Origin of the sequence: Streptomyces sp. NPDC058371 (assembly GCF_042723265.1) — a bacterium.
Taxonomy (GTDB): domain Bacteria; phylum Actinomycetota; class Actinomycetes; order Streptomycetales; family Streptomycetaceae; genus Streptomyces.
Genome location: NZ_JBHXJC010000013.1, coordinates 1 through 101,209 on the forward strand (window position 1 = coordinate 1; position 101,209 = coordinate 101,209).

A 101,209-nucleotide genomic window follows, 5' to 3' on the forward strand; every position below is an offset into this window, starting at 1 on the left:
AAGCCGGCGCTGCCGCCAAAGAGAGTTCTATTCCTTTCCCTCGCCTAAAACAAACCTCTCGCGTGGGGTGCCCCAAACCCCCCCTCCCCCCCCCCCCCGGCGGCTTTCTGCGGGCCTGGGGAGCTTCACACGTACGGGAACGCCGGAGGGCCCGCAGCGGACGTGCTGCGGGCCCTCCGGCGTTTCCGTACCTGTCGTGCGGCTACGCCTCGTCCCGGCGGAGCGACTGCTTCAGGTCCTTGAACCGACCCAGCAGGCCGTTGACGAACGCGGGCGACTCGTCCGTGGAGAACTCCTTCGCCAGCTGCACCGCCTCGTCGAGCACGACGGCGTCCGGGGTCTCGTCGACCCAGATCAGCTCGTAGGCACCGAGGCGCAGGATGTTGCGGTCGACGACCGGCATCCTGTCGAGCGTCCAGCCGACGGAGTACTGCGCGATGAGGTCGTCGATCCGCCTCGCCTTGGTGGCGTAGCCCTCGACCAGCTGCATCGTGTACTCGCTCACCGGCGGCTGCCGGGTGTCGGTCCGGGAGTGCCGGATCCAGTCCGCGAGGACCGTCTGAACGTCCGTGTCGCGCTGATCGCCCTCGAAGAGGATCTGGAAGGCGCGCTTGCGGGCCGTGTTGCGAGCAGCCACGGTTAGCTGTTCACCCGGCCGAGGTAGTCGCTCGTGCGGGTGTCGACCTTGATCTTCTCACCGGTGGTGATGAAGAGCGGCACCTGGATCTGGTGGCCGGTCTCCAGGGTGGCGGGCTTGGTGCCACCGGTGGAGCGGTCGCCCTGGACGCCGGGCTCGGTCTCCTGGATGACGAGCTCGACGGCGGCCGGCAGCTCGACGAAGAGCACTGAGCCCTCGTGCTGCGCGACGGTGGCCGTGAAGCCCTCGATCAGGAAGTTGGCGGCATCGCCGACGGACTTGCGGTCGACCATCAGCTGGTCGTACGTGTCCATGTCCATGAAGACGAAGTACTCGCCGTCCATGTACGAGAACTGCATGTCGCGCTTGTCGATCGTGGCCGTCTCGACCTTGACGCCGGCGTTGAACGTCTTGTCGACGACCTTGCCGGAGAGCACGTTCTTCAGCTTGGTGCGCACGAAGGCCGGGCCCTTGCCGGGCTTGACGTGCTGGAACTCGACGACGGACCAGAGCTGGCCTCCGTCGAGCTTGAGCACCAGGCCGTTCTTGAGGTCGTTCGTGGAAGCCACGGTTGCGGAATCTCCTGGACTGACGTGGACGACCCCGGCGCACGCGCACAGCTCGAAGCTAGAGCGCGAGCAGCTCCTTGGTCGTGATGGTGAGTAGCTCGGGTCCGCCGTCCGCCTCGGGGCGTACGACGAGCGTGTCATCGATCCGGACACCGCCCCGGCCCGGGAGGTGGACCCCCGGTTCGACGGTGACCGGCACGCAAGCGTCCAGTTTACCCATGGCCGCGGGGGCCAACTGCGGGTCCTCGTCGATTTCGAGCCCCACACCGTGTCCGGTCAGCGTCGGAAGCCCTTCCGCGTACCCCGCGGAGTCCAGTACCTGGCGGGCCGCACGGTCCACGTCACGGTAGGCGACACCGGGTGCCAGAGACTCGCGTCCGGCGCGCTGAGCGGCGAAGACGAGGTCGTACAGCTCGATCTGCCAGTCGGCGGGCGAGGTCCCGATGACGAACGTACGGCCGATCTCACAGCGGTAGCCGCGGTAGACCGCGCCGAGACAGACGGAGAGAAAGTCGCCCTCCTCGACCCGGCGGTCGGTGGGCCGATGGCCTCGGCGCCCGGAGTTCGGTCCGGTACCGACGGAGGTGGCGAAGGCCGGGCCGTCCGCGCCGTGGTCGACGAGGCGCCGCTCCAGCTCCAGTGCGAGATGCCGTTCCGTCCGGCCCACCAGGATGGATTCGAGCAGTTCGCCCAGGGCCTGGTCGGCGATCTCGGCTCCGATGCGCAGGAAGGAGATCTCCTCCTCGTCCTTCACGACCCGGAGCTGTTCCACCGCCCCGCCCAGATCGGCGAGCCGCAGCCGGGGGGCCACCGAACCGATGGCGCGATGCCGCGTCACGGTCAGATGGTGCTCCTCCACGGCGAGGGACTCCGCGCCCTGCCCGACGGCCTGGTCGGCCGCCGCAACGGCCGGGTCGCCCCCGGTCTCCGGCAGCGCCTGCACTCGCAGCAGCTCGTCGGGCCGCCCCTCGGGGGCGTCGCCGCTCGGCGTGGAAGAACAGAGCAGCAGATCCTCGGTCCTGCCGAGCAGCAGGACGGCGCCGCGCGGCGCCGTACCCGCGAGATACCGCACGTTGGCCGGGCGGGTGACGAGCGCCGCGGCGCTGCCTCCCGCCGTACAGCGTTCCCGAAGCCGCTCCCTGCGCGCCGCGTACACCTCTGACATGTCACGAGCCTACGAGCGGTGGCCGAATACCGCTGGTTCAGCGGGTCCGACCGGGCGGTGGCACGCGCGGGGCCGGTGTCCCACGGGTGTGGGCCGGTACCTCGAATGGGTCCCGGTGAGGCGGTGGCGCTAGCCGTTGTCGCTGGTCACCACTGGGGCGGGCTGGCGATCGAGCGGGCCAGGACGTCGTCCAGGACCTGGGCCGTGGTCGCCACGTCGAGCTGCGAGTTGTCGATGATGGGGAGCCCGGAGCCGTACCAACCGGCCATCCGGCCGTGGATGCGGGCGACCTCCTCATCGGTGAGGCGGCGGTTGCCGGCCCGCTCGGCGTTGCGCTCCAGGACGACCTCCAGGCCCGGCAGCAGGACGACCGGCAGCAGACCGGGTCCCACGTGCCGCTTCCAGCCGCCGAGACCGACGACCGGGCGGTCCGGGAAGACGGCGTCGTCGAGGATGCAGGAGATCCCGTTGGCCAGGAAGTTCCGGGCGGCGAAGCCGCAGGTACGGCGGGCGAGACGATACTGCGCCTCCGAGTGGTCGTTCCACCCGGACTGCGGGTCGGCGAAGCCCGAGCGCACCCATTCCCGTACGTCGTCGAGGCTGATGTGGGCCGTGGGGACACGGCGATGGTCGGCCCAGTACTTGGCGACGCTGGTCTTGCCCGCGCCGGCCGGGCCGATGAGCAGCACGGCGAGCGTGGTGGCCGCGGGGTCGGGTGCGCCCGCCGCGGGCGGCGGCGAAGGCATGGCGACGGGGCCGCCCGGGGGCAGCTGCACATGGCCGGTCGTGTCAGGCGTGGGGGGCACGGGAGCGTGGTGCTGCGGTGCGTGCCCGGGCGGGACCGGTGCTCCGGTGAAACCCGGTGCGGGCGGCGGCACGGGGGCGGGGCCCACGTGTCCGGGCGGTTGGCCGGCAGATGACCAGCCGGCGGCCGGTCCGTGCCCCGGCTGATGGGGCGGCGGCAGCGGAGCCCCCACTGCGTGCTGCATCCGGTGCCACTCCGTCTCGTGTCTTTCGGTCGTTCGCCCCCCGGGACGCCTCGTCGCGGCAGGCGAGGGGCGCCGGCAGTGAGGCCCGGGCGCCGCTTCCTACCGAACGGTACCGTCCCCGGCCGCCGTTGTGTGAACGGCCGGGGGCGGCCCGAAGTGCCCATGGGCGAAGGCAAATCGGGCCAAGCCGGCCCGAGGGGAACTACTCGCCCACTTCGCCGTAGGCGGCGAGCAGCACGGCCGGGTCCGGGCCCTCCAGCACGGTCGGCTTGGCCAGCCCGTCGAGGACGATGAAGCGGAGCAGGTCGCCGCGGGACTTCTTGTCGACCTTCATGGTCTCCAGGAGCTTGGGCCACTGGTCGTAGCGGTAGCTCAGCGGGAGACCCACGGCCTCCAGGACCGTGCGGTGACGGTCGGCGGTGGCGTCGTCGAGACGGCCCGCCAGCCGGCCCAGTTCGGCCGCGAAGTGCATGCCGACGGAGACGGCGGCGCCGTGCCGCCACTCGTAGCGCTCGTTCTTCTCGATCGCGTGGGCGAGGGTGTGCCCGTAGTTGAGGATCTCGCGCAGCCCCGACTCCTTGAGGTCCGCGGAGACGACCTCCGCCTTGACCTTGATGGAGCGCTCGATGAGCTCGGCGGTGTGCGGGCCCGCCGGGGTGCGCGCCGCCGCGGGATCGGCCTCGATGAGCTCCAGGATCACCGGGTCGGCGATGAAACCGGCCTTGATGATCTCCGCGAGCCCTGACACGTAGTCGTGGACCGGCAGCGACTCCAGCGCGGCCAGGTCGCAGAGCACGCCGGCCGGCGGATGGAAGGCGCCGACGAGGTTCTTGCCCTCGGCGGTGTTGATGCCGGTCTTGCCGCCGACCGCCGCGTCCACCATGCCCAGTACGGTCGTGGGGATCGCGATCCAGCGCACCCCGCGCAGCCAGCTCGCGGCGACGAAGCCGGCCAGGTCGGTGGTGGAACCGCCGCCCACCCCCACGATGACGTCGGTGCGGGTGAAGCCGGACTGGCCCAGCGCCTTCCAGCAGTAGGCGGCGACCTCGGCGGTCTTGGCCTCCTCCGCGTTCGGCACCTGGATGGCGACGGCCTCGAAGCCCTGCTCGGCGAGGTCGGCACGGAGCGCCTCGCCCGTCTCCGCGAGCGCCTCGGGGTGCACGACCGCGACACGCTTGGCCCGGTCGCCGATCAACCCGCCCAGCTCGCCGAGGAGTTGACGGCCGACCAGGACCTCGTAGGGATCAGAGCCTGCCGTGCCGCCGACCTGGATACGGGTCACTGCCTCGCTCATGCTTCCTTCAACTCCAGTGCGTCGAGGACCGCTTGAGCGACCTCTTCGGGGGTACGGCCGTCGGTGGCGACCACTGCGCCCGCCACTTCCGTGTACAGGGGGCGGCGGGCCTCCATCAGCTCGCGCCACTGCCGGCGCGGATTGACCGCCAGCAGCGGCCGCGCCGCGTTCAGGCCGGTGCGCTGGACCGCTTCCTCGACATCCATCGAGAGGTAGACGACGCGGTGCCCGGAGAGCAGCGCGCGTGTCTCGTCGTCGAGGATGGCGCCGCCGCCCAGGGCCAGTACGCCGTCGTGCTCGGCGAGCGCCCGTCGGACGGCCTGCTTCTCGATCGCGCGGAAGGCCGCCTCACCGTCGTCGAGGAAGATGTCGGCGATGGTCCGGCCCTGCTCGGCCACGATGTCGTCGTCCGTGTCCCGGTAGGCGTGGCCCAGCCGCTCGGCGACCAGCGCGCCCACGGTGGACTTGCCGACGCCCATCGGGCCGACCAGGACGACCACGGGGCCGACGGTCACCGGATCGCCAGGTTCTCGAGGAACGACTGGACGTTGCGCCGGGTCTCCGGGACGCTGTCGCCGCCGAACTTCTCGGCCACCGCGTCCGCCAGGACCAGCGCCACCATGGCCTCGGCGACGATGCCGGCGGCCGGCACCGCACACACGTCGGAGCGCTGGTGGTGGGCCTTGGCGGCCTCGCCCGTGGCCACGTCGATGGTGGCGAGCGCGCGCGGCACGGTCGCGATCGGCTTCATCGCGGCCCGGACGCGCAGCAGTTCACCGGTGGTCAGACCGCCCTCGGTGCCACCGGAACGCCCGGAGGTCCGGCGGATGCCGTCCTCGGTGTGGACGATCTCGTCGTGCGCCTGGGAGCCGGGCACCCGCGCCAGGTCGAAGCCGTCGCCGACCTCGACGCCCTTGATGGCCTGGATGCCCATCAGCGCGGCGGCGAGCCGGGCGTCGAGGCGCCGGTCCCAGTGGACGTGCGAGCCGAGTCCCACCGGCACGCCGTATGCGAGCACCTCGACCACACCGCCGAGCGTGTCGCCGTCCTTGTGGGCCTGGTCGATCTCCGCGACCATCGCCTTCGACGTCTCCGCGTCCAGGCAGCGCACCGGATCGGCGTCCAGCTTCTCGACGTCCGAGGGCTTGGGGTAGACGCCGTAAGGAGCCTTGGCCGAGGCCAGCTCCACGACGTGCGAGACGACCTCGATACCGGCCGTCTCCTTCAGGTACGAGCGGGCCACCGCGCCCAGCGCCACCCGGGCCGCCGTCTCCCGCGCGGAGGCACGTTCCAGGATCGGCCGGGCCTCGTCGAAGCCGTACTTCTGCATGCCCGCGAGGTCGGCGTGGCCGGGGCGGGGCCGGGTCAGCGGCGCGTTGCGGGCCAGCTCGGCGAGGATCTCCGGGGCGACCGGGTCGGCCGCCATGACCTGATCCCACTTCGGCCACTCGGTGTTGCCGACCATGACCGCGATGGGCGAGCCCAGGGTGAGGCCGTGCCGGACACCGCCGAGGAAGGTGACCTCGTCGCGCTCGAACTTCATCCGCGCGCCGCGTCCATAGCCGAGGCGTCGCCGGGCCAGATGGTCCGCCACCATGTCCGTGGTGATCGGCACGCCGGCGGGAAGTCCCTCCAGCGTCGCGACAAGTGCGGGACCGTGGGACTCCCCCGCCGTCAGCCAGCGCAACCTGCTCAACGGTGCTCCTCATCCTCGCGCCCTGGTACTGCTGCTGCGTACGCGTGTCCTCGCGTACGGCGACGGCGCGACCGGGTGCGCGGCCCTGGCCCGCCACCCCCGATCCTCCCACGTCCGGCCCGGGAAACCGGCCGCAGGTCCATCAGGCGGACGGACCTCGCCGGGTCCAGGCGCGGGTCAGTGGCCTGCGAGGGCGTGCTCGCCGGCCTTGCGCATGGCGTCGAGCGGCGCGGGGGAACGCCCGGTCATCCGCTCGACCTGGAGCACGGCCTGGTGCACCAGCAGGTCGAGTCCGCTGACGACGGCGCCGCCGCACGCCGACCAGCGGGCGGCGAGGTCGGTGGGCCAGGGGTCGTACAGCACGTCGAACAGGGTGGCGGGCCGCTCGGGTACGGCGGCGGCCAGCGCGTCCGTCGTCCCGGCCGGGGTGGTGGCGATCACGAGCGGAGCGTGCAGGGCCTGTGCGGCGTCCGCCCAGTCCGCCGTGCGCACCTCGATGTCCAGCCGCTCGCCCCACTGCCGCATCTCGGCGGCGCGGGCCTCGCTGCGGACGTACGCGACGACCTCACCCGTGCAGATCCGCGCGAGTGCGGCCAGCGCGGAGGACGCGGTGGCGCCCGCGCCGAGGACGGCGGCCGTGTCCACCTGCTCGATGCCCCGCTCGCGCAGGGCGGCGACCATGCCGGGGATGTCGGTGTTGTCGCCGACGCGTCGGCCGTCCTCGGTGAACACGACCGTGTTGACCGCCTCCACGGAGGCGGCCGTCCCGGTCACCTCGTCCAGCAGCGGGATGATCGCCCGCTTGAGCGGCATGGTCAGCGACAGCCCCGCCCACTCCGGCCCGAGCTTCCCGACGAAGCCGGGCAGGGCCTCCTCGTCGACCTCGAACCGGTCGTACGACCAGTCGCCGAGCCCCAGGTGCTCGTACGCGGCGCGATGCAGCACCGGGGAGAGGGAGTGGGCGATCGGAGAGCCCAGAACGGCGGCTCTGCGTCTGCTGTCGGTGCCGCTCATTGCCCCTTCTGTTCCTCGAGGTACTTCTCACGGTTGCGGTTCTGCTCTTCGTTGGTCTCGGCGAAGAGGGTCTTGTCGTCGCTGACCGAGACGAAGTAGTACCAGTCACCCTTGGCCGGGTTGAGCGCGGCCTTGATCGCCACCTCACCGGGGTTGCCGATCGGCCCGGGGGGCAGGCCCTTGATCTTGTACGTGTTGTACGGGTCGTTGATCTGGCGCAGGGCGCTGACCGAACCGGTGGCGAGCTTGGACTCGCCGCGCAGGTAGTTCACGGTGGAGTCGAAGTCGAGGAGACCGTACGTCTCGGTGTTGGTCGGCTTCAGACGGTTGTAGACGACCCGGGCGACCTTCTCGAAGTCGTGCTTGTACTTGCCTTCCGCCTGGACGAGGCTCGCCACCGTGAGGACCTGCAACGGGTCCTTCAGGTTCAGCTCCTTGGCCTTCGACTGGAGACCCAGTTCGGCGTACTTCTCCTTGGAAAGGTCGACCATTTCCTTGAGGACATCCTTGGGCTTCATGCCCTTGGAGACGGGATAGCTGGACGGATAGAGGAATCCTTCCAGCGGGTCCTTGATGTCCTTGCTGGTATTCGCCCAGCTCGGCAGGCCGAGAGACGACCATTCCTTGTTGGCGACGCCCTTGGTCGTACCCGACTTCACCGCGAGGCGTTTGTCGATCGCCGCGTAGATCTTGGAGTTGCGCGTACCTTCGGCGATGATCAGGTTGCTGCGGCTCTTGGGGCTGAGCATCAGCGCGACAGCGCTTTCCCCGGACATCTGCTTGCTCAGCGTGTAAGTACCCGCCTGAATGTTGTTGCCCTTGGGGTTCTGGGACTGCGCGGTCACGAAAGCGTCGACACTCTTGACGACGCCCGCTTCTTTCAGGACCTGCCCGATGGCATAACCGCCGGAGCCCTTCTGAATGGTGACGGTGACCGTTGCGCTCGTGCCGTCCCCCGCATAGTCCGGCGCCGTGCCGAAACGATTTTGGTAGAACTGGTAGCCGAAGTACCCCACGCCGCCGATGCCGCCGCCGAAGACCAGGACGACCACCATGCAGGCGCAACCGCTGCGGCGCTTCTTGCCTTTGCCGCCGCCCCGGCCCCGCCGGTCCCCGCGGCCGCCACGGCCCTGCGTGTCGTCGTCGGAGTCGTCGTCATCGCCGCCCGAGAAGAACGCGTGCTCGCCCTGGTCGGGTCCCGGATCCCAGTCGGGCTCGGGCTCGGGTTCGGCGCGACGCCGGGTGGGCGGCTCCGGCGGCGGATAAGCGTCGGGCGTGCCGTAGAAGTCGGGCTGTTCTCCCGCGTACGCGGCGGCCTGGCCACCGTAGGGGTCGACCGGGTCGGTCGGGTACGGGACCTGGGGGTGCGTTCCGCCGTTCCAGGCGCCGTTGTCGTACGGCTGCTGGCCCTGTCCGGCGTACTGCTGCTGCCCCTGCTGTCCCTGACCGGGGAACTGCTGCTGCCCCTGGTACTGCTGTTCGCCCTGACCCTGACCCTGGTACTGCTGCTGGTTCTGGTACTGCTGCTGGTTCTGGCCCTGGCCCTGGTACTGCTGCTGGTTCTGGTACTGCTGCTGCCCCTGGCCCTGCGCGGCCTGCTGGCCGGCGCCCCAGTCTCCGTACTGCGACTGCTGCTGCGGCTGCGGCTGCGGCTGCGGCTGTTGCGGATAGTGCTGCGGCTGGCCGCCGTAGGGGGACTGGCCGTCGTCGGCCTGTCCTCCCCATCCGTGGTCCCCGTACAACGGGTCCTCCGGATGCCACGGTTCGGAGCCTGGGCCCCGGCCATACTCAGTCATCGATCCCCTAGAGCCGCGAGGCGGCGGCTGGCGCTGGTGGCGCGGCTCCCGTCCGCCTCTTTTGCTGTGCGGCGACTGTTCGAACACCGCCGCATCGCGCGGAACGTTACCGTATCGCGATCAGATGACCACTTCGACGCCCTCACCCGGCGCCGCACCTGACGCCCGTTCGGACTCCAGTGCCTGCTGCAGGATGACGACGGCGGCGGCCTGGTCGATGACGGACCTGCCCTTCTTGGCCTTCACGCCTGAGGCGCGCAGGCCCTGACTGGCCGTCACTGTGGTCATCCTCTCGTCGAGAAGTCGCACCGCGACGGGCGCGATGCCCCTCGCGAGCTGCTCGGCGAAGGCGCGGACCTTGACCGCGGCCGGGCCCTCACCGCCCCTGAGGGAGCGAGGGAGCCCGACGACGACCTCGATCGGCTCGTACTCCTCGACCAGTTGCTTCAGCCGGCGTTGGGCGGCCGGGACATCGCGTCCCGGCACCGTCTCGACCGGCGTCGCGAGGATCCCGTCGGGGTCGCACGAGGCGACCCCGATCCGGGCGTCCCCGACATCGATCGCGAGACGACGGCCTCGGCGCATCAGCGGTTTTCCTTGCGCATGATTCCCGACCGCTCCTACGTCTCTTGCTTCTCTTACTTCGCCGTCTCGGTGACGAGACGCTCGACGGCGTCGATGGCCTCGCCGATGGCAGCCGGGTTCTGGCCACCGCCCTGGGCGACGTCCGGCTTGCCGCCACCGCCGCCGCCGAGGGTCTTGGCGGCGGCGCGGACCAGCTCGCCGGCCTTGAGACCGCGCTCGCGGGCCGCCTCGTTGGTGGCGATGACCGTGAGCGGCTTGCCGTTGGCCGTGGTGAACAGGGCGACGACGGCCGCCCGTCCGCCCTGGATGCGGCCGCGCACGTCGAGGACCAGCTTGCGCAGGTCGTCGGCGGTCGTACCGTCCGGGACCTGGCCGGTGACGAGAGCGACACCGCGGACGTCCTTGGCGGAGTCGACGAGACCGGCGGCGGCCTGCAGGACCTTCTCCGCGCGGAACTTCTCGATCTCCTTCTCGGCGTCCTTCAGCTTGCCGAGCATGGCCGAGACCTTCTCCGGGAGCTCCTCCGGGCGGCCCTTGACCAGCTCCTGGAGCTGGGCGACGACCGTGTGCTCACGGGCGAGGAAGTTGTAGGCGTCGACGCCCACCAGAGCCTCGATGCGGCGGACGCCGGAGCCGATCGACGACTCGCCGAGGAGCTTCACCAGGCCCAGCTGGGCGGTGTTGTGGACGTGCGTGCCGCCGCACAGCTCCTTGGAGAAGTCGCCGATGGTGACGACGCGCACGCGCTCGCCGTACTTCTCGCCGAACTCGGCGATGGCGCCCTGCTTCTTGGCCTCGTCGAGACTCAGGATCTCGGCGTGCACGTCCAGGTCGCGGGCGAGCACCTCGTTGATCTGCTGCTCGACGTCGGTCATCACGGCCGTGGGCACGGCCGACGGCGAACCGAAGTCGAAGCGGAAGCGGCCCGGCTGGTTCTCGGAACCGGCCTGGGCGGCCGTCGGACCGAGAGCGTCACGGAGGGCCTGGTGCGTCAGGTGCGTGGCCGAGTGGGCACGGGCGATGGCCTTGCGACGGCGGACGTCGATGATGGCCTGGGCCTTGGCACCGACGGTGACCTCGCCGACCTGGACGACGCCCTTGTGGACGTACACCCCGGGGACCGGCTTCTGGCAGTCGCGGACGTCGATGATCGCGCCGCTCTCCAACCTGATGCGGCCCGTGTCACCGATCTGACCGCCGCCCTCGGCGTAGAACGGGGTGCGGTCGAGGACGATCTCGACCTCGTCGCCCTCGGTGGCGGCGGGCGACGAGGCACCGTCCACCAGGATGCCGACGATCGTCGACTCGTCCTCGGTCCGGTCGTAGCCGACGAAGTCGGTCTCACCGGCGGCGTCGGCGATCTCGCGGTAGGCGCCGAGGTTGGCGTGGCCGGTCTTCTTGGCCTGGGCGTCGGCCTTGGCCTGGTCCCGCTGCTGCTTCATCAGACGGCGGAAACCGTCCTCGTCCACCGAAAGGCCCTGTTCGGCGGCCATTTCGAGGGTGAGGTCGATCGGGAAGCCCCAGGTGTCGTGGAGCAGGAAGGCCTTGTCGCCGGCGAGCACCTTGCCGCCGGACTCCTTGGTATCGCTGATCGCCGTATCGAGGATGTTGGTGCCGGCCTTCAGCGTCTTGAGGAAGGCGGCCTCCTCGGCGAGGGCGACGGTCTCGATGCGCTGCCGGTCGGAGATGAGCTCCGGGTACTGCTGGCCCATCATCTCGATCACGACGTCGATGAGGTCCTTGACGACCGGACCGGTGGCGCCGAGCAGGCGCATGTTGCGGATGGCGCGGCGCATGATGCGGCGCAGGACGTACCCGCGGCCCTCGTTGCCGGGGCTGACGCCGTCGCCGATCAGCATCACGGACGTCCGCATGTGGTCGGTGACCACGCGCAGCGAGACGTCGGAGTCGTGGCCGGCGCCGTACTCGACGCCCGTCAGCTCGGTGGCCTTCCTGATCACGGCCATGGAGGTGTCGATCTCGTACAGGTTCTGCACGTCCTGCAGGATCATGGCGAGTCGCTCAAGGCCCAGGCCGGTGTCGATGTTCTTGCTGGGCAGGTCGCCGAGGATCTCGAAGTCCTCCTTCGAGGTGCCCTCGCCGCGCTCGTACTGCATGAAGACCAGGTTCCAGATCTCCACGTACCGCTCGTCGTTGACGGCCGGGCCGCCCTCGACGCCGAACTCGGGGCCACGGTCGTAGTTGATCTCGGAACAGGGGCCGCAGGGACCGGGGACGCCCATGGACCAGTAGTTGTCCTTCTTGCCGAGGCGCTGGATGCGCTCGGCCGGGACACCGATCTTGTCGCGCCAGATGGTCTCGGCCTCGTCGTCGTCGAGGTAGACCGTGATCCACAGGCGCTCCGGGTCGAGCCCGTAACCACCCTTGTCCTGGGGCGAGGTGAGCAGCTCCCAGGCGTAGGTGATGGCGCCTTCCTTGAAGTAGTCGCCGAAGGAGAAGTTGCCGCACATCTGGAAGAACGTGCCGTGCCGGGTGGTCTTGCCGACCTCTTCGATGTCGGGCGTGCGCACGCACTTCTGCACGCTGGTGGCGCGCGGCCACGGCGGCTTGACCTCACCGAGGAAGTACGGCTTGAAGGGGACCATGCCCGCGGGGACCAGCAGCAGAGTCGGGTCGTCCGCGATGAGCGACGCCGAGGGGACGACGGTGTGACCGCGCTCCTCGTAGAAGCTCAACCAGCGGCGGCGAATTTCAGCCGACTCCATCAGTGGTCCTCATTCCGGTTGTACGAGTACGTCGACCTCTCGACGTACTTCGGGTTCTTGCTGTGCTTGGGGTCGCCGCTGTTCTCGATGGCGGCGACGCGCCGGGGCGCGGGGAGTTCGGCGTTCGCGTTCAGCCCGAGGGCCTCGTCGAGTTCGGCCTCCCGCTGGGCCATGCCGTCGCGGACGTCGAGCGCGAAGTCCTTGAGCCGGTGGCCGGCCTCGATCGCCTTGTTCGCGGCCTGCGCGGCGAGGCTCTCGGGCGTCAGCTGCTTGAGCTTGCGGTTGACCTTGGTGGTGGCCCACACACCGGCGGCTGCGCCCGCGGTGAACCAGAACGTACGGCGGAACATCGCTGCGTCAGTCCTTCTTCCGCTTTCCCCGTCGCGCCGACGGGACGGTGCGGCCCACGATCACGGTACGCCGGGGCGTCTTCGCGGGCACGTTCTCACGGCGGCCCACGAGGGCCTGGCGCACGCCGTAGCCGAACGCCGCGACCTTGACCAGGGGGCCGCCGAAGGTGGAGGCGACTGTCGTGGAGAGCGCCGACGCGTTCGACGTGACCTCCTGGACGTCCGACGCGATGGCGTCGACCCGGTCGATCTGCGTCTGTGCGGAGCGCACGGCCGAGGAGGCGTCCGCCAGCAGCGGGACGGCCTGGTCGGTCACGTCCGCCACGAGCTTGGTGGTCGCCTTGAGCGTCTGGGCCAGCCTCGCCAGCGCGACGGCGAGAAAGGAGACCAGGATCGCCCAGAAGACGGCCACCAGGATCCCGGCCACCTCTCCACCGGACACTGTGCGCACCCGCTCCCTGATTGCGTGCCTCAACATCGAAAAGTCGTCCCCCGAGCCTATCGCGCCGGGGCCGCGGCTCCGTACCGGATTACCGCCCCGCCGTACCGGAGTTGCGCGAACCGATTGTACGGAACGCATACGGGTCAGTACGCTCCGTATTCCATGCAGCGACCTCACCGCCCCCAGCAATCCGCCCGTTCGCCGCTCGGCAATCTGCCTCTGGAACTCAACGCGTTCGTGGGTCGTTCGGCCGAACTCGCGCACCTCGCCGAGGCCCTGGAGACGTCCCGGCTGGTGACCGTGACGGGCATGGGCGGCGTCGGGAAGTCGCGCCTCGTGTCGCACGCCGCGGCGCGGACCGACGCGCGTGACGGGGCGTGGCGCGTGGAGCTGGCCCCGGTGCGTGACGCGGAGCTGCTGGAGTACGCGGTCGTGGAGGCGCTCGGGCTGACGGACCAGACCTCGCGGCTGCCGCGGGAGGTACTCCTCGATCATCTCGCCGAGCGTCAACTCCTGCTGGTCCTGGACGGGTTCGAGCATCTCGTGGACGGCTGCGCCTCGCTCGTGGGTGAGCTGCTGCGAAGTGTGCCGGGGCTACGGGTGCTGGCGGCGGGGCGCCGGCCGCTGGAGGTCGAGGGCGAGCGGCTGCTCCCGCTGGCCCCGCTGGCCGAGCCGGAGGCCGTGGCGCTGTTCGCGGACCGGGCGGCGGCCCGGGTGCCCGGGTTCGCCCTGGACGACGGCAACAGCGCCGACGTCCTGGAGGTGTGCCGCCGCCTCGACGGGATCCCGCTCGCCGTCGAGCTGGCGGCCGGACGGCTCAGCGCGCTGTCGCCCGCGGGGCTGCTCGCCCGCCTCGAGGACCGCTTCCGGCTGCTGACGGGCGGCGGTCGTGACGCGCTCCCCCGCCATCAGACGCTGCGCACGGCGATCGGCTGGAGCCATGAGCTGTGCTCGGCCGAGGAACGCCTGCTGTGGGCGCGGCTCTCGGTGTTCGCCGGGCAGTTCGACCTGGAGGCCGTGGAGTACGTGTGCAGCGGTGACGGACTGCACGCCGACGACGTCCTCGATGTGCTGGGTGAGCTGCTCGCGCAGTCCGTGGTCTCCCGCGAGGAGACGCCGACGGGTGTGCGCTACCGGATGCTGGACACGGTCCGGGCGTACGGCGCCGACTGGCTGGAGGCGGCGGGCGACGCGCAGCAGCGGCGCCGGCGCCACCGCGACTGGTACGTGGGGCTGGCCACCTGGTGCGAGCTCGACTGGTTCTCGCCGCGGCAGGACGAGGTCGCCGCGCGCGTGGAGACGGAGCTGCCCAATCTGCGCTGCGCCCTGGAGCACTGTCTGACCGAGCCGGGCGAGGCACATCTGGGTCAGTATCTGGCCGGCAGCCTCTGGTTCTACTGGGTCGGCTGCGGCCGGCTCGCGGAGGGCCGGCACTGGCTGGAGCGCAGTGTCGAACTGGACGCGGAGGACGGACCGCACGAGCAGTCACGGCTGAAGGCGCTGTGGGTGCTCGGCTATGTGGCGATCCTCCAGGGCGACACCGTGCCCGCGCTCGCCGCGCTCCAGGAGTGCCGCGAAGAGGCGGAGCACACCGGCAACGCCATCGCGGTGGCGTACGCGGAGCATCGCGCCGGCTGTCTGGCGCTGGTCACCGACGACATGGGCCGTGCGGAAACCTTGCTGCGCTCGGCGCTCGACCGCTACCACGAGATCGGCGAGCTCAACAGCAACGTGCTGATGGCCCAGATCGAGCTGGCGATGACGAGGGCGTTCCAGGGCGATCTGCCGGGCGCGGTCACGCTGTGCGAGGACGTCCGCCGGGTGTGCGAGGACCACGGGGAGCGCTGGGCCCTGGCGTACGCGCTGTATGTCCTGGCGTACGAGGCCTGGACCGAAGGCGACACCGGGCGGGCCCGGGGCCTGCTGGACGAGTGTGTCGGCATCGGCCACACCTTCCACGATCTGCTCGGTACGGTCCTGGCGATCGAGCTGCTCGCGCTGGTCACGACCGACGAGGGTGACCCGGCCGAGGCAGCGCTGCTGCAGGGCGCCGCCTCCCGGATGTGGCCCTCGGTGGGTCTGCCCCTGTTCGGCTCCGCGCACTACAACGTGCCGCACGAGCTGTGCGAGGCGCAGGCCCGCGAGGCACTCGGCGACGAGCGGTACGAGGAGTGCGTACGGGAGGGAGCCCGGCTCGGATCGGAGGCGGCGGTGGCCCGGGCGCTGCGGCGGACGGGAACCCGGCCGCTCGGTGCGGTGCCGTCGCCCCGGGCGGTGCCGGCGCCCGCGGATGTGCGAAAGCCCGCCGCCTCGCCCACCCGTAAGGGCGGCGAGACGACGGGCTGACACGCTGGTGGTGCTACGTCCGCCGGAAAGCGATCAGCGGGCGTAGTACTCGACGACGAGCTGCTCGTCGCAGATCACCGGGATCTCCTTGCGGTTCGGCTCACGGTCCAGGCGGAAGGCCAGGGCGCGGAGGTTCACCTGGAGGTAGCGCGGGGTCTCGCCGTCGGGGGCGAAGCCACCCTCACGGGCAACCTCGAACAGCGGCTTCTGACGGCTGCGCTCGCGGACCATGACGACGTCGTCCGGCTTGACGCGGAAGGACGGCTTGTCGACCTTCTGGCCGTTGACCTCGATGTGGCCGTGGACGACCATCTGGCGGGCCTGGTAGATCGTGCGGGCGATGCCCGAACGCAGAACCAGGGCGTCGAGACGACGCTCCAGCTCGATGACCAGGGCCTCACCGGTCTTGCCCTGCGTCTTGGCGGCACGCTCGTAGGCGCGGACGAGCTGGCGCTCGGACACGTCGTACTGCGCGCGCAGACGCTGCTTCTCGAGCAGACGGACCTTGTAGTCCGAGTTCTGCTTGCGGCCACGACCGTGCTCACCCGGCGGGTAGGGGCGGGCCTCGAAGTACTTGACGGCCTTCGGGGTCAGCGCGATGCCGAGGGCACGCGACTTCTTGACCTTGGGGCGGGGCTGATTCGCCACTGTCTTCTGTCTCTTTCCTGTGATTTCGGCTCACCAGAGTTAAAGGAGGTCGCATCCGCAGCCGGGGAAACCCGCTCTCGTCCTTGCGGACGTGACGGGCAGCCGCTCCCTGGTCTGGGCACATATGTGCAGCACGCGAGTGGCCCACCGACCGTCCCCGGAGAACCGGGTGGGTGGTGGGCTGCACGCGACACCTTCAACGGTGCGCGACGCTCCTGGATCCCCTCGCCTTGCGGTGTCGGGGTTCCGGCTGGGTGTCCCGTGTGGTGACGCCGACCGGAGTCGGGCACGGGACTCAGCACTGCGAGCCATCGTACAGGGTGATCAGGACCGCCCTCGACCGAGGTGCTTCCTGGTCCACTCGACCGCGTCCGCGTAGCGCGCCTCGGCTCCGTGCCGGGTGGGTGTGTAGTACTCCCGGTCCTTGAGCTCCTCCGGGGCGTACTGCTGGGCGGCGATGCCTTCGGGCAGGTCGTGCGGATACACGTACCCCTGTGCGTGACCGAGCTTGGCCGCGCCCTTGTAGTGGCCGTCGCGCAGGTGCATCGGCACCGGTCCCGCATGGCCCTTGCGTACGTCCTCCATGGCGGCGCCGATCGCCGTGGTCGCAGCGTTCGACTTCGGGGCGAGGGCGAGGGCGATCGTCGCGTGGCTGAGGGTGAGCGCGGCCTCGGGGAAGCCGATCATCGCGACGGCCTGGGCCGCGGCGACGGCGATCGGCAGCGCGTTCGGATCGGCCAGGCCGATGTCCTCGCTGGCGGAGATCATCAGCCGGCGGGCGATGAAGCGGGGGTCCTCGCCGGCCTCGATCATCCGGGCCAGGTAGTGCAGCGCCGCGTCCACGTCCGAGCCGCGGATGGACTTGATCAGCGCGCTCGCGACGTCGTAGTGCTGGTCGCCGTCGCGGTCGTACTTCACCGCCGCGCGGTCGACGGTCTCCTCGAGGGTCTGGAGGGTGATCTCCGGTTCTGCCTTGTCGAGCGCGGATCCGGCCGCCGCTTCCAGGGCGGTCAGCGCGCGGCGGGCGTCGCCACCGGCGATCCGCAGCAGGTGTTCCTCGGTGTCTTCGGGGAGGGTGACGGCGCTCTTCAGGCCGCGCTCGTCGGTCAGCGCGCGCTGGACGAGGTCACGCAGGTCGTCGTCCGTCAGCGGTTCGAGGGTGAGCAGGAGGGAGCGGGAGAGAAGGGGCGAGATCACCGAGAAGTACGGGTTCTCGGTGGTCGCCGCGATCAGGGTCACCCAGCGGTTCTCGACGGCCGGGAGGAGGGAGTCCTGCTGGGCCTTGCTGAAGCGGTGGATCTCGTCGAGGAAGAGGACGGTCTCCTTGCCGAAGCCGCCGGTGGCCCGGCGCGCGCCCTCGATGACCGCGCGCACCTCCTTGACGCCCGCGGTGATCGCGGACAGCTCCACGAAGCGCTTGTTGGTGGCCTTCGACACGACGTACGCCAGGGTCGTCTTGCCGGTGCCGGGCGGTCCCCAGAGGATCACCGAGGACGGGCCCGCGGGGCCTCCGCCGCTCTCGCCGACGAGTCTGCGCAGGGGTGAGCCCGGCTTCAGCAGATGCTGCTGGCCCACGACCTCGTCGAGGGTGCGCGGGCGCATCCGAACCGCCAGGGGGCTGCTGGACGGGTCCTTTTCCTGGCGTTCTTCTGCTGCGGCGGTGAACAGGTCGGGCTCCACGTACAAAACCCTATGTCACACCACTGACAACGCCGTCGGGCCCGGGGATCCCGGGGACCGGCCGGGGGTCAGCTGGTCCAGAAGTCCCACCAGCGGGTCAGGACCAGCATCCCGATGATGCCGAGGTGCAGCACGGGCAGGACCCAGGTGAACTCGCCGAAGAAACTCTTCAGCCAGCGGGGCGCGGGCAGGAAGCCGTTGCGGACGTTGGACGAGGTCACGTACCAGAACATGAGGATCGTGGCGACCCAGGCCAGCGAGCACCACAGGCACAGGGAGTTGATCCGGTACAGCGACTGGAACTGGAGCCAGGTGCAGAAGCCGACGCCGAAGAGAGTGCCGGCGTTGAAGGTCAGCCAGTACCAGCGCGGGAAGGTGGCCCGCGCGAGCAGGCTCACGCCGACGCAGATGACGATGCCGTACGCGACGAGCCCCAGCATGGGGTTGGGGAACCCGAAGGCCGAGGCCTGGTCGCTCTTCATGATGTTGCCGCAGGAGACGACCGGGTTCAGGCTGCATCCCGGCACGAAGTCGGGGTTCTCCAGCAGCTTGAACTTGTCGATCGTGATGACCCATGCGGCGAGCAGACCGGCCGCACCCGTGATGACCAGCAGCAGGGCGAACGCTCGGCTGCCGCCCACCGTCCGCGGGATGTCGACGCGCTCCTGGTCGTGGGAGACGCCGTCCTTGACTGTCGTCTTGCTCATCACGCCGATTCCGTCACTCCGAGAGAGGGGCCTGCGGGCACGGTCATTGTGCCGCACGCGCCCGCGTGTCCACTGTTCGATGGACATAAGGAGGTACGCACGGTCGTCCCGGAGCGTTCGGTTCACCGGGAGTCTGGTCGGCATGACAACACACGGGGACCAACTCGCGGTGGACGTACGGGGTCTGCGCAAGCGGTACGGGGACGTGACCGCCGTCGACGGGATCGACCTCGCTGTCCGGCACGGCGAGGTGTTCGGCCTGCTGGGACCCAACGGCGCGGGCAAGAGCACCACGGTGGAGATCCTTCAGGGCAACCGCTCCCGGGACGGGGGCGAGGTCTCGGTGCTCGGCTCGGATCCCGGATCGGGCACACGCGCGTGGCGCTCACGCGTCGGCATCGTCTGGCAGGACGAATCCGCGCCCGCGGAGTTGACGGTGCGCGAGACCGTGCGGCATTTCGCCCGCTATTACCCGAAACCGCGTGACCCGGAGGAGGTCATCGGTCTGGTGGGTCTCGAGGGCAAGGCCGGCAGCCGGATCAAGGCGCTCTCGGGCGGCCAGCGCCGACGGCTCGATGTGGCCCTCGGCGTGATCGGCGGCCCTGAACTGCTGCTCCTGGACGAGCCCACGACCGGTTTCGACCCGGCGGCCCGCCGCCAGTTCTGGGAGCTGATCAGGCGGCTGGCAGACGAGGGCACCACGATCCTGCTGACCACGCACTACCTGGAGGAGGCGGAGGCGCTGGCGGACCGGCTCGCGGTCGTCGCCGAGGGGCGGGTCGTCGCCGAGGGCGAGCCGGCCGCGCTGCGGGAGCGCCATGGCACCGGGGCGACCGTCGAGTGGACGGAGTCCGACGGTTCCCCGCGCAGCGAGCACACCGAGACCCCCACGCGGACGGTCGCCGAGCTCATCGGCCGCTTCGACGGGGAGATCCCGGGGCTGCGCGTCTCCCGCCCCACCCTGGAGGACGTCTATCTGCGGCTGACCGGACAGGACGGCCTGTCCGGGCCGGCCGGGCAGTCCGACGTGCCGGCGCCGCCGGCCGGACAGGAGAGCCCGCGATGACCATCACCTCCGTACGGACTCGTGGCGAAGTCGCCGCCGAGCGTCTGCCGGGCGCCTGGGGACTTGGCCTCCAGCGCGGCGCCCTGGAGCTCAAACAGTTCTTCCGCCAGCGCGACCAGGTGGTGTTCACCTTCGCCTTCCCGGTCGTCTTCCTCTTCCTGTTCGCGTCGATCTTCAGCGACGACGTCCGGGGCGCCGGCATCACCGCCTCGCAGCTGTACGTCCCGTCGATGATGGCCGCCGGCATCATGTCCACCAGCTTCCAGTCGCTCGGGATCTCGATCGCGATCGAGCGGGACGAGAAGGTGCTGCGCCGGCTGCGGGGCACGCCGATGCCGCCGGTCGCGTACTTCCTGGGGAAGATCTGGCTGGTTCTCGTGACCGGCGCCCTGGAGACGGCGGTCCTGCTCGTGGTGGGCACGACGCTGTACGACGTTGATCTGCCCTCTGACGCCGGCACATGGTTCGACTTCGCCTGGGTCTTCACCCTGGGGCTCACCGCGTGCTCCCTGCTCGGCATCGCGATCAGCTCGGTCCCCAAGTCCGGCAGAAGCGCCACCTCGGTGGTCGTACTCCCCTTCCTGGTCCTGCAGTTCATCTCCGGGGTGTACATCGCGATCGACACGATCCCGGACTGGATGCTGAACATCGGCGCGCTGTTCCCGCTGAAGTGGATGTGCCAGGGTCTGCGCGGTGTCTTCCTGCCGGAGTCCGCTCAGGTCCTCGAACAGGCGGGCGGCTGGGAGTTCGGACGTATCGCACTGGTGCTGGGGGCGTGGTGCGTCGGAGGATTGCTGCTGTGTCTGCTGACCTTCCGGTGGAAGAACTGGCGCGACGGATGAGTGCCGGTGCCCGCGGCAGGCCTCTTGATGCTCCGGGCTCGACGTCGAACGAGTCGCGGGAGCCGAACGGGCCGCGGGAATCGAACATCTGGGAGCGCTCGTTCCGGCTGTGGGACTCGTACTTCGCGATCGTGTGGGTGGCCACTCTGGTGTTCGTGCTCGGCACGAACCATCCGGAGTGGCACGTCCGCGTCGCGGCCGGGGGGCTGCTTCTGCTGTTGATTCCCTGGTACGTGGCGGTCGGGCGTCCTCTCCTCACCTCCGACCTCCCGGACGAGCGGCGCGCCCTCGGCTACATCGTGGGCGCGATCGTGCTCTTCCTGCCGCCCGGCGTCCTGGTCGGTGAGACCCGCCTGATGACGTTTGCGCTGGTGCCCCAGTGCTTCATCGCCCTGCGGCTGCGCTGGGCGCTGATCGCCGTGACCGTCATCAACATCGCCCCGGTGGTGGGCTGGGCTCTGCTGTGGTGGCCCAGCGGCCATGACGTCTTCTTCAACTCCGTCTTCGCCGTGGTCACCCTCGTCTTCTCGGCGGCCGTCGGCAGCTGGGTCATCCGCCTCATCGAGCAGAGCCAGGAACGGGCCGAACTCATCGCCGAGTTGGACAACAGCCGGCACGAACTCTCCCGGCTCTCGGCCGCGCACGGCGCGCTGGCCGAACGCGAACGGTTCTCCCGGGAGATCCACGACACCCTCGCCCAGGGCTTCACCAGCCTGCTGATGCTGGGTCAGGCCGTCGAGGCCGAGCTGGACCACGATCTGCCGCAGGCCCGCCGCCATCTGGCGCTGATGGCGGAGACGGCCCGGCAGAACCTGGCCGAGGCGCGGGCCCTGGTCGCCGGGGGCGCACCCGCCGACCTCGACGGTGCCTCCCTGCCCGACGCGCTGCGCCGGCTCGCCGCCCGGCACGACGCCTCGGTCGAGGTGAGCGGCCCGGTGCGCCCGCTGCCCGCCGGCCCCGAGGTGGTGGTTCTGCGCTCCTGCCAGGAAGCACTCACCAACGCCCGTAAGCACGCGGGGAGTTCGGCCTCGGTCGGCATTTCGGTGAGCTATGCCGCCGAAGCGCTCACCGTGTCCGTACGGGACGACGGCTGCGGCTTCGACCCGGACGCGCCGGCCGGCGGCTACGGTCTGGCGGGGCTGCGCACCCGGGCCGCCGAGGTGGGCGGCACGGCCCGGATCCGCAGCGCTCCCGGCGACGGCACGACCGTCACCGTCCATCTGCCCCTCCCCAGGAGCGAACCGTGATCCGGATCATCCTCGCCGACGACCATCCCGTCGTACGCGAAGGGCTGCGCGCGATGCTGAGCGCGGAGCCCGACCTCGACGTGGTCGCCGACGCGTCCAGCGGGCCGCAGGCGGAGGCGCTGGCCGCCGAACTCCGGCCCGACATCGTGCTCATGGACCTGCGGATGCCGGGCGGCGGGGGCGTCGACTCGATCGTCCGGATGACCGAGGCGGGGCTGCCGTGCCGGGTCATCGTCCTCACCACGTACGAGACCGACCGGGACATTCTGCGGGCAGTGGAGGCCGGGGCGGCGGGCTATCTGCTGAAGGACCTGCCGCGGGGCGAACTCGCGCAGGCCGTGCGGGCCGCGGCGCGGGGCGAGACCGTGCTGGCCCCGTCCGTCGCCGCCCGGCTGGTCGACCAGCTGCGTACGAAGCCGGAACGGCCCCGGCTGTCGGAGCGGGAGACCGCGGTGCTCCGGCTGGTGGCCGAGGGGTGCACGAACGCGGAGATCGGCCGGCGTCTGTTCATCGGGGAGTCGACCGTGAAGACCCATCTCCTGCGCGCCTTCGGCAAGTTGGGGGTCGACGACCGGACCGCCGCGGTGACGAGTGCGATGCGGTTCGGGTTGCTGGACTGAGGGGTTGTGCCGCCCCGCCGGCCCTACCCGGGGCCCGCCCCGGATCCTGCTCCGCACATGCCGGAGGGGCTGTCTCCAGCCCCTCCGGGATGTGACGCGTTCAGCCCAGGCGGGATTCCAGTTCCGCCACGATCTCGTTCACGCCGACGGCGGTCTGCTCGCCGGACTCCATGTCCTTGAGCTGCACGACGCCCTCGGCGAGATCCCGCTCACCGGCGACGATCGTGAAACGGGCGCCCGACCGGTTGGCGTTCTTCATGGCGCCCTTGAGCCCCTTCCCGCCGTACGAGAAGTCGGCCGCGATGCCCACCTTGCGCAGCTCGTTGACCTTGGCGAAGAGGAAGCGACGGGCCTCCTCACCGAGCGGGACCGCGAACACGCTGGTGGACGAGGGCAGTTCGAGCTCGACGCCCTCCGCCTCCAGGGCGAGGACCGTGCGGTCGACGCCGAGGGCCCAGCCGACGGACGGCAGCGCGGGACCGCCGATCATCTCGGACAGCCCGTCGTAACGCCCGCCACCACCGACCGCGGACTGGGAGCCCAGACCGTCGTGGACGAACTCGAAGGTGGTGCGCGTGTAGTAGTCGAGCCCGCGCACCAGCTTCGGGTCGTCCTCGAAGGAGACACCCGCAGCCGTGATCAGATCGCGCACCTCCTCGTGGTACGCCTTGCACGCGTCGCACAGGTAGTCGCGCAGCAGCGGCGCGCCCACCAGCTGTTTCTGGACGTCGTCGCGCTTGTCGTCCAGGACCCGCAGCGGGTTGATGTCGGCGCGGCGGAGGGTCTCCTCGTCGAGGTCCAGACCGCGCAGGAAGTCCTGCAGCGCGGCCCGGTAGACGGGACGGCACTCCTTGTCGCCCAGGCTGTTCAGCAGGATGCGGAACTCCCGCAGACCCAGCGAGCGGTACGCCTGGTCCGCGAGGATGATCAACTCGGCGTCCAGCGCCGGGTCCTCGGCGCCGATCGCCTCGGCACCGACCTGCGAGAAGTGCCTGTACCGGCCCTTCTGGGGGCGCTCGTAGCGGTAGTAGGAGCCCGAGTACCAGAGCTTGACCGGGAGGTTGCCTGCCTTGTGCAGGTTGGCCTCGAGTGCGGCGCGCAGGACGGAGGCGGTGCCCTCGGGGCGCAGCGCCAGCCGGTCGCCGCCCTTGGTCTCGAAGGCGTACATCTCCTTGGTCACGATGTCGGTGGACTCACCGACACCGCGCGCGAACAGCTCGACGCTCTCGAAGCCCGGGGTCTCGATGTAGCCGTAGCCGGAGGTGCGCAGCGGCGCGGCGATGGCCTCGCGTACGGCGAGGTACCTGGCGCTGTCCGGCGGGATCAGGTCGTACGTGCCCTTGGGGGCCTTGAAGGTGTTCACGAAAGGTCTCGTCACATTCCTCGTCGGGGAGCGTCCATGCTCCCTCGGCCGGCTGCCACCTGCCGCAGATACGGGTTGGCGGCACGCTCCTGGCCGATGGTCGTCTGGGGGCCGTGGCCGGACAGCACCACGGTCGAGTCGTCGAGCGGCAGGCACACGCGGGCCAGCGAGTCGAGCATCTCGGCCATGTCACCGCCGGGCAGGTCGGTGCGTCCGATGGAGCCGGCGAAGAGCAGATCCCCGGAGAAGAACACGGACGGGATGTCCGCCGTCTCGGGCATCTGGAACGTCACCGACCCCTTCGTATGGCCGGGCGCGTGCGCGACCGAGAGGTCGAGGCCGGCGAGCGTGAGCTCGGCGCCGTCGGTCAGCTCCTTCACGTCGTCCGGCTCCCCTACCGTCAGCTCGCCCATCAGCGGCATTCCGATGGACCGGCCGAGCGCCTTCTCCGGGTCGCTCATCATGTAGCGGTCCCGGGGGTGGATCCAGGCAGGTACGTCGTGCGCTCCGCACACCGGAACGACCGAGGCGACGTGGTCGATGTGGCCATGGGTGAGGATGACCGCGACGGGCTTGAGCCGATGCTTCTTCAGTGCGTCCTCGACTCCCTGGGCGGCCTGATGGCCCGGGTCGATGATCACGCACTCCTCACCCGCGGCGGGGGCGACCAGATAACAGTTGGTCCCCCAGGCCCCGGCGGGGAACCCGGCAATGAGCACGATCGTCCTTCGTTTGTGTCGTACGAGGTCATACGGCGTCGTACGGGGCGGGCAGCTGTGGCTCAGAGCCTACCGGCGCTGCCGTTTCCTCAGCGAACCCATATACGGTACGGGGCACACGCAGGCGGTCGGCTCATAAGACGCACGCGTCCCACAGCACACACGAGACGCATGAGGAGAAAACCCGGTGGTCACCCAGGAGCAGCGGCGGCGTCAGCTCGCCCGGGAGAAGTTCTTGCGGCAGCAGCAGCGGCGCACGTCGGCCCGACGCAAGACGCGTATGCGCAACGCGGTGATCGCGTCGGTCCTCGGCGTCGTCGTGGTGGGCAGTGTCGTGTCATACGCGACCGGCGTCTTCAAGAACGACGACAAGAAGACCAATGCGGGCGCGGAGGCGTCGCCCAGCGCATCGGCACCGAGCAAGGCGCCGGACCCGTGCAAGAAGCCCGCAGCGGGCAAGGTGAAGACGGCCACCTGGAAGAAGGAGCCGGCGATCACCGTCGACAAGTCCGGGAAATACAACATGGACCTGCAGACGACCTGCGGCACGATAGACATCGCCATGGACGCGTCGAAGACGCCGCACACCGTGAACTCGTTCAACTTCCTCGCGGCCAAGGGCTTCTTCGACCACACCAAGTGCCACCGGCTCGTCACCTCGGGCATCTACGTGCTCCAGTGCGGCGACCCGCAGGGCACCGGTACGGGCGGACCGGGCTACACGATTCCTGACGAGAACCTGAAGGACAGCCGTCTGAAGGGGAACGTGTATCCGGCGGGCACGGTGGCCATGGCCAACCAGTACAACGCCTCGACGAAGGAAGGCCGCAACACCGGCGGCAGCCAGTTCTTCCTCGTCTACCAGGACAGTCAGCTCCCGGCCGACTACACACCGTTCGGGACGATTTCCGATTCCGGAATGAAGGTCCTGAAGAAGATCGCGGGTGCCGGCGAGAGCACCGGGCAGGGCGACGGCGCACCCAACGCAACGGTCGTGATCAACAAGGCAACGGTGAAGAAATCCTGACCCCCAACTGCGAAATTTCGGTCGCGCGGGATGCGGACAGCCGCCCCGCCGGTCGCCTATGTTGGCCGTGACGAACTGTGGACGATGCCCGGGGGCGCTGAAGCCTTCCGCAGGCATCATGTGGAGGAGGCGCTGTGAGCAGCGACCCGTGGGGCCGCGTCGATGAGACGGGGACCGTGTACGTGCGTACGGCCGACGGCGAGCAGGTTGTCGGTTCCTGGCAGGCCGGCTCCCCTGATGAGGCGCTGGCCTACTTCGAGCGCAAGTACGAGGGCTTGGTTGTCGAGATCGGCCTCCTCGAAAAGCGAGTGAAAACCACCGACCTGTCGGCCAAGGACGCCCAGGCCGCCATCGGCCATATCCGCGAACAGGTGGACGCGCACCACGCGGTCGGCGATCTGGACGCCCTGCGCCAGCGGCTGGACAAACTGGTCGAGACGGTCGACGCGCGCCGCGAGGAGCGCAAGCAACAGCGGGCCAAGCAGTCCGACGAGGCGCGGCACTCCAAGGAGGCCCTGGTCACCGAGGCCGAGGAGCTGGCGCAGAGCGACCAGTGGCGGGCGGCCGGCGAGCGACTGCGCGCACTGGTGGACATCTGGAAGGGGCTGCCGCGACTCGACCGCAAGTCGGACGACGAGCTGTGGCACCGCTTCTCGCACGCGCGCTCGGCGTTCTCCAAGCGCCGCAAGGCGCACTTCGCGTCGCTGGACGCGCAGCGCGAGGAGGCCCGTAAGACCAAGGAGAAGCTGGTCGGAGAGGCCGAGGCGCTCTCCGGCTCGGTGGACTGGGGTCCGACGGCGGCCCGCTACCGCGAGCTGATGGCGGACTGGAAGGCCGCGGGCCGCGCCCAGCGCGAGCACGAGGACGATCTGTGGAATCGCTTCCGCGGCGCCCAGGACGTGTTCTTCGCGGCGCGCAGCTCGGTGTTCGCCGAGCGGGACGCGGAGCAGACGGAGAACCTGAAGCTGAAGGAGGAGCTGGCCGAAGAGGCCGAGAAGCTCGTCCCGGTGCAGGATCTCAAGGCCGCCCGCGCCACCTTCCGCTCGATCAACGAGCGGTGGGAGGCCATCGGTCATGTGCCGCGCGACGCCCGGCCCAAGGTCGAGGGCCGGATGCACGCGGTGGAGCGGGCTCTCCAGGAGTCCGAGGAGACCGAGTGGCGCCGGACCAACCCGGAGGCACGCGCGCGTGCCGAGGGTCTGACCGGTCAGCTGCAGGCGGCGGTGGACAAGCTCCAGGGCCAGATCGAGACGGCGCGCTCCGCGGGCAACACCGCCAGGGCCGACAAGCTCCAGAGGGAGCTCGACGGCCGTCAGGCACTGCTGGACCAGGCCCTGAAGGGTCTGCAGGAGTTCGGCGGCTGATTCTCGGTTCGTACGAATTCGTCGGCCCCGGCACTCACGGAGTGCCGGGGCCGACGGCTGTCGTTCTCGGGCCCGGCTACGGGCGACGGGCCGACGTCACCCGGTAGACGTCGTACACGCCCTCCACGCCTCGGACGGCCTTCAGAACGTGGCCGAGGTGCTTGGGGTCGCCCATCTCGAAGGTGAAGCGCGAGGTGGCGACGCGGTCGCGGGAGGTCTGGACGGCCGCCGACAGGATGTTGACGTGCTGGTCCGACAGGACCCGGGTGACGTCCGACAGGAGCCGCGAGCGGTCCAGCGCCTCGACCTGTATGGCGACCAGGAAGACCGACGACTGGGTGGGCGCCCACTCGACTTCCAGGATCCGCTCGGGTTCGCGGGACAGCGAGTCGACGTTGACGCAGTCGCTGCGGTGCACCGAGACGCCGCTGCCGCGGGTGACGAACCCGATGATCGGGTCGCCGGGTACGGGCGTACAACAGCGGGCGAGTTTGACCCAGACGTCCTCGACGCCCTTGACGACGACACCGGGGTCGGCGTTGGACCGACGCTTTCGGCCGCGGCCGTGCGCCGGCGGGACGCTCTCGTCGATCTCCTCGGTGGCGGCCTCCTCGCCGCCGAGCGCCTGCACCAGCTTCTGTACGACGCTCTGCGCGGCGACGTGCCCCTCGCCGATCGCCGCGTACAGGGACGAGATGTCGGGGTAACGCATCTCGTGCGCGAGGGTGACCAGGGAGTCGCCGGTGAGGATGCGCTGGATCGGCAGGTTCTGCTTGCGCATGGCCCGCGCGATGGCGTCCTTGCCCTGCTCGATCGCCTCGTCCCGGCGCTCCTTGGAGAACCAGGCGCGGATCTTGTTGCGGGCGCGCGGCGACTTCACGAAGCCGAGCCAGTCGCGGGACGGGCCCGCGCCGGCCGCCTTGGAGGTGAAGACCTCCACCAAGTCGCCGTTGTCCAGGGTGGATTCGAGCGGTACGAGGCGGCCGTTGACCCGTGCGCCTATGGTGCGGTGGCCGACCTCGGTGTGCACCGCGTAGGAGAAGTCGACCGGGGTGGCGCCCGCGGGCAGCGCTATCACGTCGCCCTTCGGCGTGAAGACGAAGACCTCGTTGCGGGACAGGTCGAAGCGCAGGGACTCCAGGAACTCGCCCGGATCCTCGGTCTCCTTCTGCCAGTCGAGCAGCTGCCGCAGCCACGCCATGTCGTTGAGGTGATCGTCCTTGCCGGTGCTCCTGGGCGCGTCGGAGCGCACCTTGGAGGCGCCGGCGACAGCCTCCTGCTTGTACTTCCAGTGCGCGGCGATGCCGTACTCGGCGCGGCGGTGCATGTCGAACGTACGGATCTGGAGCTCGACGGGCTTGCCGTTCGGCCCGATGACCGTCGTGTGCAGCGACTGGTACATGTTGAACTTGGGCATCGCGATGTAGTCCTTGAACCGGCCGGGGACCGGGTTCCATCGCGCGTGCACGGTGCCGAGCGCCGCGTAGCAGTCGCGGACGGTGTCGACCAGTACGCGAATGCCCACCAGGTCGTAGATCTCCGCGAAGTCACGGCCGCGGACGATCATCTTCTGGTAGACGCTGTAGTAGTGCTTCGGCCGGCCGGTGACCGTCGCCTTGATCCGGGCGGCGCGCAGGTCGGACTGGACCTCGTCGGTCACTATGGCGAGGTACTCGTCGCGCTTGGGGGCGCGCTCGGCGACCAGGCGCACGATCTCGTCGTACATCTTGGGGTAGAGGATCGCGAACGCGAGGTCCTCCAGCTCCCACTTGATGGTGTTCATGCCCAGCCGGTGGGCGAGCGGCGCGTAGATCTCGAGGGTCTCGCGCGCCTTCTTCTCCTGCTTCTCGCGCTTGAGATAGCGCATGGTGCGCATGTTGTGCAGGCGGTCGGCGAGCTTGATGACCAGGACGCGGGGGTCCTTGGCCATGGCGACGACCATCTTGCGCACGGTCTCCGCCTGCGCGGCCTCGCCGAACTTGACCTTGTCCAGCTTGGTGACGCCGTCGACGAGCAGGGCGACCTGGTCGCCGAAGTCGCGCTTGAGCGTGTCCAGGCCGTACTCGGTGTCCTCGACGGTGTCGTGCAGCAGCCCCGCCATCAACGTGGCCGGGTCCATGCCCAGTTCGGCGAGGATGGTGGTCACGGCGAGCGGGTGCGTGATGTACGGGTCGCCGCTCTTGCGCTTCTGACCGCGGTGCCAGCGCTCGGCGACCTGGTAGGCCTTCTCGACCTGGCGCAGCGTCGCCGTCTCGATCTTCGGGTCGTTGCTGCGCACTATCCGCAGCAGCGGCTCCAGGACCGGGTTGTACGGGTTGGAGCGCTGGACGCCGAGACGCGCGAGACGGGCGCGTACGCGGTTGGAGGAGCCGCCGCCACTGCGTGCGGGCTGGCCTGCCGCGGGACGGACCACCGGCGTGGCCGCGGACTGCTCGCGCTCCGCCGGGGCCGGGGCCGGCTTGGGACGTGGCTGCTCGGCCGCCTTGTCGTCGGGCGCCGCCTGGGCGTGCTCGACCGGCCCGTGCGTGGCGTTCTTCGCGGGCTCGTCCGCGGGGCCCGGAGTGGCGTCGGGCTCGGCGGCGATCAGTGGCTGGGCCTCGTCTGGCAAGAGGGCTCCTCGTGCGCGTTCCGGGTCCCCCGGTCAGGCTCCGGAGATCCCATGGTAGCGATCCTGGGCTCCGGGCTCGCCTCGGGCCGCTGTGACGGCCTCGTACAGGAGGAACACCAGAGGCGGGCACCGGATTCCTCCGGGCCCGCCTCCGCGGTGTCCTATGGGCCTTCCAGGCGTTGCCACGGGTGCCCAGGGCCTTTCCAACCGGCTGTCGCCGACGTGCTCACACCTTGAGCAGCGCCTCCAGCGGGGCGCCCCCGAGGGTCGGCTCCAGCCGGGCACGCCCGCCGAGGAAGCCGAGCTCCATCAGCACGGCGACGCCCGCGACCTCGGCGCCGGCCCGGCGGATGAGCTCGACCGAGGCCCCGGCGGTGCCGCCGGTGGCGAGGACGTCGTCGACGACCATGACGCGGTCACCGGCGGCCAGGTCCTCGGCGTGCACCTCGATCTCGGCGGTGCCGTACTCCAGCTCGTACGCCTGGCTCAGGGTCGCTCCGGGGAGCTTGCCCGCCTTGCGTACGGGGATGAAGCCGAGCCCCGCGCGGACGGCGACCGGGGCGCCGAGGATGAAGCCGCGGGCCTCCAGGCCGACGATCTTCGTCGCGCCGTTGCGGACGCTGATCTCCGCGAGCGCGTCGGTGAGCGCCGTGAAGGCCGCCGGGTCCGCCAGGAGCGGGGTGATGTCCTTGAACATCACGCCCGGCTCCGGGTAGTCCGGAACGTCCCGGATCCGGCTGAGCAGCAGTTCCTCGATGCCGGTCATCGACGCTTCCCGGACGGGCGGCCACGGCCGCGGTTGCGGGATGCCGGCTGGTTGCGCGGGCCGACGACCGCGGGAGCCGCGTCCTCGGACTCGTCGTCCGGCTCCTCGGCGCTGACGGGGGCGTCCAGGGGCACGCCCTGCGCGGCGGCCTGCGCCCGCTTGGCGAGGACCCGCTTCCTGAGGGCCTTCATCTGCGGCTCGCGCTCCTTGAGGTCGGCGACGAGCGGCGTGGCGATGAAGATCGAGGAGTACGCACCGGCCGCGAGGCCGACGAACAGCGACAGCGAGATGTCGTTGAGCGTGCCCGCGCCGAGGACGCCGCCGCCGATGAACAGCAGGCCGGCGACGGGCAGCAGCGCGACCACCGTCGTGTTGATCGAACGGACCAGGGTGCCGTTGATCGAACGGTCGGCGATCTCGCTGTACGTCCAGCGGGTCTGCTTGGTGATGTCCTTCGTCTGCTCCTTGAGACTGTCGAAGACGACGACCGTGTCGTAGAGCGAGTAACCGAGGATCGTGAGCAGACCGATCACGGTGCCCGGGGTGACCTCGAAGCCGACCAGGGCGTAGATGCCGACCGTGATCGTGATGTCGTGGATCAGGGCCACCAGCGCGGCGATGGCCATGCGCCACTCGAAGGCGATCGCCAGATAGATCACCACGAGGACCATGAAGATCGCCAGGCCCTCCCAGGCCTTGTTGGCGATCTGGTCACCCCAGCTGGGGCCGACCAGGTCGGCGTTGATCTTCTCCGGGTCGACGTTCAGGTCCTTGGCGAGCTCGGTCTTGATCTTGTCCGACTTGTCGGTGTCGATGCCGGCGATCTGGATGCGCAGGCCGCCGTTGCCGAGCTTCTGGACGATCGCGTCGTGACCTGACGCCGCTTCCGCGTCCGTCTCGGCCTGGGACACCGAGACGCTGGTCTTCTGAGTGGTGAAGACCGCGCCGCCCTGGAACTCGATGCCCATGTTCAGGCCGCGCACCGTCAGGCCGAGGATGGCCGTGATGGTGATCAGGATCGAGATGCCGTACCAGATCTTGCGCTTGCCGACGAAGTCGTAGCCGATCTCGCCGCGGTGCAGTCGGGCGCCGAGGGTGCCGAGTTTCGACATCTCACGCCTCCTTCGTGTCGACGGGGGCGGAGGGACGGCGGGTGCGGCGCAGCGGGGGCTTGGCGCCGAGCCGCTTCGGGTCCAGGCCGGACCACTTGTGGCCGCTCGCGAAGAACTCCTTGCGGGCGAGGATCGTCATCAGCGGCTTGGTGAAGAAGAAGACGACGACCACGTCGAGCACCGTGGTCAGACCGAGCGTGAACGCGAAGCCCTGGACCTTGCCGACGGTGACGATGAAGAGCACCGCGGCGGCCAGGAACGACACGAAGTCGGAGACCAGGATGGTGCGCCGGGCTCGCGGCCAGGCGCGCTCGACGGCAGGCCGCAGGGTGCGGCCCTCGCGGATCTCGTCCCGGATGCGTTCGAAGAACACGATGAACGAGTCCGCTGTGATTCCGATCGCGACGATCGCTCCGCACACGGCCGGCAGGTTCAGCGCGAAGCCGATGGTGGGGCCGAGCAGCGCCATGATCACGTACGTGAGGACGGCGGAGACCATCAGGGAGGCGATGGCGATGAGCGACAGGCCGCGGTAGTAGAGCACCAGGTAGATGATGACCAGGCCCAGGCCGATCGCGCCCGCGATCATACCGGCGTGCAGCTGCTCGCCACCGAGCGCCGCGGTCACCGTGGTGACGCTGGACTCCTTGAAGGTGAGCGGCAGCGCACCGTACTTCAGCATGTTGGCCAGGTCCTGCGCCTCGGTCTGGTCGAAGCTGCCGGAGATCTCCGCACTGCCACCGGTCAGCGCCTGGCTGACGGACGGGTCGGAGACGACATCACCGTCGAGGACGATGGCGAACTGGTTCTGCGGGGGCTGGTTCTGCGCGAGCTTGCCCGTGATGCTGCCGAACTTCTTGGAGCCACCGGACGTGAAGTCCATGGTGACCTTCCAGCCCGCGCCGCTCTGGGTGTCGTAGACGGCCTGGGACCCCTTGACGTCCGTGCCCGACACCTCGGCGGGGCCGAGGACGTACTTCTGCCACTGGCCCCCGGAGTTCTGGCCACAGGCCACGGTGGGCTCGTCGGCTTTCGAACCGTCGCCGGCCTTGGTGCGCTGCGCCTCCTTGCGGCAGTCGAGCGCGGCGTACTCGGCCTGGAGCTTCTCGGTCGCCGGGTCAGCGCTGCTGCTCGCGGACGGCGAGGCGCTGGCGGAGGGCGACGAGCTCGCCGACGGCGTGGCGTCGGCCTTCAGGGCGTCGGTGACCGGGCGGCCCTGGGACGTGGCGGTGGCCGACGGGGTCGTGGAGCCCGACGAGGACGGGGACGCCTTGTCCGTGGCCTTGTCGGTCGCCTTGTCCGTGGCCTTCTTCGAGGAGCTGCTGCTCGGCGAGGGGCTGGCCGTCGCGTCGGCGCCGGAGACCTCGGTGGCCAGGACCGGGCGGAAGTAGAGCTTGGCGGTGGTGCCGACCTGCTTCCGGGCCTGCTCGGAGTTGGTGCCCTTGGGGATGTTGACAATGATGTTGTCGGATCCCTGGGTCTGCACCTCGGCCTCAGAGACACCGAGACCGTTGACACGGCGGTTCATGATGTCGACCGCGGTGTCCATGTTGGTCTTGTTGATCGCGTTGGGCTGTCCCGGCTCGTTCTTCGCCGTGAGCGTGATGCTCGTGCCGCCGGCGAGGTCGATGCCGAGACGCGGAGTGGGGTGCCCGGAGAGGAACATCCCCCCGGTGAGCGCCACGATCGCGATCAGGATGAGGGCCAGCGAGCGCCCCGGCCTGCTCTGGGCGCTCGAGCTCCGGCCCTTCTTCGGTGCTGCCACCTTCTCGTACTCCCTCTCGGGCCACTCGGCGCCGGGTGGGCGCGCGGGCGGCCATGACATGGTGTCGGGATTCCGTGCGAGAACCGCACGTCCCCTGGAACACCGGGCGCGAGCGGGTCGCGCCCGGCTTCCGGGAGTGACTACTTCGCGTCGGACTCGCCGTCGGTCTTCTTCGGCTCTGCTGCCTCGTCCGCGGCGGGCTCGTCGGCCGCGTCGTCCTGCGCGTCCGCGTCCTTCTTGCCGAGGTCGATGGGCTGGTCGCCGGAAGCGTCGGTGGCGGCGTCGGCGGGCTCGTCGGTCCCGGTGAGGGAGGAGGCGTCGTCCGGCACGACCGCGTCGTCGTCCTTCAGGTCGGGGTCGATGCCGTGGACGATGCGGTTGTACTCGTCGTCGCTCAGGACGGCGCCGATCGAGTTCTTCGCGAAGATCAGGTGAACGCCCGGGGCGGCGTCGAGGAGGACCGTGTCCTCACTGACCTCCTTCACCGTCGCGTACATGCCCCCGATCGTGCGGACGCCGGTGCCGGGGTGCATCTCGTTGCGCATCTGCGCGGCCTGCGACTGCTTGCGCTTGGCCGAGCGGGTCATCAGGAACATGGCCCCGATGAGCACGATGAACGGGAGGAGGGTCAAGGTATTCACGGGACGGAGTTTCCTTCGCACGACCGCGCGCGCGGCGGCCTGGTGGATGGGGGTGGTCGGCGCCGCCTGCGAAGGCGGCATCGGCGGAGTCTAAGCGAGTCCGCACTGATGGAACAACGCTCAGCATGGCACCGGGGTTCCGTTGCCCGCGACTACGGCGCTGTCACGCCCCGAAGAGGTCCTGTTGTCCGTTTCCCCCGGAGGCCTGGCGGGGCGGGGTGAGGCCGAGATGCGCCCATGCGGCCGGTGTCCCGACCCGGCCCCGGGGAGTACGGGCCAGCAGGCCCTCCCGGACCAGGAAGGGCTCGGCGACCTCCTCGACGGTCTCGCGCTCCTCCCCCACCGCGACCGCGAGGGTGGAAAGTCCCACGGGACCGCCGCCGAACAGCTTGAGCAGGGCCTCCAGGACGGCGCGGTCGAGCCGGTCCAGGCCGCGGGCGTCGACCTCGTACACCGCCAGGGCCGCGGCGGCGATGTCCTGCGTGATGATCCCGTCGGCCTTGACCTGCGCGTAGTCGCGGACGCGGCGCAGCAGACGGTTGGCGATACGGGGGGTACCCCGGGAGCGGCCGGCGATCTCGGCGGCGCCCTCCGTGCCGATCTCGACGTCGAGCAGCCCGGCCGAGCGGTGGATGACGCGCTCCAGGTCGGCGGGCTCGTAGAACTCCATGTGCCCGGTGAATCCGAAGCGGTCGCGCAACGGGGGCGGCAGCAGCCCGGCGCGCGTGGTGGCGCCGACCAGGGTGAACGGCGGCAGCTCCAGCGGGATGGCCGTGGCACCGGGGCCCTTGCCGACGATGACATCGACCCGGAAGTCCTCCATCGCCATGTAGAGCATCTCCTCGGCGGGCCGGGACATGCGGTGGATCTCGTCGAGGAAGAGGACCTCGCCCTCCTGGAGGGAGGACAGGATCGCGGCGAGGTCGCCTGCGTGCTGGATGGCGGGACCGCTGGTGATGCGGATGGGGGCGCCCATCTCGGCCGCGATGATCATCGAGAGGGTGGTCTTGCCGAGGCCGGGTGCGCCGGAGAGCAGCACGTGGTCGGAGGTGCCCCCCCGCGCGCGGGCGGCGCGCAGGACCAGGTCCAGCTGCTCGCGGACCTTCTCCTGCCCGATGAACTCGTCCAGGTCCTTCGGGCGCAGCGCCGCCTCGACGGCCTGGTCCTCGCGGTCGGCGGACGCGCCGACGAGCCGCTCTGCGGCGGCCTCGTCGGTCGGGTCGTCCCAGTTCATGTGCAGTGCCTCGCGGTCGCAGTGGGGTGGGTCGTACGGGTCTGGGGCGCCCCGGCGGGGTGTCGCCTACCGGGTCCTGTTGAGGCTCTGCAGGGCGGCCTTGAGGAGCTGGCCCACCTGGGGCGTGCCCTCGGCGGCCTCCGCCTGGGGCGCGACCGCGGAGACGGCCTCGTCGGCCTCGCGCGTCGCGTACCCGAGGCCGATCAGCGCGGCGTGCAGCTGGTCGCGCCAGCCGGCGGTGACGGCCCTGCCGATCGCCGGGCCGCCGGTGCCGACGGGCGCGCCGAGCCGGTCCTTCAGCTCCAGCAGGAGCTTCTGGGCGCCCTTCTTGCCGATCCCGGGGACCGCGGTGAGCGTCTTCTCGTCGCCGGTGGCCACCGCGCGGCGCAGTGCGTCGGGGCTGTGCACGGCGAGCATCGCCTGGGCCAGCCGGGGGCCGACCCCGCTCGCGGTCTGGAGCAGCTCGAAGGTCCCCCGCTCGTCGTCGTCCACGAAGCCGTACAGGGTCAGCGAGTCCTCGCGGACGACGAGGGAGGTGGCGAGCTTGGCCTGCTGGCCCGTGCGGAGCCCGGAGAGCGTGTTGGGCGTGCACTGGACGGCGATGCCGATGCCGCCGACCTCGACCACCGCGGAATCGGGGGCGAGGGCGGCGACCGGACCGCTGACGAAGGCGATCATGCGGGACGCCCTTTCGATGCGTGCAGGGCGACGGCCTGCTGGAGTCTGTTCTGGGCGGGTGCGCGCCAGATGTGGCAGATGGCGAGGGCGAGGGCGTCCGCCGCGTCGGCGGGTTTGGGCGGCGCGTCGAGGCGGAGCAGCCGCGTGACCATCGCGCCGACCTGGGCCTTGTCCGCGCGTCCGCTGCCGGTGACGGCTGCCTTGACCTCGCTCGGGGTGTGCAGGGCGACGGGGATGCCGCGCCGGGAGGCGCAGAGCATGGCGACGGCACTGGCCTGGGCGGTGCCCATCACCGTCCGTACGTTGTGCTGGCTGAACACCCGCTCCACGGCGACGAATTCGGGCCGGTACTCGTCGAGCCACTGCTCGATGCCCTGCTCGATGGCGACGAGGCGCAGGCCCAACTCGGCGTCCGCCGGGGTCCGTACGACTCCGACACCGCACATGGTCAGGGGCCGGCCGGCGAGACCTTCGACCACCCCGACACCGCACCGGGTCAACCCGGGGTCAACGCCCAGTACCCGCACCCAGCCCCTCCTTCGATCGCCTGTTTGTGCAGGCTATCGGGTGCCGCTGACAAAGCGACGGGCCGACGGGTGTGTCCCCCGTCGGCCCGTTGTGCTGGAAGCGCCTCAGGCGTCGACCTTCGCCATCACGTCGTCGGAGACATCGAAGTTGGCGAAGACGTTCTGCACGTCGTCGCTGTCCTCGAGGGCGTCGATCAGCTTGAAGATCTTCCGGGCGCCGTCCTCGTCGAGCTCGACCTGCATGGTCGGGACGAAGTTGGCCTCGGCCGAGTCGTAGTCGATGCCGGCCTCCTGGAGCGAGGTGCGGACCGCGACCAGGTCGGTGGCCTCGGAGAGCACCTCGAAGGCCTCGCCGAGGTCGTTGACCTCCTCGGCGCCCGCCTCGAGCACGGCACCCAGGACGTCGTCCTCGGACAGCTCGCCCTTGGGGACGACGACGACGCCCTTGCGGTTGAAGAGGTACGAGACGGAGCCCGGGTCGGCCATGTTGCCGCCGTTGCGGGTCATGGCGACGCGGACGTCCGAGGCGGCGCGGTTGCGGTTGTCGGTGAGGCACTCGATGAGCACGGCGACACCGTTCGGGCCGTAACCCTCGTACATGATCGTCTCGTAGTCGGCGCCACCGGCTTCGAGACCGGCGCCGCGCTTGACCGCGGAGTCGATGTTCTTGTTCGGGACCGAGCTCTTCTTGGCCTTCTGGATGGCGTCGAACAGCGTCGGGTTGCCGGACACATCGGCGCCGCCCGTGCGGGCCGCGACCTCGATGTTCTTGATCATCTTCGCGAAGAGCTTGCCGCGCTTGGCGTCGATCACGGCCTTCTTGTGCTTCGTCGTAGCCCATTTAGAGTGGCCGGACATCTGCCTGTCTCCTTCGCGTAACCCATCCTGTACGAACTCCCCCGGCCTTGGAGAGCCTGGGAGGTACCCGAGATCCTACAAGGACTCGGGTGTCCGGTTCGCGCGCACCATGTCGACGAACAGGCCGTGCATGCGATGGTCGCCGGTCAGTTCCGGGTGGAACGACGTGGCGAGCGCGTTGCCCTGGCGTACGGCGACGATGTGGCCCTCGTGCTCGGCGAGCACCTCGGCCGCGGCGCCCACGGACTCGACCCAGGGGGCGCGGATGAAGACGCCTTCCACCGGGGCACCCTCGACGCCCGTGACCGCGACGGCCGCCTCGAAGGACTCGTTCTGACGTCCGAAGGCGTTGCGGCGCACGATCATGTCGATGCCGCCGATGGTCTCCTGGCCCGAGCGCGGGTCGAGGATCTTGTCGGCGAGCATGATCATGCCCGCGCAGGTGCCGTAGACGGGCATACCGGCCCGCACGCGCGCGCGGAGGGGCTCCATCAGGCCGAAGAGGACGGCCAGCTTGGAGATGGTGGTCGACTCGCCGCCCGGGATGACGAGACCGTCGACCTCGGCGAGTTCCTCGGGGCGCCGGACCGGCCTGGCCACGGCGTCGGCCGCGGCCAGGGCGATCTGGTGCTCCCGTACGTCGCCCTGGAGGGCCAGGACGCCTATGACGGGGGTGTTGCTCATCTACGCAGTGCCTGTCTCGTACGCAGGGACCCTGGGGTGGGTGATTACCAGCCGCGGTTCGCGTAGCGCTCGGCCTCGGGGAGGGTGTCGCAGTTGATGCCGACCATGGCCTCGCCCAGGTTGCGGGACGCGTCCGCGATGATCTTCGGGTCGTCGTAGAAGGTGGTGGCCTTCACGATGGCGGCGGCGCGCTTGGCCGGGTCGCCGGACTTGAAGATGCCGGATCCGACGAAGACGCCCTCGGCACCGAGCTGGCGCATCAGCGCGGCGTCGGCCGGGGTGGCCACACCACCGGCGGAGAAGAGCACCACGGGGAGCTTGCCGAGCTCGGCGACCTCGCGCACGATCTCGTACGGGGCACGCAGCTCCTTGGCGGCGGCGTACAGCTCGTTGTTGTCGAAGCCGCGCAGCTTGGCGATCTCGTTCTTGATCTGGCGCAGGTGACGGACCGCCTCGACGACGTTGCCGGTGCCGGCCTCGCCCTTGGAGCGGATCATGGCGGCGCCCTCGGCTATGCGGCGCAGGGCCTCGCCCAGGTTGGTGGCGCCACACACGAAGGGGGTGGTGAACGCCCACTTGTCGGAGTGGTTGACCTCGTCGGCCGGGGTGAGGACCTCGGACTCGTCGATGTAGTCGACGCCGAGGGACTGCAGGACCTGGGCCTCGACGAAGTGGCCGATGCGCGACTTGGCCATGACGGGGATCGAGACCGCGTCGATGATCTCCTCGATCATGGTCGGGTCCGACATGCGCGCCACGCCGCCGTCCTTGCGGATGTCGGCCGGGACCCGCTCCAGGGCCATGACGGCGACGGCGCCCGCGTCCTCGGCGATCTTCGCCTGCTCGGCGTTGACCACATCCATGATCACGCCCCCCTTGAGCTGCTCGGCCATGCCGCGCTTCACGCGCGCGGTGCCGGTCTCGGGGTTCTGTGCGGAGTTGGAGAGCGTGCTGGACACGGGTTGACCTCACTCGGTGAAAGAGGGCTGCTGCAGTACCGAGGTAACGCGAGTGGACCAGGCCACAGCAAGGGCCAATGGGGAGGCGGTGGCTCGTTTTCCGGGCCACGGGCTGCTTTCGGCCGACTCGGCCGGTCGGGTCCCGGGGGCGCGGGCCCTTCAGCTCGTCGGGCGGTCGGCGAGTGCCACCGGCGGCTCGTCGTCCATCTCGAAGGCCAGCGGGAACGGCGCGTGCCCGGCCAGCCGGAACCACCGCACCTTGCGATGCCGCCGCAGCGCCCGAGCGGCCCGTACGGCGTCGTTGTGGAACCGCCGGGCCATCGGCACCCGGCGTACCGCCTGGGCCAGCTCGGTGGCGGCCTCCTCGCCCCCGGGTGCCGCCCGTACGGCCTCGACCTGCTGCGTCTCCCCGAACACGGCCCGCAGCGCCTGGCTCAGCTCGCTCTCGGCGACCTCCCGCTGCTCCTCCTCGGCCTGCCGCGCCGCGTGAGCCGCTTCGTAGAGCACGATCGAGGCGGCCGGGTCGAGCACTCCGGAGGTGGCCAGCTCCTGGGCGACCGACGCACGGCGCAGCAGTTGCGCGTCGAGGGCGGCTCGCGCGGCGTCGATCCGGGCGTGCAGCCGGTCGAGCCGTCCCGCGGTCCAGCTCAGATAGAGGCCGATCGCGATGAGGCCGACAAGGATCCAGATGAGGGTTGGCGTCACGGGCGGCAAGGCTACCTGTGTGCGGTCAGCGCTTTTCCAGGTCCCGGGCGCAACGGGACCCGCCGTGTCCTGAAGCAGCGGTCCTCGCGTCGCCGGTGATCACCGAGCCGGCGTCGCCCCGGGACGCTTCCGGGCAGCGCCCGTTGCGGGACGGGCCGCCCCGCAACAGCGCGACGCCCGTCCCCTGGAGAGCCGTCGGTGCCCTCAGTCCCGGGCCAGTCCGAACCGGGCCATCAGACCCGTGCGTTCGTCGGTCGCCACGGCGGCCGCTCCGTCCGTCACCGTCTCGTACACGGAGAGGATGTCGGCTCCGACCGTCGACCAGTCGAAGCGCCGCACATGGGCGCTCCCCCGCTCGCGCAGTTCGGCCCGGCGCCCCGGGTCACCGAGCAGCCGCAGGGCGGAGACGGCCAGCGCGTCCGCGTCCTCGTTGGCGAACAGTTCCCCGGCCGCGCCCAGATCGAGGACCTGGGCGAACGCGTCGAGGTCGGAGGCGAGCACCGGCGCCCCCGCCGACATGGCCTCGACCAGGATGATCCCGAAGCTCTCGCCGCCGGTGTTGGGCGCGACGTACACGTCGACACTGCGCAGGAAGCGCGCCTTGTCCTCGTCGCTGACCATGCCGAGGAACTCGACGCGCGAACGCATCTCGGCCGGCAGGTCCTCGACGGCCTCCTTCTCGTCACCGCGCCCGGCGACCAGGAGCCGCGTCTGCGGACGCTCCGCGAGGATCTTCGGCAGGGCCTTCATCAGCACCGGCAGGCCCTTGCGGGGCTCGTCGATACGCCCTATGAAGCCGAGGGTGTCCCCCTGCCACTCCGGCTTGGGCTTGGCGCGGGCGAAGAAGTCGACGTCGACGCCGTTCGGGATGACGACCGCGTCGCCGCCCAGGTGCTCGACGAGCGTGCGCCGCGCATACTCGCTCACCGCGATCCGCGCGCTGATCTTCTCCAGCGCGGGCTGCAGGATCGGGTACGCGGCGATCATCGCCCGGGAGCGCGGGTTCGAGGTGTGGAAGGTGGCGACGATGGGTCCCTGGGCCGCCCAGCACGCCAGCAGCCCGAGCGACGGCGAGGTCGGCTCATGGATGTGGATCACGTCGAAGAGCCCGTCGTGCAGCCAGCGGCGTACGCGGGCCGCGCTCAGGAAGCCGAAGTTGAGACGGGCGACCGAGCCGTTGTACGGCACCGGAACCGCGCGGCCCGCCGACACGACGTACGGCGGCAGGGGGGTCTCGTCGTCCGCGGGAGCCAGTACGGACACCTCGTGTCCGAGGCGGATGAGGTGCTCGGCCAGATCGCGGATGTGGAACTGGACGCCGCCGGGCACGTCCCAGGAATAGGGGCAGACGATGCCGATCCTCACGGGCCCTCCCCCTCGGCCGGTTCGGGGCGGAGCTCCAGGTCGGCGAGCCACAGACGCTGCAGCATGTGCCAGTCCTCCGGATGGTCGGCGATACCGGTGGCGAAGGCGTCGGCCAGCGCCTGTGTCATGACAGACGTCTTCTCGGTGCGTGTACCTGTCTCGGGGACGTCGACCGGGGGATGGATGCGACCCTGCATCACAGGGGAGTCGTCGTACCACAGCGTCACCGGGAGCAGCAGGGCGCCGGTCTGCTGGGCCAGCAGGGCCGGTCCCGCGGGCATCCGGGTCGCCTCGCCGAAGAACTTGACCTCGACTCCGGACGCGGAGAGATCACGGTCGGCGACCAGGCAGACCAGGCCGCCGTCGCGCAGCCGCCGGGCCAGGGTGCCGAACGCGGAGCTGCCGGTGTGCGCCAGAACCTCCATGCCGAGGCCCTCGCGGTAGGCGACGAAACGGTCGTACAGCGACTCGGGCTTCAGGCGCTCGGCGACGGTCGTGAAGGGTGTCTTCAGAGCGGTGGTGACCCAGGCCCCCGCGAGGTCCCAGTTGCCCAGGTGCGGCAGGGCCAGGATCACGCCCTTGCCGGAGGCGAGTCCGTCGGTCAGATGGTGCACGTCCTTCACGTCGAAGCCCGTCCGCACGCGCTCCTCGCTCCACGCCGGAAGCCGGAAGGACTCCATCCAGTAGCGCAGATACGACCGCATGCCCGCCCGGGAGAGCTCCGCGAGCCGCTCCGGGGTCGCGTCGGGCACCACGCGCGCGTAGTTGCTCTCGAGCCGCCGCACGCCCTTGCCGCGCTGCTTCCAGGCGAGGTCGGCGATGGTCCGGCCGAGGCGCACCGCGACGGGCTCCGGGAGCTTCTTGACGGTGCTCCAGCCGAGCGCGTACGCCCCGTCGGTCAGCCGGTCCTGCAGACTGCTCACGACGTGGCCCCACTCCCCTGCGCGGCGTTCTCCTCGGCGGCCGCGGCGTCGGCCTCGGCCGACTCCCGGCGCACCGTGACGACGCGCTGGATCAGCGTGACGAGGCTGCCGACGGCGACGATCCACAGCGCGATGGGCAGCAGCCACTGGATGCCGGGCACCCCGAACTTGTGCAGTCCGGCGAAACCGGCCGCGACCAGCGAGATCACCAGGCGCTCGGCGCGCTCGACCAGACCGTTGACCGCGACCGGCAGGCCGATCGCCTCGCCACGGGCCTTGGTGTACGAGACCACCTGGCCGCTGGCCAGACAGAAGATCGAGACCGCGCACAGGATGTTGTCGTTGCCGCCGCCGGCGTACCAGAGCGCCAGGCCGCCGAAGATCGCGCCGTCGGCGACCCGGTCGAGCGTCGAGTCGAGGAAGGCGCCCCAGCGGCTGGAGCGCCCGAGCTGGCGCGCCATGTTGCCGTCGACGAGGTCCGAGAACACGAAGAGCGTGATGACGACCGTGCCCCAGAAGAACTCACCACGGGGGTAGAAGACCAGCGCGCCCGCCATCACTCCGGCCGTGCCCAGGAGGGTGACCGTGTCGGGGCTTACCCCCCGGCGGATGAGAAACGCGGCGAACGGTGTGAGGACACGCGTGAAGAATGCACGCGCGTACTTGTTCAGCATGGCCTTCCCGAGGGTCGGTGTCGCCGCGCGGCCCCTGCTGGCCACCGGCTGGCCCATCGTAGCCACGCGCGCGCGTGGGCGGCGGCCGGGCACCCGCGCCCCGTGTCACAGCGCGCCGGCAGCGGTGGCACGGGGGATCACGTCCGCCGTATGGACGCACCGTGACGCGAGTGGAAAGCTCGAAGAACCGCGGGCGTCACCGTTGCCGCCACCGCACGCGGCCCGGCACGTCCGCGCCCACAGTGACCTCACCGTGCACGGGAGGCAAGGCCATGGGCGACAAGGCGAACGCACACCCCGGAGCCGCCGGCAGGGCTACAGCGGCCGACCACCCCGCGTCCGTACGGAATGTGGTGCTGGTCGGCCACAGCGGATCGGGCAAGACGACATTGGTGGAAGCTCTCGCGCTGACGGCGGGGGCAGTGAACCGGGCGGGCCGTGTGGAGGACGGCGGCACCGTCTCCGACTACGACGAGATCGAGCACCGGCAGCAACGCTCGGTACAGCTCTCCCTGGTCCCCGTCGACTGGGACGGGTACAAGATCAATATTCTGGACACCCCCGGATACGCCGATTTCGTCGGGGAACTCAGGGCCGGTCTGCGAGCCGCGGACGCGGCCCTTTTCGTGGTCTCCGCCTCGGACGGGGTGGACGGCTCGACCCGGATGGTCTGGGAGGAGTGCGCGGCGGTCGGCATGCCACGCGCCATCGTGGTCACCCATCTGGAATCCGCCCGGGCCGACTTCGAGGAGATGACCCGGATCTGCGCGGAGGCCTTCGGCGCGGACGACCCCGACGCCGTACTGCCGTTGTATCTGCCCCTGCACGGCGATCCGGCCCCCGACGGGCACGCGCCCGTGACCGGGCTGATCGGACTGCTCTCCCAGCGGCTGTTCGACTACGCCTCCGGTGAGCGCAAGGAGGCGGAGCCGGGCCCGGACCAGGCGGCGCTCATCGAGACGGCCCGCAACCGGCTGATCGAGGGGATCATCGCCGAGAGCGAGGACGAGACCCTCATGGACCGCTATCTCGGCGGTGAGGAGATCGACCTCAAGACCCTCGTGCAGGACCTGGAACGGGCCGTGGCGCGCGGGACCTTCTTCCCCGTGCTGGCCGCCGCGCCCGCGGCCGAGGGCGCCCGACAGGGGCTCGGCACGGTCGAGCTGCTCGAACTGATCACCGGCGGCTTCCCGACCCCGCTGGAGCGCGCGGCGCCGAAGGTCACCGCTCGGGACGGCAGGCCACGCGACGTCAGGACCTGCGACCCGGACGGGCCGCTGGTCGCGGAGGTCGTGAAGACGACCAGCGACCCCTATGTCGGCCGGGTCTCGCTCGTCCGCGTCTTCTCGGGCACCCTGCGTCCCGACGCGACGGTGCACGTCTCCGGGCACGGTCTCGTCGACCCCGGCCACGAGGGCCGCGCGCTTCACGAAGCCGACGAACGCATCGGCGCCCTGTCCGCCCCCTTCGGCAAACAGCAGCGCGCCCTCACGCACTGCATCGCCGGCGACCTCGCGTGCGTGGCGAAGCTGAACCGCGCGGAGACCGGCGACACCCTCTCGGCCAAGGACGATCCGCTGCTCATGGAGCCGTGGCAGATGCCCGATCCGCTGCTGCCGCTCGCCATCCAGGCCCACAGCAACGCCGACGAGGACAAGCTCTCGCAGGGCCTCGGCCGGCTGGTCGCCGAGGACCCCACCATGCGTCTGGAGCAGAACCCGAACACCCATCAGATCGTCCTGTGGTGCCTGGGCGAGGCCCACGCCGATGTCGCCCTGGAACGGCTGCGCAGCCGGTACGGCGTCCAGGTCGACGTGGTCCCGCACAAGGTCTCCCTGCGCGAGACGTTCGCGGACAGGTCGGCGGGACGCGGCCGTCATGTGAAACAGTCCGGCGGCCACGGGCAGTTCGCGATCTGCGAGATCGAGGTCGAACCGCTGCCGAACGGCTCCGGCATCGAATTCGTGGACAAGGTGGTCGGCGGTGCGGTGCCGCGCCAGTTCATCCCGTCCGTCGAGAAGGGGGTGCGTGCCCAGGCCGCCAAGGGGGTGGCCGCGGGGTACCCGCTCATCGACGTCCGGGTGACCCTGCTCGACGGGAAGGCGCACTCCGTCGACTCCTCCGACGCCGCTTTCCAGACGGCCGGTGCGCTGGCGCTTCGCGAGGCGGCGACCGACGCGCGGATCCATCTGCTGGAGCCGGTCGCCGAGGTGTCGGTCCTGGTCGGCGACGACTACGTGGGCGCCGTGATGAGCGATCTGTCCGGACGGCGCGGCCGGGTCGTCGGGACCGAGCAGGCGAGCGGCGGACGGACTCTCGTACGGGCGGAGGTGCCGGAGATCGAGATCGGCCGGTACGCGGTCGATCTGCGCTCCCTCTCGCACGGCACCGCGCGTTTCGACCGCCACTACGCACGGCACGAGCCGATGCCGTCCCAGGTCGCCGAGCGGATTCGCGAACAGGCCGGGGCCGCCTCCTAGTTCGGGCACCCCCGCGCGTCGGCGGGCGGCTTCGGCCGTCCGCCGACGAATGTCGGTGCCTGCGGATACGCTGATGACCTGATCAAGTTGTGACTCGATCAGGACGATGACCTGATCAACAGGTGTGCGAGGCACGGAAGTCGGGAAGGCCGCAGGAGCGGGTGCGGCGGCGATGGGGGCGGCAGTGGCGAACGACGGATTCGATTTCAGCCCCGGGGCACAGGTGCCCCTCTCGGGCGCCGCGGGCCAGACGGCCGCCACCTACGCCCTGGCCTCGGCGGCCTACCGGGACAACGAGGTCGTGGAGATCCTCAAGACCAACAACGAATGGCACAAGTCCGAGGTCAGGCCCGGCCGCAGATGGGCCTCCCTGTGGCGGCCCAATCTGGGTGAGGCCTTCGCCCGATCCGTGCAGGACCGCATGCTGGGCGGCGACCGCAAGCCCCTCATCCAGTCGTTCGGCACGGAGCCGCAGGTCGTCGTCGAGCACTGTCTCGCCGCGAACAACATCCGCCGGGACCGGGACAACTGGCTCACGGCCGTCATCGTGCTCTGCGGCCTGCTCTTCCTGCCCGGGCTCCTCGTCTGGCTGCTGGTCTTCCAGATCCGGTCGACGGTCACCAAACTGGGCAGCAAGAGCACCCCTGCCCTTGCCACCGCCCTGCTCGTGGCGGTGGGCGCGCTGGCGGTGCTGTTCCTGGTCAAGATGCCGTTCAGCGGCTTCTGGGGTCTGTACGCGCGCGCCACGGTCGTGATGCCCGTAGTCGGCTGGTTCTGGGCCAAGCAGATCTGCGAGCGGACGGCCAAGGACCTCCGGGACCGCTGGGACGGTCTGCTGGCCGGCGGGGGCGTCGGCGCCAAGATCCCCGAGGCGGTGCCGGGCAGCCCCGGTGAGAGCGCCGCCGAGCGGCTGCGCCAGGGCCTGGCCCGGCTCAGCGCCGAGCAGCAGTCCAATTCCGTCTTCTACGCCGGCCCCAAGGGCATACTCGGCATGGGCACGCGCTGGGGCAGCTGGCAGCTTGCCGAGGACCTGGTGGCGCGGGACGCGGGCAAGGAGATCCACCCCTTCCGCAGCTGGGACGTCATCCGGTCCATCCACGACCAGCTGCGCATGCTGGAGCGCGGCCCGCTCAACACGGGCGGCTTCCCGAAGCCCACCATCAAGCACTGGGTCGTCACGCCCATCGGGGAGAACGCCAAGGCGGTCTCCCGTCCCCAGGGCACGGACGTGGACGCGTACCAGATCCGGACCCACGCCATACAGGACATCTGCAACAAGCAGCAGTTCGGCAGCGGCGACCGGCACTACCTCGGTGTGCAATGGACGCTCTGGGACGGCCAGTTGGTCATCACCATGCTGATCACCGTGACCGTGCTGCACGAGACGCTGCGCATCGAGGTCACCGGCCACGCCCTGGGCCCGGTGAACCCGCTCTTCACGACGAAGCCCGAGGCGCCCACGAAGGAAGTCGCCAAGGCCGTCAGGTTCTGGGAGACCCGCAAGGTGAGCCTGCCGCTGGTCACCACGGACGAGGTGGTACGCCTCAGCGCGCGCGCCCCCTTCACCTGGTACCCGCCGTTCCTCAACTGGCTGGGTGGCTCGCTGGTGCTCCCCGAGCCGTTCGGGCTGCGGCACGCCTGGGCGGACCAGCCCTGGCGGCACCGCTTCATGGCGGACGACGCGCTGCGCGCCGCGACGCCGGTGCTGCGCGTGGTGCACGCGGCGGCGATCCGGGTCCTGGAGGAGAACGGCGTGGACACCGACAAGTTCGGCACCCGCTCGTCCTTCCTCAGCACCGCGGTCCAGGACCCGATGCCGAGGAAGGCGGACGTGTACGACGCGTAGGCCGCCGGGGCTCGCTGCGGGACGCCGGAGTCAGGCCGCCGGAGTCAGGCGGTGGGCCAGGCCTCCGCCAGCATCTTCCGCGTGTCCGCGAGCAGCTGCGGCAGCACCTTGGTGTGGCCGACGACAGGCATGAAGTTCGTGTCCCCGCCCCAGCGCGGCACGATGTGCTGGTGCAGATGCGCGGCGATGCCCGCACCCGCCACGCTGCCCTGGTTCATGCCGATGTTGAAGCCGTGCGCCCCCGAGGCCGTCCGCAGCGCGGTCATCGCCTGCTTGGTCAGCTCGGCGAGTTCCGCGGTCTCCGGGTCCGTGAGGTCCGTGTAGTCCGCGACATGGCGGTAGGGCACGACCATGAGATGGCCGCCGTTGTACGGGTAGAGGTTGAGCACCGCGTACACGTGCTCCCCTCGTCGTACGACGAGGCCGTCCTCGTCGGACTTGGCCGGGATCGAGCAGAAGGGACAGCCGTCGTCGGCCCCCGGGCCGCTGGGCTTGTTCTCGCCCTGGATGTAGGCCATCCGATGGGGCGTCCACAAGCGCTGGAACGCGTCCTGTGTCCCGACTCCGATCTGCTGCTCCGGCTCACTCGTCATGAGGTGCAGCATATTGCTTCGCCCGTTCGCGGCGTGTCGCCGGGTGCCGCACAAAAGGCCCTCCCGCCAAGCTGGGCCGATGGACGACGACGGCCGTACGGACCACGGGGAACAGCGCGCCGGGGTGCCCCTCCCGGAGCAGCGCCCCGAGGTGACCCGCTGGGAGCACCGCGCCGAGATCCCGCTCGCCCTGGCCTCCCTGCTCTACCTCGCCTCGTACGCGGTACGGGTCCTGGGGCACGGTCTGCCCACGGTCTGGCGGGACACCTGCCTCGCGGTGACGCTGGCCGCCTGGGCGCTGTTCGCCGTGGACTACGCGGTGCGCTGGCGGCTCAGCGGTGAGGGCCCGGGCTTCGTACGGACGCACTGGCTGGACACGGTGGTGCTCGCGTTGCCGCTGCTGCGTCCGCTGCGGATCGTCCGGGTCTACGAGGCCGTACAGCGTCATCACGGGGAGCCCACGCTCAGCCTGCACGCGCGCGTGATCACGTACGCGACGCTCTCGGTGGCGCTGCTCGGCTTCGCGGGCGCCCTCGCCGTCTACCAGCAGGAGCATGCGGCGCCGCACGCGAGCATCCGGACCTTCGGGGACTCGGTGTGGTGGACCTGCGCGACCCTCGCGACGGTCGGCTACGGCGATGTCGCTCCGGTGACACCGCTCGGGCGGATCATCGCGGTGGGTCTGATGGCCTGCGGTCTCGCGCTGCTGGGCGCGGTGACCGGTTCGTTCTCGTCCTGGCTGATCCAGGTGTTCTCCCGCGGCCGCGGGGACGAGGGAAGGCCCCCGGGAAGCTGAGCCTCCCGGGGGCCTTCCGTCACGTGCGTCGCGCCGTTCAGACCTGCGCGCGCTCCGCCACGACCTTCGTGATCTTGGCGATCGCCTCGTCGACGGGGATGCCGTTCTCCTGCGAGCCGTCGCGGTAGCGGAAGGAGACGGCGCCGGCCGCCATGTCCTCGTCGCCCGCGATGACCATGAAGGGCACCTTCTGCTTCTGCGCGTTGCGGATCTTCTTCTGCATCCGGTCCGAGGACGAGTCGACCTCGACGCGCAGCCCCGCGGCCTTCGCCCGCTCGGCGAAGCCGGCGAGGTAGGGCACATGGGCGTCGCCGATCGGGATGCCGATCGCCTGCACGGGCGCGAGCCACGCCGGGAAGGCGCCCGCGTAGTGCTCCAGGAGCACCGCGAAGAACCGCTCGATCGAACCGAACAGCGCACGGTGGATCATGACCGGCTGCTGCTTGGAGCCGTCCGCCGCGGTGTACTCCAGGTTGAACCGCTTGGGCTGCTGGAAGTCGACCTGGATGGTGGACATCTGCCAGGAGCGGCCGATGGCGTCCTTGGCCTGGACGGAGATCTTCGGGCCGTAGTAGGCGGCGCCACCCGGGTCGGGGACGAGCGGGAGGCCCTGCTTCTCGGCCGCCTCACGCAGCGCGTTGGTGGCCTCCTCCCACTCCGCCTCCTCGCCGATGAACTTCGGGGAGTCGTCGCGGGTGGACAGCTCCAGCTCGAAGTCGTTGAGGCCGTAGTCGCGCAGCAGGTCCAGCACGAAGGTGAGCAGGGAGTCCAGCTCGCTCGCCATCTGCTCCTTGGTGCAGTAGATGTGCGAGTCGTCCTGCGTGAAGCCGCGGGCGCGGGTGAGGCCGTGCACGACACCCGACTTCTCGTAGCGGTACACCGTGCCGAACTCGAAGAGCCGGAGCGGCAGTTCGCGGTACGAGCGGCCGCGCGCCTTGAAAATCAGGTTGTGCATGGGGCAGTTCATCGCCTTGAGGCGGTAGTTCTGCCCGTCGAACTCCAGCGGCGGGAACATCGCGTCCGCGTAGTTCGGCAGGTGCCCGGACGTCACGAAGAGCTGTTCCTTCGAGATGTGCGGGGTGTTGACGAACTCGTAGTCCGCGTCCTCGTGGCGCTTGCGCGAGTAGGTCTCCATCTCCCGGCGGACGATGCCGCCCTTGGGGTGGAAGACCGCGAGGCCGGAGCCCAGCTCCTCGGGGATGGAGAAGAGGTCCAGCTCGGCGCCGAGCTTGCGGTGGTCGCGCTTCTCGGCCTCGACCAGGAAGTCGAGGTACGCCTTCAGCTCGTCCTTGGACGGCCATGCGGTGCCGTAGATGCGCTGGAGCTGCGGGTTCTTCTCGCTGCCGCGCCAGTAGGCGGCGGCCGAGCGCATCAGCTTGAACGCCGGGATGTTCCGGGTGGTCGGCAGGTGGGGGCCGCGGCAGAGGTCCTTCCAGCACAGCTCGCCGGTCTTGGCGTCGAGATTGTCGTAGATCGTCAGCTCGCCGCCGCCGACCTCGGCGTCGGCGCCCTCGGCGGCCTGCGCCGCGTTGCCCTTGAGGCCGATGAGCTCCAGCTTGTACGGCTCGTCCGCCAGCTCCTCGCGGGCAGCGTCGTCGCTGGTGATCCGGCGCGAGAACTTCTGCCCGCGCTTCTGGATCTCCTGCATCTTCTTCTCGACGCGCTTGATGTCCTCCGGCGTGAACGGCTCGGCGACGTCGAAGTCGTAGTAGAAGCCGTCCTTGACCGGCGGACCGATGCCCAGCTTGGCCTCGGGGAAGAGCTCCTGCACGGCCTGCGCCATGACGTGCGCGGTCGAGTGGCGCAGGATGTTGAGGCCGTCCTGGGAGGAGATCTCGACGCCCTCGACGGTCTCGCCGTCGCCCACCTCGTAGGCGAGGTCCTTGAGCTCTCCGGCCACCCGGGCCGCGACGATGGTGCGCTCACCGGCGAAGAGATCGGCGGCCGTAGTGCCCGTCGTCACCACGCGCTCTTCCCGCTCGGAATCGCGTTGGATGATCACACGGACGTCTGACACCGGACTCTCCTGACTGAAGGGGGTTGCACACCCGCACAAGGCATGACTTGGAATGCCTTACGGATCCTACCGAGCCGGAGGTGCCGTCCGCGAAACGGTTCCGTTCGGCCCTCGGCAGGCGGCTTCCCCGACCCGGTCAGTCCCCGGAACAGGCCTCCTCGAAGAAGGCGGCGATATCGGCGGTCTCCTGGAGCGACTTCATCAGCCGATCCCGCTCCGCCTCGTCGACCTGCACCGGTACGACCTCGGAGGCGTCGGTGAGCCGGCGGAAGCCGCCCCGGCTCTCCAGGCGGCCGTGCACCCGTACCGGGAGCCCGACCAGATGGGCATGGCCCGCGATCCGGTAGGACTCCTCGTCGAGGGTCATCCGGACGTGCGGGACCTCGGCCCCGGCGATGACCCGCAGCCGTACGGCACCTTCGCCGCGCGGTCCCGACCTGCGCATCCGTACGACGGCGCCGGTGAGGCGCACGGGCACCGACGGCTCCTCGCGCAGATAGCGGGCGCCGGCCTCACGCAGGACGGGCAGATCACCGGGCGAGAACTCGACGGGCTCCGCAGGCGTGGCGCACCCCTCGGGGACCCCGGCCCCGGGCGCCCACTCGACGGCGATCCGGGCGCCCTCGGTGCCCCGCACGAGGGCCACCAGCGCCTCCATGAGTTCGTGGCTGGCCCCGGCCTCGACAGCCGCGTCGAAGGCGTCCATACCGCCGGTGGCGCGCTGGTAGTCGATGGCCTCGCGGGCGGCGTACAGCGCCTGGTGCAGCCGGACGGCGAGCGGCCGCCCCGGTGCGACGGGCACGAAGGCGGTGAGCCGGCGTCCGTCGGGGGCGGCGCCCACGAGCACGTTCTCCAGGGAGGCGGCGGCGGGCCTGCGGTGCCGGGCGCCGTAGTATCCGGCACGCGCGCGCGTGGCGAGTGCGCCCGCCAGCAGCATCTGCCGGGCGGCCGCACGCAGGTGCTCCTCGACCGTCCACGGGGCGGCGCCCACGGGCCCGGTCGGGACGTCCCGCCACCAGCGGATCTCGTCGCTGGGCACGGCGAGGCCGACCAGGATGTCGCGGGCCGACGGCGAGCCGCTGCGGGAGAGCGCGACGAGGGCCTCGCCGAGCAGGTCGTCGCTGTCCGGGAAGGCCCGGCTCTCCGGCACGAGCAGGCTGGTGCCACCGGCGCCGGGTCCCGGCGGGGTCCAGCGGCCGTACCGTCCCGGCGCTCCGCCGCGCCGCTGCCAGCCGTTGCGGTGCAGGAGCACGCTGAGCACGGCCGGGTCCACCTGGCCGGGCTCGGGCGGCCCTTCGCTCCAGAACGCGTCCACGGGGTGCGGGCGCACCGGCCGCAGGGGTTCGTCGATCGGGCGGTGGGTCACGGTCTGCCTCCCGTCCCGACCCGCGTCATGATTTCGCAGAGCGCCCGGTCGTCGAAGATGCGCGAGGTCGGTATGCGGACGGTGGTCCTGCGCCGGCCGGTGACGGCGTGGCCGGCGAGGTTGGTCCAGTAGCAGCAGTGCCGCAGGTCCAGCCGGTCGTGCCCGGCCCGCAGCCACTGGTCCTGCGACCGCGGGACGATCATCACGACCAGGATCTTGTGCACCGAGACCGGTGTGCGGGCGAGCTTCTCCAGGTGGGCGTTGTCGAGCGTGAAGGAGAAGGCGGGTCCCGGCGGGTTCGGCGGGAGCTGGTACGTGCACTTGAGCTGCACCTTGATGGTGACTTCGTCGTCGACCGTGTGCCCGGGGGCGCTGTGGCTGACGTGCCAGTCGATGCCGTTGTCGGGAAAGGGCTGGGACAGCGAGCACCCTGCGGCCGCAGCGACGGCGTGCAGGTAGCCCACCTGCAGTGTCTCCATGCACGCGGTGGTGGCGAGTGAGCCGCGAGGGGGTGCCGTGCGCTGAGGCAGCAGCCCGCCCTGTTCGGGCTGCGCGATTGCCATGACTCCAACAGCCTTCCGAACCAAGTGAATCCCCGTGACGAGTCGCTGAACTGCAAAGACCCGTACCTCTGTTGTCTCCTCCCGGCGTACGCCGCAAACAGCCCGGGTATCACCAAACAGGCAGAAGACGGTGCGTCAGCTGCCGTGGGTGAACGAGGAGTTGTGGTCGTATGACGTGCTGGTACGAGGGCCCCTTGGCCGCGTTCGACACGGAGACAACGGGCGTGGACGTCGAGACCGACCGGATCGTGTCGGCCGCCGTCGTCGTCCAGGATGCCCCGGGGACCCGTCCGCGGGTGTCCCGGTGGCTGGTCAACCCGGGAGTGCCGGTGCCCGCGGGGGCGACGGCGGTGCACGGGCTGACGGACGAGCATCTCCAGCGCAACGGCCGCTGGCCGTCGCCGGTGATGGACGAGATAGCCAGGGAGCTGGGCGATCAGGCGGCGGCGGGCCGCCCGCTCGTGGTGATGAACGCACCCTTCGATCTGACGCTCCTGGACCGGGAGTTGCGCCGCCATCGTGCGTCCTCGCTCGACCGCTGGTTCGAGTCGAGGCCGCTGCACGTGCTCGACCCCCGGGTCCTGGACAAGCATCTGGACCGCTATCGCAAGGGCCGGCGCACGCTCACCGACCTGTGCGCGCACTACGAGGTCGAGCTGGAGGGTGCGCACGACGCCGGGGCCGACGCACTGGCCGCGCTGGACGTCGTACGAGCGGTGGGGCGTCGTTTCGCGTCCCGCCTGGAGCGGCTCTCGCCGGCCGAGCTGCACACCCTGCAGTCCGTGTGGCACGCGGCACAGGCGCGCGGTCTGCAGGCGTGGTTCGCGCGCAGCGGCTCGGAGGAGGCGGTGGATCCGGCGTGGCCGCTGCGGCCGGACCTGCAGGCGGCGGCCTGAGCCCGCGAGGGTGTTCGGGCAGGCGAAAAACCGGTCCGTCCGTGACGGACGGGTATGCAAAAAGCCGGTCCGTCTGTGACGGACCGGCTTTCTCCGGGTGGGCGATACTGGGTTCGAACCAGTGACCTCTTCGGTGTGAACGAAGCGCTCTCCCACTGAGCTAATCGCCCGGGAACGCACTGAACCATACAGGTCTCCGCGGGTCTCGTTCAAACCGCTTCCAGGTATGCCCTCAGGCCGCGCTGCCCGGCCCGCATCATCAGCGCGTGGTTGGCGCGGAAGACCGGGCGCCCCGGGACGGCCAGCCGCCGCAGCAGGGGCTTGCGGACCTCGACCTCCTGGTCGTACCGCGCCCGGGTGCCGGGGCCGTCGGCGGTGAGAGTCCAGCGCGCCCAGCCCTCGATGTCACCGCTCATCGCGATCTCCAGGATCCCGGCCGCCGGGTCGCGCCGCACCTCCCGGGCGGTGAACACCATGTCGTAGGGCAGCAGCGAGCGGATGCGGATGGTGCCGGTGCGCTCGTCGATCCGGCTCACCTCGCGCACCTGAGGCCACCAGCGCGGGTAGTCCTCGGCCTGTTCGAGAGCGGTGTAGACGGCGGCGGGCGGCGCGGGCAGGGCCCACAGGCTGCGAAAACGGTAATGACACCAGTCCATGGGCCGAGTGTGCGCCCAGTGGATCTGAGTACGGCATGAGTACGCGCACTCATGCCGGAGAAGGTGACGGGGACCACACTCCGGAACATGACCTACATTCCGCCCCCGGCCGAGGAGTTGCGGCTGCTCGACACCGAGCTGCGGCAACTCGACGCACGCCGGTCCCAGTTGCTGGCCCGCCGCGCCTGGCTGGTCGGCGCGCTCCAGTCGATGGCCGCGCCGGCTCCCCGGACGGCGGCGACATCCGCGAGCCGCCCCACACCCGCGCCCGGTGCCACGCCGACACGGCCGCCCGAGGCCACCGCTCCCGGTGTCCAGAACATGCTTCTGCTGCTCGGCGGCACCCTGCTGACCATCGCAGCCGTCGCGTTCACGCTGGTCAGCTGGGGGCATCTGGGGATCGCCGGGCGGGCGCTGGTACTGGGCGCGGTGACACTGGCCGCGCTGAGTGCGCCGGTGTGGCTGCTGCGCCGCGGGCTGCGGTCGACCGCCGAGTCGGTGGCAGGCCTCGGACTCGCGCTGACGGTGCTCGACACATATGCCCTGTACGAGGTCGCGCTGCCGGACCTGGACGGGGTCGGGTACGCGGCTGCCGCGTCGGCAGCGCTGGCCGCGCTGTGGGCGGGCTACGGGCTCGCGCTCGGCGTCCTGCACCGGCCGGCCGGGCGGACGAAGGCAGACGACCTCGACCGCCGACTCCCGCTGCGTCTGCCCCTGCCCACCGCCATGGCCACGGCCCAACTCCCGCTGCTGCTCTGGGCGGTCGCGGCCGGTGCGGGCCCCCACGTGATCACGGCGGCGCTGCTGGCCACGGCCGCGTTCGACACGGCGGTGGCGCTCCGGGCGCCCGCACGGTCCGTGCGCCGTGTCGCCGCCGTCGGCGCGTACGGCATGGGCGGCTGGGGCACCTTGACGGCCGGTTGGCTCTCGTTGGAGGCAACCGGCCCGAGCGCCGCCGCCCGTGCGGCGGCGCTCCTCCTCCTCGCCGCGGCGATCGCCCTGGTGGCGGCCTGGCGGACACCGAACCCGGACACCGCGACCGGCATCGCGCTCACCGGCGGCCTGGTCGCGATCGCCGGACTCGGTGGCATCCCGCGCCCGGCACTGCCCGGCGCATGGACGGTTCCGGGCTATCTGGTGTGCGCGATCGTGCTCCTGGCCGTCGTACGGACCCGGCTTCCCGAGACCATGCGGCGGGGCCTCGCCCGGGCTTCGGGCATCGCGCAGGCCCTCGCCGTGGTGTCGACGCTTCCGATGGTCGCCCTCACGCTGCTGGGTCCGGTCGGCCGGGTGGAGCACGTCTGGTCCGGCACCCCGGCGACCGCTCGCGACGCGGTCGTCATGGACGGTTTCCCCTGGCCACCCGGCACCTCCACGGCACCGCTCGTACTCGCCCTGGTCGCCGGTGTACTGACGGCGGCGGTCCGCCTACCGGAATGGCGTCCGCAGGCGTCGACCTGTGCGCTGACGCTGACCTGGGCGGCGGCACTCACCCTCCCGGCAGCGCTGGAACTGCCCTACGCCGCAGCCCTGTTGATGCAGGGAATCATGATCCTGGCAGCGCTGGCGTACGCCTCCTCGACCCGCGGTCCGGCGGCCACTCGCTCCGCCGCACTGCTGTCCGCCCTCGTCACCTCCGTCAGCCTCGCGTTCCTCTCGCTGGCCTCCGAGGGCGCGACCCTGACCGTCCTCACCGCGCTGACCGCACTGTTCGCGGCCGCCGCCCTGCGATCGCACCTCGGCCCCTTCGTCCTGCCCGCCGCCCTGGTCCATGCCACCGCCCTCGCCTGCGCCGCAGGGGCGTCCCTCGGCTGGCAGCCGCAGCAGATCGCGCTGCTCGTGCTCGTGGTGCCGGCCGGCGCGGCCCTTCTCGCGGCGCGGCTCGGCGGCTCGTCCGCGGTCGTGCCGGTGGAAGCGGCCGGAGGCGCCGCCGCGCTTCTCGCCGTCGGTCTCACGGTCACCGCTCCCCCGATGCTTGCCCTGGTCCTGGCCCTCTGCGGTGTCATCGCCGCGGGCACGGCCGTGCGCGAGGACCGGCGACCCGTCGGCTACGCGGCCGCCGCCCTGTTCGTACTGGCCACCTGGGTCAGGCTGGCGTCCTGGGAGGTCGGCTCCCCTGAGGCGTACACCCTCCCGGTGGCCGTCCCCGCGCTGGTCGTGGGCGTACTGAGGCACCGCAAGGACGAGCAGGTCTCGTCGTGGACGGCGTACGCACCGGGACTCTCCGTCGCGCTCGTGCCGAGCCTCCTCGCCGCATGGGGCGACACGCACTGGCCGCGGCCGCTGCTGCTCGGCGCCGCGGCGCTGCTCATCACCCTCGTCGGCGCCCGGCACCGACTGCAGGCCCCGCTCATCCTCGGCGGCACGGTGCTCACGCTCGACGCGCTGCACGAACTCGCCCCGTACCTCGTCCAGGTGGTCGACGCGATCCCTCGTTGGGCACCTCCCGCACTCGCCGGGCTGGTGCTGCTGGCCCTGGGGGCAACGTACGAACAGCGCATCCGGGACGCGCGACGGGTACGGGAGGTGCTGGGGAGGATGCGCTAGCGCTACGGCATTCCGCCCCCTGCTCGGCGAGGGCTCAGCGTTTCCCAAGGCCCAGATTTCCCGCGTTCATCAGAGACTTGAGGCGGGACTTGAGACCGGGCAGCCCCCTCCTGACGAATAGCCACGGAAAGCCGACATCATTACGGAATATGTCCGACGGATTTCCCACTGCGACCTGCCTCTGGAACTTCTTCCGAAAGGCCGCGCAATCCTGAGAGCCCGTCTGCACCCTTGCTCTTCGGGCACTTTCACGCGGGCTGGACGGAACGGTTCGATCCTCTTGCCCGGCCGCCGACGCCACCCGGCCGTGACACACCGTCACAACCCGGGGCCCCGCGATCGCTTCAGGAATCATTGCGAGAGAAAGCGCCCGCCGACGCAGGACACGGGGGCCCTCCGGGCACATCAACAATTCGGACAGAAGTCAATGTGCCACGGTATTCCCGCGCGACGAGGCGAAAAGTTCGCCGTCGCGGCTCCGAGCCTGCGACCTCGCAGGTCCAGCACCTTCGACCGACGGGCCGAACGGGATGCGACCCATTGCGCACGACGCTCAGGGAGGGCCGAAAAACATTGCCACTCCGGGGCATTGACCCATTTGCGGAGGGAGTGAGAGATTCCGATAGAACGCAGAGTGAATGACGGAGACCGCCGACTGGCAACGGAGGCGGGCTCTTTGGCCCTCGATTCATCCCCGGCCCACCCCCCGGAGCACCACGCCGACGCCCCGAGGCACCCCAACTCGGCCCGCTCCGAAGGCAATCGGCACGCTGCCCACCCCCAGGGGGGCGGGTGGCGCACCCCGCAGCGCACGGCGCAGCCGCGCAAAAACGACGAAGGCGACCCAGGTCCACGCATTCCGTGGACAAGGGTCGCCTATCGCGTTCGTGGGCGATACTGGGTTCGAACCAGTGACCTCTTCGGTGTGAACGAAGCGCTCTCCCGCTGAGCTAATCGCCCGGGCGCAGGGAGAACATTACCCCATGTCAGGGGGTGGCTCCGACCGGCCGAGGGGCCCCGGCAGGGTCATCCGGCAGGGCGCGTCACTCCTTGATGTTCCAGGGCATCTCGAGGCCGAACTTCCAGACGTAGACGCCGACGAGGACCGCGATGATCACCAGGCCGACGGTCGTCAGGATGATGTTGCGGCGGCGCACCTCGGGGTCGAGGGCGCGCTGCGTCGCCTCGGTCACCTTGCGTTTCGTCCAGCGCAGGACCAGCTGCGCCCAGACGAACTCGGTCGCCCAGATCGCCATGCCGCCGAAGATCACCAGCCAGCCCGGGCCGGGCAGCGGAAGCATGACCACGCCCGCGGCGACGACCGCGAGCCCGACGACGAAAACCCCCACCTGCCAGCTCATGTGCAGGGCCCGCCGGGCCTTGATGAATTCCGGCGCCCGCGAACCGAGCGGACGCTCGTCCTTCGTTTCGTCAGCAGCCACGACGACCTCGCCCGGCTCGTCACTCCCCGTATTCATACGGCCAAACCCTACCGGAGAGAAACCGGTCACCGGAATGGCCGTACCTCGCGAACGCACTCTCGGCCGGATGAGCTACCTAAAGACACGCAAAACACTCAGAGGGGTTTACAACGGCACCGTAGGTGGCATGTCGATTTCGCCGACGTGCGAATCCCCGAGCGCACACTGAGCGAAAGGCCCTGGCGCTTATGAACACCACGGTCAGCTGCGAGCTGCACCTGCGCCTCGTTGTGTCGAGCGAGTCCTCACTGCCTGTACCCGCAGGACTGCGGTATGACACGGCCGATCCCTACGCCGTGCACGCCACCTTCCACACCGGAGCCGAGGAAACCGTCGAGTGGGTGTTCGCCCGCGACCTCCTCGCCGAGGGCCTGCACCGGCCCACCGGTACCGGCGACGTCCGAGTCTGGCCGTCCCGGAGTCACGGTCAGGGCGTCGTCTGCATCGCCCTCAGCTCCCCGGAGGGCGAAGCCCTTCTGGAGGCCCCGGCACGGGCCCTGGAGTCGTTCCTGAAGCGAACAGACGCCGCCGTGCCCCCCGGCACGGAACACCGCCACTTCGATCTCGACACGGAGCTCTCACACATCCTGGCCGAGAGTTAGCGAGACACCACAGAGCCGCCCGGCGCCGTCCACTCGGGGAGACGGCTCGGGCCTAGACAACTGCATATGGCACACACACCGGCGCCGTCGCCGCGGGATTTCCGCGGTGGCGGCGCCGGTGTGCGCCCTGAGGCGTCCCGGCCGTCACGGGTGTGTGCCGGGCGCGGCCCGAGCCCGTCCCCGGCGTCCCCGAGCCGCTAGGCTCGGCCAGCACCGGCGGGCGCCGCCCGACCTTCACGCCAGGGAGCGAAACGTGCTGATCACCCACGACACCCGGTGCGCGCTCGACACCGTGGTCGATCTGGTGAACACCGCACCGGAGGACGACACGGCGGACGGACTCCAGGACGTCCCCGCTCTCACTCATTTCGTGCGAAACCACGAGATGAGCGATGTGGGGGTGCTGTCGGAGCACGACCTCGCGGCGGTGCTGAAGGTCCGCGGCCGGTTCGCGGCGATCTTCGCGGCCGACGACGCGCGGACCGCCGCGGCGCTGATCAACGAGCTGGTCGCCGCGGCGGGGACCACGCCTCGGCTCACCGACCACGACGGCTACGACTGGCACGTGCACTACTTCGCACCCGGCGCCTCCGTCGCCGACCACCTCGCGGCCGACTGCGGGATGGCACTGGCCTTCTTCGTGGTCGCCGGGGAACAGGACCGGCTGCGGCGCTGCGAGGCCCCGGACTGCCGGCGCGCCTTCGTCGATCTCTCCCGTAACCGCTCCCGGCGCTACTGCGACAGCCGGACCTGCGGAAACCGCCTGCATGTGGCGGCCTACCGGGCCCGGCGCAAGGAAGCGGCGAGCTGAAAACGGAGCCCGCAACGGGTGGCGCCAGGGGCTCCGTGTACGGCTCAGAGCAGCAGCAGATCGTGCAGCGAAGCCATGAGCAGCAGACAGCCGATCACCGCAAGGAAGATCATCAGCGGTGGCTGGGAAAGTGCGAAGAGACAACCACGTCGCTCCTCGGGAGGGGCGGCGGTGTCGCTCTGTGTTGTGTCCAGCATCTCGCCGCGATGATGGCGCACCGGGCACCCCGCAGGCGATCAACACGCCCACATTGACAGGGAGTTCGTCATTGCCGGTGAGAGCCGGAGACGGACTTGATCACTTCGCGGGCCCACTTGATCACTTACGGCCGCGCGCGGCCCCGGCCGTTTCGGACCGTCAGATGCCGTGCTTCTTGAGGATGGCCTCGATGTCGCTGAAGTCCTCGGAGGAGCCGTTGGCCCGGGGAGCCGGCGCCGGCCGGGCGGCGGGACGCGCGCTCTGGCCCAGTGAGGGCGCCGAAGCGGCCGGGGCCACGGCCTCGCGCTGAGCGGCGGCCCTGGCCTCCTTCCGCTCCTTCCGGGTGCCGCCCCGGCGTCGCTCGACGGCTCGGGTGGTCAGGAACAGCAGCCACGCACCGCCGAGCACGACGAAGCCGGCCCACGCGGTCGGGCTGAAGGCGGTGTCCGCGACCCAGCCCACGACTCCGGTCATCACCAGGCCGACGGGAACCAGCGCATAGGCGGCGATACGGGCCGCGCTCAGGAACCGCTTGCGATACGCCGTCACCGCGGCGATGCCCAGCCCGGCGGCGGAGACGGCGGAACAGACGGTCTCGGCAATCATCCGGTCCTCCAGGCAGGCCTCGGTCGGGTGCTTCGTCCCTTCCATCCTGCACCGCCCCGTGCCCGGTATGCCATGCTCCGGGCGGACCTCAGGGACATCTCCGGGTCCCGGATCCTCCCCAGGTCCCGGTTGGGCCGCCGCTCTCGGGGCTGGAAGACTGTGGACCATGAGCGACTCCCCCTCCGCACACCCCTCCGCCCCCGTCCTGGACGTCTGGTGCGAACTGCAGTGCCCCGACTGCCGCGGCGCCCTGGACGACCTGCGGGCCCTGCGCGCCCGCTACGGCGACCGGCTGGAGCTGCGGCTGCGGCACTTCCCGCTGGAGAAGCACCGGCACGCCTTCGCCGCCGCGCAGGCCGCCGAGGAGGCGGCGGAACAGGGCAAGGCGTGGCCGTACGTGGAGGCGGTGCTCGGCAGCGTCGAGCGCCTCGACCGTGAGGGGGAACCCTTCCTGGTCGAGACGGCTCGCGAACTGGGCCTGGACGCCGAGGAGTTCGACACCGCCCTGATCGACGGCCGGCACATCCTGATCGTCGACGCCGACCAGGCCGAGGGCAAGGCCATCGGCGTCACCGGCACGCCGACGTACGTCATCGGCGGCGAGCGCCTCGACGGCGGCAAGAGCCAGGAAGGGCTGCGCGCGCGCATCGAGGAGATCGCCGACCGGCTGCTGTCCGAGGCGTGACCGCCTGGCGCCACAGCGCCTAGAGCAGGTTCTTGTACAGGTGGTGGAGTGTCGTCTCGTAGCCGAGCGACTCGTAGAGCCGCTCGGCCGGGGTGTTGTCCGCGAAGACGTTGAGGCCGATGGCGCTTCTGCCGGCGGCCACCGTCTGCGCCTCGGCCAGCAGCATCAGCGTACGGCCGTGACCCCTGCCCCGATGGGCGGCGTCGGCCTCGACGTCGAAGACGAAGGAGCACTCGTCCTGCAGGGCCAGCCAGAGGGTGCCGACCGGCGTTCCCTCGTGCTCCAACACGCTGAACAGCGTGTTCTCGGTGGCGATCCCCCGCGGCAGCAGTTGGTCGTGGTCCCGCTGCGACTTCGCGTACGCCTCGCCCTCGGGCACGCCGCGCTCGATCCACGTACGGGCGTAGCTCTCCCTGCCCCGCGCTTCCCAAGGGCCGTACTCCGCCTCCGTCATGGGGCGGCCCCGGCTCCCCGCGGGCAGCTGCGGCGCAGTGGTGCCGAGCGGCTTCTCCATGGCGCGGTTGCGGGGGACGTAACCGAGCGCCCGGGTCAGCCTGAGCGCGGGCTCGGCATCGGCGGGAACGGACACGTCGATCCGTGTGCATCCCCAGCCGCGCACGACCTCCTCGGCGGCGAGCGCGGCCACCGTCCCGCGGCCGCGCCCCCGGTCCGCGTCCTCGATGCGCAGGCCCTCCAGCCGGGCGACGGCCGGGCCGAAGACGGGGTGCGTACTGAGGTGTATCGCCCCGACGGGACGGCTGTTCACACACACCTGGTAGTGGCGCGAACGCGTTCCGTCGGCGTGGTGCTGGAGCGGCTCGGTCGGCCGCAGGGTCGTGGTCATCAGGGGTGTTGTACCCGCCCGACGACCCGACGTCATCCGGATTTCCGCACCGCCCGCGCTCTACGGGTCGAGGTCGTCCCCGGCGCGCTCATCGAAGAGCCGCATCGCCTTGGCGGTCACCGGGCCCGGCGCGCCCGGCAGTTCACGTCCGTCGACCCGGTGCACGCCCTGCACATCGCGCAGCGTGGACGTCAGGAAGACCTCGTCGGCGCGCTCCAGGACGTCCAGCGGGAGGTCGGTCTCCCTGGCACCGGTCCACTCGACGGTGAGGGCACGGGTGATGCCGGCGAGGCAGCCGGAAGCGACGGGCGGGGTGTGGATCTCGCCGTCGAGGACGACGAAGACGTTGGACCCCGTGCCCTCGCAGAGCCGACCGACCGTGTTGGCGAACAGCGCCTCCGTCGCGCCCTGTTCACGTGCCCGGGCGAGAGCGACGACGTTCTCCGCGTACGAGGTGGTCTTGAGGCCGGTGAGGGCGCCACGCTCGTTGCGGGTCCAGGGAACCGTGATGGCGGCGGTGGAGTCGGGGCGCCGGCCGGACTCGCCGAGGGCGACGACCAGCGTCGGCCCGTGCTCACCGCGGTCGGAGCCGAGCGGGCCGTGACCGCCGGTGTACGTGATCCGCAGCCGGCCCAGCGGCATCGGGTTGGCGTCGATGACGGCGGCGCAGGCGCGGCGCACCTCGTCGAGGTCGGGATCGGGCAGACCGAGGCCGTGTGCCGAGCGGGCCAGCCGGTCGAGGTGCCGGGTCAACGCGAACGGCCGCCCGTCGACCGCCTTCACCGTCTCGAAAATGCCGTCGCCCACGGTCAGCCCGTGGTCGAAGACGGAGACGCGGGCGGACTCGATGTCCTGCAACCCGCCGTCGAGCCAGATCTTCACGTGAGAGTCCCTCCACCCGCCTCGTACGCCCCCGACGCTACCGCGAGCAGTCGCGAGGCCTTCAGCTCGGTCTCCCGCCACTCCCCCTCGGGGTCCGAGCCCCAGGTGATCCCGGCCCCTGTGCCGAACCGCAGGACACCCTCGGCGCGGTCGATCCAGAAGGTGCGTATCCCGACGGCCAGCTCTCCGGTGCCGCGATCGGCGTCGACCCAGCCGATGCCACCGCAGTACGGGCCGCGGGGCGCGGTCTCCAGGGCGTCGATGATCCGCAGCGCGCTGGACTTGGGGGCGCCGCTGACGGAGCCGGGCGGGAAGGCGGCCGCGAGGAGTTCCGGCCAGCCGGCGTCCGCGCGCAGTTCGCCGCGGACCGTGGAGACGAGATGGACCAGACCGGGATGCTTCTCGACGACGCACAGGTCGGGCACGGAGACACTTCCCGTCGCGCAGACCCGGCCCAGGTCGTTGCGGACCAGGTCCACGATCATCACGTTCTCGGCGTAGTCCTTCTCCAGCAGGTCCGCCTCCGTGCGTCCGGTGCCCTTGATCGGGCCCGACTCAACGGTCCGGCCGGCACGCCGCAGGAAGAGCTCGGGGGACGCGGTGGCCGTCTCGACGCGGTGACCGGGCAGCCGGATCGTTCCGGCGTACGGCGCCGGGTTGCCGCGCGCCAGCAGCGAGGTGAGCGCGTCCACGTCGGCGTCGGCCGCGACGGGCGCGGAGAGCACCCGGCAGAGGTTCGCCTGATACACCTCGCCGGCCGCTATGTGCTCCCGGATGCGGCGCACACCCTGCGTGTACGCGTCGTGGTCGAGGGACGACGTCCAGTCACCCGTGGCCGGTCCGTGCCACGCCCCCGCCACCGGCGCGGGCACCGGCTCCGCCCGTACGTCGCTGAAGCGGGCGCAGACCAGACGGCCCTCGAAGTCCGCGGAGACGGCCCAGAAGCCGGTGGACTCCAGGGCCGCGGGATCGCTGGTGACGTCACGGAGGCCGGTTGCGACGAGGCCACCGAAGCGGGCGAGAGGAGGGAGGTCGTGCACGCAGTCGAGTCTAGGGCGGGTGACCTGCGGGTGGGCCCGGCCGCGTCCTGGCCCGGCACGCACCGCAGCACGCTGCACAAACGCGTTTTTGTACTGGCCCCGGAATCCGCTAGAGTTCAACACGTCGCCGGGACGCGTGAGCCGACCGGAAACGGCACGCGGACGTAGCTCAGTTGGTAGAGCGCAACCTTGCCAAGGTTGAGGTCGCCAGTTCGAACCTGGTCGTCCGCTCGCAGGAAGTGGGGGATCTTCCCGAACCCCCGCGCTCCTGGTGGAGTGGCCGAGAGGCGAGGCAACGGCCTGCAAAGCCGTCTACACGGGTTCAAATCCCGTCTCCACCTCCAAGGACGATTAGCTCAGCGGGAGAGCGCTTCCCTGACACGGAAGAGGTCACTGGTTCAATCCCAGTATCGTCCACTGGTCCGCAAGGATCCCCGCGCGATTAGCTCAGCGGGAGAGCGCTTCCCTGACACGGAAGAGGTCACTGGTTCAATCCCAGTATCGCGCACGCAGTATTGGCAGTGAGCGTGGCTGAAGCCGCGTGACCTGCGCGATTAGCTCAGCGGGAGAGCGCTTCCCTGACACGGAAGAGGTCACTGGTTCAATCCCAGTATCGCGCACCACCCGAAGCCCCCGGCCGTCTCGTACGGCCGGGGGCTTCGTCGTGCTGCCGTCGCCCTGGCGTCCGCCGCGGAGCTCCGGACACGACGAGGGGCCCTCCACCGGGGAGGGCCCCATCGTTCAGGACGAGAAGAGCATGTGGCCGAAGCTCTTGTGACGCTGGTGGCCGCCGTAGTGACCTCCGTGGCCGCCATGGCCTCCGTGCGGGGCGCCCCAGGCCGGTGCCGGAGCGGAGGGGTACGCCTGCGGGGCTGCCGGCGGCGGGGCCGGCTGGGACCACTGGGACTCCACGCGGGTCAGCGACTCCAGCTCGCCGTAGTCGAGAAATATCCCCCGGCAGCCGCTGCACTGCTCGATCTGGACGCCATTGCGGTTGTACGTCTGCATGGGCGCATGGCACTTCGGACACTGCATGCTCGGCTCAACTCCTCGCCGTCGGTGCTGCTTCGCGTTACGCCAGGACAGACACTGTCCGGCGGCTGTCGGTTGCACCTTACTTCGCGAAACCTCGCGCCAACTCGGGCGGGACGGCGGCCATTCGGTCGCAGGCGTCGACCACGGCCTGCTGGACCTCGTCCAGGGGGCGGCCCGCAGCCACGGACTTGGCGATCGCCAGGGCCGCGGTCTGCACGGTGAGGGCGCGGGCCGGGACGTCCAGGGCGGGCCAGGGGTCGCCGTCGGCGGGGACGGCCGGGCCGCCCGCGCGCTGATAGGCGGTCAGGAAGCGGGTCCACTCGTCGGGCGGGAGGAGACCACAGGCGTACCAGGCGGCCGGGCGGGCCAGATCCCAGGCGGGGACGCCGAGGCCCAGGTCGTCCACGTCGATGAGCAGCCACGGACCGGTCGTCGCCGGACGGCGCACCAGCTGGCCGAGGTGGAGGTCACCGTGGCAGAGGGTGCCCGGTTCCGGCGGCATCGGGGCTTCGGCGCGGGCCCAGGGCGGGAGACCGGCCCAGGCTCGCAGCACCGGGTCCGCGGCGGGGTGCGGTCCGGCCGCCCGCAGACGCGCGATGGCGCGCGCCGCTTTGGCGGGGCCGCGCATGGGCGGCAGCCCGTCCGGTGCCGGCGCCCGGTGCAGCCGGGCCAGCAGGGTGGCGGCCGCCTCCCAGGGCGCCGCCTCGGGCACCTCCGGGTCGACGGGGCTGCCGTACGGCCAGAAGGTCACCAGGCGGCCGTGCAGGTCGGCGGGTGCCGGGCGGAGCGGGGGCAGCAGGACGCCCGCGAGGGCGGGGTTCCCGGCGACGGCCACGCGGGCGGCGAGCTCCCCGGGGGCGGTACCGGGTGCGTGGGCCTTGGCCACGGTGTCGCCGTGCCGGACGACGGTGCCGTCCTGCCGGTCGGCGAGTACGGCGTCGGAATGCGCGCACGTGGTGTCGGCGGGGTGGGCCGCGCCCCGCGCCCTGGCGGTCAGCGCGGGCAGCACGTCTGCGGTCACCGGTCCCCCTGGAAATACGTCGTCGGCTCTCCGTGAGCGTACGCACGACGCGCCGCGGCGACGAACTCTCCCGTATCCCCGGCCCGCTCCGGAGTGATCACGGCGAGGACCGGACGTATCTGCGCGGACGCGCCGACGGCTTCCGCGGGCAGACGTAAATGCCCGCGCAGCTCCCCAGCTGCGCGGGCATTTGTGCCGTCCGCCGCACCCCCGTCCCCACGGGGTTTCATGGCCGGATGTCCCCGCCCGGACCGCTCTTCCGGGCCCGGGGCGCCGCTCAGCGCCCCAGCATCACGCCCACGGACGACGCTTGTGTGACCACTGCTTCCCAGCCGCCGAAGACGACCACCAGCAGGGCCGCCAGGGGAAGGACCATCGCGGTCGCCACCAGTGGGTGGCGACGCCCCGTGCGGCGGGTGCCGAACGCGGCGGCGTATGCCTTGCGTCCTTGCGTGCGGATCATCGTCCGCGGTGCCGTGTGGGCCATGGTCCCTCTCCTGACCGAGCTTCTTTTGTGTTGGCAGCGGCGAGTGTCTGACCTCGGGGGACGAGTGCTGCACCCGCCGCTTGACCTCAAATCTATGGGGGCGGCGGTGGTGGGTCGTCATGCCCTCGTACCGATTGGCGGGCCTCCCGGAGGATGAGCCGTGACCTGCGCCGTACTCCCCTGGGTGGAGACGAGGACCCAGGTATCAGGGTCTTCCCGGAGGGGACGCCCGGTGTGCTCCTACTGTTCCGAGCTGTCCTCCCTCGGGATCGGCTGCTCGACCAGGGCGAGCACCCGGTTCGCCATGAAGCGGGCGGTGCGCACCACTGATCCGCTACGGGTGACTTCGCTCACTTCCACGACCCCTCGGCGCACCGCCGTCTCCACCCGGCGGCCCGCCCTGCTCGCCACCACCTCGTACGTACGCGTCGTGTCCCCGGCGTCCACGACTATCTCCACTCGGTCACCCTTCATGGGCCCAATCCCCCTTCTGCGACGGATGGTTGGGATCACAGGCAGCTCAAAGCAGGCCTGGTCGCACGCTCCCTGACCACCTTTCAAGTTTCTCACCCGGCACTGACAATCGATCGGGTCGCGAGGGCGCGGCCTATGCGCGCACCCGGCCGCGGAAACGTAAGCTGTGGCTCGTCAAACGGACCGGGCAGCGGGGATGGACATGGCGATGATGCGCCTGAGGCGCGAGGACCCGCGTGTCGTCGGCTCGTTCAGGCTTCACCGACGGCTCGGCGCGGGCGGGATGGGCGTTGTCTACCTGGGCTCCGACCGGCGGGGCCAGCGGGTCGCGCTGAAGGTGATCCGGCCCGACCTGGCGGAGGATCAGGAGTTCAGGTCGCGGTTCGCACGGGAGGTCTCGGCGGCGCGACGGATCAGGGGCGGTTGTACGGCGCGGCTCGTCGCGGCCGATCTGGAGGCGGACCGTCCGTGGTTCGCCACGCAGTACGTCCCGGGCCCTTCGCTGCACGACAAGGTCGCCGAGGAAGGACCGCTGAGCGCCGCCGACGTGGCCGCCGTCGGTGCCGCCCTCTCCGAGGGGCTCGTCGCGGTGCACGAGGCCGGCGTCGTCCACCGGGACCTGAAGCCGTCGAACATCCTGCTGTCCCCCAAGGGGCCCCGGATCATCGACTTCGGGATCGCCTGGGCGACCGGGGCCTCCACGCTCACGCACGTCGGCACCGCGGTCGGCTCGCCCGGCTTCCTGGCGCCCGAGCAGGTGCGGGGCGCGGCCGTCACCCCGGCCACCGACGTGTTCTCGCTGGGCGCCACGCTCGCCTACGCGGCGACGTCCGACTCGCCCTTCGGGCACGGCAGTTCCGAAGTGATGCTGTACCGGGTGGTGCACGAGGAGGCGCAGCTGAACGGGGTCCCCGACGCGCTGGCTCCCCTCGTACGGGCCTGTCTGGCGAAGGATCCCGAGGAGCGGCCCAGCACGCTGCAACTGTCGCTGCGGCTCAAGGAGATCGCGGCCCGTGAGGCGCAGGGCCTCGCCGACGTCCGGCCGCCCGCCCCGCGCGGTGACCCGGACCGGCCGACCGGGCGGCTCGCCGAGCAGTACGCCGACCAGCGCACCCAGCGGCGGCCGGGTGGCACCCAGGGCTCGCAGGGCACTCCCCCGCCGCGCACGGGCGGCGGTTCGCGGTCGGGCACGCGTCCGACGCCTGCGCGCAACACGACCCGCTCGGGCAACCGGCCCGGACCGCGGTCGGGCACCCGTCCGGGACCTCGCACCACCGGGACCGGCCGGCGGCCGGCCAACCCGCGGCTGCTGCGCCAGCGGCTCTTCGTCTTCGTGGTGGTGACGCTGATGGTGGCCCTCGGCATCGCGGCGGCCCAGGGCTGCCAGGGCCCGGCGCGCGGACTCGGCGGCGGTCGCGAGGGCGTCCGCCAGGAGCAGCCGTACGCGCCGCCGCCCACCGGGGAACGGCCGGACCGGCCGGACCGGCAGCACCGGAGTGCCGTCCAGTAGGACGGTGAGGCTCGCGGGCGGCCCGTCGCCGTTGGCGGGCGGGTGATCCGTCGGCGTTGAGCGGGTGCGTGATCCGTCGCCGTTGGGAGTGCGGGTGATCCGTCGGCGTCAGCCCTGGGGGCGGCGCAGCGCTGTCAGGCCTGCGGGCGGCCCGTCGCCACCGCGTAGAAGGCGACCGCGGCCGCCGCGCCGACATTGAGCGAGTCGACGCCGTGGGCCATCGGGATGCGGACCCACTCGTCCGCGGCCACCAGGGCCTGGGTGGACAGGCCGTCGCCCTCCGCGCCGAGCATCAGGGCGACCCGGTCCATCTTGTGGGGCGCGGCCTCGTCCAGGGTCTTGGCCTTCTCGTCGGGGGTGAGCGCGAGAAGGGTGAAGCCGGCCTCGCGGACCGACTCCAGGCCCTTGGGCCAGGTCTCCAGACGGGCGTACGGCACGGAGAAGACCGCGCCCATGGAGACCTTCACGCTGCGGCGGTACAGGGGGTCGGCGCAGTCCGGGGAGAGCAGCACGGCGTCCATGCCGAGGGCGGCGGCGGAGCGGAAGATCGCGCCGATGTTGGTGTGGTCGTTGACCGACTCCATGACGACCACCCGGCGGGCGGACTGCAGGAGTTCGTCCGCCGTCGGCAGCGGCTTGCGCTGCATGGACGCGAGGGCGCCGCGGTGCACGTGGTAACCGGTGACCTGCTCGGCGAGCTCCGGGCTGACGGCGTACACCGGGGCCGGGAGTTCGTCGATGACGTCGCGCATGACGTCGACCCACTTGGCGGAGAGCAGCATCGAGCGCATCTCGTAGCCGGTGTCCTTGGCCCGTCTGATGACCTTCTCGCCCTCGGCGATGAACAGGCCCTCGGCGGGTTCGCGCTTGCGGCGCAGCTCCACGTCGGTCAGACCCGTGTAGTCGCGCAGACGCGGGTCGTCGGGGTCCTCAACGGTGATGAGATCGGCCACAGGGTGATACTGCCTTGTCCTGGGTGTGGTGCCAACGGCTGGGAACGGGTTGGTTACCCGGGGTTACTCGGTCTGCTTCCCCGGGATCCGCACGCCCACGTTCACGACCTCACCGACGACGATGACGGCCGGGGGCTTCACGTCCTGGGTGCGGACGGTGTCGGCGACCGTTTCGAGGGTGGCGTCCACGCGGCGCTGGGCGGCGGTGGTGCCTTCCTGGACCAGGGCGACGGGGGTGCCGGGCGACTTGCCGTGGTCCATGAGCGTACGGGCGATGGCGCCGATCTTGTCGACGCCCATGAGGATCACCAGCGTGCCGGTGAGCTTCGCGAGGGACTGCCAGTCGACCAGCGAGCGCTCGTCGTCGGGGGCGACATGGCCGCTGACCACCGTGAACTCGTGGGCGACCCCGCGGTGCGTGACCGGGATGCCGGCGGCGCCCGGGACCGAGATCGAGCTGGAGATGCCGGGAACGACCGTGCAGGCGATGCCCACTTCGGCGAGCGCCTGCGCCTCCTCCATGCCGCGGCCGAAGACGAAGGGGTCCCCGCCCTTCAGCCGGACGACCGACTTGCCCTGCCTGGCGTGCTCGATGAGCGCGTTGTTGATGGCCTCCTGGGCCATGAAACGGCCGTAGGGGATCTTGGCCGCGTCGATCACCTCGACGTGCGCGGGGAGTTCGGCGAGCAGGTCGCGCGGGCCCAGGCGGTCCGCGATGACCACGTCCGCCTCCGCGAGCAGCCGGCGGCCGCGGACCGTGATCAGGTCCGGGTCGCCGGGGCCGCCGCCGACCAGGGAGACGCCCGGCGTACGGGTGCGGAAGTGGGGCGCCACCAGGGTGCCGTCGCGCAGCCCCTCGACCACCGCGTCGCGGACGGCGGCGGTGTGGCGGGGGTCGCGGCCGCGGGCGTCGGTGGTGAGCACGGCGACGGTCACGCCCTCGCTGTGGCCGGTGGCCGGGGTCCAGGCGGTGGCCGCGTCGGCGTCGTCGGAGCGGACGCACCAGACGCGGTGCCGCTCGGCCTCCGCGGAGGCCGCGGTGTTCGCCGCCGGGTCGCGGGTGGCGATGAGCGCGTACCAGGCGTCGGCGAGGTCACCGTCCTCGTACGGCCGCCTCGTCCAGGCGATCTCGCCCGCGTCCGCCATCGCCTCGACGGAGGGCGTGGCCTCGGGCGAGACGAGGTGGATGTCCGCGCCGGCCGCGATGAGTGCAGGAAGGCGGCGCTGGGCCACCTGGCCGCCGCCGAGGACGACTACGCGGCGACCGGCGAGGCGGAGGCCTACGAGGTAGGCGGGGTGTTCGGCCATGGGGGTGCGGCTCCCTCGTGCGGGGTGGTGCGGGACGGGGCTCTGCGGCTCTGGGTGAGCCCCTGACGTGCGGATTTTAGGGTGCGGGTGCGGGGCGTGGTCGCGGCGGGTCGGGGGTTTCCTTCCCCGGGCACACCCCTCCCCGAAACCGGTGCCCCGCCCCGGACTCCGTGCGTACCGCCGCGAGGGCCTACTTCTCGGTCACTCCCGCCGAGTCGAACGTCGCCACCTCGTGCATGGCGCGTGCCGTGCTCTGGACCATCGGCAGGGCCAGCAGGGCGCCCGTGCCCTCGCCCAGCCGCAGGTCGAGGTCGACCAGCGGGCGCAGGCCCAGCTTGTTGAGGGCGGCGACATGGCCGGGCTCCGCGCTGCGGTGACCCGCGATGCAGGCGGCCAGCACCTCGGGGGCGATCGCGCGGGCCACCAGGGCGGCGGCGCCGGCGCTGACGCCGTCCAGGATCACCGGGGTGCGCAGGGACGCGCCGCCGAGCAACAGGCCCACCAGCGCGGCGTGTTCGAAGCCGCCGACCGCGGCGAGGACGCCGATGGGATCGGCCGGGTCCGGCTGGTGGACCTCGAGGGCGCGGCGCACGACCTCGGTCTTACGGGCCAGGGTCTCGTCGTTGATGCCCGTGCCCCGGCCGGTCACCTCGCTCGGGTCGGTCCCGGTGAAGACCGAGATCAGGGCCGCCGACGCGGTGGTGTTGGCGATGCCCATCTCGCCCGTGAGCAGGGCCCTGTTGCCGGCCGCCACGAGGTCCCGGGCCGTCTCGATGCCCACTTCGATGGCCGCCTTGGCCTCCTCGCGGGTCATCGCGGGGCCGGTGGTCATGTCGGAGGTGCCCGCGCGGATCTTGCGCGGCAGCAGGCCCGGGGTCGCGGGCAGCTCCGAGGCGACACCCACGTCGATGACGCAGACCTCGGCGCCCACCTGGTTGGCGAACGCGTTGCAGACCGCTCCGCCGCCCAGGAAGTTGGCCACCATCTGGGCGGTGACCTCCTGCGGCCAGGGAGTGACGCCCTGGGCGTGCACACCGTGGTCACCGGCGAAGATCGCGACCGCCGCGGGCTCCGGGATCGGCGGCGGGCACTGGCGGGACAGACCGGACAGCTGGGCGGAGATGATCTCCAGCATGCCGAGCGCGCCCGCCGGCTTCGTCATCCGCTTCTGCCGGTCCCAGGCCTCACCGAGCGCCTTGGCGTCGAGCGGGCGGATGTTGGAGACCGTCTCGGCGAGCAGGTCGTGCGGCTCCTCACCGGGCAGCGCGCGACGGCCGTACGTCTCCTCGTGGACGACCCAAGACAGCGGGCGGCGCTTGGACCAGCCGGCCTGCATCAGCTCGGGCTCGTCCGGGAACTCGTCGACGTATCCGACACAGAGGTACGCCACGACCTCCAGATGGTCGGGCAGGCCCAGGGCGCGGACCATCTCCCGCTCGTCGAAGAAGCTGACCCAGCCGACGCCGAGACCCTCGGCGCGCGCGGCGAGCCAGAGGTTCTCGACCGCGAGTGCGGAGGAGTACGGAGCCATCTGCGGCTGCGTGTGGCGGCCCAGGGTGTGCCGGCCGCCGCGAGTCGGGTCGGCGGTGACCACGATGTTCACCGGGGTGTCGAGGATGGCCTCGATCTTCAGTTCCTTGAACTGCTTCGCGCGGCCCTTGGGGAGCGACTTGGCGTACGCCTCGCGCTGGCGGGCCGCCAGTTCGTGCATCGCCCGCCGGGTGTCGGCGGAGCGGATGACCACGAAGTCCCAGGGCTGGGAGTGGCCGACGGAGGGCGCGGTGTGGGCCGCCTCCAGGACGCGGAGCAGGACGTCGTGCGGGATCGGGTCGCTGCGGAAGCCGTTGCGGATGTCACGGCGCTCGCGCATGACCCGCAGCACGGCCTCGCGCTCGGCCTCGTCGTACCCGGGCGCGGCGGGGCCGGTGGACTCTCGTACGTCTTCCACTGCGGCCGTGCTCTCTTCCTGGTCGGCGCCCTGGGTGTCCAGGTCGTCCGCCTGCTGTGCGACTACGGATTCCAGGTCCGCCACGGGCGGTTCCGGTACGAGGGCCGCCTCGGCCTCGCGGGGGGCGGGCACGGCCACGGGGTCTTCGGGAGCGGGGAACTCCGCCGGGGCCAAGGATTGCGCGGCGGCAAGGGGCTCCGGGGTCTCTTCGAACGCCGGGGGCTCGGTGGCGGCCGGGGTGAGCCCGGGCGCCGGCTGCTCGTCCGGTGCGGAGTCCTCCTCCGCCGGAAGAGGCGGGACGGTCATGGCGTGCGGCGGCGTCGGGGCCAGGTGCGGCGTGGTCGGCACCGAGCCCTCCACGGGCACGAACCGGCCGATGGTGTGGTCCGCCTGGACCTCCAGGGGCGCGCCGGACAGCTCCGCGGAGTCGCCGGGGACGGTCGGGCCGTGCGCCCGGCCCGCGGAGTCGGGCTCCTGGCCCGCGGCCGCACGGGCGGGCGCCGCATAAGCGCCGACCCCGACCGGAACGCCGTACGACGGCTCGGCGACGGACTCGGTGAGCTGGTGGGCGTGGGGTGCCTGCGAGGCGGCCACCGCACGGCCCTGCGAGGCGTCCACCGGCACCGGCGCGTGAACCGCGTGGACCGCGCCGGCCGGGTGCGACACCTCGGCCGCCGGCGGCTGGGGGGCGGCGACGGCCTGCTCGGGCTCCGCGTAGGACCCCGTGTCCGCAAATTGGACGACCGGTTCCGGGATGTGGACACCAGTGTCGGCCGGATCCGCGAACGGGACCGCGGCGTCGTGCGTCCCGGGCTCGGCGGGAGTCAGGGCGAGGTCGGGGACCGGCGGCTGGGCGGCGTACGGGTCCTGCGCGGGTGCGGTGAACTCGCCCTCCGGGGAGGCCGGTTCCGGGGCAGCGGCGTGCGAGGACGCGTGGGGTGCAGCGGGCGCGGACGGCTGAATGCCGTCCGGGAGCGCGGAGTCGCCCGCCGACTGTGCGGCGTCCTGACCGGTCGCGAAGGCGTCGGGCAAGGGCTCGACGAGGGGTGCTACGTGCGCGTCCGGCCCACCGTCCGCGATGGAGGCGCCCGTCTCGGCGACCGGCACGGCGTCGGGAGCCTGCGCGGTCTCCGGGTCCTCGGCGGCGGGATGGGCTTCCGGCGTCAGCGGACCGGGAGCCGCGTCCCAGGCGTCAGGGGACGCGGGCGCGGCTTGCGGAGACTCGGCGATGCCGACCGCCGGCGGGATTTCCGCGGGCTGCCCGGCCGGGGCGCTCCCCGGATCGAACTGCGCTTCCGTGACCTGCGGCGATTCGTCGCCCGGCCCGGCCTCGGCGCTCGGGGCGTGCTCCGGGACGACCGTTTCTGCAGCCTGGCCCTCGGCGCCCGGTTCGGCGTTCGTCGGCGCCATCGAGGGCACCGACTGCGGTGCGGCTCCCCAGGGCGCCCCCTGGGGCGGAACGTCCGCGAGCTGCGGGACGTCGAGGTACTCGGGACCCATCGTCGGCGGCCCGGACTGCCGTACGGGCACGGCGCCGGCCGGTGCGCCCGCGGGGCCGCGGTCCGCGAGCGAGCGGACCGGGCTCGACGAGCCGTCCGGGGTCGGCGGGCCGAGGTGCAGCGGGCGGCGGGGCGGAGTCGGCTGCGGGGCGGGCGCCTGGGCCGGCATCCGGACACCGCTGAGATCGACCGAGCCGCTGTCCCGGCCGGCCGTCTCGTGCGGACCCGGCTCGTCACCGAGCTGCGGGCCGGAGTCGGGGGCAAGCAGCGGACCGGAGTCGGAGGAAAGCTGCGGACCCGGTTCGGCGGCGACCTGCGGGTCGGCCTCCTGACCGAGCTGCGGACCCGGCTCGGGGGCCGACAGCGGGCCGGGCTCGGCGGCGAACTGCGGGGCGGGCTCGGGCACGAACTGCGGGGCCGGCTCCTGGCCGAGCTGCGGGCCGGACTCAGGGGCGAACTGCGGGGCGGACTCGTGGGGGTACTGCGCGCCCGGCTCGTGGGCGAGGGGCATCGGCGCCGGCGGCGGCACCTCGTTGCCCCAGGCGCCCTGCGCGCCCGGCATGAGGAGCAGGTCGTCGTCCTCGGCGGGGGTCTCGGAGGGGTCGAGGAAGGTGTACGCACCGGGCGCGGAGACGCCCGGCTGCTCCACCATGCCTGCGTTCTCCGGCACTCCCTCGCCCGGGACCTGGCCGGTGTCGGTCATGCGTACCCCTCGCCCATCGGTTGATGCTCCTACGACCAGCCCGCCCGGAACGGCGCACCGACCGCTCCCCCGTCATGAAGAACGAGCGTGCGTGCCCGGCGGCACGAACGACCCGCCTGGAAAGCAGACAAAGCCACTAACTGGCATTGTCGCGGTCGTTCCGCCGTCGCGACAGCTTGATCCGCAACGGCCCGCTGTGGACTGCGCCACGTTGCGCGTCCCCCGGTTCTCGCCGTACCACACCCACCCCAAAAGGGGCGCGTTTTCGGGACATTGGCCGACGAAGCGCCGGGCAGCCGAGAGCGGTACAACGATCGACCAGCCTACCGCGCGCAGTACGACAAACGGATCACGGGGCGCGATCGGGGAGAAGTCCGGTGAGCAGGAACGCAACGCTCCGTTCCGTCTCCGTCCAGGCTTTCGTGTCGAGTTCGACGGACTGCAGGAGCGCGCACTCGACCTGGTATCCGTGCTCCGTCAGCTCCCTGCCGACGAGTTCGGCCGCGTCACGGGTCGCCGCGTGCGTCACGATGCGCTGCGGGCGGCGGTCGACGACGGCGGAGACCACCGCGGATCCCCCGCCGCCGATGCGTACGACGTCGGGTTCGGGGAGGTTCTCCAGGATGTGCGGGGCGGCGCCGTGCACGATGTGCATCTGCACACCGAAGCGGCGGGCGGCCTCCTCGGTGCGGGCGCAGGCCCCCTGGTTCCGGTCGACCGCGATGACCGCGGCGCCGGTCCTGGCGGCCTCGGTGGCGAAGGCGCCGCTGCCCGAGCCGATGTCCCAGACGAGGTCACCGACGCGCGGGCCCAGCCGGGCGAGTTGCGCGGCCCGCAGCAGCTCGGTCTCGCCTTCGCCGAGCGCACCGCCGTACGCCTTCGCGGGCAGCGCCCAGCCGCGGGGACCCGCACCCGGTTCACGGCCGGCGATCCAGCCGCCGCCCTCGGCCGCGGCCACGAAACCGCCGATGACGATGACGACGCTGGGGTCCCGCCAGGTGTGGTCGGCGACCTTGTCCGAGGTGAGGATCGTGACCCGCTCGCGTACGGTGCCGAGTTCCTCGCAGATGACGAAGGTGCGGTGCACCCCTTCCATGAGCAGACCGAGTTCGGCGGGTCCGGCGCCGGGCGAGGTGAGGACGGCGACCTTGGTGTGCGCGCGGCATACATTCACCGCCCGTCGCAGGGTGCGGGGGTGTGCGACGACCACTTGTGCGTCGTCCCAGGGCATGCCCGCGCGGGCGAAGGCGGCGGCCACCGAGGAGACCGCGGGGACGACCTCGACCTCCAGGCCGAACTCGGGGTCGCGCAGGGTGCGGACGACGCCGAAGAAACCGGGATCCCCGTCGGCGAGCACGACAGCGGTGCCGCGATGGCCCGCGACCCGGCGGGCGGCGAGGGCGACGCTGCCGAGTCGAACACGTTCGGCGGTCGCGGGCACCTCGGGGAGTTCGAGGTGGTGGGCCGCGCCTGCCACCAGCGTGGCGGCGCCGAGAGCGGAGCGCGCCGCGGCGGTCAGCGGCGAGCCGTCGCAGCCGATCACCGTGACCCGGTCGGCCATCGTCGTCAGTCTCCAGAGGGTTTTCGCGGCTCGTCAGTGGGACAGTTCGTACGCGGGGGCTCCGTGAGGGTACCTGGTGAAGCTGAGCGGCGCCGCCACGGGCCGGGCGGGGTGTGGGAGCGATCCCACGGGTGCGGTTCCGGTCGGCCGGCTGCGAGAGCCCGGTTGCGGGTGTCGGCCTCCGGCGGGCCGTCGGGGCCCGCGTGGTGTCAGTTCCAGTCCGAGTACGACGTGAAACCGTTTGTGTCGGCCAGTTCTTCGGCGACGCCTTCGAGGTCCTCCGGGAGCAGGCTCCACACGATGAAGTCGGTGCGCAGGTCGGCCCAGGTGCCGTCCTCGGTGCGGGCGCGGGCTATGCAGGCGTTGCGCAGGACGCCCTCGCTGATGCAGCCGATCTTCTGCGCGACCTGCTGGGAGGCCGTGTTGTCGGCCGCCGTACGCAGTTCGATGCGTTCGAACTTCTGGTCGCGGAACAGCCATTGGGCGGTGGCGAGTGCCGCTTCGGAGGCGTAGCCCTCGCCGCGGGCCCAGGGGGCGACGATGTACGAGAGTTCGGTGGAGCGGACGTGCCAGTTCGTCTTGCCGAGCTGGATGACGCCGACCAGGCGCTGGGTGAGGAACTCCGCGACGGCGAAGTCGAGTCCGCGTCCCGCCGTGCGCTCGGCGGGCGCGTAGTCGCGGATCCAGTCGCGGGCACCGTCCTCCGTGAAGGGCTGCGGGACCGATGTCCAGGCCGCGACCATCTCGTCGTTCATCATCTCGGCCAGGGCCGGCGCGTCGTCGTCCTCGAGCGGGCGCAGCACCAACCGGTCCGTGCTGATGGAGATGCCGGGGAAGGTGCTCGTCATGCGCCGCTCCGTAACCTTCGGAAACCTACGGGCCGTCGGAAGTCGTCGGGCCTGCTGAACTGCCCAGCATGCAGCATGCAAGCCCCCGACCGCACCACGGGGTCCACTCCTGGTGAAGAGTGGACCCCGTGTGGTGACTGGTGTGTCAGCCGGAGGTGACCGGCAGGACCGAGCCCTTGTACTTGTCCTCGATGAACTTCTTCACCTCGGGAGAAGTGAGGAGCTTCGCGAGCTTCTTCACCCGCGGGTCGTCCTCGTTGCCCCTCTTGACGGCCAGGAGGTTCGCGTAGGGGTTGTCCTTCGCGGACTCCAGGAGGACGGCGTCCTTGGTGGGACTGAGCCCCGCGTCCTGGGCGTAGTTGTTGTTGATGACCGCGGCGCCCACGTCGTCGAGCGAGCGCGGCAGCTGGGCCGGTTCGAGCTCCTTGAACGTCAGGTGCTTCGGGTTGGACGCGATGTCCGCGGGGGACGCGTCCGTTCCGGCGCCCTTCTTGAGCGTGATGACGCCCTTGGAGGCGAGGAGTTTGAGCGCGCGGCCCTCGTTGGTGGTGTCGTTGGGCACGGCGACGGTGGCTCCGTCGGCGAGCCCGGTGACGTCCTTCACCTTCTTCGAGTACACGCCCATGGGCGGCAGGTACGCCTTGACGACCGACACCAGGTCCGTGCCCTTGGACTTGTTGAACTCGTCCAGGTAGGGCTGGTTCTGGTACAGGTTCGCGTCGAGCGAGCCCTCCTGGAGCGCGGTGTTCGGCAGGACGTAGTCCGTGAACTCCCTGACCTCCAGGTCGAGTCCCGCCTTCGCGGCGAGGTCCTTCTTGATGTACGCGAGGACCTCGCCGGCCGGGACCGCGGTGGCGCCGACGACCAGCGCGTCGTCACCGCCGCTGCCCGAGCCGGAGTCCGAGCCCGAGCCGCAGGCGGTCAGGCCCAGGCCGAGGGCGAGTGCGGCGGACACCGCGGATATGACGTGCTTGCGCATCGCGATCGCTCCTTGGAACAACGTGCTCAGAACGACGGGATGACGGAGCCGTCGTACTTGTCCTCGATGAACTTCTTGACCTCGGGAGAGGTGAGGAGCTTCGCGAGCTTCTTCACCCGCGGGTCGTCCTCGTTGCCCTTCTTGACCGCGAGGAAGTTGCCGTACGGGTTGTTCTTCGCGGACTCCAGGACGAGGGCGTCCTTCGAGGGCTTGAGGTCGGACTCGATGGCGTAGTTGCCGTTGATCACCGCGGCGTCGACGTCGTCCAGGGAGCGCGGGGTCTGAGCCGCCTCCAGCTCCTTGAACTTGAGGTTCTTCGGGTTCTTCGCGATGTCCTTGGGGGTCGCGTCGTTGCCCGCGCCGTCCTTGAGCGTGATGATCCCGTTGGCGGCGAGGAGCTTGAGCGCGCGCGCCTCGTTGACCGTGTCGTTCGGGACGGCGACCGTCGCACCGCTCTTGAGGTCGTCGGCCTTCTTGACCTTGTGCGAGTACAGGCCCAGCGGCTCCAGGTGCACCGTGACGACGGGCACGATGTGGGTGCCCTTCTTCTGGTTGAAGTCGTCGAGGTACGGCTGGTTCTGGAAGTAGTTCGCACCCACGGACCCGTCCTCGGTCGCCGTGTTCGGCGTGACGTAGTCGGTGAACTCCCTGACCTGCAGGTCGAGGCCCGCCTTCTTCGCCAGGTGGTCCTTGACGTAGTCGAGGATCTCGGCGTGCGGGACCGGGCTGGCGGCGACCACCAGCGGGCCGTCGGAGCCGGCGGAGGAGGAGTCCTTGTCCGAGCCGCAGGCGGAGAGCCCGAGGGTGAGGGATCCGGCGGCGAGGACAGCGGTGGTGATCTTGGCGGTGTTACGCACGAAAAGTGCCTTTCCTTATGAGCGGAGCAGCCCCGTCGGTGGGTGAACGGGGAGTTCTGGGTCAGGTCGTCGTGACGGCGCGGATCAGCTGTTCTTGACGGCGCGGGTCAGCTCTTCTTGACGGCGTCGGTCGCGACCGTGCCGGGGAAGATCCCGCTGAAGGGGCGGAAGAGCAGCAGCGGCCCGGACTTCGCGGCCCGCCGGTGCAGCGCACGGGCGGCGAAGTCGCCGCCGAACTGCAGCAGGGAGATGGCGACGGCCAGGACGGCCACGGTGATCCACATCAGGCCGGTCTCGAAGCGCTGGTAGCCGTACCGGATGGCGATGTCGCCGAGTCCGCCGGCGCCGACCGTGCCCGCCATGGCCGAGTAGCCGATGAGCGCGATGACCGTCGTGGTGGCCCCGGAGATCAGGGACGGCAGGGCCTCGGGGACGAGAACGCTGCGTACCGTCTTCCAGGTGCTGCCGCCCATCGACTGCACGGCCTCGACGAGTCCGTCGTCCACTTCGCGGACCGACATCTCGACGAGGCGCGCATAGAACGGGATCGCCCCGATCGCGAGCGGCACGATCGCCGCCTCCCGGCCGATCGTCGTTCCGGTGATGGTGCGGGTGAAGGTCATCAGCGCGACCATCAGGATGATGAACGGCATCGAGCGGGCGATGTTCACGATCTGCCCGATGACCTTGTTGGCCACGATGTTCTGGAGCAGTCCGCCGCGGTCGGTGAGGACCAGCAGAAGGCCGAGCGGAAGTCCGCCGACGATCGCTATGAGCGTGGACCAGCCGACCATGTAGAGCGTGTCCCAACACGCCTGGGACAGCAGCGGCTGTATCTCCGACCAGGTCACTTGGCACCTTCCTTCACCAGCACGGGCTCCTGGCCCAGGACCTCGATCCCCAGCCCCTGCTCACGCAGGAATCCGATCGGCACCACGTTGTCGTCGTAACGGCCGGGCAGTTCGATGCGCATCCGGCCGACCTGCCGGCCCGCGACGGTGTCCATCGCGGCGCCGAGGATCGAGATGTCGATGTTGTACGTGCGCGAGAGCTGCGAGATGACGGGCTGCGTGGCGGCCTCGCCCTGGAAGGTGACGTCGATGACGGTGCGGTCCTCGCCGGAGGCGTCGCCGTTCACCGGGAAGAGGGCGGCCGCGAGTTCGGAGCCGGGCGTCGCGAGGAGTCCGCTGACGGTGCCGGACTCGACGATCTTCCCGTTCTCCATGAGGGCGGCCGAGTCGCAGATCGACTTGACCACGTCCATCTCGTGGGTGATGAGCAGGACGGTCAGGCCCAGCTGCCGGTTCAGGTCGCGCAGCAGCTGGAGGATGGAACGGGTGGTCTCGGGGTCGAGGGCGCTGGTCGCCTCGTCGGAGAGCAGCACCTTCGGGTCGCCGGCCAGGGCGCGGGCGATGCCGACCCGCTGCTTCTGACCGCCGGAGAGCTGCGCCGGGTAGGCCTTGGCCTTGTCGGTGAGACCGACCAGGTCGAGGAGTTCGAGTGCCCTGCGCGAGCGCTCCTTGCCGGAGATGCCGAGGATCTCCAGGGGCAGCTCGACGTTGTCCTGGACGGTGCGCGAGGACAGCAGGTTGAAGTGCTGGAAGACCATGCCGATGCGACTGCGCGCCTTGCGCAGCTCCCGGCCGGCGCGAGGTCCGCGGCCGGCCAGGGCGGTGAGGTCCTGTCCGGCGACCGTCACGGTGCCGGCGGTCGGGCGCTCCAGCAGATTGACGCAGCGGATGAGCGAGGACTTGCCGGCGCCGGACTGGCCGATGACGCCGTACACCTCGCCTTCGCGTACGTGCAGATCGACCCCGTCGAGGGCGGTCACCTCACGGCCGCGCGAGCGATAGACCTTGGTCAGGCCCGTTGTCGTGATCACTGGGTTTCCGTCACTGTCGAGTGCAGGGCGTGGGTGTGCCCGGGCACGGGTGCATTCGGTCGGGAACGCGGCACGGTTCTCGCGGAGGCGGTCGAACCGGGGAGAACGTGTGCGCGGAGGCCGGCTCAGTCACGTACCGGGTACGGACACGGCGCAGCTGTCTCGCTTCGGGGCGCGAGGCTCAGGGTGGTGCGGGGGCCCTCAGAAGGCGCACATTCGACACATACAACGAACACCGGGCGTCGTGGTCGCCTCGGTCGCAAGGGTGCGGCTGCTCGTCGTGGTCATGGGATCAAGTAAAGCAGACGTATAGCCGGGGACCGCCACCGCTGTCCGAATAGCGGACAGCGGTGGACAGTTGTCAGGCCCGGGGCGAGATCTCGACTCCTTCGCCGGTGACCAGCGCGGACAGGGCCGAGAGGTCCTGAACCACCAGGTCGGCGTCCAGCTCCGCCGCCTCGTGGGTTGTGGCCAACGCCACGGTGGTCATACCGGCGGCGCGGCCCGAGCGCAGCCCGGCCGGGGCGTCCTCGAAGACCACACAGCGGGCCGGGTCGACGCCCAGTTCGCGGGCGGCGAGCAGGTAGGGCTCCGGGTCGGGCTTGCCGCGGGTGATGTCGTCGGCGGCGATCAGCGTCTTGGGCCGGATCCCGACCTCGGCGAGCCGGGCCTCGGCCAGCCGCCGGGTGGCCGAGGTGACGACGGCCCAGCGGTGGGCGGGCAGCGCGTCGAGCAGCGCGAGCGTGCCGGGCAGCGCCACGACTCCGCCCGGTACGTCCTCGACCTCCAGCTGCTCGATGCGCGCGACGGCCTCGGGCACCCGCTGGGCGGGAAGCAGATCGGCGGCTATCTCGACGGCGGTACGGCCGTGCAGTTCGACCCGGGCGAAGTCCTCGGCGGAGATGCCGTACTCCTCGGCCCAGCGCGTCCAGCACCGGTGGACCGAGTCGAGGGATGAGACGAGCGTCCCGTCGTTGTCGAACAGCAGGGCATCAGCGTGGATCTTCATGTCTTCGACCCTACGGGGGACCCCGGGGGCGAGCGCATCGGGTCTTTTGGCCCGTAATAGGGTCGCGGCATGCTTGATGCCCTGACGGTCGCGACCGCCGTAGCCGCGCTCGTGCTCGCCGCCTGGTGCGGCTGGGCCGCCTACCGAGATCAGCCCACCAAGGACTGGCACTTCATCGGCATGGCCGTGGTGTCACTGCTCGCCGTGGTGCAGCTGGTCGTCGGCATCGTCCAGCTGGCGCGCGGCGAGAAGCCGGACCAGGGCACGACGATCTTCGTGGCGTATCTGCTCGGCGCCGTCGCCTGCATCCCGGCCGCGGGCTTCATGTCGCTGGCGGAGCGCACCCGCTGGGGTTCGATCACGGTGGCGGCCGGCGGCGCCGTCCTCGCCGTACTGGAGGTGCGGCTCTATGACATCTGGGGAGGCTGAGATGACGGCCACGGACGAGAACGGGCCCGCACCTCAGGAGGACGGACCACCGGCGGCGGACCCGACGGGCGAGCAGCGGACCCGGCTGATCAGCGGGCCCGGCATGCTGCTGGTCTGGCTGTACGGCGTGATGGTCGTCGGGGCGGTGTCGCGCTCGGCCGTACAGATCTCGACGGAGTTCGACAAGGCCCCGCTCGCCTACTCGCTGTCCGCGGTCGCCGGGGTCGTCTACGGCTTCATCACGTACTCGCTCGTGCGCGGCGGCGAGCGGGCCCGCAGGGCGGCGCTGGTGTGCTGCGCCGCCGAGCTCGCCGGAGTCCTGACGGTCGGCACGTGGACGCTGGTGGAGCCGTCCGCCTTCCCCGACGCGACCGTGTGGTCGGACTACGGGATGGGCTATCTCTTCATCCCGGTGCTGCTGCCGCTGTCGGCGATGTACTGGCTGCGGAGGCGTTCCGCCGGCGGGCGGTAGCAACCCGCCGCGGGGCGTGGCCGGTTCCGCGCGCCCCGCAGGGCGCGCGGCCCACTCCCCTACGCCGTCGTCGCGTACGACCCGGCCGGGGCCTGCTTCTCCAGGACGATCATGGGTACGCCGTCGTCACCCTTGGAGGTGCCGACCGCCTGGTAGCCCACGCGCCGGTACAGACGGAGACCGCTCTCGCTGCGGTGGCCGGTGTGCAGCCGGAAGGTCTTGGCGCCGCGCTCGTCGGCCAGGGCCCCTTCGGCGGCGCGCAGCAGCCGGGCACCGATCCCGTGGCCCTGGAGGCGCGGGTGCACACAGAGCTTGCCGATGGCTGCGGTGCCGTCGACATCCGCGGTGCCGCGCACCGAGCCGACCACTTCCTCGCCGAGGCGCGCCACGAACACGCAGTCACCGGCGACCTCCGCGCGGACCGAGTCGAGACTCTGGACGAGCGGATCAATACGGTAGTTGCCGTACAGCGCGGCCTCACTCTGGAAGCACAGGTACTGCAGCCTGAAGATCTGCTCGGCGTCCCGCTCGGTCGCCACGGAGATGGTCACGCTCATGCCCATGTGTGCACGCCTCCCGCTCACCTGTTCAGCCGTTGTCCCTCACTCCTATCCCCGTGGTTCGCGGGCCGCAACCTCCGGCGCGAGCAATCGACGCAGACATCCCAGACATCTGGAACGTTCCGGGCCAAGGCTGCCCTGTGACATACCCAACTCGCCTGCGATCTCGCGATAGGTCAGGTCCTTCGGGGAGAGCAGCGCGGCCAGCAGGCTCGGGCAGCGGCCGGGCAGTCGGCGTACCGCGTCGTGCAGGGCGCGATGACGGGCGGCGGTGAGCGCCTGCTGCTCGGGGCCCGAGACGTGGTCGTCGGCGGGCTCGGAGGAGTACGGCCGTTCCAGGCGGGCGGTGCGGCGGCTGCGGCGGGCCTCGGAGCGCACGGCACGGCGCAACCACCCTTGCGGGTCAACGGGTGGGCCATCCGTGTCGAGGCGTTCCAGGAGGCGCAGCCAGACGGCCTGCTCCAGATCGTTCTGCTCCGCGCCGGACGCATATGCCTCCGCGGACGCCTCGGCCGCGAGCAGCGGGCTCAGGGTGGCCACCATGTCTTGTGTCATATGCGGCACGACGCGGCCGCCCCGGCGCGAGGTTGCCGGAGCGGCCGACTGTCACCCCATCCGGGGTGGCGGGGTCATCCGTTGACGAAGTCCGCGCGGGCCAGCAGCGCGGTGTCGGCGTTGTCGGAGAAGACGCCGTCGATGCCCGTCTCGAAGTACGTCCGGAAGGCGCCGAACACGTCGCCGTAGGCGTTCGGGTCGGTGCCCTTCTTGAAGTTGGCCGGCAGGAAGGTGTTCTCGTTGCGCATGGTGTACGGGTGCAGGACCAGGCCCGCTTCGTGCGCGTCGTCGACCAGAGTGGTCGGCGTGGTGAGGTTGCCGTTCGCGTCCTTCGGGATGATCAGGTCGAGCGTGGGGCCGATGCCCTGCGCGAACGACGCCAGCCACGCCAGACCCTCGGGCTTGATCAGGTCCGCCACCGTGCGCGGGTCGCCCGACTCCACGAAGTCCCACGGACGGGTGTTGGCCGTGGACAGGAGCACCGCGAGCGGGTTGCCCACGAGCTCGTTCATGCGCTGGAGGCTGGTCGGCTCGAAGGACTGGATGATGACCGGCGAGTTCTTCTTGTCCTTGCCGTACTTGCGCAGCAGCCTGGCGAGCCGCTCCTCGGTGCCGAGGCCGAGCTTGCGGAAGTACGTGGGGTGCTTCAGCTCCGGGTAGATCCAGACCTGCTTGCCGCGCTTGCGGGTCTGCTCGTCCTGCCAGCGGAGCACCTCTTCGAAGGTGGGGATCTCCCAGCGGCCGTTGTAGATCGTGTTCCGCTGACGGGTGGCGGGGATGCGCTCGATGGCGCGCAGGGTCTTCAGCTCGGCGAGCGTGAAGTCCTCGGTGAACCAGCCGGTGGTGGCGACCCCGTCGAGACTCTTGGTCGTCTTGCGGTCGGCGAACTCGGGGTGCGCCGCGACATCGGTCGTCCCGCCGATTTCCGGCTCGTGACGGCATACGAGGTGACCGTCCCTGGTGGGCACGAGGTCACCCGCCTCGATCACGTGCGCACCCAGGTCGAGGGCCAGCTGGTACGAGCCGAAGGTGTGCTCCGGGCGGTAGCCGCTGGCCCCGCGGTGCCCGATGACCGTCGGCTTGGGCAGGCTCTGGTAACCGCCGCCGCCGTGCCGCTCGTCGGCTCGCGCCGCGCCGGGCAGTCCGAGGACCGCTCCGCCCGCGCCGAGCACCGCGGCGCCGAGCAGTGCCCGTCGTGCCGTGCCGTGACCCTGCTCGTTCGACTCCTGCGTCCCCATGAACGCTCCTCCCGACGTACCGCCTTGCACCTGCCAAGCGGGATCGTAGGTGTCCGCAGGTGACGCGTGGGAGACCTTGGACGGAACACGCGGGTGACACCGGATGTCTTACGGGGCCCGTGAGTTGATGATTTGTCGGATTAAGGGTCCACGTAGCGGGTACCCGCTCAGTGGTCTCCGTGGCCGTCACGGTCGCGCAGGGCGCCGACTCCCGCGGACCCGGCGAAGCGGTCGTAGGCGTGCGCCTTGCGTCGCGCTTCGCGTATTCCGCGGGTCGCGTAGGCCTCGATCCGGGCCGAGTCGTGGCCTTGGGAGAACCGGCGCCGGTCTCTGCGGACCAGCAGCACGACGGCGCGCACGACCACCCCGAGCAGTACGGCAAGCACCGCAGTAACGAACCCCATGGCTCCCCCTGGTCACCCGACGGCACGCACTCGGCGCGACGTTCGTCACATGATCACCCCCTCCCGAGGGCCTGACAAGAGGGCGCCACCGCAGGTAAACGTGCGTCAACAGTGCGTATCGAGTGGATGAACCCGATGTGCAATCACCCTGGAGCCGCGAGTATCGTCCTCACCTGCACATACTCATATCGAATCCCTTGACACCGGAGGGCCCGTTGTCCCGCTTCGTGCTCATCAAGGCAGTGCTCGGACCGATCATGCGCCTGATGTTCCGCCCACGGGTGGAGGGTGCGGAGCACATCCCGGGCGACGGTCCGGTGATCCTCGCCGGCAACCACCTGACGTTCATCGACTCGATCATCATGCCGCTGTTCTGCGACCGTCAGGTCTTCTTCCTCGGCAAGGACGAGTACGTCACCGGCAAGGGCGTCAAAGGCCGTCTGATGGCCTGGTTCTTCACCGGCTGCGGCATGATCCCGGTCGACCGGGACGGCGGACGCGGCGGGGTCGCGGCGCTGATGACCGGCCGCCGGGTGCTGGAGGAGGGCAAGGTCTTCAGCATCTATCCGGAGGGCACCCGCTCCCCCGACGGCCGGCTCTACCGGGGCCGTACGGGAATCGCCCGGCTGGCGATGATGACCGGTGCGCCGATCGTTCCGTTCGCCATCATCGGCACCGACAAGCTGCAGCCCGGCGGCGCCGGCATCCCGCGCCCCGGCCGCGTCACGGTCCGCTTCGGCGAGGCGATGGAGTTCTCCCGGTACGAGGGCATGGACCGCGACCGCTACGTCCTGCGGGCCGTGACGGACTCCGTGATGACCGAGGTCATGCGGCTTTCGGGTCAGGAGTACGTCGACATGTACGCCACCAAGGCGAAGGCCGCGTAGCGGAAGCGGTCGGGGTGCCCGGCGCTCCGTGCCGGGTGTGGCTGAGCGCGCGGTTGTCCGCGGCCCCTGGCCACTCCCCCGCGACCGTGGGCCGCGCCCCGTGCCGCCCGCATCGGGGCGCGCCGGCAGTTGGGCGCCTACTCGGAACCGGTTTCCAGGCGCTGGCCCTTCAGCAGGAACCACGCCGCCACCGCGGTGGCGAGCAGGACCACCGCTCCGATGCCCGACGCGAGAGCCAGCCCGTCGACGAAGGCCTCACGAGCCGCCGACACCATCGCGCCTGCCGTGTCCGCGGGCATCCCCGCAGCCGACTCGACGGCTCCGCCGAGTGATTCACGGGCCGCGGCCGGGGTGTCCGCCGGGCCGGTGAAGTCCCGGTAGACGCCGGTCACGATCGAACCGAGCACCGCGATACCGAGCGCGGCACCGAGTTCGTACGCCGTCTCGGAGACCGCGGAGGCGGCACCCGCCTGCTCCTTGGGGACGCTGGAGAGGATCACGTCGGCGGTGACGGTGAACGAGAACCCCGCGCCGATCCCGACGACCAGCAGCGCGGCCCCGAGCAGCGGGTAGCCGGTGGACTGGCTCAGCAGGGTCAGCACGGCGAGGGCGGCACCCACCGCGGCCAGACCGCCGGCGACCACGACGCGCACCGAGAACCGCCGGGCGACCATGCCCGCGATCAGTCCCGCCCCCACCGCACCGACCGCGGCGGGGACTTCGGCGAGACCCGCCTCGAACGGCCCTCTGCCCTGCACGAGTTGCAGATACTGCGAGAGGAAGAAGACCAGCCCGGACAGACCGAGGATGGTCAGCAGATCGGCGAGTACGGCCGCCGAGAAGCCGCGGTTGCGGAACAGCCGCATGTCCAACAGGGGTGCGGGCAGCGTGAGCTGACGCCGTACGAACCAGAAGAGGGCGGCGGCGCCCAGCAGGCCGACGGCGACCGGTTCTCCGGAGACACCGTGCGAGGCGGCCTCCTTCACCGCGTACACGATGCCGATCATGCCGACTAGCGAGAGCAGGACGCTGGTCAGGTCCCAGGGGCCCGGGTTCGGGTTGCGGGACTCGGGGAGCATCTTGATGCCGACGACGACGAGGACCACCATCACCGGCAGGTTGATGAGGAAGACCGAACCCCACCAGAAGTGTTCGAGCAGGAAACCGCCCGCGACCGGGCCGACCGCCGTACCGGCGGAGGCGGTAGCGCCCCAGATGCCGATGGCGAGACTGCGCTCGCGCGGGTCGTGGAAGAGGTTGCGGATCAGGGCGAGGGTGGCGGGCATCAGGGTCGCGCCCGCGACGCCGAGCAGCGCCCGCGCCAGGATCATCAACTCCGGTGTCGCCGCGTAGGCGTTGAGCACGGATATCAGGCCGAACGCGGTGGCGCCGACGAGCAGCAGCTTCTTGCGGCCGATACGGTCGCCGAGGCTGCCCATGGAGACGAGCAGGCCCGCGATCACGAACGAGTAGACGTCGCCGATCCACAGCAACTGGGTGCCGGACGGCTTGAGGTCCTCACTGATGTAAGGGGTCGCGAGACCGAGCACGGTCGCGTCGACGGCCACCAGCAGCACAGCCAGGACGAGGACGGAGAGGGCGAGCCAGCGCCCCGGGCGCTTCTCCACCACCTCCGCCACGGACGTCCGCTGGTCGATGCCGGTCATGGTTCCACTCTCCGTAGTGCTCCGCCGAGCAGCAGCTCGACGATCATGAATTGGAAGTCCTTGGCGGCCACCCGGCCGTCCATCACGGCCCAGGCACCCGAGCCGATCAGCCCGTAGAGCGCCTCGGTCAGCCACGCGGGGGTGAGGTCGATCCGGAACTCGCCGCTCTCCTGGCCGCGCCGGAAGAGGGCGGCGATCCGGGCGTCGAGCCGGGACCAGCCCTCGTGTTGCGCGTCCCCCTCGAACAGCTGGTTCTCGGTGACGAGGAAGGCGAGCAGTCCGGCGGCCGGTTCGATCTCCCGCACCAGCCGGCGGACAGCCTCGCTCGCCGGCCCCTCGTCCAGGCGGGCCGCGTCCAGCGCCGTCTCGCACTCCTGGATGCCCAGGACCTCGAGCGCGCGGACGAGGGTGTCGCGCCCGGCGAACTGGCGGTGCAGCGTGGCCCGGCTGATCCCGGCCGCCCTGGCGACTTCGTCCATGGTGGCGGTGGCTTTACGGGTCAGCAGGGCTGCGGCGCTGCGCAGTACGTGGTCACGATCGACGGCCATGAGACAACGATAGCCCATGTGAGACATTGCTGTCTCATCAGCGGCACGCGCCACCCACGCGCAAGGGTGTGACGGCGGGCGCGGAAGCTCAGCGCCAGGGGCATGACGGCGGTCGCGGAAGCTCGGCGCCAGGGTCGTAACAGTGCTCGCCGAAGCTCAGTGCCAGGGCAGCTGCCCGCGCCGCTCCCAGTACGCACGCGGCTCCTCGGCGAGCGCGTCGAGACGGGCCAGCTGGTCCTCGTCGAGGTCGACGACCGCGGCGTGCAGATTCGAGGCGAGCTGCTGGACGGTGGCCGCGCCGGACAGGACGACACCGGCCCACGGCCGGCGCAGCACCAGCGCGAGGGCGACCGCGTCGGCGCCCAGCCCCGTTTCCCGGGCGAGTTCCCGCACCGCGCCCGGCGCATCCGGGCCGGCGAGGCGCCCGTTGGCCATGCCCTCCTTGACGATCACCGTGAGCCCGGCGTCGTGGGCCTCGGCGAGCGCGGACGCGGCCGAGGTCTCCAGCACGTTGTACGTGGCCTGGACGGTACGGAAGAGGGGCTCGCCGTCGACCGTCACGGCCAGCGCGGCACGGATCGTGTCGGCCTGTGCGGGCCCGCTGGTGGAGAAGCCGACGGACAGGCCCTGGGTCGCCGCTTCGGCCAGCCTGACGTGCAGTTCCTTGTCGGTGAGGGCCGGGCTCTCCGGGGTCACCGAGTGGATCTGGTAGAGGTCGAGCCGGTCGCCCAGCAGCTCGGCGGTCTCGGCGCGCTGCCGCTCGTACGTGGCGAGGCCGTGGTCCTTGACCTCGTGCGCCTCGGCGTCGGTGCGCCAGCCCGCCGTGTACGTGTAGCCCCACTTGCTGCCGATCACGACGTCGTCGATGTCGGGCCGGCTCAGCAGCCAGTCGGCGAGGAACTCCTCGGACCGGCCGTAGGAGCGGGCCACGTCGAAGTAGCGCACGCCCTGCGCATGGGCGGCGTCCAGGAGTTCGCGGGTGCGCTCGCGCAGGGCGTCGACACTGCGGACGGCCGGGAGGTCTTCCTCGCGGCCTAGGTTGATGTAACCGGGGCGGCCGACGGCGGCGAGGCCCAGGCCGATGTGGGCGGTGGGCGTCGTCGCTGACGCGAGGCGGGCGAAGGGCATCGCGGGCTCCGTTCGGTCGGCTCCTGGCGGTCCCGACCAACGTAACCCGCGCTGCCCTTCGCACAACGCGACCCGCTACTTCTTGGCGTCCGCCCACTGGTGCTGGAGGGCCACATCGGCCTTGACCTCGGCGAGCTGGACGGCGACCGCGCTGGGGGCCGTACCGCCGCGGCCGTTGCGGGAGGCGAGGGCGCCCGGCACGTTCAGCACGCCGCGCACCTCCGGTGTCAGATGCGAGGAGATCTTCGCGAACTGCTCGTCGGTGAGCCCGTCGAGCTCGACGCCGCCGGCCTCGGCGACCTTCACGCACTCGCCGGCGACCTCGTGCGCGACACGGAACGGCACGCCCTGCTTGACCAGCCACTCGGCGATGTCGGTGGCGAGCGAGAAGCCGGCCGGGGCCAGTTCCTCCATGCGCTCGCGGTTGACGGTCAGGGTGGCCATCATGCCGGTGAAGGCGGGGAGCAGGACCTCCAGCTGGTCGCAGGAGTCGAAGACCGGCTCCTTGTCCTCCTGGAGGTCGCGGTTGTACGCGAGCGGGAGGGCCTTGAGCGTGGCCATCAGGCCGGTCAGATTGCCGATCAGGCGGCCCGACTTGCCCCGCGCCAGCTCGGCGATGTCCGGGTTCTTCTTCTGCGGCATGATCGACGAGCCGGTGGAGAACGCGTCGTGGAGGGTGACGAAGGAGAACTCCTTCGTGTTCCAGATGATGACCTCCTCGGCGATCCGGGAGAGGTTCACACCGGTCATCGCCGTGATGAAGGCGAACTCGGCGACGAAGTCACGGGAGGCCGTGCCGTCGATGGAGTTGGCCGAGCTGCCGTGCTCGAAGCCGAGGTCCTTGGCGACGGACTCCGGATCGAGACCGAGGCTGCTGCCCGCGAGCGCCCCCGAGCCGTACGGCGACACGGCCGTCCGCTCGTCCCACTGGCGCAGCCGCTCGGCGTCCCGGGACAGTGCCTGGACGTGCGCGAGGACGTGGTGTGCGAAGAGCACCGGCTGGGCGTGCTGGAGATGCGTACGGCCGGGCATCGCGACGTCCGAGTGGGCCTCCGCCAGACCGATCAGCGCGTCCTGGAGGTCGGCGATCAGACCGCCGAGGATCCGGGCGTGGTCGCGCAGGTACATCCGGAAGAGCGTGGCCACCTGGTCGTTGCGGGAACGGCCCGCCCGGAGCTTGCCGCCGAGGTCCGGGCCGAGGCGCTCCAGCAGACCGCGCTCCAGGGCCGTGTGGACGTCCTCGTCGGCGACGGTGCCCACGAGCTCCCCGGAGGCGACGTCCGTTGCGAGCTGGTCGAGGCCCGCGTGCATACGCGTCAGCTCGTCCTCGGTGAGCAGGCCCGCCTTGTGCAGCGCGCGCGCGTGGGCTCGCGAACCGGCGATGTCGTACGGCGCGAGACGCCAGTCGAAGTGGACCGACGCGGACAACTTGGCCAGGGCCTCGGCGGGACCGTCGGCGAACCGGCCGCCCCAGAGCCGGACGTCACCGCTGTTGCTGCTCACTGCACTTGCTCCTCGGAGGGTGGTGATGTGCGACCGCCTCCCCGCCCGTACGGAGGGGAGGCGGCTGTCACGCTAGCGCGTCCTGGGGTCAGGCCTGGTCCCGCTTCGCGGCGATCTTCGACGACAGGCTGTAGATGTCGATGAAGCCCTTGGCCGCGGCCTGGTCGAAGCTGTCGCCCGTGTCGTACGTGGCGAGGTTGAAGTCGTAGAGCGACGTGTCGGAGCGCCGGCCGGTGACGACGGCGCGACCGCCGTGCAGCGTCATCCGGATGTCGCCGTTGACGTGCTGGCTGGCCTCGTCGATGAAGCCGTCCAGGGCGCGCTTGAGCGGGGAGAACCACTGGCCGTCGTAGACCAGTTCGCCCCAGCGCTGCTCGACCTGCCGCTTGTAGCGGGCGAGTTCCCGCTCGACCGTGACGTTCTCCAGCTCCTGGTGGGCGGTGATCAGGGCGATCGCGCCCGGAGCCTCGTACACCTCACGGGACTTGATGCCCACGAGCCGGTCCTCGACCATGTCGATCCGGCCGATGCCCTGGGCGCCGGCGCGCTCGTTCAGCTGCTGGATGGCCTGGAGCACCGTGACGGGCTTGCCGTCGATGGCGACCGGGACGCCCTGCTTGAAGGAGATGACGACCTCGTCGGCCTCACGGGCCTCGGCGGGGTTCGAGGTGTACTCGTAGATGTCCTCGATCGGCGCGTTCCAGATGTCCTCCAGGAAGCCCGTCTCGACGGCGCGCCCGAAGACGTTCTGGTCGATGGAGTACGGGGACTTCTTGGTGGTGGCGATCGGGAGCTGCTTGTCCTCGCAGAAGGCGATCGCCTTGTCCCGGGTCATCGCGTAGTCACGGACCGGGGCGATGCACTTGAGGTCGGGGGCGAGGGCGACGATGCCGGCCTCGAACCGCACCTGGTCGTTTCCCTTGCCGGTGCAGCCGTGGGCGACCGTGGTGGCGCCGTGCTTCTGGGCGGCGGCGACGAGGTGCTTGACGATGGTCGGCCGGGAGAGCGCGGAGACCAGCGGGTAGCGGTCCATGTAGAGGGCGTTGGCCTTGATCGCCGGGAGGCAGTACTCGTCGGCGAACTCGTCCTTGGCGTCCGCGACCTCGGCCTCGACGGCACCGCACGCGAGCGCGCGCTTGCGGATGACGTCCAGGTCCTCGCCGCCCTGGCCGACGTCGACCGCAACGGCGATGACCTCGGCGCCCGTCTCCTCGGCGATCCAGCCGATGGCGACGGAGGTGTCCAGACCGCCTGAGTAGGCGAGTACGACGCGCTCGGTCACGGGTTTCTCCTCACACTGCATTCGCTGACATGCATGAGTATGCAGGAGTCTGCATGGTTCGTCAATCCGGGGTCGCGTCGCCGACGGGGCGGATACGAACCTCCGGCGGAACTTGTAATTCCTTAGACAAACGAAAGACATTGCCCGATAATCGTCGGACATGGGAAAGACCTACGAGCGCATAGACGGCAGACTGCGTACGTTCATCGAGGCGCAGCCCCTCTTCTTCACCGCGACCGCACCCTTGGCGTCGGACGGCACGGTGAACCTCTCCCCCAAGGGACTCACCGGCTCCTTCGCCGTGATCGACGAACTGACCGTCGCCTACCTGGACTTCGCCGGGAGCAACGCGGAGACCGTCGCGCATCTGCGCGAGAACGGCCGGATCACCCTGATGTGGTGCGCCTTCCAGGGCCCGCCGAACATCGTGCGGGTGCACGGCCGCGGTGAGCCGGTCTTCCGGGACGACCCGCGCTTCAAGGAACTGCTCACCCACTTCCCCGGCATCGACCCGACCCCGCACGGCCTGCGCGCGGTCATCGTCGTGACGGCCGAGCTCATCCGGGACACCTGCGGCTACGCGGTGCCCTACATGTCGTACGACGAGGACCGCGAGCTGCACGCCAGGCGGTTCGCGCGCGAGGACGACGTCTCGCTGGACGCGTACTTCCGCAAGAAGGACCACGTGGCCACCAGCCTGGATGGCCTACCGGGGCTGCCGTTGCCGCTGCCCCCCAGTACGGTCTGAGCCATGCGCCTCGCTGCCGCCGTCCTCGCGTCCGCGTCCCTGCTCACCCTGGCTCCGAGCGGCCCGCCCGCTCTGCCGGAGCTGTTGGCGGACACCGGCGGCGGCAGCCAGCTGATCACCGCTCAGGCCTCGCGCACGTCCTCGACGACGGGCACGGTCACCTGGTGGAATCGGCGCCACGGGCACTGGGTGAAGGCCGGTTCGGCGGCCGCGCGCTTCGGGGCCAAGGGCCTCACTGAGGGCCGCTCACGCAAACAGAGCACCAACACGACCCCGACCGGCCTCTACGGCCTCCCCTTCGCCTTCGGGATCAAGACCGCGCCCAAGGGGACCCGGGCGCCGTACCGCCGGGTGCACAAGGGCTCCTGGTGGTGTCAGGACAACGGCTCCCGCTCCTACAACCGCTGGACCGAGCCGCGCCCGGCCGACTGCCGCGCCAAGGAGTCCGAGCACCTGATCTCGTACCGGACGCAGTACGCGTACGCCTTCGTCATCGGCTTCAACTACCGCCGGCCCGTGCACGGCCGGGGCGCGGGCATCTTTTTGCATGTCAACGGGAAGGGGGCGACGGCCGGTTGCGTGTCCGTGCCGGCGGCCGCGATGCGGCGGATCCTGGCGTGGGCGGATCCGGCGCGGAAGCCGCACCTGGTGATCGGGACGCGGAGCGGGCCGACGGCGATCATCCGCTACTGACCTGCCGGCTTGCTGACCCAATGGCTTACCGGCCTATTGACCTACTGGCGTGCCGGCGTGCCGTGTGTCGGCGTGCCGGCCCTATGCGTACTGGCCTCCTGACCTGCTCGCGTGCCGGCCCACTGCGTATTGCCCCCTGGCGTACTGACCCACTGGTCGAGGGCGGCTGTCCGCCGACGGCGGGCGGCTTCCCGCCCTTTCTCAGGCGCCGTCCGCATCCGTCGGTGTGGCCGGCAGGCTCACGGTGAACGCCGTCGATCCCGGGCGGCTCTCCAGCCCGACGCCGCCACCGTGCGCGTCGACCACCGCCGCCACGATCGACAGACCGAGCCCGGCACCGCCGCCCGGGCCCTCCGCGCGCCGGCGGTCCGCGCGGGTGAAGCGTTCGAAGACGCCGGGCCGGACGTCCTCGGAGACGCCGGGGCCGTCGTCCGCCACCGTCAGTACGGCGGTGGTCCCCACTGTCCGCAGGGAGACGGTGACCTTGGTGCCTACGGGCGTGTGCAAACGGGCGTTGGCCAACAGGTTGGCCGCCACCTGATGGAGCCGGTGGGCGTCACCCGTCACGGTCACCGGCTCCTCGGGCAGCTCCAGGGTCCAGCGATGGCCCGGGCCGGCGGCGCGGGCGTCCGTGACCGAGTCGAGGACGAGACGGGTGAGGTCGACGGGGAGCCGTTCCAGCGGGCGGCCGGCGTCGAGGCGGGCCAGCAGCAGCAGGTCGTCGACCATCTCGCCCATGCGCGCCGACTCGGCGGCGATCCGCTCCAGGGCGCGGGTCACCTTCGGCGGCACCGGTTCCGGGTGCAGCAGGGCGAGTTCGGCATGTCCACGGACCGAGGCGACCGGGGTGCGCAGCTCGTGGCTGGCGTCGGCCGCGAAACTGCGCAGCCGTTCCTCACTCGCGTGCCGTTTGGTCAGGGCGTCCTCGACATGGCGGAGCATGCGGTCGAACGCGGCGGCCACCCGGCCCACCTCGCTGCGCGGATCGGATTCGGGTGCCCGCGGCGGCAGCGCCACCTCGCCGCTCGCGAGCGGGAGTTCACTCACCCGGGTGGCCGTCGCGGCGACCCGGCTCAGCGGACGCAGCGACCAGCGCACCCACAGAGCGCCCGCGACGCCGGTGGCGGCGAGGGCGGCTCCGAAGACACAGCCGGCGACCAGTTCCAGGCGGTGGACGGCGGACTCCACGGGCTCCAGCGGCAGTCCGGTGATCAGGACGTCGCCGTCCTGGCCGTGGCACGCGACGACGCGGTAGCCGCCCAGCGACGTGAGGTGCACGCTGCGCGCGCTGTCGTCGACCGGCAGCGCGGCCAGCGCCTTCTTGTCGCCGGCCGTCAGCGCCACGTTCAGGTCGGCGGCGTCGTTGCCGGAGCGGACGACGGCCGCGTTGGTGACCGTGCTGCCGACCAGACGGGCGCCGAACGTGCCGGTGGGCTGCCGGCGGGTGTCGCCGTACTCGTCGCCGTCGTGGTCCGAGGGCCTGCGGTTCGTGTCGTGCTCCAGACTCGCCGGGAACATGGAGCCCGCGTCGTGCAGCTGCTGGTCCAGGCGGCCGGTGAGGAATCCGTCCAGTTCCAGCACGGCCGCCACTCCGACGGCGGCGCAGCTGATGGCCAGCAGGACCACGAGTCCGGCGGTGAGCCGGGCCCGCAGGGAGTGCAGACGTGGCAGCCGGGGGCGGAGTCGGCGCAAGCGGCCCGCGGGTGCGGCCTGCGTGGCTTGCGTGCCCTGCGTGCCCTGCGCGTGCTGTGTTCCGGGCGCGGTCTGGTCGGCCTGCGGGCCCGGTGCCGGTCGCGCTCCCGGGGTCTCCGGTTCTCCCGACGCTCCCGGTTCTCCCGACGCTCCCGACGCTCCCGGCGCGGCGTGCGACCCCTGGGCCCCCTGCGGCCCCTGGGCCCCGTCTGATTCCGGGGCCCCCGATGATCCCCGTGCCCCTCGCGGCCGGGGGTTCATCGGCCCGCTCCCGGCTTGAGCACGTACCCGGCGCCCCGCACCGTGTGGATCATGGGCTCGCGGCCCGCGTCCACCTTCTTGCGCAGATACGAGATGTAGAGCTCCACCACATGGGCCTGCCCGCCGAAGTCGTACGACCAGACGCGGTCGAGGATCTGCGCCTTGCTGAGCACGCGCCGGGGGTTGCGCATCAGGAAGCGGAGCAGTTCGAACTCGGTCGGCGACAGTTCGATCAGCTCGCCGCCGCGGGTGACCTCGCGGGCCTCCTCGTCGATGACGAGGTCGCCGACGGTCAGCCGAGGTCCCTCGTCCAGCTGCCGGGCCATCCCGGCCCGGCGCAGCAGTCCGCGCAGCCGGGCAACGACCTCCTCCAGGCTGAACGGCTTGGTGACGTAGTCGTCGCCGCCCGCCGTGATGCCCGCGATACGGTCCTCGACCGCGTCGCGCGCGGTGAGGAACAGCACGCACACCGACGGCTGGACCGTGTGCAGATCACGCAGGACGCCGAAGCCGTCGGTGTCCGGGAGCATGACGTCGAGGACGACCGCGTCCGGCAGCAGTTCGCGCGCCGCGGTGGCGGCCGACGCTCCGTCGCCCGCCGTCCGCACCTCCCAGCCCTCGTACCGCAGGGCGCCGGAGAGGACCTCGGCGAGATCGGGGTCGTCGTCGACCACGAGGACGCGGACGGGCGTGCCGTCGGGGCGGGTGAGCGCGGGCAGCCCGGTGCCACGGGAGCGGGGAGTGTTCATCTCGTCTACCAGGATCACCCCTCACGAAGGTCGCGCCCGCCCGTCCGGCCTCTGAGTTTCCTCTGAGTCCTCCGGCCGGACACCGCCCGGTTCCTCCGGCCGTGCTCGCCGGACCGCCTCGGATTCCCCGGGCCGACGGTGCCGACCGGCGTCGGATCCGCCCGGCCGGGCGGATGGCGGCTCACTCTCAGTTTGCTGTGAGTCCGCGCGGAACGCCCCCGCTCAGAGCGTCCTCAGAGGTTCGCGACGGACAGTTTTCTCCCGGACAGCCGGAAAGGCGGACAGATGACCACCATGTACGACGAGCGGGCCACGGTGCCGCGCCCGACACACGGCCGCAAGCGGCCCCGGCCCTCGCCGGCCGGCCCGCTGCTGGCCCTGCTGTGGGCCGGAGCCGCCGCAGTCGTGGCCCTGTGGTGGTTCGACACCCGGTCGGTGGTGGGCCTCGCCGGCTGGCTCACCGACGCGGGGCGGATCGCGGGGCTGCTGTGCGGCTACAGCTGCGCAGTGCTCGTGGCCCTGATGGCCCGGGTCCCGCTCCTGGAGCGGCGCATCGGATCCGACCGGGTGGCCCGCTGGCACGCCATGGCCGGCCGGTACACGGTCTGCCTGCTGGTCGCGCACGTCAGCCTGATCCTCTTCGGGTACGCGGCCCAGGACGGGTCCGGCATCGTGCGCGAGACGCTCAGCGTGGTGCTCGACTATCCGGACATGCTCAAGGCCACGGCGGCCACGGTCATCCTCTTCGCCGTCGGGATCGTGTCGGCGGGGGCGGTGCGCCGCCGGGTCAGTCACGAGTTCTGGTACTACCTGCACCTGCTCACCTACGCGGCCGTCTTCCTCGCCTTCTTCCACCAGCTCTCCCTCGGCTCCGACTTCGTGGGCAACACGCTCGCCCAGGCCGCCTGGTACGTGCTCTACCTGGGCACGGCCGCGCTGGTCGGCTGGTTCCGGCTGCTCGCGCCGGTGCGGCTCAACCTGCGCCACAAGCTGCGGGTGGAGTCCGTGCACCGCGAGGCACCGGGGGTGTTCTCCGTCGTCGTACGCGGGGAGCGGCTCCAGGAACTGGGCGCGCAGTCCGGGCAGTTCTTCCGCTGGCGGTTCCTCGCACCGGGGATGCGCTGGACCTCCACGCCGTACTCGCTGTCGGCACCGCCGCGCCCCGACCGGCTGCGGATCACCGTGAAGGCGCTCGGCGACCACAGCGCCTCCGTGGGACTGCTGCGGCCGGGCACCCGGGTGTGGGCGGAGGGCCCCTACGGCTCGCTGACCGCCGAGCGGCGCACCTCCCGCAAGGTGCTGATGATCGCGGGCGGCGTCGGGATCACACCGCTGCGGGCCCTCTTCGAGTCGATACCCGGCGGACCCGGCGAGGTGACGCTGCTCTACCGCGCACGGACCGCGGCGGACCTCGCGCTGGGCGCCGAGCTGGAGTCGATAGCGCAGTGGCGCGGAGCGCGCGTCCTGTACGCGGTCAACGGCGCCGACGGGAGCCGTCCGCAGTTCACCGCCGAGGCGCTGCGGGAGTCCGTGCCCGATGTCGCCGGGCACGACGTCTATCTGTGCGGGCCGCCCGCGATGGCCCGGGACCTGTACGCGGCGCTCCGTGCCGCCGGGGTCCCCGACCGCCGTATCCACCACGAGTCGTTCGAGCTGTGAGGCCGCCTTGCACGCCCTGAAGAAGCACCGCCCGCTGCGCCGCGTGACCCTGGCGGCCGTCACCACCGTCACCGGTGTCGTCCTGCTGTTGTCGCTGAAGCCGCACACGGCGCCGACGCTCGCGCAGGCGTCCTCGCCCACCAACCAGTCCGCGTCCTCCGGGAGTTCGTCGGGCTCGTCGGGCTCGTCGGGGAGCTCGAAGAGCACGGGCACGAAGACGGTCACGGGTGACTCGGTCCAGACCCGCTACGGGCCGGTCCAGGTGCGCGTCACGGTGAAGAACGGCAGGATCACGGAGGTGACCGCGGTCGCCTACCCCCAGGACAATCCGCGGGACCAGGAGATCAACAGCTACGCGATTCCCCAGCTCAAGCGCGAGGTGCTCGCCGCACAGAGCGCCCAGATCGACTCCGTCTCCGGGGCCACCTACACGAGTGGCGGTTACACCCAGTCCCTCCAGTCGGCACTGGACTCGGCGGGCCTCTGAACGCACAGCAGTCGTGGACCGTATCTCTGTGCCAGGGGGCCACTCCCCTTGACCCGTTCCCACGGAGGAACACGGAGGAACCGTGTCCACGATCGCCGGTGGTCGCGCCGCGCGGCGCCAGACCATGCGCCGTATCCGCCCTCGACGCTCGCCCGCCGTCCCGCTGCTGCTCGCCGTCTGGGCGGGCGCGGCCGGGGTGATCTGGCTGTGGTGGAGCAACACCCCGTCCATCGCGGACGACAACAGCAAAATCCTCAACGCCGGACGCATCACCGGACTGCTCGCCGGCTATCTGATGGCGCTCGTGGTGCTCCAGATGGCCCGGGTGCCCGCCCTGGAGCGCCGGGTCGGCTCGGACCGGGTCGCACGCTGGCACGCCATGAGCGGCCGCTACACGCTCTGTCTGGTCCTCGCCCATCTGGTGCTGATCATGTACGGGTACGCCCTGCAGGCCGGCAACGGGTTCGGCGCGATCGTCCAGCAGACGGTGGACTCCGTCCAGCAGCTCCCGGACATGGGCAAGGCGGCGATCGGCACCGGTCTGCTGCTGTTCATCGGGTTCATCTCGATCGGCGCGCTGCGCCGCAGGATCCCGTACGACCTCTGGTACCACGTTCATCTGCTCACCTACGCCGCCGTGTTCCTGACGTTCTGGCACCAGATCTCCACCGGCAACGACTTCGCCGTCCAGCCCACCGCCAAGACGGTCTGGTACGGGCTGTACGGCGCGGTGACCGCGCTGGCGCTCTGGTACCGCGTACTGGTGCCGATCCGGCTGAACCTGCGGCACCGGATGCGGGTCGAGGCGGTGATCGAGGAGACGCCGGGGATCGTGTCGGTGCTGATCAGCGGGCGGAAGCTGCACCGGATGGGCGCCGAGGCCGGGCAGTTCTTCCGCTGGCGGTTCCTCGCACCGGGGATGCGGCTCAGCTCCCACCCGTACTCGCTGTCGGCGGCGCCCCGCCCCACCATGCTGCGGATCACGGTGAAGGCGATCGGCGACCACAGCGCCGCGCTGCGCGACCTGGAGCCCGGCACCCGGGTGTGGGCCGAGGGCCCCTACGGGGCACTGACGGCGGCCCGGCGCAGCCGCGGCAAGGTCCTGCTGGTGGCGGGCGGTGTGGGCATCACGCCGATGCGGGCGCTGTTCGAGACGCTGCCCGGCGCGTCCGGCGACCTGACGCTGCTCTACCGGGCCAACAGCACCCAGGACCTGGCCCTGTGGGACGAGCTCGCCGGTATCGCCGAGGAGCGCGGCGCCCGGCTGATGTACGCGGTGAACAGCCCCGACGGGGAGCGCCCCGACATCTCCGCGGAGACCCTGCTCCGGAAGCTGCCGGACATCGACCGCCACGACGTCTTCCTGTGCGGGCCGCCCGGCTTCGCGCAGCAGGTCTACGAAGCACTGCGCGGCGCGGGAGTTCCCGCCCGGCGGATCCATCACGAGTCGTTCGAGATGTGAGCGACGGGAGTCAGGAGCGATGAAGAAGAGCCACCCCATTCGGCGTGCCGTGCTCGCAGGCGCCGCCACCGTGTCCGGGATCGTCCTGCTGCTGACGCTCAAGCCCGCGTCCGATCCGGCCGCGGCTTCGGCGCAGGGGGCGCCGGCAGCCCGGCCGCCGGCGGCCGGGCAGGAGTCGCCCCAGGGCGGCAGCTCGCAGCAGTCGTCCTCGCAGGCCCGTACGGTCACCGGCGATGTCGCCCAGACCCAGTACGGCCCCGTCCAGGTCCGCCTCACCCTCAGCGGCACCAAGGTCACCAGGGCCGAGGCCGTCCAGGCGCCCAGCGGCGGCCAGAGCACGCAGGTCACCGGCAACGCCGTACCCAAACTCAACCAGGAGGCCGTCACCACCGGCAGCGCCGACATCGACGCCGTCTCCGGCGCCACCTACACCAGCGGCGGCTACAAGGAATCCCTGCAGTCCGCCCTGGACAAGGCCGGTGGCTGAGTCGGCGCAGGCGCAGGCCCCGGCCGTCCTGCGTCACGCCGAGGAGGTCATGGGCACGGTCTTCTCCTTCGACGTGCGCGGCGGGGAGCCGGCGGCCGTGCGGGCCGCGCTCGACGAGGCGGTCGCCCAGCTGCATCGCGTGGACGAGGTGTTCAGCACCTATCGCGAGGACAGTCAGGTATCGCGCCTGGCCCGGGGTGAGCTGAGGGTCGAGGAGTGCGATCCCGAGGTCGCCGAGGTGCTCGGCCTGGGCGCCGAGGCGGAGCGGCTGAGCGACGGCTGGTTCAGCACGACGTACCAGGGACAGCTCGACCCGACCGGGATCGTGAAGGGCTGGGCGGGCGAGCGCGCGGCCCGGCATCTCGCCGCGGCCGGGGTGAGCGGGGTGAGCGTGAACGGCGGCGGCGACGTGCAGCTGTGCGGCGTACCCGGCGCGCAGCGGCCCTGGCGGGTCGGTGTGTCGGACCCGCTGCGGCCCGGTGCGCTCGCGGCGGTCGTCTCCGCCGCCGGTGCGGACGAGCTGGCCGTGGCCACCTCCGGCACCGCCGAGCGCGGCGCCCACATCGTCGATCCCCGCACGGGTAGGGCCGCGGTCACCGACCTGCTGTCCGTGACCGTGGTGAGCCCCCGGCTGACCTGGGCGGACGCCTGGGCGACCGCGGCCTTCGCGATGGGCTCACGGCAGGCGCTGGCGTGGCTGGAGTCGCTGCCGGACGTGGAGGCGCTGCTCATCACGGCGGGCAACGAGGTGCGGTGCACCGGGGGCCTGGCTCAGTACCTGGGCTGAACCCCGGAGCCACCAGTCGGTCGGCCGCAGTGGCATACGTGAGTGGAGGGGGGGAGTCCCCCGCGAGGGGAACCCCCCCCCCCCCCCCCCCCCCCCCCCTTTCTCCTTCCCCCCCCCCCACCATCCCCCCGTCACCG

The 101,209-nt window shown here is 71.0% G+C and carries 95 protein-coding genes, 7 tRNA genes and 1 pseudogene; 32 read left to right on the forward strand and 71 right to left on the reverse strand.

The window, feature by feature from the left end; all coding sequences use genetic code 11:
- Nucleotides 1–202: 202 nt before the first annotated feature.
- From nusB to ACFWM2_RS30145, 13 genes are all read right to left on the reverse strand, one after another.
- A complete protein-coding gene (gene nusB, locus ACFWM2_RS30085) occupies nucleotides 203–637 on the reverse strand; it encodes a transcription antitermination factor NusB (protein WP_383286500.1) in 435 nt (144 codons plus the stop codon).
- Between the two features lie 2 nt (nucleotides 638–639).
- The gene (gene efp, locus ACFWM2_RS30090) at nucleotides 640–1,206 is read right to left on the reverse strand and encodes an elongation factor P (RefSeq protein WP_383286502.1); all 567 of its coding nucleotides are present in this window, start codon (nucleotides 1,204–1,206) and stop codon (nucleotides 640–642) included.
- Nucleotides 1,207–1,264: 58 nt separating this feature from the next.
- Nucleotides 1,265–2,371, reverse strand: coding sequence for an aminopeptidase P family protein (locus tag ACFWM2_RS30095; RefSeq protein WP_383286504.1), 1,107 nt, complete (start codon nucleotides 2,369–2,371; stop codon nucleotides 1,265–1,267).
- Between the two features lie 146 nt (nucleotides 2,372–2,517).
- Nucleotides 2,518–3,360 (reverse strand): Pro-rich N-terminal domain-containing protein, encoded by an 843-nt coding sequence (locus ACFWM2_RS30100; protein ID WP_383286506.1) that lies wholly within the window; start codon nucleotides 3,358–3,360, stop codon nucleotides 2,518–2,520.
- A 202-nt stretch (nucleotides 3,361–3,562) separates the two neighbouring features.
- Nucleotides 3,563–4,654 (reverse strand): 3-dehydroquinate synthase, encoded by a 1,092-nt coding sequence (gene aroB / locus ACFWM2_RS30105; RefSeq protein ID WP_383286508.1) that lies wholly within the window; start codon nucleotides 4,652–4,654, stop codon nucleotides 3,563–3,565.
- Nucleotides 4,651–5,169 carry a shikimate kinase gene (locus tag ACFWM2_RS30110; protein ID WP_383286510.1) on the reverse strand — a complete coding sequence of 173 codons (519 nt, stop codon included), beginning with the start codon at nucleotides 5,167–5,169 and terminating at the stop codon, nucleotides 4,651–4,653. The genes aroB and ACFWM2_RS30110 overlap by 4 nt, the downstream gene beginning before the upstream one ends.
- The gene (gene aroC, locus ACFWM2_RS30115) at nucleotides 5,166–6,350 is read right to left on the reverse strand and encodes a chorismate synthase (RefSeq protein WP_383286512.1); all 1,185 of its coding nucleotides are present in this window, start codon (nucleotides 6,348–6,350) and stop codon (nucleotides 5,166–5,168) included. The genes ACFWM2_RS30110 and aroC overlap by 4 nt, the downstream gene beginning before the upstream one ends.
- Nucleotides 6,351–6,527: 177 nt before the next feature.
- Entirely contained in the window at nucleotides 6,528–7,364 is an 837-nt protein-coding gene (locus ACFWM2_RS30120; protein WP_383286514.1) for a shikimate dehydrogenase, read from the reverse strand.
- Nucleotides 7,361–9,160, reverse strand: coding sequence for an endolytic transglycosylase MltG (mltG, locus tag ACFWM2_RS30125; protein WP_383286516.1), 1,800 nt, complete (start codon nucleotides 9,158–9,160; stop codon nucleotides 7,361–7,363). The genes ACFWM2_RS30120 and mltG overlap by 4 nt, the downstream gene beginning before the upstream one ends.
- 120 nt (nucleotides 9,161–9,280) lie before the next feature.
- A complete protein-coding gene (gene ruvX / locus ACFWM2_RS30130; RefSeq protein ID WP_383286519.1) occupies nucleotides 9,281–9,745 on the reverse strand; it encodes a Holliday junction resolvase RuvX in 465 nt (154 codons plus the stop codon).
- Nucleotides 9,746–9,798: 53 nt separating this feature from the next.
- Nucleotides 9,799–12,471, reverse strand: a complete 2,673-nt coding sequence (gene alaS, locus ACFWM2_RS30135) for an alanine--tRNA ligase (RefSeq protein WP_383286521.1) — start codon at nucleotides 12,469–12,471, stop codon at nucleotides 9,799–9,801.
- On the reverse strand, nucleotides 12,471–12,821 hold the full coding sequence (locus ACFWM2_RS30140; RefSeq protein WP_383286523.1) for a DUF6167 family protein: 351 nt from the start codon (nucleotides 12,819–12,821) through the stop codon (nucleotides 12,471–12,473). The genes alaS and ACFWM2_RS30140 overlap by 1 nt, the downstream gene beginning before the upstream one ends.
- A 7-nt stretch (nucleotides 12,822–12,828) precedes the next feature.
- Nucleotides 12,829–13,272 (reverse strand): DUF948 domain-containing protein, encoded by a 444-nt coding sequence (locus ACFWM2_RS30145; protein WP_383286525.1) that lies wholly within the window; start codon nucleotides 13,270–13,272, stop codon nucleotides 12,829–12,831.
- A gap of 153 nt (nucleotides 13,273–13,425) precedes the next feature.
- On the opposite strand from ACFWM2_RS30145, the gene ACFWM2_RS30150 reads away from it, so the two are divergent.
- The gene (locus tag ACFWM2_RS30150) at nucleotides 13,426–15,609 is read left to right on the forward strand and encodes an ATP-binding protein (RefSeq protein WP_383286527.1); all 2,184 of its coding nucleotides are present in this window, start codon (nucleotides 13,426–13,428) and stop codon (nucleotides 15,607–15,609) included.
- A gap of 33 nt (nucleotides 15,610–15,642) precedes the next feature.
- Here ACFWM2_RS30150 and rpsD read toward each other — a convergent pair whose 3' ends face one another.
- The 3 genes from rpsD to ACFWM2_RS30165 all read right to left on the reverse strand — a co-directional run bounded on the left by rpsD (nucleotide 15,643) and on the right by ACFWM2_RS30165 (nucleotide 18,644).
- Nucleotides 15,643–16,257: a 30S ribosomal protein S4 gene (gene rpsD / locus ACFWM2_RS30155; protein ID WP_354727483.1), complete on the reverse strand. Its 615-nt coding sequence runs from the start codon at nucleotides 16,255–16,257 to the stop codon at nucleotides 15,643–15,645.
- Nucleotides 16,258–16,581: 324 nt separating this feature from the next.
- The gene (locus ACFWM2_RS30160) at nucleotides 16,582–17,937 is read right to left on the reverse strand and encodes a replication-associated recombination protein A (RefSeq protein ID WP_383286529.1); all 1,356 of its coding nucleotides are present in this window, start codon (nucleotides 17,935–17,937) and stop codon (nucleotides 16,582–16,584) included.
- A 68-nt stretch (nucleotides 17,938–18,005) separates the two neighbouring features.
- On the reverse strand, nucleotides 18,006–18,644 hold the full coding sequence (locus tag ACFWM2_RS30165; RefSeq protein WP_383286531.1) for a vitamin K epoxide reductase family protein: 639 nt from the start codon (nucleotides 18,642–18,644) through the stop codon (nucleotides 18,006–18,008).
- 142 nt (nucleotides 18,645–18,786) lie between these two features.
- On the opposite strand from ACFWM2_RS30165, the gene ACFWM2_RS30170 reads away from it, so the two are divergent.
- From ACFWM2_RS30170 to ACFWM2_RS30185, 4 genes are read left to right on the forward strand one after another with little or no spacing between them, the layout of a single operon-like run.
- A complete protein-coding gene (locus ACFWM2_RS30170; protein WP_383286533.1) occupies nucleotides 18,787–19,710 on the forward strand; it encodes an ABC transporter ATP-binding protein in 924 nt (307 codons plus the stop codon).
- Nucleotides 19,707–20,552, forward strand: coding sequence for an ABC transporter permease (locus tag ACFWM2_RS30175; protein WP_383286535.1), 846 nt, complete (start codon nucleotides 19,707–19,709; stop codon nucleotides 20,550–20,552). Before ACFWM2_RS30170 ends, ACFWM2_RS30175 begins: the two co-directional genes overlap by 4 nt.
- Nucleotides 20,510–21,799: a sensor histidine kinase gene (locus ACFWM2_RS30180; RefSeq protein WP_383286537.1), complete on the forward strand. Its 1,290-nt coding sequence runs from the start codon at nucleotides 20,510–20,512 to the stop codon at nucleotides 21,797–21,799. Before ACFWM2_RS30175 ends, ACFWM2_RS30180 begins: the two co-directional genes overlap by 43 nt.
- On the forward strand, nucleotides 21,796–22,419 hold the full coding sequence (locus ACFWM2_RS30185; RefSeq protein ID WP_383286539.1) for a response regulator: 624 nt from the start codon (nucleotides 21,796–21,798) through the stop codon (nucleotides 22,417–22,419). The genes ACFWM2_RS30180 and ACFWM2_RS30185 overlap by 4 nt, the downstream gene beginning before the upstream one ends.
- Nucleotides 22,420–22,519: 100 nt before the next feature.
- Here the strand turns inward: ACFWM2_RS30185 and hisS are convergent, their stop codons facing one another.
- Together hisS and ACFWM2_RS30195 are read right to left on the reverse strand one after the other, a co-directional pair.
- Nucleotides 22,520–23,782 (reverse strand): histidine--tRNA ligase, encoded by a 1,263-nt coding sequence (gene hisS, locus ACFWM2_RS30190; RefSeq protein WP_383286541.1) that lies wholly within the window; start codon nucleotides 23,780–23,782, stop codon nucleotides 22,520–22,522.
- A gap of 11 nt (nucleotides 23,783–23,793) precedes the next feature.
- Nucleotides 23,794–24,501: an MBL fold metallo-hydrolase gene (locus tag ACFWM2_RS30195; protein ID WP_383286543.1), complete on the reverse strand. Its 708-nt coding sequence runs from the start codon at nucleotides 24,499–24,501 to the stop codon at nucleotides 23,794–23,796.
- Nucleotides 24,502–24,688: 187 nt separating this feature from the next.
- Here ACFWM2_RS30195 and ACFWM2_RS30200 point away from each other — a divergent pair, with 187 nt between their 5' ends.
- Both ACFWM2_RS30200 and ACFWM2_RS30205 read left to right on the forward strand, forming a co-directional pair.
- On the forward strand, nucleotides 24,689–25,528 hold the full coding sequence (locus tag ACFWM2_RS30200; RefSeq protein WP_383286545.1) for a peptidylprolyl isomerase: 840 nt from the start codon (nucleotides 24,689–24,691) through the stop codon (nucleotides 25,526–25,528).
- A gap of 134 nt (nucleotides 25,529–25,662) precedes the next feature.
- A complete protein-coding gene (locus ACFWM2_RS30205) occupies nucleotides 25,663–26,892 on the forward strand; it encodes a DUF349 domain-containing protein (RefSeq protein WP_383286547.1) in 1,230 nt (409 codons plus the stop codon).
- Between the two features lie 76 nt (nucleotides 26,893–26,968).
- On the opposite strand, the gene ACFWM2_RS30210 is transcribed toward ACFWM2_RS30205, so the two are convergent.
- The 15 genes from ACFWM2_RS30210 to pgsA all read right to left on the reverse strand — a co-directional run bounded on the left by ACFWM2_RS30210 (nucleotide 26,969) and on the right by pgsA (nucleotide 42,448).
- Complete coding sequence (locus ACFWM2_RS30210) at nucleotides 26,969–29,500, reverse strand: RelA/SpoT family protein (RefSeq protein ID WP_383286548.1); 2,532 nt, start codon at nucleotides 29,498–29,500, stop codon at nucleotides 26,969–26,971.
- A 226-nt stretch (nucleotides 29,501–29,726) separates the two neighbouring features.
- Nucleotides 29,727–30,266 (reverse strand): adenine phosphoribosyltransferase, encoded by a 540-nt coding sequence (locus ACFWM2_RS30215; RefSeq protein ID WP_383286550.1) that lies wholly within the window; start codon nucleotides 30,264–30,266, stop codon nucleotides 29,727–29,729.
- Entirely contained in the window at nucleotides 30,263–31,378 is a 1,116-nt protein-coding gene (gene secF / locus ACFWM2_RS30220; protein ID WP_383286552.1) for a protein translocase subunit SecF, read from the reverse strand. Before secF ends, ACFWM2_RS30215 begins: the two co-directional genes overlap by 4 nt.
- 1 nt (nucleotide 31,379) lies before the next feature.
- Nucleotides 31,380–33,143, reverse strand: a complete 1,764-nt coding sequence (gene secD / locus ACFWM2_RS30225) for a protein translocase subunit SecD (protein ID WP_383286554.1) — start codon at nucleotides 33,141–33,143, stop codon at nucleotides 31,380–31,382.
- 140 nt (nucleotides 33,144–33,283) lie between these two features.
- Entirely contained in the window at nucleotides 33,284–33,784 is a 501-nt protein-coding gene (gene yajC / locus ACFWM2_RS30230; protein ID WP_383286556.1) for a preprotein translocase subunit YajC, read from the reverse strand.
- 163 nt (nucleotides 33,785–33,947) lie between these two features.
- Nucleotides 33,948–35,018, reverse strand: coding sequence for a Holliday junction branch migration DNA helicase RuvB (ruvB, locus tag ACFWM2_RS30235; protein WP_383286558.1), 1,071 nt, complete (start codon nucleotides 35,016–35,018; stop codon nucleotides 33,948–33,950).
- Nucleotides 35,019–35,084: 66 nt separating this feature from the next.
- Nucleotides 35,085–35,696 carry a Holliday junction branch migration protein RuvA gene (gene ruvA, locus ACFWM2_RS30240; RefSeq protein ID WP_383286560.1) on the reverse strand — a complete coding sequence of 204 codons (612 nt, stop codon included), beginning with the start codon at nucleotides 35,694–35,696 and terminating at the stop codon, nucleotides 35,085–35,087.
- Nucleotides 35,693–36,223 carry a crossover junction endodeoxyribonuclease RuvC gene (gene ruvC, locus ACFWM2_RS30245; protein ID WP_383286562.1) on the reverse strand — a complete coding sequence of 177 codons (531 nt, stop codon included), beginning with the start codon at nucleotides 36,221–36,223 and terminating at the stop codon, nucleotides 35,693–35,695. Before ruvC ends, ruvA begins: the two co-directional genes overlap by 4 nt.
- Nucleotides 36,224–36,328: 105 nt before the next feature.
- Complete coding sequence (locus tag ACFWM2_RS30250) at nucleotides 36,329–37,081, reverse strand: YebC/PmpR family DNA-binding transcriptional regulator (protein ID WP_383286564.1); 753 nt, start codon at nucleotides 37,079–37,081, stop codon at nucleotides 36,329–36,331.
- A gap of 75 nt (nucleotides 37,082–37,156) precedes the next feature.
- Entirely contained in the window at nucleotides 37,157–37,765 is a 609-nt protein-coding gene (gene pdxT / locus ACFWM2_RS30255) for a pyridoxal 5'-phosphate synthase glutaminase subunit PdxT (protein ID WP_383286566.1), read from the reverse strand.
- A gap of 44 nt (nucleotides 37,766–37,809) precedes the next feature.
- Entirely contained in the window at nucleotides 37,810–38,724 is a 915-nt protein-coding gene (gene pdxS / locus ACFWM2_RS30260; protein ID WP_383286567.1) for a pyridoxal 5'-phosphate synthase lyase subunit PdxS, read from the reverse strand.
- Nucleotides 38,725–38,883: 159 nt separating this feature from the next.
- Entirely contained in the window at nucleotides 38,884–39,429 is a 546-nt protein-coding gene (locus tag ACFWM2_RS30265; RefSeq protein ID WP_383286569.1) for a hypothetical protein, read from the reverse strand.
- A gap of 204 nt (nucleotides 39,430–39,633) precedes the next feature.
- The gene (locus tag ACFWM2_RS30270; RefSeq protein ID WP_383286571.1) at nucleotides 39,634–40,794 is read right to left on the reverse strand and encodes a glycosyltransferase family 4 protein; all 1,161 of its coding nucleotides are present in this window, start codon (nucleotides 40,792–40,794) and stop codon (nucleotides 39,634–39,636) included.
- The gene (locus tag ACFWM2_RS30275; protein WP_383286573.1) at nucleotides 40,791–41,717 is read right to left on the reverse strand and encodes a phosphatidylinositol mannoside acyltransferase; all 927 of its coding nucleotides are present in this window, start codon (nucleotides 41,715–41,717) and stop codon (nucleotides 40,791–40,793) included. Before ACFWM2_RS30275 ends, ACFWM2_RS30270 begins: the two co-directional genes overlap by 4 nt.
- A complete protein-coding gene (pgsA, locus tag ACFWM2_RS30280; RefSeq protein WP_383286984.1) occupies nucleotides 41,714–42,448 on the reverse strand; it encodes a phosphatidylinositol phosphate synthase in 735 nt (244 codons plus the stop codon). The genes ACFWM2_RS30275 and pgsA overlap by 4 nt, the downstream gene beginning before the upstream one ends.
- A gap of 215 nt (nucleotides 42,449–42,663) precedes the next feature.
- On the opposite strand from pgsA, the gene ACFWM2_RS30285 reads away from it, so the two are divergent.
- Both ACFWM2_RS30285 and ACFWM2_RS30290 read left to right on the forward strand, forming a co-directional pair.
- Nucleotides 42,664–44,871, forward strand: a complete 2,208-nt coding sequence (locus tag ACFWM2_RS30285) for an elongation factor G-like protein EF-G2 (protein WP_383286575.1) — start codon at nucleotides 42,664–42,666, stop codon at nucleotides 44,869–44,871.
- Nucleotides 44,872–45,043: 172 nt separating this feature from the next.
- Complete coding sequence (locus tag ACFWM2_RS30290) at nucleotides 45,044–46,717, forward strand: hypothetical protein (protein WP_383286577.1); 1,674 nt, start codon at nucleotides 45,044–45,046, stop codon at nucleotides 46,715–46,717.
- A gap of 44 nt (nucleotides 46,718–46,761) precedes the next feature.
- Here ACFWM2_RS30290 and ACFWM2_RS30295 read toward each other — a convergent pair whose 3' ends face one another.
- A complete protein-coding gene (locus tag ACFWM2_RS30295; RefSeq protein ID WP_383286579.1) occupies nucleotides 46,762–47,322 on the reverse strand; it encodes an HIT family protein in 561 nt (186 codons plus the stop codon).
- A 67-nt stretch (nucleotides 47,323–47,389) separates the two neighbouring features.
- Between ACFWM2_RS30295 and ACFWM2_RS30300 the strand changes: the two genes are divergently transcribed.
- The gene (locus tag ACFWM2_RS30300; protein ID WP_383286581.1) at nucleotides 47,390–48,106 is read left to right on the forward strand and encodes a potassium channel family protein; all 717 of its coding nucleotides are present in this window, start codon (nucleotides 47,390–47,392) and stop codon (nucleotides 48,104–48,106) included.
- Nucleotides 48,107–48,143: 37 nt separating this feature from the next.
- Here the strand turns inward: ACFWM2_RS30300 and thrS are convergent, their stop codons facing one another.
- The 3 genes from thrS to ACFWM2_RS30315 form a co-directional block, all read right to left on the reverse strand.
- Entirely contained in the window at nucleotides 48,144–50,123 is a 1,980-nt protein-coding gene (gene thrS, locus ACFWM2_RS30305) for a threonine--tRNA ligase (protein ID WP_383286583.1), read from the reverse strand.
- Between the two features lie 136 nt (nucleotides 50,124–50,259).
- Nucleotides 50,260–51,489 carry a hypothetical protein gene (locus tag ACFWM2_RS30310; RefSeq protein ID WP_383286585.1) on the reverse strand — a complete coding sequence of 410 codons (1,230 nt, stop codon included), beginning with the start codon at nucleotides 51,487–51,489 and terminating at the stop codon, nucleotides 50,260–50,262.
- On the reverse strand, nucleotides 51,486–52,052 hold the full coding sequence (locus ACFWM2_RS30315) for a DUF4365 domain-containing protein (protein ID WP_383286587.1): 567 nt from the start codon (nucleotides 52,050–52,052) through the stop codon (nucleotides 51,486–51,488). Before ACFWM2_RS30315 ends, ACFWM2_RS30310 begins: the two co-directional genes overlap by 4 nt.
- Nucleotides 52,053–52,222: 170 nt before the next feature.
- On the opposite strand from ACFWM2_RS30315, the gene ACFWM2_RS30320 reads away from it, so the two are divergent.
- The gene (locus ACFWM2_RS30320) at nucleotides 52,223–52,948 is read left to right on the forward strand and encodes a 3'-5' exonuclease (protein ID WP_383286589.1); all 726 of its coding nucleotides are present in this window, start codon (nucleotides 52,223–52,225) and stop codon (nucleotides 52,946–52,948) included.
- Between the two features lie 98 nt (nucleotides 52,949–53,046).
- Here the strand turns inward: ACFWM2_RS30320 and ACFWM2_RS30325 are convergent.
- A tRNA-Val gene (locus tag ACFWM2_RS30325) sits at nucleotides 53,047–53,118 on the reverse strand.
- A 39-nt stretch (nucleotides 53,119–53,157) separates the two neighbouring features.
- A complete protein-coding gene (locus ACFWM2_RS30330) occupies nucleotides 53,158–53,604 on the reverse strand; it encodes an SRPBCC family protein (RefSeq protein WP_383286591.1) in 447 nt (148 codons plus the stop codon).
- A gap of 87 nt (nucleotides 53,605–53,691) precedes the next feature.
- Between ACFWM2_RS30330 and ACFWM2_RS30335 the strand changes: the two genes are divergently transcribed.
- Nucleotides 53,692–56,151 (forward strand): SCO7613 C-terminal domain-containing membrane protein, encoded by a 2,460-nt coding sequence (locus tag ACFWM2_RS30335; protein ID WP_383286593.1) that lies wholly within the window; start codon nucleotides 53,692–53,694, stop codon nucleotides 56,149–56,151.
- 888 nt (nucleotides 56,152–57,039) lie between these two features.
- Here the strand turns inward: ACFWM2_RS30335 and ACFWM2_RS30340 are convergent.
- Both ACFWM2_RS30340 and ACFWM2_RS30345 read right to left on the reverse strand, forming a co-directional pair.
- Nucleotides 57,040–57,111: transfer RNA gene (locus ACFWM2_RS30340), tRNA-Val, on the reverse strand.
- 83 nt (nucleotides 57,112–57,194) lie between these two features.
- Nucleotides 57,195–57,629, reverse strand: a complete 435-nt coding sequence (locus ACFWM2_RS30345) for a TIGR02611 family protein (protein WP_383286595.1) — start codon at nucleotides 57,627–57,629, stop codon at nucleotides 57,195–57,197.
- A 191-nt stretch (nucleotides 57,630–57,820) separates the two neighbouring features.
- On the opposite strand from ACFWM2_RS30345, the gene ACFWM2_RS30350 reads away from it, so the two are divergent.
- Both ACFWM2_RS30350 and ACFWM2_RS30355 read left to right on the forward strand, forming a co-directional pair.
- Entirely contained in the window at nucleotides 57,821–58,234 is a 414-nt protein-coding gene (locus ACFWM2_RS30350; RefSeq protein ID WP_003959770.1) for an SsgA family sporulation/cell division regulator, read from the forward strand.
- 253 nt (nucleotides 58,235–58,487) lie between these two features.
- Nucleotides 58,488–59,045, forward strand: a complete 558-nt coding sequence (locus ACFWM2_RS30355; protein ID WP_383286597.1) for a CGNR zinc finger domain-containing protein — start codon at nucleotides 58,488–58,490, stop codon at nucleotides 59,043–59,045.
- A gap of 44 nt (nucleotides 59,046–59,089) precedes the next feature.
- On the opposite strand, the gene ACFWM2_RS30360 is transcribed toward ACFWM2_RS30355, so the two are convergent.
- Nucleotides 59,090–59,242, reverse strand: a complete 153-nt coding sequence (locus tag ACFWM2_RS30360; RefSeq protein WP_010988207.1) for a hypothetical protein — start codon at nucleotides 59,240–59,242, stop codon at nucleotides 59,090–59,092.
- Nucleotides 59,243–59,402: 160 nt separating this feature from the next.
- Nucleotides 59,403–59,894, reverse strand: a complete 492-nt coding sequence (locus tag ACFWM2_RS30365; protein ID WP_383286599.1) for a hypothetical protein — start codon at nucleotides 59,892–59,894, stop codon at nucleotides 59,403–59,405.
- 121 nt (nucleotides 59,895–60,015) lie between these two features.
- Here ACFWM2_RS30365 and ACFWM2_RS30370 point away from each other — a divergent pair, with 121 nt between their 5' ends.
- Complete coding sequence (locus ACFWM2_RS30370; protein WP_383286601.1) at nucleotides 60,016–60,534, forward strand: DsbA family protein; 519 nt, start codon at nucleotides 60,016–60,018, stop codon at nucleotides 60,532–60,534.
- 19 nt (nucleotides 60,535–60,553) lie between these two features.
- On the opposite strand, the gene ACFWM2_RS30375 is transcribed toward ACFWM2_RS30370, so the two are convergent.
- The 3 genes from ACFWM2_RS30375 to ACFWM2_RS30385 are packed head-to-tail and all read right to left on the reverse strand — an operon-like array spanning nucleotide 60,554 to nucleotide 63,300.
- Nucleotides 60,554–61,378 carry a GNAT family N-acetyltransferase gene (locus ACFWM2_RS30375; RefSeq protein ID WP_383286603.1) on the reverse strand — a complete coding sequence of 275 codons (825 nt, stop codon included), beginning with the start codon at nucleotides 61,376–61,378 and terminating at the stop codon, nucleotides 60,554–60,556.
- 60 nt (nucleotides 61,379–61,438) lie between these two features.
- The gene (locus ACFWM2_RS30380) at nucleotides 61,439–62,260 is read right to left on the reverse strand and encodes an aminotransferase class IV (protein WP_383286605.1); all 822 of its coding nucleotides are present in this window, start codon (nucleotides 62,258–62,260) and stop codon (nucleotides 61,439–61,441) included.
- Entirely contained in the window at nucleotides 62,257–63,300 is a 1,044-nt protein-coding gene (locus ACFWM2_RS30385; protein WP_383286607.1) for a chorismate-binding protein, read from the reverse strand. Before ACFWM2_RS30385 ends, ACFWM2_RS30380 begins: the two co-directional genes overlap by 4 nt.
- Before the next feature lie 158 nt (nucleotides 63,301–63,458).
- Here ACFWM2_RS30385 and ACFWM2_RS30390 point away from each other — a divergent pair.
- The 5 genes from ACFWM2_RS30390 (at nucleotide 63,459) to ACFWM2_RS30410 (ending at nucleotide 63,923) form a co-directional block, all read left to right on the forward strand.
- A tRNA-Gly gene (locus tag ACFWM2_RS30390) sits at nucleotides 63,459–63,531 on the forward strand.
- 39 nt (nucleotides 63,532–63,570) lie between these two features.
- Nucleotides 63,571–63,644, forward strand: a tRNA-Cys gene (locus tag ACFWM2_RS30395).
- 1 nt (nucleotide 63,645) lies between these two features.
- Nucleotides 63,646–63,717: transfer RNA gene (locus ACFWM2_RS30400), tRNA-Val, on the forward strand.
- 19 nt (nucleotides 63,718–63,736) lie between these two features.
- Nucleotides 63,737–63,808: transfer RNA gene (locus ACFWM2_RS30405), tRNA-Val, on the forward strand.
- A gap of 40 nt (nucleotides 63,809–63,848) precedes the next feature.
- Nucleotides 63,849–63,923 (forward strand) — tRNA-Val (locus ACFWM2_RS30410).
- Between the two features lie 118 nt (nucleotides 63,924–64,041).
- Here ACFWM2_RS30410 and ACFWM2_RS30415 read toward each other — a convergent pair.
- Both ACFWM2_RS30415 and ACFWM2_RS30420 read right to left on the reverse strand, forming a co-directional pair.
- The gene (locus ACFWM2_RS30415; protein WP_383286609.1) at nucleotides 64,042–64,335 is read right to left on the reverse strand and encodes a zf-TFIIB domain-containing protein; all 294 of its coding nucleotides are present in this window, start codon (nucleotides 64,333–64,335) and stop codon (nucleotides 64,042–64,044) included.
- Nucleotides 64,336–64,414: 79 nt separating this feature from the next.
- Nucleotides 64,415–65,356, reverse strand: a complete 942-nt coding sequence (locus ACFWM2_RS30420; RefSeq protein ID WP_383286611.1) for a phosphotransferase family protein — start codon at nucleotides 65,354–65,356, stop codon at nucleotides 64,415–64,417.
- 32 nt (nucleotides 65,357–65,388) lie between these two features.
- On the opposite strand from ACFWM2_RS30420, the gene ACFWM2_RS30425 reads away from it, so the two are divergent.
- Nucleotides 65,389–65,514 (forward strand): hypothetical protein, encoded by a 126-nt coding sequence (locus ACFWM2_RS30425; RefSeq protein WP_383286613.1) that lies wholly within the window; start codon nucleotides 65,389–65,391, stop codon nucleotides 65,512–65,514.
- A gap of 119 nt (nucleotides 65,515–65,633) precedes the next feature.
- Here ACFWM2_RS30425 and ACFWM2_RS30430 read toward each other — a convergent pair whose 3' ends face one another.
- Nucleotides 65,634–65,843, reverse strand: a complete 210-nt coding sequence (locus ACFWM2_RS30430) for a hypothetical protein (RefSeq protein WP_383286615.1) — start codon at nucleotides 65,841–65,843, stop codon at nucleotides 65,634–65,636.
- Between the two features lie 240 nt (nucleotides 65,844–66,083).
- Nucleotides 66,084–66,317, reverse strand: coding sequence for a hypothetical protein (locus ACFWM2_RS30435; protein WP_121404330.1), 234 nt, complete (start codon nucleotides 66,315–66,317; stop codon nucleotides 66,084–66,086).
- Between the two features lie 196 nt (nucleotides 66,318–66,513).
- Between ACFWM2_RS30435 and ACFWM2_RS30440 the strand changes: the two genes are divergently transcribed.
- Nucleotides 66,514–67,827, forward strand: coding sequence for a serine/threonine-protein kinase (locus ACFWM2_RS30440; RefSeq protein WP_383286986.1), 1,314 nt, complete (start codon nucleotides 66,514–66,516; stop codon nucleotides 67,825–67,827).
- A gap of 134 nt (nucleotides 67,828–67,961) precedes the next feature.
- On the opposite strand, the gene ACFWM2_RS30445 is transcribed toward ACFWM2_RS30440, so the two are convergent.
- The 10 genes from ACFWM2_RS30445 to ACFWM2_RS30490 form a co-directional block, all read right to left on the reverse strand.
- Entirely contained in the window at nucleotides 67,962–68,780 is an 819-nt protein-coding gene (locus tag ACFWM2_RS30445) for a TrmH family RNA methyltransferase (RefSeq protein WP_383286618.1), read from the reverse strand.
- Nucleotides 68,781–68,843: 63 nt separating this feature from the next.
- Complete coding sequence (cobA, locus tag ACFWM2_RS30450) at nucleotides 68,844–70,088, reverse strand: uroporphyrinogen-III C-methyltransferase (RefSeq protein ID WP_383286620.1); 1,245 nt, start codon at nucleotides 70,086–70,088, stop codon at nucleotides 68,844–68,846.
- A 190-nt stretch (nucleotides 70,089–70,278) separates the two neighbouring features.
- Nucleotides 70,279–74,238 carry a nicotinate-nucleotide--dimethylbenzimidazole phosphoribosyltransferase gene (gene cobT, locus ACFWM2_RS30455; RefSeq protein WP_383286622.1) on the reverse strand — a complete coding sequence of 1,320 codons (3,960 nt, stop codon included), beginning with the start codon at nucleotides 74,236–74,238 and terminating at the stop codon, nucleotides 70,279–70,281.
- A gap of 349 nt (nucleotides 74,239–74,587) precedes the next feature.
- Nucleotides 74,588–75,799 (reverse strand): precorrin-6y C5,15-methyltransferase (decarboxylating) subunit CbiE, encoded by a 1,212-nt coding sequence (gene cbiE / locus ACFWM2_RS30460; RefSeq protein WP_383286624.1) that lies wholly within the window; start codon nucleotides 75,797–75,799, stop codon nucleotides 74,588–74,590.
- Between the two features lie 209 nt (nucleotides 75,800–76,008).
- Nucleotides 76,009–76,647, reverse strand: coding sequence for a GNAT family N-acetyltransferase (locus ACFWM2_RS30465; RefSeq protein ID WP_383286626.1), 639 nt, complete (start codon nucleotides 76,645–76,647; stop codon nucleotides 76,009–76,011).
- Nucleotides 76,648–76,792: 145 nt separating this feature from the next.
- The gene (locus ACFWM2_RS30470; protein ID WP_383286628.1) at nucleotides 76,793–77,626 is read right to left on the reverse strand and encodes a MetQ/NlpA family ABC transporter substrate-binding protein; all 834 of its coding nucleotides are present in this window, start codon (nucleotides 77,624–77,626) and stop codon (nucleotides 76,793–76,795) included.
- A 26-nt stretch (nucleotides 77,627–77,652) separates the two neighbouring features.
- Nucleotides 77,653–78,483 (reverse strand): MetQ/NlpA family ABC transporter substrate-binding protein, encoded by an 831-nt coding sequence (locus ACFWM2_RS30475; RefSeq protein ID WP_383286630.1) that lies wholly within the window; start codon nucleotides 78,481–78,483, stop codon nucleotides 77,653–77,655.
- A 107-nt stretch (nucleotides 78,484–78,590) separates the two neighbouring features.
- Nucleotides 78,591–79,334, reverse strand: a complete 744-nt coding sequence (locus ACFWM2_RS30480; protein WP_383286632.1) for a methionine ABC transporter permease — start codon at nucleotides 79,332–79,334, stop codon at nucleotides 78,591–78,593.
- Nucleotides 79,331–80,365, reverse strand: coding sequence for a methionine ABC transporter ATP-binding protein (locus tag ACFWM2_RS30485; protein WP_383286634.1), 1,035 nt, complete (start codon nucleotides 80,363–80,365; stop codon nucleotides 79,331–79,333). The genes ACFWM2_RS30480 and ACFWM2_RS30485 overlap by 4 nt, the downstream gene beginning before the upstream one ends.
- A gap of 361 nt (nucleotides 80,366–80,726) precedes the next feature.
- Nucleotides 80,727–81,374, reverse strand: a complete 648-nt coding sequence (locus tag ACFWM2_RS30490) for an HAD family hydrolase (RefSeq protein WP_383286636.1) — start codon at nucleotides 81,372–81,374, stop codon at nucleotides 80,727–80,729.
- 69 nt (nucleotides 81,375–81,443) lie between these two features.
- Here ACFWM2_RS30490 and ACFWM2_RS30495 point away from each other — a divergent pair, with 69 nt between their 5' ends.
- Nucleotides 81,444–81,803, forward strand: a complete 360-nt coding sequence (locus tag ACFWM2_RS30495; protein ID WP_383286638.1) for a hypothetical protein — start codon at nucleotides 81,444–81,446, stop codon at nucleotides 81,801–81,803.
- 1 nt (nucleotide 81,804) lies between these two features.
- Entirely contained in the window at nucleotides 81,805–82,275 is a 471-nt protein-coding gene (locus ACFWM2_RS30500) for a hypothetical protein (protein ID WP_383286640.1), read from the forward strand.
- Nucleotides 82,276–82,334: 59 nt separating this feature from the next.
- Here the strand turns inward: ACFWM2_RS30500 and ACFWM2_RS30505 are convergent, their stop codons facing one another.
- From ACFWM2_RS30505 to ACFWM2_RS30520, 4 genes are all read right to left on the reverse strand, one after another.
- Nucleotides 82,335–82,838 carry a GNAT family N-acetyltransferase gene (locus ACFWM2_RS30505; RefSeq protein ID WP_383286642.1) on the reverse strand — a complete coding sequence of 168 codons (504 nt, stop codon included), beginning with the start codon at nucleotides 82,836–82,838 and terminating at the stop codon, nucleotides 82,335–82,337.
- A gap of 45 nt (nucleotides 82,839–82,883) precedes the next feature.
- Nucleotides 82,884–83,390 (reverse strand): sigma-70 family RNA polymerase sigma factor, encoded by a 507-nt coding sequence (locus ACFWM2_RS30510; protein WP_383286644.1) that lies wholly within the window; start codon nucleotides 83,388–83,390, stop codon nucleotides 82,884–82,886.
- A 74-nt stretch (nucleotides 83,391–83,464) separates the two neighbouring features.
- Complete coding sequence (locus ACFWM2_RS30515; protein WP_383286646.1) at nucleotides 83,465–84,628, reverse strand: glycerophosphodiester phosphodiesterase; 1,164 nt, start codon at nucleotides 84,626–84,628, stop codon at nucleotides 83,465–83,467.
- Nucleotides 84,629–84,795: 167 nt separating this feature from the next.
- Nucleotides 84,796–85,032 (reverse strand): hypothetical protein, encoded by a 237-nt coding sequence (locus tag ACFWM2_RS30520; protein WP_383286648.1) that lies wholly within the window; start codon nucleotides 85,030–85,032, stop codon nucleotides 84,796–84,798.
- 197 nt (nucleotides 85,033–85,229) lie between these two features.
- Between ACFWM2_RS30520 and ACFWM2_RS30525 the strand changes: the two genes are divergently transcribed.
- Complete coding sequence (locus ACFWM2_RS30525; protein ID WP_383286650.1) at nucleotides 85,230–85,919, forward strand: lysophospholipid acyltransferase family protein; 690 nt, start codon at nucleotides 85,230–85,232, stop codon at nucleotides 85,917–85,919.
- A gap of 137 nt (nucleotides 85,920–86,056) precedes the next feature.
- Here the strand turns inward: ACFWM2_RS30525 and ACFWM2_RS30530 are convergent, their stop codons facing one another.
- The 5 genes from ACFWM2_RS30530 to ACFWM2_RS30550 form a co-directional block, all read right to left on the reverse strand.
- Nucleotides 86,057–87,586 (reverse strand): MFS transporter, encoded by a 1,530-nt coding sequence (locus ACFWM2_RS30530; protein WP_383286652.1) that lies wholly within the window; start codon nucleotides 87,584–87,586, stop codon nucleotides 86,057–86,059.
- Nucleotides 87,583–88,134, reverse strand: coding sequence for a TetR/AcrR family transcriptional regulator (locus tag ACFWM2_RS30535; RefSeq protein ID WP_383286654.1), 552 nt, complete (start codon nucleotides 88,132–88,134; stop codon nucleotides 87,583–87,585). Before ACFWM2_RS30535 ends, ACFWM2_RS30530 begins: the two co-directional genes overlap by 4 nt.
- A gap of 156 nt (nucleotides 88,135–88,290) precedes the next feature.
- Complete coding sequence (locus ACFWM2_RS30540; protein ID WP_383286656.1) at nucleotides 88,291–89,262, reverse strand: aldo/keto reductase; 972 nt, start codon at nucleotides 89,260–89,262, stop codon at nucleotides 88,291–88,293.
- A 75-nt stretch (nucleotides 89,263–89,337) separates the two neighbouring features.
- Entirely contained in the window at nucleotides 89,338–90,765 is a 1,428-nt protein-coding gene (gene argH, locus ACFWM2_RS30545) for an argininosuccinate lyase (RefSeq protein ID WP_383286658.1), read from the reverse strand.
- 88 nt (nucleotides 90,766–90,853) lie between these two features.
- Nucleotides 90,854–92,047: an argininosuccinate synthase gene (locus ACFWM2_RS30550; protein WP_383286660.1), complete on the reverse strand. Its 1,194-nt coding sequence runs from the start codon at nucleotides 92,045–92,047 to the stop codon at nucleotides 90,854–90,856.
- Between the two features lie 160 nt (nucleotides 92,048–92,207).
- On the opposite strand from ACFWM2_RS30550, the gene ACFWM2_RS30555 reads away from it, so the two are divergent.
- The gene (locus ACFWM2_RS30555; protein ID WP_383286662.1) at nucleotides 92,208–92,795 is read left to right on the forward strand and encodes a pyridoxamine 5'-phosphate oxidase family protein; all 588 of its coding nucleotides are present in this window, start codon (nucleotides 92,208–92,210) and stop codon (nucleotides 92,793–92,795) included.
- A gap of 3 nt (nucleotides 92,796–92,798) precedes the next feature.
- The gene (locus tag ACFWM2_RS30560; RefSeq protein WP_383286664.1) at nucleotides 92,799–93,488 is read left to right on the forward strand and encodes a L,D-transpeptidase; all 690 of its coding nucleotides are present in this window, start codon (nucleotides 92,799–92,801) and stop codon (nucleotides 93,486–93,488) included.
- 201 nt (nucleotides 93,489–93,689) lie between these two features.
- Here ACFWM2_RS30560 and ACFWM2_RS30565 read toward each other — a convergent pair whose 3' ends face one another.
- Together ACFWM2_RS30565 and ACFWM2_RS30570 are read right to left on the reverse strand one after the other, a co-directional pair.
- On the reverse strand, nucleotides 93,690–95,180 hold the full coding sequence (locus ACFWM2_RS30565) for an ATP-binding protein (protein ID WP_383286666.1): 1,491 nt from the start codon (nucleotides 95,178–95,180) through the stop codon (nucleotides 93,690–93,692).
- 257 nt (nucleotides 95,181–95,437) lie between these two features.
- Entirely contained in the window at nucleotides 95,438–96,190 is a 753-nt protein-coding gene (locus tag ACFWM2_RS30570) for a response regulator transcription factor (protein WP_383286668.1), read from the reverse strand.
- 285 nt (nucleotides 96,191–96,475) lie between these two features.
- On the opposite strand from ACFWM2_RS30570, the gene ACFWM2_RS30575 reads away from it, so the two are divergent.
- The 5 genes and pseudogenes from ACFWM2_RS30575 to ACFWM2_RS30595 all read left to right on the forward strand — a co-directional run bounded on the left by ACFWM2_RS30575 (nucleotide 96,476) and on the right by ACFWM2_RS30595 (nucleotide 101,072).
- Nucleotides 96,476–97,849 (forward strand): ferric reductase-like transmembrane domain-containing protein, encoded by a 1,374-nt coding sequence (locus ACFWM2_RS30575; protein WP_383286670.1) that lies wholly within the window; start codon nucleotides 96,476–96,478, stop codon nucleotides 97,847–97,849.
- 7 nt (nucleotides 97,850–97,856) lie between these two features.
- The gene (locus ACFWM2_RS30580) at nucleotides 97,857–98,336 is read left to right on the forward strand and encodes an FMN-binding protein (RefSeq protein WP_383286672.1); all 480 of its coding nucleotides are present in this window, start codon (nucleotides 97,857–97,859) and stop codon (nucleotides 98,334–98,336) included.
- 124 nt (nucleotides 98,337–98,460) lie between these two features.
- Nucleotides 98,461–99,798 (forward strand): ferric reductase-like transmembrane domain-containing protein, encoded by a 1,338-nt coding sequence (locus tag ACFWM2_RS30585; RefSeq protein ID WP_383286988.1) that lies wholly within the window; start codon nucleotides 98,461–98,463, stop codon nucleotides 99,796–99,798.
- Nucleotides 99,799–99,817: 19 nt separating this feature from the next.
- Nucleotides 99,818–100,276, forward strand: a pseudogene (locus ACFWM2_RS30590) (FMN-binding protein); the annotation flags it as partial.
- 58 nt (nucleotides 100,277–100,334) lie between these two features.
- Nucleotides 100,335–101,072: an FAD:protein FMN transferase gene (locus tag ACFWM2_RS30595; RefSeq protein WP_383286990.1), complete on the forward strand. Its 738-nt coding sequence runs from the start codon at nucleotides 100,335–100,337 to the stop codon at nucleotides 101,070–101,072.
- Nucleotides 101,073–101,209: the final 137 nt, after the last annotated feature.

What these genes read in the sequence shown, in the direction of transcription:
- ACFWM2_RS30095 (WP_383286504.1), bottom strand. Translation starts at nt 2,371, where the DNA reads ATGTCAGAGGTGTACGCGGCGCGCAGGGAGCGGCTTCGGGAACGCTGT.
- ACFWM2_RS30100 (WP_383286506.1), bottom strand. Translation starts at nt 3,360, where the DNA reads ATGCAGCACGCAGTGGGGGCTCCGCTGCCGCCGCCCCATCAGCCGGGG.
- aroB (WP_383286508.1), bottom strand. Translation starts at nt 4,654, where the DNA reads ATGAGCGAGGCAGTGACCCGTATCCAGGTCGGCGGCACGGCAGGCTCT.
- ACFWM2_RS30120 (WP_383286514.1), bottom strand. Translation starts at nt 7,364, where the DNA reads ATGAGCGGCACCGACAGCAGACGCAGAGCCGCCGTTCTGGGCTCTCCG.
- mltG (WP_383286516.1), bottom strand. Translation starts at nt 9,160, where the DNA reads ATGACTGAGTATGGCCGGGGCCCAGGCTCCGAACCGTGGCATCCGGAG.
- ruvX (WP_383286519.1), bottom strand. Translation starts at nt 9,745, where the DNA reads ATGCGCCGAGGCCGTCGTCTCGCGATCGATGTCGGGGACGCCCGGATC.
- alaS (WP_383286521.1), bottom strand. Translation starts at nt 12,471, where the DNA reads ATGGAGTCGGCTGAAATTCGCCGCCGCTGGTTGAGCTTCTACGAGGAG.
- ACFWM2_RS30140 (WP_383286523.1), bottom strand. Translation starts at nt 12,821, where the DNA reads ATGTTCCGCCGTACGTTCTGGTTCACCGCGGGCGCAGCCGCCGGTGTG.
- ACFWM2_RS30150 (WP_383286527.1), top strand. Translation starts at nt 13,426, where the DNA reads ATGCAGCGACCTCACCGCCCCCAGCAATCCGCCCGTTCGCCGCTCGGC.
- ACFWM2_RS30165 (WP_383286531.1), bottom strand. Translation starts at nt 18,644, where the DNA reads ATGAGCAAGACGACAGTCAAGGACGGCGTCTCCCACGACCAGGAGCGC.
- ACFWM2_RS30170 (WP_383286533.1), top strand. Translation starts at nt 18,787, where the DNA reads ATGACAACACACGGGGACCAACTCGCGGTGGACGTACGGGGTCTGCGC.
- ACFWM2_RS30175 (WP_383286535.1), top strand. Translation starts at nt 19,707, where the DNA reads ATGACCATCACCTCCGTACGGACTCGTGGCGAAGTCGCCGCCGAGCGT.
- ACFWM2_RS30215 (WP_383286550.1), bottom strand. Translation starts at nt 30,266, where the DNA reads ATGACCGGCATCGAGGAACTGCTGCTCAGCCGGATCCGGGACGTTCCG.
- secF (WP_383286552.1), bottom strand. Translation starts at nt 31,378, where the DNA reads ATGTCGAAACTCGGCACCCTCGGCGCCCGACTGCACCGCGGCGAGATC.
- ruvB (WP_383286558.1), bottom strand. Translation starts at nt 35,018, where the DNA reads ATGAACTGGGACGACCCGACCGACGAGGCCGCCGCAGAGCGGCTCGTC.
- ruvA (WP_383286560.1), bottom strand. Translation starts at nt 35,696, where the DNA reads ATGATCGCCTTCGTCAGCGGTCCGGTCGCCGCCCTCGCCCCCGATTCC.
- ACFWM2_RS30250 (WP_383286564.1), bottom strand. Translation starts at nt 37,081, where the DNA reads ATGTCCGGCCACTCTAAATGGGCTACGACGAAGCACAAGAAGGCCGTG.
- pdxT (WP_383286566.1), bottom strand. Translation starts at nt 37,765, where the DNA reads ATGAGCAACACCCCCGTCATAGGCGTCCTGGCCCTCCAGGGCGACGTA.
- pgsA (WP_383286984.1), bottom strand. Translation starts at nt 42,448, where the DNA reads ATGGGCCAGCCGGTGGCCAGCAGGGGCCGCGCGGCGACACCGACCCTC.
- ACFWM2_RS30285 (WP_383286575.1), top strand. Translation starts at nt 42,664, where the DNA reads ATGGGCGACAAGGCGAACGCACACCCCGGAGCCGCCGGCAGGGCTACA.
- ACFWM2_RS30290 (WP_383286577.1), top strand. Translation starts at nt 45,044, where the DNA reads ATGGGGGCGGCAGTGGCGAACGACGGATTCGATTTCAGCCCCGGGGCA.
- ACFWM2_RS30295 (WP_383286579.1), bottom strand. Translation starts at nt 47,322, where the DNA reads ATGCTGCACCTCATGACGAGTGAGCCGGAGCAGCAGATCGGAGTCGGG.
- ACFWM2_RS30300 (WP_383286581.1), top strand. Translation starts at nt 47,390, where the DNA reads ATGGACGACGACGGCCGTACGGACCACGGGGAACAGCGCGCCGGGGTG.
- ACFWM2_RS30315 (WP_383286587.1), bottom strand. Translation starts at nt 52,052, where the DNA reads ATGGCAATCGCGCAGCCCGAACAGGGCGGGCTGCTGCCTCAGCGCACG.
- ACFWM2_RS30320 (WP_383286589.1), top strand. Translation starts at nt 52,223, where the DNA reads ATGACGTGCTGGTACGAGGGCCCCTTGGCCGCGTTCGACACGGAGACA.
- ACFWM2_RS30330 (WP_383286591.1), bottom strand. Translation starts at nt 53,604, where the DNA reads ATGGACTGGTGTCATTACCGTTTTCGCAGCCTGTGGGCCCTGCCCGCG.
- ACFWM2_RS30335 (WP_383286593.1), top strand. Translation starts at nt 53,692, where the DNA reads ATGACCTACATTCCGCCCCCGGCCGAGGAGTTGCGGCTGCTCGACACC.
- ACFWM2_RS30345 (WP_383286595.1), bottom strand. Translation starts at nt 57,629, where the DNA reads ATGAATACGGGGAGTGACGAGCCGGGCGAGGTCGTCGTGGCTGCTGAC.
- ACFWM2_RS30350 (WP_003959770.1), top strand. Translation starts at nt 57,821, where the DNA reads ATGAACACCACGGTCAGCTGCGAGCTGCACCTGCGCCTCGTTGTGTCG.
- ACFWM2_RS30360 (WP_010988207.1), bottom strand. Translation starts at nt 59,242, where the DNA reads ATGCTGGACACAACACAGAGCGACACCGCCGCCCCTCCCGAGGAGCGA.
- ACFWM2_RS30365 (WP_383286599.1), bottom strand. Translation starts at nt 59,894, where the DNA reads ATGGAAGGGACGAAGCACCCGACCGAGGCCTGCCTGGAGGACCGGATG.
- ACFWM2_RS30370 (WP_383286601.1), top strand. Translation starts at nt 60,016, where the DNA reads ATGAGCGACTCCCCCTCCGCACACCCCTCCGCCCCCGTCCTGGACGTC.
- ACFWM2_RS30375 (WP_383286603.1), bottom strand. Translation starts at nt 61,378, where the DNA reads ATGACCACGACCCTGCGGCCGACCGAGCCGCTCCAGCACCACGCCGAC.
- ACFWM2_RS30415 (WP_383286609.1), bottom strand. Translation starts at nt 64,335, where the DNA reads ATGCAGTGTCCGAAGTGCCATGCGCCCATGCAGACGTACAACCGCAAT.
- ACFWM2_RS30430 (WP_383286615.1), bottom strand. Translation starts at nt 65,843, where the DNA reads ATGGCCCACACGGCACCGCGGACGATGATCCGCACGCAAGGACGCAAG.
- ACFWM2_RS30435 (WP_121404330.1), bottom strand. Translation starts at nt 66,317, where the DNA reads ATGAAGGGTGACCGAGTGGAGATAGTCGTGGACGCCGGGGACACGACG.
- ACFWM2_RS30440 (WP_383286986.1), top strand. Translation starts at nt 66,514, where the DNA reads ATGGACATGGCGATGATGCGCCTGAGGCGCGAGGACCCGCGTGTCGTC.
- cobA (WP_383286620.1), bottom strand. Translation starts at nt 70,088, where the DNA reads ATGGCCGAACACCCCGCCTACCTCGTAGGCCTCCGCCTCGCCGGTCGC.
- cobT (WP_383286622.1), bottom strand. Translation starts at nt 74,238, where the DNA reads ATGACCGACACCGGCCAGGTCCCGGGCGAGGGAGTGCCGGAGAACGCA.
- cbiE (WP_383286624.1), bottom strand. Translation starts at nt 75,799, where the DNA reads ATGGCCGACCGGGTCACGGTGATCGGCTGCGACGGCTCGCCGCTGACC.
- ACFWM2_RS30465 (WP_383286626.1), bottom strand. Translation starts at nt 76,647, where the DNA reads ATGACGAGCACCTTCCCCGGCATCTCCATCAGCACGGACCGGTTGGTG.
- ACFWM2_RS30470 (WP_383286628.1), bottom strand. Translation starts at nt 77,626, where the DNA reads ATGCGCAAGCACGTCATATCCGCGGTGTCCGCCGCACTCGCCCTCGGC.
- ACFWM2_RS30490 (WP_383286636.1), bottom strand. Translation starts at nt 81,374, where the DNA reads ATGAAGATCCACGCTGATGCCCTGCTGTTCGACAACGACGGGACGCTC.
- ACFWM2_RS30495 (WP_383286638.1), top strand. Translation starts at nt 81,444, where the DNA reads ATGCTTGATGCCCTGACGGTCGCGACCGCCGTAGCCGCGCTCGTGCTC.
- ACFWM2_RS30500 (WP_383286640.1), top strand. Translation starts at nt 81,805, where the DNA reads ATGACGGCCACGGACGAGAACGGGCCCGCACCTCAGGAGGACGGACCA.
- ACFWM2_RS30505 (WP_383286642.1), bottom strand. Translation starts at nt 82,838, where the DNA reads ATGGGCATGAGCGTGACCATCTCCGTGGCGACCGAGCGGGACGCCGAG.
- ACFWM2_RS30510 (WP_383286644.1), bottom strand. Translation starts at nt 83,390, where the DNA reads ATGACACAAGACATGGTGGCCACCCTGAGCCCGCTGCTCGCGGCCGAG.
- ACFWM2_RS30515 (WP_383286646.1), bottom strand. Translation starts at nt 84,628, where the DNA reads ATGGGGACGCAGGAGTCGAACGAGCAGGGTCACGGCACGGCACGACGG.
- ACFWM2_RS30520 (WP_383286648.1), bottom strand. Translation starts at nt 85,032, where the DNA reads ATGGGGTTCGTTACTGCGGTGCTTGCCGTACTGCTCGGGGTGGTCGTG.
- ACFWM2_RS30530 (WP_383286652.1), bottom strand. Translation starts at nt 87,586, where the DNA reads ATGACCGGCATCGACCAGCGGACGTCCGTGGCGGAGGTGGTGGAGAAG.
- ACFWM2_RS30535 (WP_383286654.1), bottom strand. Translation starts at nt 88,134, where the DNA reads ATGGCCGTCGATCGTGACCACGTACTGCGCAGCGCCGCAGCCCTGCTG.
- ACFWM2_RS30540 (WP_383286656.1), bottom strand. Translation starts at nt 89,262, where the DNA reads ATGCCCTTCGCCCGCCTCGCGTCAGCGACGACGCCCACCGCCCACATC.
- ACFWM2_RS30555 (WP_383286662.1), top strand. Translation starts at nt 92,208, where the DNA reads ATGGGAAAGACCTACGAGCGCATAGACGGCAGACTGCGTACGTTCATC.
- ACFWM2_RS30560 (WP_383286664.1), top strand. Translation starts at nt 92,799, where the DNA reads ATGCGCCTCGCTGCCGCCGTCCTCGCGTCCGCGTCCCTGCTCACCCTG.
- ACFWM2_RS30570 (WP_383286668.1), bottom strand. Translation starts at nt 96,190, where the DNA reads ATGAACACTCCCCGCTCCCGTGGCACCGGGCTGCCCGCGCTCACCCGC.
- ACFWM2_RS30575 (WP_383286670.1), top strand. Translation starts at nt 96,476, where the DNA reads ATGACCACCATGTACGACGAGCGGGCCACGGTGCCGCGCCCGACACAC.
- ACFWM2_RS30585 (WP_383286988.1), top strand. Translation starts at nt 98,461, where the DNA reads ATGCGCCGTATCCGCCCTCGACGCTCGCCCGCCGTCCCGCTGCTGCTC.
- ACFWM2_RS30595 (WP_383286990.1), top strand. Translation starts at nt 100,335, where the DNA reads ATGGGCACGGTCTTCTCCTTCGACGTGCGCGGCGGGGAGCCGGCGGCC.